The 115343-nt window shown below is 70.2% G+C and carries 87 protein-coding genes and 4 pseudogenes (1 of these 91 running past the window's edge); 48 read left to right on the top strand and 43 right to left on the bottom strand.

Translation table 11 applies throughout. The features are described from left to right. The 3 genes in view from ACZ7OO_RS23105 to ACZ7OO_RS23095 are tightly spaced (at most 49 nt apart) and all read left to right on the top strand, a layout consistent with a single transcriptional unit that may run on beyond the window. On the top strand, positions 1 to 2908 hold the 3' portion of the coding sequence (locus ACZ7OO_RS23105) for a glycoside hydrolase family 2 TIM barrel-domain containing protein (protein WP_471507125.1). It extends 20 nt beyond the left edge of the window; the window shows 2908 of its 2928 coding nt (coding positions 21-2928); its start codon lies off the left edge, out of view; it ends in the stop codon at positions 2906 to 2908. Positions 2909 to 2957: 49 nt separating this feature from the next. Continuing rightward, complete coding sequence (locus ACZ7OO_RS23100) at positions 2958 to 4790, top strand: LamG-like jellyroll fold domain-containing protein (protein ID WP_471507123.1); 1833 nt, start codon at positions 2958 to 2960, stop codon at positions 4788 to 4790. 20 nt (positions 4791 to 4810) lie between these two features. Then, positions 4811 to 4984: a hypothetical protein gene (locus ACZ7OO_RS23095; protein WP_471507420.1), complete on the top strand. Its 174-nt coding sequence runs from the start codon at positions 4811 to 4813 to the stop codon at positions 4982 to 4984. On the opposite strand, the gene ACZ7OO_RS23090 is transcribed toward ACZ7OO_RS23095, so the two are convergent. From ACZ7OO_RS23090 to ACZ7OO_RS23075, 4 genes are read right to left on the bottom strand one after another with little or no spacing between them, the layout of a single operon-like run. Beyond that, complete coding sequence (locus ACZ7OO_RS23090; protein WP_471507122.1) at positions 4975 to 5430, bottom strand: MaoC family dehydratase; 456 nt, start codon at positions 5428 to 5430, stop codon at positions 4975 to 4977. The two genes, ACZ7OO_RS23095 and ACZ7OO_RS23090, sit on opposite strands and share 10 nt — an antisense overlap. A 14-nt stretch (positions 5431 to 5444) precedes the next feature. Beyond that, positions 5445 to 6953 carry an acyl-CoA synthetase gene (locus ACZ7OO_RS23085; protein ID WP_471507121.1) on the bottom strand — a complete coding sequence of 503 codons (1509 nt, stop codon included), beginning with the start codon at positions 6951 to 6953 and terminating at the stop codon, positions 5445 to 5447. A 9-nt stretch (positions 6954 to 6962) separates the two neighbouring features. Then, positions 6963 to 7838, bottom strand: coding sequence for an amidohydrolase family protein (locus tag ACZ7OO_RS23080; protein WP_471507120.1), 876 nt, complete (start codon positions 7836 to 7838; stop codon positions 6963 to 6965). Further along, positions 7838 to 8755 carry an SDR family NAD(P)-dependent oxidoreductase gene (locus tag ACZ7OO_RS23075; RefSeq protein WP_471507119.1) on the bottom strand — a complete coding sequence of 306 codons (918 nt, stop codon included), beginning with the start codon at positions 8753 to 8755 and terminating at the stop codon, positions 7838 to 7840. The genes ACZ7OO_RS23080 and ACZ7OO_RS23075 overlap by 1 nt, the downstream gene beginning before the upstream one ends. A gap of 256 nt (positions 8756 to 9011) precedes the next feature. Here ACZ7OO_RS23075 and ACZ7OO_RS23070 point away from each other — a divergent pair, with 256 nt between their 5' ends. Together ACZ7OO_RS23070 and ACZ7OO_RS23065 are read left to right on the top strand one after the other, a co-directional pair. Continuing rightward, positions 9012 to 9431 carry a MarR family winged helix-turn-helix transcriptional regulator gene (locus ACZ7OO_RS23070; RefSeq protein ID WP_352222061.1) on the top strand — a complete coding sequence of 140 codons (420 nt, stop codon included), beginning with the start codon at positions 9012 to 9014 and terminating at the stop codon, positions 9429 to 9431. Further along, positions 9428 to 10198, top strand: a complete 771-nt coding sequence (locus ACZ7OO_RS23065; RefSeq protein WP_471507117.1) for an IclR family transcriptional regulator — start codon at positions 9428 to 9430, stop codon at positions 10196 to 10198. Before ACZ7OO_RS23070 ends, ACZ7OO_RS23065 begins: the two co-directional genes overlap by 4 nt. 75 nt (positions 10199 to 10273) lie before the next feature. Here ACZ7OO_RS23065 and ACZ7OO_RS23060 read toward each other — a convergent pair whose 3' ends face one another. Together ACZ7OO_RS23060 and ACZ7OO_RS23055 are read right to left on the bottom strand one after the other, a co-directional pair. Then, on the bottom strand, positions 10274 to 10423 hold the full coding sequence (locus ACZ7OO_RS23060; RefSeq protein ID WP_471507115.1) for a hypothetical protein: 150 nt from the start codon (positions 10421 to 10423) through the stop codon (positions 10274 to 10276). A gap of 78 nt (positions 10424 to 10501) precedes the next feature. Then, entirely contained in the window at positions 10502 to 13171 is a 2670-nt protein-coding gene (locus tag ACZ7OO_RS23055; protein ID WP_471507113.1) for an FAD/NAD(P)-binding protein, read from the bottom strand. 300 nt (positions 13172 to 13471) lie between these two features. Between ACZ7OO_RS23055 and ACZ7OO_RS23050 the strand changes: the two genes are divergently transcribed. Together ACZ7OO_RS23050 and ACZ7OO_RS23045 are read left to right on the top strand one after the other, a co-directional pair. Beyond that, a complete protein-coding gene (locus tag ACZ7OO_RS23050; protein WP_471507111.1) occupies positions 13472 to 14719 on the top strand; it encodes a L,D-transpeptidase in 1248 nt (415 codons plus the stop codon). A 180-nt stretch (positions 14720 to 14899) separates the two neighbouring features. After that, entirely contained in the window at positions 14900 to 16309 is a 1410-nt protein-coding gene (locus ACZ7OO_RS23045; RefSeq protein ID WP_471507109.1) for a glycoside hydrolase family 16 protein, read from the top strand. Positions 16310 to 16998: 689 nt separating this feature from the next. On the opposite strand, the gene ACZ7OO_RS23040 is transcribed toward ACZ7OO_RS23045, so the two are convergent. Further along, positions 16999 to 17895: a helix-turn-helix domain-containing protein gene (locus tag ACZ7OO_RS23040; protein ID WP_471507107.1), complete on the bottom strand. Its 897-nt coding sequence runs from the start codon at positions 17893 to 17895 to the stop codon at positions 16999 to 17001. 145 nt (positions 17896 to 18040) lie between these two features. On the opposite strand from ACZ7OO_RS23040, the gene tkt reads away from it, so the two are divergent. From tkt to ACZ7OO_RS22980, 12 genes are all read left to right on the top strand, one after another. Beyond that, positions 18041 to 20119, top strand: a complete 2079-nt coding sequence (gene tkt / locus ACZ7OO_RS23035) for a transketolase (protein ID WP_471507105.1) — start codon at positions 18041 to 18043, stop codon at positions 20117 to 20119. 62 nt (positions 20120 to 20181) lie between these two features. After that, positions 20182 to 21324, top strand: coding sequence for a transaldolase (gene tal / locus ACZ7OO_RS23030; protein ID WP_471507103.1), 1143 nt, complete (start codon positions 20182 to 20184; stop codon positions 21322 to 21324). Further along, positions 21324 to 22892, top strand: a complete 1569-nt coding sequence (gene zwf, locus ACZ7OO_RS23025) for a glucose-6-phosphate dehydrogenase (RefSeq protein ID WP_471507101.1) — start codon at positions 21324 to 21326, stop codon at positions 22890 to 22892. The genes tal and zwf overlap by 1 nt, the downstream gene beginning before the upstream one ends. Continuing rightward, positions 22889 to 23824, top strand: a complete 936-nt coding sequence (opcA, locus tag ACZ7OO_RS23020) for a glucose-6-phosphate dehydrogenase assembly protein OpcA (protein WP_471507099.1) — start codon at positions 22889 to 22891, stop codon at positions 23822 to 23824. The genes zwf and opcA overlap by 4 nt, the downstream gene beginning before the upstream one ends. Then, on the top strand, positions 23817 to 25493 hold the full coding sequence (gene pgi / locus ACZ7OO_RS23015) for a glucose-6-phosphate isomerase (RefSeq protein ID WP_471507097.1): 1677 nt from the start codon (positions 23817 to 23819) through the stop codon (positions 25491 to 25493). Before opcA ends, pgi begins: the two co-directional genes overlap by 8 nt. Before the next feature lie 6 nt (positions 25494 to 25499). After that, entirely contained in the window at positions 25500 to 26381 is an 882-nt protein-coding gene (gene gnd / locus ACZ7OO_RS23010; RefSeq protein ID WP_471507095.1) for a phosphogluconate dehydrogenase (NAD(+)-dependent, decarboxylating), read from the top strand. Positions 26382 to 26387: 6 nt separating this feature from the next. Continuing rightward, the gene (locus tag ACZ7OO_RS23005) at positions 26388 to 26981 is read left to right on the top strand and encodes a histidine phosphatase family protein (protein WP_471507093.1); all 594 of its coding nucleotides are present in this window, start codon (positions 26388 to 26390) and stop codon (positions 26979 to 26981) included. A gap of 216 nt (positions 26982 to 27197) precedes the next feature. Next, positions 27198 to 28442 carry an ROK family protein gene (locus ACZ7OO_RS23000; RefSeq protein WP_471507091.1) on the top strand — a complete coding sequence of 415 codons (1245 nt, stop codon included), beginning with the start codon at positions 27198 to 27200 and terminating at the stop codon, positions 28440 to 28442. A gap of 330 nt (positions 28443 to 28772) precedes the next feature. Further along, complete coding sequence (locus tag ACZ7OO_RS22995) at positions 28773 to 30038, top strand: ABC transporter substrate-binding protein (protein ID WP_471507089.1); 1266 nt, start codon at positions 28773 to 28775, stop codon at positions 30036 to 30038. A gap of 20 nt (positions 30039 to 30058) precedes the next feature. After that, a complete protein-coding gene (locus ACZ7OO_RS22990; protein WP_471507087.1) occupies positions 30059 to 31024 on the top strand; it encodes a carbohydrate ABC transporter permease in 966 nt (321 codons plus the stop codon). Further along, a complete protein-coding gene (locus tag ACZ7OO_RS22985) occupies positions 31021 to 31908 on the top strand; it encodes a carbohydrate ABC transporter permease (protein WP_471507085.1) in 888 nt (295 codons plus the stop codon). Before ACZ7OO_RS22990 ends, ACZ7OO_RS22985 begins: the two co-directional genes overlap by 4 nt. 25 nt (positions 31909 to 31933) lie before the next feature. Then, positions 31934 to 34813 carry a glycoside hydrolase family 2 TIM barrel-domain containing protein gene (locus tag ACZ7OO_RS22980; RefSeq protein WP_471507083.1) on the top strand — a complete coding sequence of 960 codons (2880 nt, stop codon included), beginning with the start codon at positions 31934 to 31936 and terminating at the stop codon, positions 34811 to 34813. 53 nt (positions 34814 to 34866) lie between these two features. Here ACZ7OO_RS22980 and ACZ7OO_RS22975 read toward each other — a convergent pair whose 3' ends face one another. From ACZ7OO_RS22975 to ACZ7OO_RS22965, 3 genes are all read right to left on the bottom strand, one after another. After that, a complete protein-coding gene (locus ACZ7OO_RS22975; RefSeq protein WP_471507081.1) occupies positions 34867 to 36738 on the bottom strand; it encodes an ArnT family glycosyltransferase in 1872 nt (623 codons plus the stop codon). Between the two features lie 207 nt (positions 36739 to 36945). Further along, a complete protein-coding gene (locus ACZ7OO_RS22970; protein ID WP_471507079.1) occupies positions 36946 to 38736 on the bottom strand; it encodes a bifunctional sugar phosphate isomerase/epimerase/4-hydroxyphenylpyruvate dioxygenase family protein in 1791 nt (596 codons plus the stop codon). A 39-nt stretch (positions 38737 to 38775) separates the two neighbouring features. Further along, positions 38776 to 39657, bottom strand: a complete 882-nt coding sequence (locus ACZ7OO_RS22965) for a shikimate dehydrogenase (RefSeq protein ID WP_471507077.1) — start codon at positions 39655 to 39657, stop codon at positions 38776 to 38778. A 168-nt stretch (positions 39658 to 39825) separates the two neighbouring features. Here ACZ7OO_RS22965 and ACZ7OO_RS22960 point away from each other — a divergent pair, with 168 nt between their 5' ends. Beyond that, positions 39826 to 40491, top strand: a complete 666-nt coding sequence (locus ACZ7OO_RS22960; RefSeq protein ID WP_471507075.1) for a TetR/AcrR family transcriptional regulator — start codon at positions 39826 to 39828, stop codon at positions 40489 to 40491. A gap of 197 nt (positions 40492 to 40688) precedes the next feature. Further along, entirely contained in the window at positions 40689 to 42050 is a 1362-nt protein-coding gene (locus tag ACZ7OO_RS22955; protein ID WP_471507073.1) for an MFS transporter, read from the top strand. 83 nt (positions 42051 to 42133) lie between these two features. On the opposite strand, the gene ACZ7OO_RS22950 is transcribed toward ACZ7OO_RS22955, so the two are convergent. From ACZ7OO_RS22950 to wecB, 6 genes are all read right to left on the bottom strand, one after another. After that, positions 42134 to 42439, bottom strand: a complete 306-nt coding sequence (locus ACZ7OO_RS22950; RefSeq protein ID WP_352222002.1) for a hypothetical protein — start codon at positions 42437 to 42439, stop codon at positions 42134 to 42136. A 387-nt stretch (positions 42440 to 42826) separates the two neighbouring features. Next, entirely contained in the window at positions 42827 to 43048 is a 222-nt protein-coding gene (locus tag ACZ7OO_RS22945) for a hypothetical protein (protein WP_471507071.1), read from the bottom strand. 173 nt (positions 43049 to 43221) lie between these two features. After that, complete coding sequence (locus tag ACZ7OO_RS22940) at positions 43222 to 45408, bottom strand: glycosyltransferase (protein ID WP_471507069.1); 2187 nt, start codon at positions 45406 to 45408, stop codon at positions 43222 to 43224. Next, complete coding sequence (locus ACZ7OO_RS22935; RefSeq protein WP_471507067.1) at positions 45405 to 47207, bottom strand: hypothetical protein; 1803 nt, start codon at positions 47205 to 47207, stop codon at positions 45405 to 45407. Before ACZ7OO_RS22935 ends, ACZ7OO_RS22940 begins: the two co-directional genes overlap by 4 nt. Then, positions 47207 to 47878, bottom strand: a complete 672-nt coding sequence (locus ACZ7OO_RS22930) for a class I SAM-dependent methyltransferase (RefSeq protein ID WP_471507065.1) — start codon at positions 47876 to 47878, stop codon at positions 47207 to 47209. The genes ACZ7OO_RS22935 and ACZ7OO_RS22930 overlap by 1 nt, the downstream gene beginning before the upstream one ends. Beyond that, positions 47871 to 48959 carry a non-hydrolyzing UDP-N-acetylglucosamine 2-epimerase gene (gene wecB / locus ACZ7OO_RS22925; protein WP_471507063.1) on the bottom strand — a complete coding sequence of 363 codons (1089 nt, stop codon included), beginning with the start codon at positions 48957 to 48959 and terminating at the stop codon, positions 47871 to 47873. The genes ACZ7OO_RS22930 and wecB overlap by 8 nt, the downstream gene beginning before the upstream one ends. 92 nt (positions 48960 to 49051) lie before the next feature. On the opposite strand from wecB, the gene ACZ7OO_RS22920 reads away from it, so the two are divergent. The 3 genes from ACZ7OO_RS22920 (at position 49052) to ACZ7OO_RS22910 (ending at position 53165) form a co-directional block, all read left to right on the top strand. After that, on the top strand, positions 49052 to 50473 hold the full coding sequence (locus tag ACZ7OO_RS22920; protein ID WP_471507061.1) for a glycosyltransferase family 4 protein: 1422 nt from the start codon (positions 49052 to 49054) through the stop codon (positions 50471 to 50473). Positions 50474 to 50552: 79 nt separating this feature from the next. Beyond that, positions 50553 to 51875 (top strand): nucleotide sugar dehydrogenase, encoded by a 1323-nt coding sequence (locus ACZ7OO_RS22915; protein WP_471507059.1) that lies wholly within the window; start codon positions 50553 to 50555, stop codon positions 51873 to 51875. A 75-nt stretch (positions 51876 to 51950) separates the two neighbouring features. After that, positions 51951 to 53165, top strand: a complete 1215-nt coding sequence (locus tag ACZ7OO_RS22910; protein WP_471507057.1) for a glycosyltransferase — start codon at positions 51951 to 51953, stop codon at positions 53163 to 53165. Here the strand turns inward: ACZ7OO_RS22910 and ACZ7OO_RS22905 are convergent. The 3 genes and pseudogenes from ACZ7OO_RS22905 to ACZ7OO_RS22895 all read right to left on the bottom strand — a co-directional run. Continuing rightward, a pseudogene (locus ACZ7OO_RS22905) lies at positions 53164 to 53382 on the bottom strand (VOC family protein); the annotation flags it as partial. The gene ACZ7OO_RS22910 and the pseudogene ACZ7OO_RS22905 overlap by 2 nt on opposite strands. 66 nt (positions 53383 to 53448) lie before the next feature. Next, positions 53449 to 53859, bottom strand: a complete 411-nt coding sequence (locus ACZ7OO_RS22900; RefSeq protein ID WP_471507055.1) for a VOC family protein — start codon at positions 53857 to 53859, stop codon at positions 53449 to 53451. A 101-nt stretch (positions 53860 to 53960) separates the two neighbouring features. Further along, a complete protein-coding gene (locus ACZ7OO_RS22895) occupies positions 53961 to 54386 on the bottom strand; it encodes a PPOX class F420-dependent oxidoreductase (protein ID WP_471507053.1) in 426 nt (141 codons plus the stop codon). A gap of 208 nt (positions 54387 to 54594) precedes the next feature. On the opposite strand from ACZ7OO_RS22895, the gene ACZ7OO_RS22890 reads away from it, so the two are divergent. Continuing rightward, positions 54595 to 55818 (top strand): serine hydrolase domain-containing protein, encoded by a 1224-nt coding sequence (locus ACZ7OO_RS22890; RefSeq protein WP_471507051.1) that lies wholly within the window; start codon positions 54595 to 54597, stop codon positions 55816 to 55818. Positions 55819 to 55829: 11 nt separating this feature from the next. On the opposite strand, the gene ACZ7OO_RS22885 is transcribed toward ACZ7OO_RS22890, so the two are convergent. After that, positions 55830 to 56975, bottom strand: coding sequence for an NAD(P)/FAD-dependent oxidoreductase (locus ACZ7OO_RS22885; protein ID WP_471507049.1), 1146 nt, complete (start codon positions 56973 to 56975; stop codon positions 55830 to 55832). 55 nt (positions 56976 to 57030) lie between these two features. Next, positions 57031 to 57690, bottom strand: a complete 660-nt coding sequence (gene ribA, locus ACZ7OO_RS22880; RefSeq protein ID WP_471507047.1) for a GTP cyclohydrolase II — start codon at positions 57688 to 57690, stop codon at positions 57031 to 57033. 38 nt (positions 57691 to 57728) lie between these two features. On the opposite strand from ribA, the gene ACZ7OO_RS22875 reads away from it, so the two are divergent. Beyond that, positions 57729 to 58487 (top strand): creatininase family protein, encoded by a 759-nt coding sequence (locus tag ACZ7OO_RS22875; RefSeq protein WP_352222016.1) that lies wholly within the window; start codon positions 57729 to 57731, stop codon positions 58485 to 58487. 101 nt (positions 58488 to 58588) lie between these two features. Here ACZ7OO_RS22875 and ACZ7OO_RS22870 read toward each other — a convergent pair. The 5 genes and pseudogenes from ACZ7OO_RS22870 to ACZ7OO_RS22850 all read right to left on the bottom strand — a co-directional run. Further along, positions 58589 to 59467 (bottom strand): annotated as a pseudogene (locus ACZ7OO_RS22870) (lysylphosphatidylglycerol synthase transmembrane domain-containing protein); the annotation flags it as partial. After that, the gene (locus ACZ7OO_RS22865) at positions 59464 to 60411 is read right to left on the bottom strand and encodes a class I SAM-dependent methyltransferase (RefSeq protein WP_471507044.1); all 948 of its coding nucleotides are present in this window, start codon (positions 60409 to 60411) and stop codon (positions 59464 to 59466) included. The gene ACZ7OO_RS22865 and the pseudogene ACZ7OO_RS22870, both read right to left, overlap by 4 nt. 92 nt (positions 60412 to 60503) lie before the next feature. Further along, positions 60504 to 61715 (bottom strand): glycosyltransferase family 4 protein, encoded by a 1212-nt coding sequence (locus ACZ7OO_RS22860; protein WP_471507042.1) that lies wholly within the window; start codon positions 61713 to 61715, stop codon positions 60504 to 60506. Next, the gene (locus ACZ7OO_RS22855; protein WP_471507040.1) at positions 61712 to 62110 is read right to left on the bottom strand and encodes a 6-pyruvoyl trahydropterin synthase family protein; all 399 of its coding nucleotides are present in this window, start codon (positions 62108 to 62110) and stop codon (positions 61712 to 61714) included. The genes ACZ7OO_RS22860 and ACZ7OO_RS22855 overlap by 4 nt, the downstream gene beginning before the upstream one ends. A gap of 150 nt (positions 62111 to 62260) precedes the next feature. Next, positions 62261 to 63241, bottom strand: coding sequence for a zinc-dependent alcohol dehydrogenase (locus tag ACZ7OO_RS22850; protein WP_471507038.1), 981 nt, complete (start codon positions 63239 to 63241; stop codon positions 62261 to 62263). Positions 63242 to 63362: 121 nt separating this feature from the next. Here ACZ7OO_RS22850 and ACZ7OO_RS22845 point away from each other — a divergent pair, with 121 nt between their 5' ends. Continuing rightward, a complete protein-coding gene (locus ACZ7OO_RS22845) occupies positions 63363 to 64208 on the top strand; it encodes a CDP-alcohol phosphatidyltransferase family protein (RefSeq protein ID WP_471507036.1) in 846 nt (281 codons plus the stop codon). A gap of 58 nt (positions 64209 to 64266) precedes the next feature. Here the strand turns inward: ACZ7OO_RS22845 and ACZ7OO_RS22840 are convergent, their stop codons facing one another. The 8 genes from ACZ7OO_RS22840 to fusA all read right to left on the bottom strand — a co-directional run bounded on the left by ACZ7OO_RS22840 (position 64267) and on the right by fusA (position 75386). After that, the gene (locus ACZ7OO_RS22840) at positions 64267 to 64989 is read right to left on the bottom strand and encodes a YcnI family protein (RefSeq protein WP_471507034.1); all 723 of its coding nucleotides are present in this window, start codon (positions 64987 to 64989) and stop codon (positions 64267 to 64269) included. Positions 64990 to 65031: 42 nt separating this feature from the next. After that, a complete protein-coding gene (locus tag ACZ7OO_RS22835) occupies positions 65032 to 65658 on the bottom strand; it encodes a hypothetical protein (RefSeq protein ID WP_471507032.1) in 627 nt (208 codons plus the stop codon). Positions 65659 to 65888: 230 nt separating this feature from the next. Then, positions 65889 to 67763, bottom strand: coding sequence for a discoidin domain-containing protein (locus ACZ7OO_RS22830; RefSeq protein ID WP_471507030.1), 1875 nt, complete (start codon positions 67761 to 67763; stop codon positions 65889 to 65891). A gap of 151 nt (positions 67764 to 67914) precedes the next feature. After that, positions 67915 to 69273: a GH1 family beta-glucosidase gene (locus ACZ7OO_RS22825; protein ID WP_471507028.1), complete on the bottom strand. Its 1359-nt coding sequence runs from the start codon at positions 69271 to 69273 to the stop codon at positions 67915 to 67917. Between the two features lie 46 nt (positions 69274 to 69319). Next, positions 69320 to 70180 (bottom strand): carbohydrate ABC transporter permease, encoded by an 861-nt coding sequence (locus ACZ7OO_RS22820; RefSeq protein WP_365798356.1) that lies wholly within the window; start codon positions 70178 to 70180, stop codon positions 69320 to 69322. Continuing rightward, positions 70173 to 71165: a carbohydrate ABC transporter permease gene (locus ACZ7OO_RS22815; protein ID WP_471507025.1), complete on the bottom strand. Its 993-nt coding sequence runs from the start codon at positions 71163 to 71165 to the stop codon at positions 70173 to 70175. Before ACZ7OO_RS22815 ends, ACZ7OO_RS22820 begins: the two co-directional genes overlap by 8 nt. 5 nt (positions 71166 to 71170) lie before the next feature. Further along, on the bottom strand, positions 71171 to 72487 hold the full coding sequence (locus tag ACZ7OO_RS22810) for an ABC transporter substrate-binding protein (protein ID WP_471507023.1): 1317 nt from the start codon (positions 72485 to 72487) through the stop codon (positions 71171 to 71173). An 832-nt stretch (positions 72488 to 73319) separates the two neighbouring features. After that, entirely contained in the window at positions 73320 to 75386 is a 2067-nt protein-coding gene (gene fusA / locus ACZ7OO_RS22805; protein ID WP_471507021.1) for an elongation factor G, read from the bottom strand. Between the two features lie 1015 nt (positions 75387 to 76401). Here fusA and ACZ7OO_RS22800 point away from each other — a divergent pair. From ACZ7OO_RS22800 to ACZ7OO_RS22785, 4 genes are all read left to right on the top strand, one after another. Next, the gene (locus ACZ7OO_RS22800; RefSeq protein WP_471507019.1) at positions 76402 to 77580 is read left to right on the top strand and encodes an MFS transporter; all 1179 of its coding nucleotides are present in this window, start codon (positions 76402 to 76404) and stop codon (positions 77578 to 77580) included. A 383-nt stretch (positions 77581 to 77963) separates the two neighbouring features. Next, complete coding sequence (locus ACZ7OO_RS22795) at positions 77964 to 78770, top strand: metallophosphoesterase family protein (protein WP_471507017.1); 807 nt, start codon at positions 77964 to 77966, stop codon at positions 78768 to 78770. Between the two features lie 81 nt (positions 78771 to 78851). Then, a complete protein-coding gene (locus tag ACZ7OO_RS22790) occupies positions 78852 to 79700 on the top strand; it encodes a LamG-like jellyroll fold domain-containing protein (protein WP_471507015.1) in 849 nt (282 codons plus the stop codon). A 223-nt stretch (positions 79701 to 79923) separates the two neighbouring features. Next, entirely contained in the window at positions 79924 to 81624 is a 1701-nt protein-coding gene (locus ACZ7OO_RS22785; RefSeq protein ID WP_471507013.1) for a carbohydrate binding domain-containing protein, read from the top strand. 62 nt (positions 81625 to 81686) lie between these two features. Here the strand turns inward: ACZ7OO_RS22785 and ACZ7OO_RS22780 are convergent, their stop codons facing one another. From ACZ7OO_RS22780 to ACZ7OO_RS22755, 6 genes and pseudogenes are all read right to left on the bottom strand, one after another. Then, positions 81687 to 84959, bottom strand: a complete 3273-nt coding sequence (locus ACZ7OO_RS22780) for a GH92 family glycosyl hydrolase (RefSeq protein ID WP_471507011.1) — start codon at positions 84957 to 84959, stop codon at positions 81687 to 81689. 488 nt (positions 84960 to 85447) lie between these two features. Further along, entirely contained in the window at positions 85448 to 86062 is a 615-nt protein-coding gene (locus ACZ7OO_RS22775; protein WP_471507009.1) for a class I SAM-dependent methyltransferase, read from the bottom strand. Positions 86063 to 86094: 32 nt separating this feature from the next. Continuing rightward, positions 86095 to 88068, bottom strand: coding sequence for a discoidin domain-containing protein (locus ACZ7OO_RS22770; protein ID WP_471507007.1), 1974 nt, complete (start codon positions 88066 to 88068; stop codon positions 86095 to 86097). Between the two features lie 73 nt (positions 88069 to 88141). After that, positions 88142 to 91699: a choice-of-anchor D domain-containing protein gene (locus ACZ7OO_RS22765; RefSeq protein WP_471507005.1), complete on the bottom strand. Its 3558-nt coding sequence runs from the start codon at positions 91697 to 91699 to the stop codon at positions 88142 to 88144. 248 nt (positions 91700 to 91947) lie between these two features. After that, a pseudogene (locus ACZ7OO_RS22760) lies at positions 91948 to 93701 on the bottom strand (galactose-binding domain-containing protein). A gap of 108 nt (positions 93702 to 93809) precedes the next feature. Beyond that, positions 93810 to 94208 carry a VOC family protein gene (locus ACZ7OO_RS22755; protein WP_471507003.1) on the bottom strand — a complete coding sequence of 133 codons (399 nt, stop codon included), beginning with the start codon at positions 94206 to 94208 and terminating at the stop codon, positions 93810 to 93812. Between the two features lie 92 nt (positions 94209 to 94300). Here ACZ7OO_RS22755 and ACZ7OO_RS22750 point away from each other — a divergent pair, with 92 nt between their 5' ends. Beyond that, the gene (locus ACZ7OO_RS22750) at positions 94301 to 95290 is read left to right on the top strand and encodes a helix-turn-helix transcriptional regulator (RefSeq protein ID WP_471507001.1); all 990 of its coding nucleotides are present in this window, start codon (positions 94301 to 94303) and stop codon (positions 95288 to 95290) included. 506 nt (positions 95291 to 95796) lie between these two features. Here ACZ7OO_RS22750 and ACZ7OO_RS22745 read toward each other — a convergent pair. Next, positions 95797 to 96432, bottom strand: coding sequence for a nucleotide-binding protein (locus tag ACZ7OO_RS22745; RefSeq protein ID WP_471506999.1), 636 nt, complete (start codon positions 96430 to 96432; stop codon positions 95797 to 95799). Between the two features lie 359 nt (positions 96433 to 96791). Between ACZ7OO_RS22745 and ACZ7OO_RS22740 the strand changes: the two genes are divergently transcribed. From ACZ7OO_RS22740 to ACZ7OO_RS22720, 5 genes are all read left to right on the top strand, one after another. Beyond that, positions 96792 to 97052 (top strand): hypothetical protein, encoded by a 261-nt coding sequence (locus tag ACZ7OO_RS22740; RefSeq protein ID WP_471506997.1) that lies wholly within the window; start codon positions 96792 to 96794, stop codon positions 97050 to 97052. 508 nt (positions 97053 to 97560) lie between these two features. Further along, a complete protein-coding gene (locus tag ACZ7OO_RS22735; RefSeq protein ID WP_471507399.1) occupies positions 97561 to 97824 on the top strand; it encodes an integrase core domain-containing protein in 264 nt (87 codons plus the stop codon). Positions 97825 to 98092: 268 nt separating this feature from the next. Next, positions 98093 to 101608: an nSTAND1 domain-containing NTPase gene (locus ACZ7OO_RS22730; RefSeq protein WP_471506995.1), complete on the top strand. Its 3516-nt coding sequence runs from the start codon at positions 98093 to 98095 to the stop codon at positions 101606 to 101608. 39 nt (positions 101609 to 101647) lie between these two features. Beyond that, positions 101648 to 102052 (top strand): CU044_2847 family protein, encoded by a 405-nt coding sequence (locus tag ACZ7OO_RS22725; protein ID WP_471506993.1) that lies wholly within the window; start codon positions 101648 to 101650, stop codon positions 102050 to 102052. Positions 102053 to 102148: 96 nt separating this feature from the next. Further along, complete coding sequence (locus tag ACZ7OO_RS22720; RefSeq protein WP_471506991.1) at positions 102149 to 102775, top strand: integrase core domain-containing protein; 627 nt, start codon at positions 102149 to 102151, stop codon at positions 102773 to 102775. Between the two features lie 200 nt (positions 102776 to 102975). Here ACZ7OO_RS22720 and ACZ7OO_RS22715 read toward each other — a convergent pair whose 3' ends face one another. Beyond that, on the bottom strand, positions 102976 to 103734 hold the full coding sequence (locus ACZ7OO_RS22715; protein WP_471506989.1) for a formylglycine-generating enzyme family protein: 759 nt from the start codon (positions 103732 to 103734) through the stop codon (positions 102976 to 102978). 196 nt (positions 103735 to 103930) lie between these two features. On the opposite strand from ACZ7OO_RS22715, the gene ACZ7OO_RS22710 reads away from it, so the two are divergent. After that, complete coding sequence (locus tag ACZ7OO_RS22710; protein ID WP_471506987.1) at positions 103931 to 104386, top strand: hypothetical protein; 456 nt, start codon at positions 103931 to 103933, stop codon at positions 104384 to 104386. 63 nt (positions 104387 to 104449) lie between these two features. After that, positions 104450 to 104821 (top strand): annotated as a pseudogene (locus ACZ7OO_RS22705) (helix-turn-helix domain-containing protein); the annotation flags it as partial. On the opposite strand, the gene ACZ7OO_RS22700 reads toward ACZ7OO_RS22705, so the two are convergent. Next, positions 104818 to 105696: a LysR family transcriptional regulator gene (locus ACZ7OO_RS22700; protein WP_471506985.1), complete on the bottom strand. Its 879-nt coding sequence runs from the start codon at positions 105694 to 105696 to the stop codon at positions 104818 to 104820. The pseudogene ACZ7OO_RS22705 and the gene ACZ7OO_RS22700 sit on opposite strands and share 4 nt — an antisense overlap. Here ACZ7OO_RS22700 and hisD point away from each other — a divergent pair. From hisD to ACZ7OO_RS22655, 9 genes are all read left to right on the top strand, one after another. Continuing rightward, positions 105662 to 107143, top strand: coding sequence for a histidinol dehydrogenase (gene hisD, locus ACZ7OO_RS22695; protein ID WP_471506983.1), 1482 nt, complete (start codon positions 105662 to 105664; stop codon positions 107141 to 107143). The two genes, ACZ7OO_RS22700 and hisD, sit on opposite strands and share 35 nt — an antisense overlap. Before the next feature lie 159 nt (positions 107144 to 107302). Then, positions 107303 to 108532, top strand: coding sequence for an ABC transporter substrate-binding protein (locus ACZ7OO_RS22690; protein ID WP_471506981.1), 1230 nt, complete (start codon positions 107303 to 107305; stop codon positions 108530 to 108532). Next, positions 108529 to 109533 carry a carbohydrate ABC transporter permease gene (locus ACZ7OO_RS22685; RefSeq protein WP_471506979.1) on the top strand — a complete coding sequence of 335 codons (1005 nt, stop codon included), beginning with the start codon at positions 108529 to 108531 and terminating at the stop codon, positions 109531 to 109533. Before ACZ7OO_RS22690 ends, ACZ7OO_RS22685 begins: the two co-directional genes overlap by 4 nt. Further along, positions 109530 to 110339, top strand: a complete 810-nt coding sequence (locus tag ACZ7OO_RS22680) for a carbohydrate ABC transporter permease (protein WP_471506977.1) — start codon at positions 109530 to 109532, stop codon at positions 110337 to 110339. The genes ACZ7OO_RS22685 and ACZ7OO_RS22680 overlap by 4 nt, the downstream gene beginning before the upstream one ends. Continuing rightward, complete coding sequence (locus ACZ7OO_RS22675; protein ID WP_471506975.1) at positions 110336 to 111190, top strand: nitrilase-related carbon-nitrogen hydrolase; 855 nt, start codon at positions 110336 to 110338, stop codon at positions 111188 to 111190. The genes ACZ7OO_RS22680 and ACZ7OO_RS22675 overlap by 4 nt, the downstream gene beginning before the upstream one ends. Continuing rightward, on the top strand, positions 111187 to 112902 hold the full coding sequence (locus tag ACZ7OO_RS22670) for a glycoside hydrolase family 13 protein (protein WP_471506973.1): 1716 nt from the start codon (positions 111187 to 111189) through the stop codon (positions 112900 to 112902). Before ACZ7OO_RS22675 ends, ACZ7OO_RS22670 begins: the two co-directional genes overlap by 4 nt. A 312-nt stretch (positions 112903 to 113214) precedes the next feature. Continuing rightward, entirely contained in the window at positions 113215 to 114573 is a 1359-nt protein-coding gene (locus ACZ7OO_RS22665; protein ID WP_471507397.1) for an MFS transporter, read from the top strand. Positions 114574 to 114727: 154 nt separating this feature from the next. Next, positions 114728 to 115144 (top strand): RHS repeat-associated core domain-containing protein, encoded by a 417-nt coding sequence (locus tag ACZ7OO_RS22660; protein WP_471506971.1) that lies wholly within the window; start codon positions 114728 to 114730, stop codon positions 115142 to 115144. Continuing rightward, a partial coding sequence (locus tag ACZ7OO_RS22655) for a hypothetical protein (protein ID WP_471506969.1) occupies positions 115129 to 115343 on the top strand: 215 nt, incomplete at its 3' end. The genes ACZ7OO_RS22660 and ACZ7OO_RS22655, both read left to right, overlap by 16 nt.

Below are 115343 nucleotides of genomic sequence, written 5' to 3'. Positions count from 1 at the left end.
CGTCCGCCCCTGGGAGGCACCCGAGGTGACGTCCTGGGGGCGGTTGCCGATGAACGCCGTCGACCGTCGTCCGGGCGCCCTGTCCCTGGACGGCGAGTGGCGCTTCCAGCTGCTGCCGGCTCCGGACGCGGCGACGGTCGACGCCATGTGGTCGACCGCCTTCGTCCCGGGCGTCTGGACGACGCAGGACACGGACGACCGTCCGCAGTACACCAACGTCCGCATGCCGTTCGCGGAGTTCCCGCCGTCGTCGCCCGCCGCCAATCCCACCGGTGTCCACGAACGGCCCCTGGACATCCCCGCCGACTGGACCGGCCGCCGGATCGTCCTCCAGGTCGGCGCCGCCGAGAGCGTGCTCCTCGTCCATGTGGACGGACGGCCCGTCGGCATCTCCAAGGACTCCCATCTGGCCGCCGAGTTCGACCTGACCGACGTCGTACGCCCCGGTGAGCGGTCGGTCGTACGGCTGACCGTGATCAAGTGGTCCGACGCCTCGCACATCGAGGACCAGGACCACTGGTGGCACGGCGGGATCACCCGCCCGGTCCTGCTGTATGCAACGGACCCGCTGTATCTCGCGGACGTGACCGTGCGGGCGCGGCGGGACGGCGAGCTGCGGGTGGACTGCCTCGTACGGGACAAGGGCGGTGCGCTGCCGGACGGTTGGTATGTCACCGGCGACCTGGACGGTGAACTCCTCCTCGCGCAGGACGCCGAGTTCGACCGGCTCAACGCCGAGGACGACCGGGTCTCCGACTTCCTGGGCGAGGCCCGCATCCGCGCGACCGTGCCCGAGGTGCGCACCTGGAACGCGGAGGAGCCCGAGCTGTACGGGCTGACCGTTAGGCTGCACCGCGCGGACGGCACGGTCGCCGACTCGTCGTACCGTCGCATCGGCTTCCGGGACGTCGAGATCACCGGCCGGGACCTGCTCGTCAACGGCGAGCGGGTGTTCATCCGGGGCGTGAACCGGCACGACTTCCACCCCCTCACCGGGCGGACGGTGTCGTACGACGACATGCGCGCGGACCTGGTGCTGCTGAAGCGGTTCGGCTTCAACGCGATCCGCACCTCGCACTATCCGAACGACCCCACGCTCTACGACCTCGCCGACGAGCTGGGCTTCTATGTGGTCGACGAGGCCGACATCGAGTCCCATGACCACGCGCACGAGATCGCCGACGACCCGCGCTATCTGAACGCCTTCGTGGACCGGGTCTCGCGCATGGTGCTGCGCGACAAGAACCACCCGTCGGTCATCGTCTGGTCGCTGGGCAACGAGTCCGACTACGGGGCGAACCACGACGCGGCGGCGGGCTGGGTGCGGCGGCACGATCCGACCCGGCCGATCCAGTACGAGGGGGCGGCCAAGCGCGGCTGGGCGGACCCGGACGTGGCCTCCGACATCGCCTGCCCGATGTACGCGCCGCTGGAGGAGTGTGTGGCGCACGCGCTGTCCGGGGAGCAGACGAAACCGCTGATCCAGTGCGAGTACTCGCACGCCATGGGCAACAGCAACGGCACGCTGGCCGACCACTGGGCTGCCATCGAGTCCACTCCGGGTCTTCAGGGCGGGTTCATCTGGGAGTTCTGGGACCACGGAATTCTCCAGCGGGTGAGCGATGGAAGACCGGTCGGGCGCGCGGGCGCCGGACTGTACGACAACGGTGTCGCCGCGCCCGGCCACCGCTGGGCGTACGGCGGCGACTTCGGCGAGGCCCTGCACGACGGGGCGTTCGTCGCGGACGGGATGGTCTTCCCCGACCGCACGCCCAAGCCAGCGATGTACGAGCACCGGGAGATCGCGGCGCCGGTCCGCATCCGGTGCTTCAGGCACGAGGGCATCGTGCTCGCCAACCACCAGCACTTCCGGGGCTTCGACTGGCTGACGGCCACCTGGGAGCTGGCGCTGGCCGACGGCCGTACCCTGACCGGGCCGGCCGAGCTGCCCGAGCTGTGCCCCGGTGAGACCGCGGCCGTACCGCTGCCCTTCGATGTGCCTGCGGACGGTGGCGAGGCGTGGCTAACGCTGCGGGTGAGGACCGCCGAGGACCTGGCGTGGGCGCCGGCCGGTACGGAGGTCTGCGCGCCGCAGATCCGCATCCGGGCGGCGGCCGACGCCGGGGAGCCGGTGCCGGTGGGACCGGCCGTCGAGGTGGACGGCGAGGGTCTGCTGCGGCACCCGCTGCTGACCGTCGCTCCGACGCTGTCGCTGTGGCGGGCGCCCACGGACAACGACGAGCTGGGCGGGATCGCGCTGCGCTGGCGGGCCTGGGGCCTGGACCAGCTGGTGCGCAAGGTGGTCTCCATGCGCCGGGACGGCGACCGTGTGGCCGTGGTGGCCGAGTACGCCGGTACGGTCGGTGTCGTACGGCACCGGCAGGAGTTCGTCCCGGTCGAGGGCGGCATCCGGGTCGAGGAGTCGGCCGAGCTGCCCGCGGAGTTCGACGACGTGGCCCGGGTCGGCTCGGTCTTCGAGACGGTGGCCGGGCTCGATCTGCTGGAGTGGTTCGGTCAGGGTCCCTGGGAGTCGTACCCGGACCGTGCCGCCGGCGCCCCGGTCGGCCACCACTCCGTCCCCGTGGACGAGCTGTTCACCCCGTATCTGCGGCCCCAGGAGAGCGGCGGCCGCCATGGCGTGCGGCGGTTCACGCTGTCGGCGCCGGACGCCACCGGACTCGCGGTCGAGCTGGACGGGCCCCGCCAGGTCTCCGTCACCCGCTACCGCGCCGAGGATCTCACCGCCGTCACGCACCACGACGAACTCGTGCCGCGGGCCGGCTGTGTGGTCCACATCGACGCCGCACACCGGGGCCTGGGTACGGCCTCGTGCGGCCCCGACACCTTCCCCTCCTACCTCGTCGCACCGGGCGTCCACCGCTGGAGCTGGACCCTGCGCGTCCTCTGAGATCCCCCCACGCCCTTCGCCGTCACTTCTCCTCATCCACGGAGCACATGTGTGTACGTCGCATGACCACGTCCAGAGCGAGGCCGCGCAGGCCGGAGCCGGCAGACGAAACTTCCTCAGGGCCACCGCGCTGCTCGGCGCCGCCGCCACCGCCGGGGTCGCGCTGCCGGCCGTCGCCGAGGCGTCCTCCGGCTCCGGCCGGCGCCCCGACCCGGAGAGCCGTCGCTTCACCCTCGCGGTGATGCCCGACACCCAGTACCTCTTCGACGGACCGAGCATCAACCCGGCGCCGATCGAGGCGTCGCTGCGGTATCTCCTGGAGCAGGGCGGTGCGTCCGACGAGAACATCGTCTTCCTGTCCCACCTGGGCGACCTCACCCAGAACGGCGCCGAGGAGGAGTTCGCCGCGATCAGCGAGGCGTTCGGGATCCTGGACCGGCGCGGGGTCGGCTACAGCGTGCTGGCCGGCAACCACGACATCAGGTCGTCGACGGACGACCAGCGGGGCTCGACGCCGTACCTGGACGCCTTCGGGCCGCAGCGTTTCAAGGGCAGGCCCACGTTCGGCGGGGCCTCTTCGGACGGCTACAACACCTACCACCTGTTCCGGGCGGCCGGGCGCGAGTGGCTCGTCCTCGCGCTGGACTGGCGGCTGTCGGCGAAGGGCTACGCGTGGGCGAAGGACGTCATCGCGCAGCACCCGAAGACGCCGGTCATCCTCACCACGCACGAACTGGTCGTGGACGACGACGAGTTGTCGTCGTACGGGCAGCAGCTGTGGGACCAGCTGATCAACGAGCACGACCAGATCTTCCTCACCCTGAACGGCCACTTCTGGCCGGCCCGCCGCACGACCCGCAAGAACGCCGCCGGCAACGACGTACATCTGCACCTGACGAACTACCAGAACCGCTACTTCGGCGGCGCGGCGATGATCCGCCTCTACCACTTCGACCTGGACCGTGACGTCATCGACGTGGAGACGGTCTCGCCGTGGATCCTCGGCCGGGCCAAGAAGGGCCTCAACGAGCTGGAGCGGCAGGAGATGGAGCTGAGCGGCGACGGGGACCGCTTCTCCGTCGACATCGACTTCGCCGCCCGCTTCGAGGGCTTCGCCCCGGTGCCGGTGCGTCCGGCGCGGCCCGCCTCGCAGCTGCTGCTACGGGGCACGGCCGCCTACTGGCGGTTCGACTCGGCGGTCTCCGGCACGGTCCGTGACCTGTCCGGCAACGGCAACGACCTCACCGTGGTCTCGGCGGGTGGCGGCACGCTCGGCTGGTCGGCGGACCACCACCCGGACCAGCCGGGCCACGGCAGCCTGGAGTTCACCGGCTACAAGTCGCCGCTGAAGGGCGCGTACCTGAGGACGATCGACGGCGCTCCGCTCAACTCGGCTACGTTCAAGGACGGTTACACCATCGAGGCGTTCTACTGGCTGCCCGCCGACTGGGACGCCTCGCACAACGCCTGGTCCGGTCTGGTCAGCCGTACGGGGCGCAACGGCTCGGTCGGCACGGTCACCGACGACCCGGACGAGCCCCTCGCCACTCTCTCCATCTCCGACGGGCCGGGCGCACAGTGGGCGGTGCACCCGCTCAACCAGCAGCAGCTGGCCACCAACTGGGGCGACGAGACCGCCCGCGAGACCTGGTGGCACCTGGCCGTCGTCAACGACGGACGGCACACGACGATGTACGTGCAGGGCTGCCCGGTCGCCCGCAACCCGCACGCCGCCGCGATCGGCATCGCCTCGTCCGGGAAGCCCTGGCTGCTCGGCGGCTACGAGTACGCGGACAGGATCGACCAGATCCTGCACGGCCGCCTCGGCGACGTCCGGATCGTCTCCCGGGCGCTGCCCGTCTCGTCCTTCATGACCCACTGACTCCCGTGACGAGGATCATCATGACCGAGCAGCAGCTGCCCACCTGGGCCGATCCTGCCGTCTCCGCCGCCGGCCTGGACGCCCAGGGCGTGTCCAGGCGCGGACTCCTGTGCCGCGCAGGCCTGTTCGGCGCCGCGTTCGCCCTAGGGTCGGCGGCCACCCCCGCGCCGGCCTCCATTACGGATCAGGCGTAGAACCGCGACAGGCTCCGCAGTACGGCGGCGGGCTTGGTGCCGCCCTCGGTCTCGATCGTCCCGTCCACGGCGATCTGCACCCCGCCCGGCACCTCCTCGACCTCCGCAAGGTGGGCGGCCAGGCGGATGCGGGAGCCTGCCTTCACCGGGGACGGGAAACGCACCTTGTCCAGGCCGTAGTTGACCTTCGTGGTCACGCCCTGGACGTCCAGCAGCTCGGTGAACAGGGGGATGAAGAGGGAGAGGGTGAGATAGCCGTGGGCGATCGGGGCGCCGAAGGGGCCCTCGGCCGCGCGCTCGGGGTCGACGTGGATCCACTGGTGGTCGCCGGTCGCGTCGGCGAAGGTGTCGATACGGTCCTGGGTGACCTCGATCCAGTCGCTGGTGCCCAGGTCACTCCCGGCGAGCTTCTTCAGTTCGTCGAGGCCGTTGACGGTGACACTCATGTCGCTTTCCTTAGCTATGAGTTGGCGGAGCCGTGGCGTTTGCGCACACGGGACTTGAGGAGCTTCCCGGAGGCGGTGCGCGGGAGTTCCTCCGTGAGCACCACCGATTTCGGGAGCTTGTACTTGGCGAGGCGGCCGGACAGGGAGGCCAGCACCTCGTCGGGGTCGAGGACGGCTCCCTCGCGGGGGACGACCACCGCTCGCGGCACCTCGCCCCACTTGTCGTCCGGTACGCCGATGACCGCGCACTCCACGATGTCGGGGTGGGCGAGGAGGAGGTCCTCGATCTCGGCGGGGTAGATGTTCTCGCCACCGGAGATGATCATGTCCTTGAGGCGGTCGACGACGAAGACGTACCCGTCCTCGTCGACCCGGGCCGCGTCCCCGCTGCGGAACCAGCCGTCCGCGAAGGAGGCCGCGGTCTCCTCCGGCAACCCCCAGTAGCCGGACATGACATGGGGGCCGCGGACCATGATCTCGCCGGGCTCGTCGACGTCGACCGGGGTCAGGTCGGGCCGTACCACCCGTACGTCGCTGAAGAAGTGCGGCACGCCCGCCGAGCCCGCCTTGCTGACCGCGTGCTCGGCGTCGAGGAAGAGGGTGCCGGGCGAGGCCTCCGTCATGCCGTAGCCCTGGAGGAAGGTCAGCCCGCGTTCCTGGTAGGCCGCGATCAGCGGGGTCGGCACCGGGGAGCCGCCGCAGGTGAGGATGCGGAGGGAGGAGAGGTCGGCGTCCGGCCAGCGCGGGTGGCGGGCCACCTGGTCGAACATGGTCGGCACCCCGAACATGAAGGTGATCCGGTGCTGTTCGATCAGGTCGAGGGTGGTCTCCGGGTCGAAGCCCTCGACCAGGACACAGGTGCCGCCCTTGAGGAGGACCGGCAGGGTGAGCATGTTGAGGCCCGCCGTGTGGAACAACGGGGCGCAGACCAGGGCGCGTTCGTCGGCGATCAGGTCGGTGTCGACCAGGACGTTGACGGCGTTCCACGTCAGGTTGGAGTGCGTGAGCATCGCGCCCTTGGGGCGGCCGGTCGTCCCCGAGGTGTACATGATGATGCAGGTGTCGTCGGGGGTGACGGGCTCGTCGATCGGGTCGTCCGCCGCCGATGCCAGCAACTCCTCGTACTCGGAGCCCACTTCGACGTACATCCGGACGTCGGTGGTGCCGGGCAGGCCCGCGACGAGACCGGCGTGCGAGGGACCGTACAGCAGGGCCTTGGCGCCGGAGTCGGCGAGCTGGTAGGCGATCTCGGGGCCCGCGAGGCGGGTGTTGAGCGGGACGAAGACCGCGCCGAGGGTGCCGGCCGCGAACAGGGTCTCCAGGTGGGCGGGGTGGTTGGGGCCGAGGTAGGCGACGCGGTCGCCGCGGCGGAGGCCACGGGCGCGCAGGGCGTGCGCGAGGCGGGTGGTGCGCGTGTACAACGTGCGGTAGTCGGCGGACTGTTCACCGTGTACCAGCGCCGTGCGGTGCGGGGTCTTGCGGGCCCGGCGTGCGGGCCACGACCCCAGTCCCTCGTTGCGCATGTCGGCCCCTTATGCCTTGGTCAGCCCGAGCAGACGGGCGGCGTTCTCCTTGAGGATCTTCGGCCGGACCTCGTCCTTGATCGGCAGCTGCGCGAAGTCGGCGAGCCACCGGTCGGGGGTGAGGACGGGGAAGTCGGAGCCGAACAGGACCTTGTCCTTGAGCAGCGTGTTGGCGTACTGCACCAGCTGCGGCGGGAAGTACTTCGGCGACCAGCCGGACAGGTCGATGTGCACGCCCGGCTTGTGGCTGGCGACGGCGAGCGCCTCGTCCTGCCAGGGGAAGGAGGGGTGCGCAAGGATGATCTTGAGGTGCGGGAAGTCGGCCGCCACGTCGTCCACGTGCAGCGGGTTCGAGTACTTCAGCCTGATCCCGCCGCCGCCCGGGACGCCGGCGCCGATGCCGGTCTGCCCGGTGTGGAAGAGGGCGATGCCGCCCGTCTCCTCGATCACCTCGTAGAGGCCGTACGCCACCGCGCGGTCGTTCGGGAAGAAGCCCTGGATGCTGGGGTGGAACTTGAAGCCCTTCACCCCGTACTCCTCGACCAGGCGGCGGGCCTGCCGGACCCCCGCCTTGCCCCGGAAGGGGTCGACGGAGGCGAAGGGGATCAGCACGTCCGCGTTGGCGGCGGCGGCCTCGGCGACCTCCTCGTTGGGTACGGGCGCGGTGCCGGTCGCGGACTCGGCGTCCACCGTGAAGATCACGGCGGCCATGTTCCGCTCGCGGTAGTAGGCGGCGGTCTCCTCGATGGTCGGCTTCCGCTTTCCCTCGACCTTGAAGTAGGCGGAGGAGGCGTCGTGCAGGTCGTCGTCGAGGGAGGAGTGGCCCTTTGAGGAGACCTCGGCGTGGGTGTGGACGTCGATCGCCGTCAGTGCCTCGATGTCCATCACGCCTCCGGGAGCTTGGGCGCCGGGATGCCGACCGTCTGGAGTTCGGCGCCGACCGAGGTGGGGAAGGAGTCGGCCAGGGTGTCCGGGGTCCAGCCGCCGTCGGCGTAGGCGGCCCGGATCTCCTGGGGGTGCGACCAGAGTGCCACCTTGTCGCCGCCGATGCCGATGGCCTGGCCGGTGATGGAGCGGGCGGCCTCGGAGGCGAGGAAGGGGACGAGGGCCGCGCAGTCCTCCGGGGTGCCGAAGCCCTCCCCCTTGCGCAGGAAGTCCGGTAGCGGCTCGCCGTTCTTCATGGCCTCGACGTACGGGGCGAAGGCGGGGATGGTCTCGGTCATCGCGGTGGCGGCCACCGGGACTATCGCGTTGACCGTGATGCCCGCCCGGCCCAGCTCCATCGACCAGGTGCGGGCCATGGCGGCGATGCCGGCCTTGGCGGCGGCGTAGTTGGTCTGGCCGAAGTTGCCGCGCTGGCCGGCCGGGGAGCCGACCAGGATCAGGGTGCCTCCCTCGCCCTGCTCACGCATGCGTACCGCGGCGGCGCGGGCGCAGGTGAAGGTGCCCTTGAGGTGGGTGGTGATCACGGCGTCGAAGTCGTCGTCGGTCATCTTCCACAGCACCCGGTCGCGCAGGATGCCCGCGTTGGTGACCAGGATGTCGAGCCGGCCGAACTCCGCCACGGCCCGGTCGACCAGCCGGTCCGCGGCCTCGCTCGTCCCGACCGGGACCACCTCGGCGACCGCGGTGCCGCCGGCCTCGGTGATGGACTTCACGGCCTGCTCGGCGACGGCCTCGTCCACGTCGTTGACGACCACGCAGGCGCCGTGGGCGGCGAGTGCGTGGGCGTAGGCGAGGCCGAGGCCCCGGCCGCTGCCGGTGACGACGGCGGCCTTGCCGGTGAGATCGATGCTGGGCACGGGCGGTGTCCCTTCGGGTACGACGGTGCGGCTTCTCAGGTACGACGGGGCCGCGTCGCAGGTACGGCGGCTGCGGCTCCGAGATCGAAGCTAAGAGCAATAATTGTTGTCGTCAATAGTTGTTGCCGTTGCACGGTTGCGTCATGCTGGGATCTGCGCCAGCGACCGCCCCGCCACCGGGGCCCGGACCAGGGAGACCGCCATCACCCGCCAGCACACCGAGAACCCGACCTCGATCGACGCGGACGAGCCGTGGATGCGCGGGCTGCACGCGGACACGGGTTACCTGCTGTACCGCCTGGGTCTGCGCTCCGGGCAGCTCTTCAACACGTTCCTCCAGGAGTCGGGGCTGCGGCTGCGCCACTACGCGGTGCTGCGTTTCCTCGCCACCTCGCAGGGCGCGCTCCAGCGGGAGCTGAGCACCCGGCTCGGCTACGACCCGAGCGCGATCGTCGGCCTGGTCGACGACCTGGAGAAGCTGGGCTTCGCCGAGCGGCGCCCCTCCCCCGACGACCGCCGCAGCCGGATCGTCGTCCTCACCGAGGCCGGTCGCGCCTTCCTGCGGGACACCGACGAGGCGGGCCAGCGGGTCACGAACGATCTGCTGGGCCCGCTCGACCCCGCCGAGCGCCAGACGCTCCACCAGCTGCTGCTGCGCGTCGCCGACCGGCCATGACCGCCGCCGCCCGCTCCGCGCCCGACCGGCTCCTGGCGGTGCTGGCCGCGTTCGACCACGGGCATCCGGCGCTCAGCCTGAGCGGCATCAGCCGCCGGGCCGGGCTCTCCCTGACCACCGCCCACCGACTGGTCGGCGCGCTCACCGAGTGGGGCGCGCTGGAGCGGGACGCGGACGGTCTCTACCATGTGGGGCTGCGGCTCTGGGAGCTGGCCGCGCTGGCACCCCGGGGTCTCGCGCTGCGCCAGGTCGCACTGCCGTATCTGGAAGACCTGTACGAAGCCACCCATGAGAACGTGCAGTTGGCGGTGCGGGACGGCTCCGAGGTCGTCTACATCGAGTGGCTGTCGGGGCGTTCAGCGGTGGGTGTGCAGATCCGGGTGGGCGCCCGCTGGCCGCTGCACGCGACAGGGGTGGGCCTCGCCCTGCTCGCGCACGAGACACCCGGATTCCAGCAGGAGTACTGCGCGGGTCCGTTGCCCGCCTTCACGCCGTACACCATCACGGTTCCGGGCCGGTTGCGCCGCTCGCTGGCCGAAGTGCGGCGCATGGGAGTCGCGGTGAGCAGCCGTCAGGTGACCGACGACGCGCTGTCGGTGGCGGCTCCGGTGCGCGGGGCGGCGGGGCAGGTGGTCGCGGCCGTCTCGGTGGTGGTGCCCCAGGCCGATGCCCAGGTACCGGCGCTGGTCCCGGCGGTACGGCTGGCGGCCCGCGGGATCTCCCGCGCACTGGGCTGGCAGCCGGAACGGCCGGAACAGGCCGGGTAGCGCGGCCGGGTGACGGCGGACGGGCCCGCTCCCGCCATGTGACCGGATCGGGGCCCGGCGGAGACGTGACGTGGGTCAGCCGAGAGCCGTCGTCGCCGTGTACGTCAGCTCGTCGTCCTCGTGGTGGGCCGTGCCCCGGCAGGTGAGGGTTGTGGCGGTGGAGACCTGGGGACGGGTGACCCGCCAGTGTGCCGTGAGGCGCTCGCCCGGGTCCAGGCGGGCCACGTGCCGGTTCGGGGGCGGACGGAGCGTCCCTGCGGGGCACGGGCGTGTCGTCCCGGTCCACCGGAACCCGCTGACCTCTCAGGAGGGCAGCCCCGCGCGCAGCCGTCGGTCGCGCGGGGCCCGGGTGCGGTCGAGGCGGGCGTCGAGCAGTTGCCGTGCCGCCTCGCAACGGCCGTCCGACACCAGGGCGTACAGGAGGGTCTCCTCCACCACCTCCCGCTGCGCCGCGCTGCCGCCGACCCGGCGCAGCACCGGCAGCAGCGCGTCGAGCCCCCGGGCCGCCTCGTGGAAGCGCTCCTCGACAAGCGCCGCGAACGCCTCGCACAGCGGGGCGACTATCTCGCGCTGCACCTCGTCGGCGCCTGCGGCGTGATCGCGCAGGCGGCGCAGCGCGGCCAGATCCCCGGCGGCGGTGAGGGCGATGGCCGCGTGCAGGGCGGTGAAGGCGGTCTGCGGACGCTCCAGTACGTCGCGTTCCACCGCCTCCAGGACCCCCGCGACAGGGAGATCTCCTTGCCAGCTGTCGCTCACCCGGGCCCGCCACAGCAGCGACCCCGAGTCCACCAGGGCCCGTACCCCGCTCACCACCCGGCCCGGCGCGAGCTGCGCGAACCACCGCCTGCGGACGGCGGCCGGGTCGTCGAGGGCGAGTTCGTGCAGGGCGATGTGCCAGGAGAAGTGCGCCCGGTGCACCGCGCCCCGCCCGCGCCCGGACACCCAGCCGTCGAGCCAGTCCCGGCCCGCCTCGTGCGCCCCGGACTCGTAGTGGACATGGGCCAGCGCGTGCACCGCGTGCCCGGAGGCCGGCTCGGTGGCCAGCGCGCGGTGGGCCAGCTCCCCCGCCTCGTGCAGCCGGCCCTGCTCCTGGCGCAGGAAGGCCAGCAGCGAGGTGTGGAACCAGTGCCCGTCGTACGCGGGCGAGGTCAGGTCGAGCAGCCGCAGGGCGTCGTCGTCCTGCAGATCGCTCACTCCGGAGAACGCGATGGTCGGCACGGCCGCCGCGAGCGCCAGCGCGTCCCCGCGGTGCTCCCGAAGATGCCGTACGAGCGCCTCGTCCCCGTCGTCACCGGTCACCCCGCGCGTGACCACGTCCACGAAGGACCGCTCGCGTTCGTCCGCGCGTTCGCGGGCGCTGCGCTGGGCGTCGGCGAGGGCGCGCGGCACGTCGACGGAGGCGGCGCACTCGTGGCCCAGCAGGGCGAGGGCCGCGTGGCCGACGGCGAAGCCGGGGTCGAGGGCGACCGCGCGGGTGAAGGCGTCCTCGGCGCCGGAGCGCACCTTGAGGACCCGGTCGAGGCCGCTGCGGTAGGAGGCGGCCGCCTCGGCGTGGGTGGACAGGGGCAGCCCGTGGCCGTCCACCGGCCGCCGCGAGCCCCGCCGGCGCTCCGGGAGCGGCAGCAGCCGCTGGGCCAACTCGGCTGCCTGGACGCGGATCTCGGGGATCGCCGTGGTCTCCCACAGCTCGCCCCGGCGCGGGGCACCGAGGGTGAACAGGGGCCCTGCGGCGCGGCCTCGGGCGTCGAGGAGCCGTCCGTCGCGGGTGGCGACGCCCATGCCCAGCGGGCCGGGGACGGCGAGACCGGCGGTGAACAGGGCCTGCCACAGAGGCGTGTCGAGGCGGCGGCCCGGTCCGGTGCAGTCGACCACCCAACCGACGTGCACCACATGGCCGTTGGACAACTCGACGGCGAGGGAGCCGGGTTCGCCGTCCGTGACGCGGGCGACCGTTCCGGTGTGGACGTGCAGGCGCCGGGCGGTGCGGGCGCGGGAGACGTGTTCGGCGGTGGCGGGGGCCATCCGGTGGCGGTGGGTGTTCCACAGGGCGCCCTCGCGAGCCAGGAACTCCTCGCGCTCCTCGGGGGTGAGGCTGCGCCACAGCCGTGCGGTGTGCGGGCGGAGGCTGTCCAGGCCGGGGCGCCAGTCGCCGTGGATGCGCACGGAGTGGCTCACATGGCGGTAGACCGCGCGGCGCAGCCGGCCGAGCGAGGTGCCGTCGAGGCCCTCCGGGGCGGGCATGGGGCCGGCCGGGCCGAGTGCATGGGACTGGGGGAGCAGTCCGCTGCGGGAGAGGGCATGCACGGTGCGGCCGGGGCGGTCGAGGGTGAGGGCGAGGTCGACGGCGGTCAGACCGGTACCGACCAGCAGGACGTCCTGTGGGCTGTCCCGCACCGGGTCCAGGGCGTTCGGGGCCCACGGGGTGCCGACGAAGCGGTCCGAGGCGCGCAGGGCGGCCGGCGCCCAGCCGGCGGTGGCCCCGGCGGGACCGGTGGCCAGGACCGCGCTGTCCGCCACCACGAGTCCCCCGTCGGCGAGGCGGAGTTCCACCCGGCCGTCGGGGGTGCCGGTACAGGACTCCGCGCGGGTGCGCAGCCGGCGGACCGCGACCGTGCCGTGGGCGCGGACGAGGGCCTGGCCGAGGGTGTCGGCGAGGTAGGCGCCGTAGCGGTAGCGGGTGGCGAAGTCGGCGCCGGTGACGGTGGGTTCGCCGTGCCGGCACAGCCAGCGGAGGAAGTGCCCGGGGTCGTCCGGGTAGGCGCTCATGTTGCCGGCGGGCACGTTGAGGCGGTGCCGGGGGTCGCGGGTGGCGTACGCGGTGCCCCGGCCCGCCTCCGGGGCCGGGTCGATCAGGACGAGGTCGAGAGGGGTCCGGCGGCGGTGCGCCGTCTCGCAGAGCTGGACGGCGGTGAGGCTGCCCGCCGCTCCTGCTCCCACGATGGCCACGCTCTGCCGCTTGCGGACGTCGGTCACGGAATACCTCCGGCGGGGGTCGGCGTGCTGGTTCTCTACTATTCCGATCGGGTAGGTGGGGAAGCCGTCCCGGGAGGGGGATCTCACCGGAAACTCAGGCCGCCGGTCGGGGCGTTCATACTCTGTTCACGAACGGAGGCGGGGACAACCGGGGTTCCGGTCGACTCGCTCCGGCTTCGCAAAGCGACGCCCGGTGCTCCTCATGGGAATCTCAGGGATCACCCCCGCGATTCAAAGGAACCACCCATACAACCGGCGCAGGATGCCCTGACACAGGTGGACAAGTCAGGAAGGCGTGTCGTGGGCGTCCAGCACATATCGAACGGGTCCGGTCGGCAGTCGCAGAGGTGGTCCCGGCGCGGAGTCCTCGCCGCTCTCGGCGCGGTGCCGGCGGGGGCCGCGCTGGCCGGATGCAGTTCTTCTGCGGACGCCTCGGCCGCCACGGACGGCAAGGGTGCGACGGCCTCGGTCAAGTCCGCGACCAAGAAGGCCACGATCACGGTCACGCCGGTCCCCGGCACGAAGAAGGCCGACTTCACCAGCCCGGTCGAGGTCACGGTGACCGACGGCACGCTGGCCTCCGTGACCGTCGCGGGCAACGACGGCTCGGCGCTGCCGGGCACCTTCAACGACGCGAAGACGAAATGGACGTCGGCGAAGAACCCGTACTCCGGCACGAAGTACACGGTGACGGCGAAGGCGCAGGGCGCGACCGACCAGACGGTGGCCACCTTCACCACGACGTCGCCCGGTGAGACCTTCATCGGCTACTTCACGCCCGAGGCGGACTCCACGTCCGGTGTCGGCATGCCGGTGTCGATCAACTTCACGCACGCGGTCGCGGACCGGGCGGCGGTCCAGAAGGCGATCACGGTGACGGCCGAGCCCGAGGTCGAGATCGTCGGGCACTGGTTCAGCGACACCCGGCTCGACTTCCGGCCGGAGACGTACTGGGCGGCCGGCACCAAGATCACCCTCAGTCTGCGGCTGAAGGACGTCGAGGGAACCGACGGTGTCTACGGTACGCAGTCGAAGGACGTCACCTTCCACATCGGCCGGGAGCAGATCTCCACGGTCGACCTGTCGACGAAGCAGATGGTCGTCAAGCGGGACGGCGCCACCTACGCCGGCTTCCCGGTCTCCGGCGGCGACTCAGACCACACCACCTGGTCCGGGATCATGGTGATCAGCGAGCGGTTCAAGCAGACCCGGATGGAGTCCTCCACGGTCGGCCTCGGCGACGAGTACGACATCTCCGACGTCCCGCACGCCCAGCGCCTGACCACCTCCGGCACCTTCGTGCACGGCAACTACTGGGCCTCCACCTCGGTGTTCGGCAGCCAGAACACCAGCCATGGCTGTGTCGGCCTGCACGACACCAAGGGCGCGAACGACTCCTCGGTCGCCGGCTACAAGTTCTACGAGAGTTCGATGCTCGGCGATGTGGTGATCGTCAGGAACTCCGGCGAGAAGACCGTCGAGGCCTCCAACGGCCTCAACGGCTGGAACCTGTCCTGGTCGGACTGGAAGGCCGGCAGCGCGGTCTGACGCGGCGGCGCCTTCACCGCCTGAACTCCGTTGAGAAACAAGGAGATTCTTTGTTTTAACTCTTGACGACCGCAGGCACGGAGAGCACATTGGGCCCACTTTGAGAGCGCTCTCAGCCATGTTTCCCGGCGCTCCCAAGGGCATCCCGCGCACCCCCACTCCGTACCTGAGAGGCACCCCATGAGTGAAACCTCCGGTATACCCCCTGCGGATCACAGACGGCGGCGCTCCTTCCGCCGTGCCCTCGTCGCCGTACTCGCCACGATCGGTCTGGCGGCCGCCGCCGCCACGACCGCCACCCTCCCCGCCAGCGCCTCCGCGCCCGGTGTGCCGTCCGGCTGGAGCCAGGTCTTCCTCGACGACTTCAACGGCGCCGCCGGCGCCGGCGTCAACACCTCCAACTGGCAGTACGACACCGGGACCTCGTACCCGGGCGGCGCCGCAAACTGGGGCACCGGCGAGGTCGAGACGATGACCTCCAGCACCGCCAACGTCGCCCTCGACGGCAGCGGCAACCTGAAGATCACCCCGGTCCGCGACGCGTCCGGCAACTGGACGTCGGGCCGGATCGAGACCACCCGCACCGACTTCCAGCCCCCGGCCGGCGGCAAGCTGCGCGTCGAGGCACGTCTCCAGATGCCGAACGTCACCGGCACCGCCGCCTACGGCTACTGGCCCGCGTTCTGGATGCTGGGCGCGCCCTACCGGGGCAACTACCAGAACTGGCCGGGCGTCGGCGAGCTGGACATCATGGAGAACGTCCAGGGCCTGAACAAGGTCTGGGCGACCATGCACTGCGGCACCAGCCCCGGCGGCCCCTGCAACGAGACCACCGGTATCGGCAACTCCACCGCCTGCCCGAACACCACCTGCCAGTCCGGCTTCCACACCTACACGATGGAGTGGGACCGCTCGGTGAGCCCCGAGGCGATCCGCTTCTACGTGGACGGGGTCAACTACCAGACGGTGACGGCCAGTCAGGTGGACGCCACCACCTGGGCGAACGCCACGAACCACGGCTTCTTCGTCATCCTGAACGTGGCCATGGGCGGCGGCTTCCCGGCCGCGTTCGGCGGCGGCCCTACCAGCGCCACCGAGTCCGGCCACCCGATGGTCGTGGACTACGTGCAGGTCCTGCAGTCCAGTGGGAGCGGTACCACCACCCCGCCGCCCGGCAACCGGGACGCCTACAGCGCGATCCAGGCCGAGTCGTACGACAGCCAGTCCGGAGTCACCGCGGAGACCACCACCGACACCGGCGGCGGCCAGGACCTCGGCTACATCGCCAACGGCGACTGGGCACTGTACAAGGGCGTCAACTTCGGCTCCACCGCGGCAACCCAGTTCAACGCGAGGGTGGCGAGTGGCGCGGCCTCCGGGGTGAGCGGCCTGGTCCAGGTGCGGCTGGACAGTCCGTCCAACTCCCCTGTCGGCAGCTTCGCCGTGGGCAACACCGGCGGCTGGCAGACCTGGCAGACGGTCCCGGCCAACATCAGCGCGGTGACGGGCACCCACGACGTCTATCTGACCTTCAGCAGCGGCCAGCCGGCGGACTTCGTGAACGTGAACTGGTTCGACTTCGGGCACTGACCCGGCCGCCGGGGATGTCTCGCGGGGGTCGCCTCGCGGGGCATCCCCGTGTCCGCGGGCGGCACGTCCGCCGCTCAGCGCCCCACACCGCAGCGCCGCGCGATGGCCTTCAGGCGCTCCAGTTCGCGTTGTGCCGCGGTGACATGGGCGAGGTCGAGGGCCATCCAGGCACGGGCGGTGACATAGCGGATGTCCTCGCGGGTGGCCGCGTCGAGGCCGACGGCACCCCGGAGACCGGTAGCCGGTGACCGCCGGCGAGACCTCGACGTGATCGAGGCGGTCCCGCAGATACAAGGGGACCGACGGCGTCGCGTCGTTGACGTAGTCGCGCGCCTGCCGGTCCGCCTCGCAGGGACGGGGCGGCGGAGCCCAGGGAAGGCCGGCCTCCCGGGCCGTGTCGTCCATGTCCGCCAGCCAGGCGCGGGCGGCGGCCCGATCACCCTCGGCGGCGAGTGCGCGGGCGTTGTCCAGCAGGGAGCGCAGTCGGGCTCGGGCTTCTGGGTCCTCGCCCGTCCGGGCGTCGAGACAGCCGGACCACACGTCGAACGCCTTGCTCAACTCGGCGTCCAGCAGAGCCTCGTACACGTCCGACACTGCGTCGGCTCTCCCCTCCGGCCGTCCCGCGCGGACGGCAGCGGTTCACGACAGAGGGGGCGCCGGCCCCGTCGCTCGCGAATTTCCGGGCCGGTTCAGCGCAGCTCCGCCCGGAACGCCACCGGTGTCTGACCCGTGTGCAGATGGAAGAACTTGGAGAAGTTCGCCGCGTCCGGGAAGCCGATCGCCACGCCCACCCGGCCGATCGGGAGGTCGGTGTGGGCCAGCAGGCGTTTGGCCTCCAGGACGACCCGCTTGTCGATGAACCCCTTCGGGGTCTCCCCGGTCGCGGCGCGCACTGCGCGGACCAGGGTGCGGCGGGAGTAACCGAGGGCGTCGGCGTAGGCGCTGACACTGTGGTTGGTGGCGAAGTCCTGTTCCACCGCGTCCCTGAAAAGGGTGAATGTCGTATCGGCCTGGCGGCGGGCCGCCTCCGCCGAGCTGGCCGCGAGATGCGCGAGCCGCAGCAGGAGCGCCGTGAGCGAGTGCCGTAGGACCGAGGTGTGCAGGCTCAGGGGGAGGGTCGCGGTGTCCTCGTACTCGCGTTGCAGGTTCGCGAGCGACGCCTGCAACGCGGTGAGCTGCGGCGCGTCCGGGCGGAGCAGGGGCGGCAGGTCGTAGCGGTAGAGGCCGGTCGCCTCCACGATCGCCCTCGGCAGGAAGCCGGGCTGCATGGTCAGGACGCTTCCGCGGTACTCGCAGCTCCGCGAGAAGCGGTGCACCTGTCCGGGCCGGATCCACAGCAGGTCACCGGCCCGTGCCTCGTACTCGGCGAAGTCGATCATGTGGCGGACCGGGCCCTCGGTGAAGAGCATGACCACGTGGAAGTCGATGCGGTGGATGCGTTCCAGGGGGGTGTCGGCGTGCCACATGCGCTCGGTCCCCATCGGGCCGACCTGTATGCCGACACCGCCGACGCTCAGATCCACCGGGAAGGGGAAGGTTCTGATTCCGTCACCGTCGCCTGCACCTTCGGGCGTTCTGTCCGCCATGTCCTTCTCGTGCCGTCCCTGTCGAAGATCCGTGTCCCACTTTCACCACAGGCTGACACACTCCAACCTTCCCTCCCAAAAGTCAGACTTTTACTTTTGAACGCGTCAGGCCAGTCAGAACGCTTCTAACGAGGACTTCTTGAAGATGAGCACGCAGACATCAGACGGCTTCGAGTGGACCGACCTCGACCGGCGTGCCGTGGACACCGCGCGCCTCCTGGCGGCCGACGCCGTGCAGCAGGTCGGCAACGGGCATCCCGGCACCGCGATGAGCCTGGCCCCGGCCGCGTACACGATCTTTCAGAAGGTGATGCGGCACGACCCGGCCGACCCGGAGTGGACCGGCCGGGACCGTTTCGTCCTCTCCCCCGGCCACACCTCGCTGACCCTCTACACCCAGCTGTTCCTCGCCGGCTACGAGGTCGAGCTGGACGATCTCAAGGCCTTCCGGACGCACGGCTCCAAGACCCCCGGCCACCCCGAGTACGGCCACACCGCCGGCGTCGAGACCACCACGGGCCCGCTCGGCCAGGGCGTCGCCAACGCGGTGGGCATGGCGATGGCCGCCCGCTACGAGCGCGGCCTCTTCGACCCGGAGGCCCCCGAGGGCAGCTCCCCCTTCGACCACACCGTCTGGGCGATCGTCTCGGACGGCGACCTGGAGGAGGGCGTCTCCGCCGAGGCCTCCTCGATGGCCGGCCACCAGAAGCTCGGCAACCTGGTCTTCCTCTACGACGACAACCACATCTCCATCGAGGGCGACACCGCGACCGCGTTCTCCGAGGACGTCCTCAAGCGATACGAGGCCTACGGCTGGCACACCCAGCGCATCGAACCCACCGCCGAGGGCGACGTCGACGTCCCTGCTCTGTACACCGCCCTGAAGGCCGCCCAGGCCGAGACCGGGCGGCCGTCGATCATCGCGATGCGCACGATCATCGCCTGGCCCGCGCCGAACGCGCGGAACACCGAGGCCTCCCACGGCTCCGCGCTCGGCGCGGACGAGGTCGCCGCCACCAAGCGCGTCCTCGGCTTCGACCCCGGCCAGTCCTTCCAGGTCGACGCCGATGTGCTGGCCCACACCCGCCGGGCGCTCGACCGGGGCGCCGAGGCCCATGCAGCCTGGGACAAGCGCATCGCCGAGTGGCGTACCGCCCGGCCGGAGCACGCGCAGCTCTTCGACCGGGTCGTCGCCGGCCAGCTCCCCGACGGCTGGGAGTCCGAGATCCCCGTCTTCGAGGAAGGCAAGTCCGTCGCCACCCGGGCCGCCTCCGGCAAGGTCCTCCAGGCGCTCGGCCCGGTGCTGCCCGAGCTGTGGGGTGGCTCCGCCGACCTCGCCGGCTCGAACAACACCACCATCGACAAGACGTCCTCCTTCCTGCCGAAGGGCAACCCGCTGCCCGAGGCCGACCCGTACGGCCGTACCGTCCACTTCGGCATCCGCGAGTTCTCGATGGCCGCCGAGATGAACGGCATAGCGCTGCACGGCAACACCCGGATCTACGGCGGCACCTTCCTGGTGTTCTCCGACTACATGCGCAACGCCGTCCGTATGGCCGCGCTCATGCAGCTCCCCGTGACCTACGTCTGGACGCATGACTCCATCGGTCTCGGCGAGGACGGCCCCACCCACCAGCCGGTCGAGCACCTCGCCTCGCTGCGGGCCATCCCGGGCCTGAACGTCGTCCGCCCGGCCGACGCCAACGAGACCGCGACGGCCTGGGCCGAGATCCTGAGGAGGCACGCCACGCACCCGGCCCCGCACGGGCTCGCGCTGACCCGCCAGGGCGTGCCGACGTACGCGCCGAACCCGGACGCGGCCAAGGGCGGCTACGTGCTGCGCGAGTCGTCCACCGAGACCCCCGAGGTGATCGTCATCGCCACCGGTTCCGAGGTGCACCTCGCCGTCGAGGCGCGCGACCTCCTGGAGGCCGAGGGGATCGGCACCAGGGTGGTGTCGATGCCGTCCGTGGAGTGGTTCGAGGAGCAGCCGCGCGAGTACCGCGAGAGCGTCCTGCCGCCGGCCGTGAGGGCGCGGGTCGCCGTCGAGGCCGGGATCGGCCTGACCTGGTACCGCTTCGTCGGCGACGCCGGACGGATCGTCTCCCTGGAGCACTTCGGTGCCTCCGCCGACGCCAAGACCCTGTTCGCCGAGTTCGGCTTCACCGCCGAGAACGTGGCCACCGCGGCCCGCGAGTCCCGCGCCGCCGCCCGAACCGCCTGATCCGCCTGTCAGAAGCACCACCAGAAGCACCAGAAGAGCCAGAAGAGTTCCGGTAGAGGAAGATGATCACTGTGACCGAAGCAACCGCCACCGCGGGAGCACTGAAGAACCTGTCCGACGAGGGCGTCTCGATCTGGCTGGACGACCTGTCGCGCAAGCGGATCAGCACCGGCAACCTGGCCGAGCTCGTCGCGACGAGGAACGTCGTCGGCGTCACCACCAACCCCTCGATCTTCCAGGCCGCCATCGGCTCGGGTGAGGGGTACGAGGAGCAGCTGGCCGACCTGGCCGTACGGGGTGTCACGGTCGACGAGGCGGTGCGCATGATGACGACCGCCGATGTGCGGGCGGCCGCCGACATCCTGCGGTCCGTCTACACCTCATCGCATGGTGTGGACGGCCGGGTGTCCATCGAGGTCGACCCCCGTCTCGCCCACGACACGGCCGCGACCGTCGCCGAGGCCAAGCAGCTGGCCTGGCTGGTCGACCGCCCCAACGTCATGATCAAGATCCCGGCGACCAAGGCCGGTCTCCCGGCGATCACCGAGGTCATCGCCCAGGGCATCAGCGTCAACGTCACGCTGATCTTCTCGCTGGAGCGCTATCGCGAGGTCATGGCCGCCTACCTGGCCGGCCTGGAGCGGGCCGCCGCCAAGGGCCTGGACCTCTCCACGATCCACTCCGTGGCCTCCTTCTTCGTCTCCCGCGTCGACGCCGAGATCGACAAGCGGCTGACGGTCCTCGGCACCGACGAGGCGCTGGCGCTCAAGGGCCGGGCGGCGCTGGCCAACGCGCGGCTCGCCTACGAGGCCTACGAGGAGGTCTTCTCGTCGGACCGCTGGACCGCGCTCGGCGGTGCCAGGGCCAACAAGCAGCGCCCGCTGTGGGCCTCCACCGGCGTGAAGGACCCGTCGTACAAGGACACCCTCTACGTCGACGAGCTGGTCGCGCCCGGCACCGTCAACACCATGCCGGAGGCGACGCTCAACGCGACCGCCGACCACGGCGACGTCCGCGGTGACACGGTGACCGGCGGCTATGCCCAGGCCCGCGCCGACCTGGCGGCCGTCGAGCGGCTCGGTATCTCCTACGACGAGGTCGTGGGCAAGCTGGAGGACGAGGGCGTCGCCAAGTTCGAGGTGGCCTGGCAGGAGCTGCTGGACGCCGTCACGAAGTCCTTGAACAGCAAGGGAGTTGACGCGTAATGAGCGAGACCGCCAAGGAAGTGCGGGTGCCGGTGGTGCCCGCCGCCGAGTGGAAGAACCCGTTGCGGGACGAGCGCGACCGGCGGCTGCCGAGGGTCGCCGGGCCGTCGGGCCTGGTCATCTTCGGGGTGACCGGGGACCTGTCCCGCAAGAAGCTGATGCCGGCCGTCTACGACCTGGCCAACCGCGGTCTGCTGCCGCCGGGCTTCTCGCTCGTCGGTTTCGCCCGCCGGGACTGGGAGGACCAGGACTTCGCCGAGGTCGTCCACGACGCGGTGCGCGAGCACTCACGGACCCCGTTCCGTGAGGAGGTGTGGCAGCAGCTCGCCGAGGGCATGCGCTTCATCCCCGGCGACTTCGACGACGACACCGCGTTCAAGCAGCTCAAGAACGCCGTCGACGAGCTGGACGGCTCCCGCGGCACCGGCGGCAACTTCGCCTTCTACCTCTCAGTGCCACCGAAGTTCTTCCCGAAGGTCGTGCAGCAGCTGAAGAAGGTCGGCCTGGCCACCCCGCCGGCCGGGTCCTGGCGGCGGGCGGTCATCGAGAAGCCGTTCGGCCACGACCTGAAGTCGGCCCAGGACCTCAACAAGGTCGTGCACGAGGTGTTCGAACCGGAACAGGTCTTCCGGATCGACCACTACCTGGGCAAGGAGACCGTCCAGAACATCCTGGCGCTGCGCTTCGCCAACCAGATGTACGAGCCGATCTGGAACCGCTCGTACGTCGACCACGTGCAGATCACCATGGCCGAGGACATCGGCATCGGCGGCCGGGCGGGGTACTACGACGGCATCGGGTCGGCCCGTGACGTCATCCAGAACCATCTGCTCCAGCTGATGGCGCTGACCGCCATGGAGGAGCCGATCGCGTTCGACGCGGACGCGCTGCTCACCGAGAAGCTGAAGGTCCTGAAGTCGGTGCGGCTGCCGGAGGACCTGGGCGAGCACACCGTGCGCGCCCAGTACGCCGAGGGCTGGCAGGGCGGCGAGAAGGTGATCGGCTACCTCCAGGAGGAGGGCATCGACCCCAACTCGAAGACCGACACCTACGCCGCGATCAAGGTGGAGATCGACAACCGCCGCTGGGCGGGCGTCCCCTTCTACCTGCGCACCGGCAAGCGGCTCGGCCGCCGTGTCACCGAGATCGCCGTCGTCTTCCAGCGGGCCCCGCACTCCCCCTTCGACTCCACGGCCACCGAGGAACTCGGCGCGAACGCGATCGTCTTCCGCGTCCAGCCCGACGAGGGCATGACCGTCCGGTTCGGCTCCAAGGTGCCGGGCACGTCCATGGAGATCCGGGACGTGACGATGGACTTCGCGTACGGCGAGTCGTTCACGGAGTCCAGCCCCGAGGCGTACGAGCGGCTCATCCTGGACGTGCTGCTCGGTGACGCCAATTTGTTCCCCCGTCACCAGGAAGTGGAAGAGTCCTGGAAGATCCTCGACCCGATCGAGACGTACTGGGCGGAGCATGGCAGGCCCGCGCAGTACGAGTCGGGCACCTGGGGACCGAAGGAAGCCGACGAGATGCTCGCACGAGACGGACGGAGCTGGCGCAGGCCATGAAGATCGACCTGACCGACACCACGGCAAGCAAGATCAACAAGGCGCTGGTGCAGGGTCGCCGCGCCATCGGAACCCCTGCGGTGGGCATGGTCCTGACGATGGTGATCGTCACGGACGAGGAGAACGCCTACGACTCGATCAAGGCCGCCGAGGAGGCCTCGCACGAGCACCCCTCGCGCACCCTGGTCGTCATCAAGCGGCATGTGCGTACCCTGCGCGACCGCACCGCCTCCCGTCTGGACGCGGAGGTCCGGGTCGGCTCCGAGGCCGGCACCGGCGAGACGGTCGTGCTGCGGACGTACGGTGAGGTCTCCGACCACGCCGACTCGGTCGTACTGCCGCTGCTGCTGCCGGACGCCCCGGTCGTCGTGTGGTGGCCGGTGGAGGCCCCCGACACCCCGTCCAAGGACCCGCTCGGCGCCCTCGCCCAGCGCCGGATCACCGACCTGTACGCCGTCGACCGGCCGCTGCAGGTCCTGGAGACCCGCGCCCGCAACTACGCGCCCGGCGACACCGACCTCGCCTGGACCCGGCTCACCCTGTGGCGCTCCATGCTGGCCGCCGCCCTCGACCAGGCCCGGGTCACCGTGACCTCGGCGGCCGTCGAGGCCGAGGCGGCCAACCCCAGCGCCGAGCTCCTCGCCCGCTGGCTGGAGGCCCGGCTGGGCGTCACGGTGGACCGCGTGGTCTCCCCCGGCCCGTTCGTCACGGCCGTCCGGCTCGGCACCGCGGGCGGCGAGATCGTCATCGACCGCCCCGAGGGCCCGCTGGCCACCCTGACCCTGCCGGGCCAGCCGCCGCGCACCCTCGCACTGAAGGTCCGTCCCACCTCCGAACTGATCGCCGAGGAACTGCGCCGCCTCGACGCCGACGAGATGTACGCCATCGCCCTGCGGGGCGAGGGCACCAAGGAGACCGCTTCCGATGTCTGACACCCCCCGGCTCACCCGGCGGCCCGAGTGGACCGCCCTGGAGGACCACCGCGCCCAGGGACAGCAGGTCCTGCGTGAGCTGTTCGCGGCCGACCCGGCACGCGCCGAGCGGTACGTCGTACGCGTCGGTGACCTGTACATCGACTACAGCAAGCACCTGATCACGGACGAGACCCTCGCCCTGCTCCAGGAACTGGCCACCGCCACCGACGTGTCCGGGCTGCGGGACGCGATGTTCCGCGGTGAGAAGATCAACGTCACCGAGCGGCGGGCGGTCCTGCACACGGCGCTGCGCGCTCCGCGCGACGCGGTGATCGAGGTCGACGGCGAGAACGTCGTACCGGCCGTGCACGCCGTACTCGACAAGATGAGCGACTTCGCCGAGCGGGTCCGCTCCGGCGAGTGGACCGGCCACACCGGCAAGCGCATCAGGAACGTCGTCAACATCGGCATCGGCGGCTCCGACCTGGGCCCGGCGATGGCCTACGAGGCCCTGCGGGCCTTCACCGCACGGGAGTTGACGTTCCGTTTCGTCTCCAACGTGGACGGTGCGGACCTGCACGAGGCAACCCGGGACCTGGACCCGGCGGAGACCCTGTTCATCGTCGCCTCGAAGACGTTCACCACGATCGAGACGATCACCAACGCGACCTCGGCGCGCAAGTGGCTGCTGGACGGTCTGGACGATGGGGGTACCTCCCATTCGAGCGCATTCGAGAATGGGGGAGACAAGGCGGTGGCCAAGCATTTCGTGGCCCTGTCCACGAACGCCGAGAAGGTGACGGACTTCGGTATCGACCCGGACAACATGTTCGAGTTCTGGGACTGGGTCGGCGGCCGCTACTCCTTCGACTCCGCCATCGGCCTCTCCCTGATGATCGCCATCGGCCCGGACCGCTTCCGCGAGATGCTCGACGGCTTCCACCTGGTCGACGAGCACTTCCGCACCGCCCCCGCCGAGTCCAACGCACCTCTGCTGCTCGGTCTGCTGGGGATCTGGTACGGCAACTTCTTCGACGCCCAGTCGCACGCGGTGCTGCCGTACTCCCACTATCTCTCCAAGTTCACCGCCTACCTGCAGCAGCTGGACATGGAGTCCAATGGCAAGTCGGTGGACCGGGAGGGCGAGCCGGTGGACTGGCAGACGGGTCCCGTGGTGTGGGGCACGCCCGGCACCAACGGCCAGCACGCCTACTACCAGCTGATCCACCAGGGCACGAAGCTGATCCCGGCCGACTTCATCGGCTTCGCCGAGCCGGTCGCCGAGCTGAGCGGTGAACTCAAGGCGCAGCACGACCTGTTGATGGCGAACTTCTTCGCCCAGACCCAGGCGCTGGCCTTCGGCAAGACGGCCGAGGAGGTCCGCGCGGAGGGCGTCGCGGAGGAGCAGGTCGCGCACCGCACCTTCAAGGGCAACCACCCGACCACGACGATCCTGGCCCGTGAGCTGACCCCCTCCGTACTCGGCCAGCTGATCGCGCTGTACGAGCACAAGGTGTTCGTCCAGGGCGCTGTCTGGAACATCGACTCCTTCGACCAGTGGGGCGTGGAGCTGGGCAAGGTCCTCGCCAAGCGCATCGAACCCGCGCTCACCGAGGGCGCTGACGTGCCCGGCCTCGACCCGTCCACCACCGCTCTCGTCTCCACGTACCGCACGCTTAGGAAGTGAACTGACATGCAGCTCGGTCTTATCGGTCTCGGCAAGATGGGCGGCAACATGCGCGAGCGGCTCCGCCGCGCGGGCCACACCGTCATCGGCTACGACCGCAATCCCGACGTCTCCGACGTCAAGAGCCTTGAGGAACTGGTCGGGAAGCTCGACGCCCCGCGCACGGTCTGGGTGATGGTTCCGGCCGGCTCCGCCACCCAGTCCGTCGTCGACGAGCTCAAGGACCTGCTGTCCGACGGCGACACGGTGGTCGACGGCGGCAACTCCCGCTGGACGGACGACGAGAAGCACGCCGCCGAGCTCGGCATCAAGGGCATCGGCTTCGTCGACGCCGGTGTCTCCGGCGGTGTGTGGGGCCTGCAGAACGGCTACGCCCTGATGGTCGGCGGCGACAAGGAGCACGTCGAGCGGCTGAAGCCGATCTTCGAGGCGCTCAAGCCGGAGGGCCCGTACGGCTATGTCCACGCGGGCCGGGTCGGCGCCGGACACTTCTCCAAGATGGTCCACAACGGCATCGAGTACGCGATGATGCAGGCCTATGCCGAGGGCTGGGAGCTCCTGGAGAAGGTCAAGTCGGTGGACAACGTCCGCGAGGTCTTCCGCTCCTGGCAGGAGGGCACCGTCATCCGCTCCTGGCTGCTCGACCTCGCGGTCAAGGCCCTGGACGAGGACCAGCACCTGGACAAGCTGCGCGGCTACGCGGAGGACTCCGGCGAGGGCCGCTGGACCGTCGAGGCGGCCATCGACAACGCGGTGCCGCTCCCGGCGATCACCGCCTCCCTGTTCGCGCGGTTCGCGTCCCGCCAGGACGACTCCCCGCAGATGAAGATGGTCGCGGCCCTGCGCAACCAGTTCGGCGGCCACGCGGTCGAGTCCGCGAAGGAGTGACCGACGGTGGGGGACCTCCTTCTGGTCCGCCACGGTGAGACGGAGTGGAGCCTGTCGGGCCGGCACACCAGCTGGACCGACCTGCCCCTCACCCAGCACGGCGAGGAACAGGCCAAGTCCCTCGCCCCGCTGCTCACCGACCGGACCTACGCACTGGTACTGGCCAGCCCGCTGAACCGCGCGATACGCACGGCGGAACTGGCCGGTCTCGCCGGGGTCGTACCCGACCCCGACCTGCACGAATGGGACTACGGCGGCTACGAGGGCATCACCACGGTGGAGATCCACCGCTCGCGCCCCGACTGGTACCTGTGGACCGACGGCGTGCCCCCGGGCCCGGAGGGCCACCCCGGCGAGTCGCCGGAGGAGATCGGGGCCCGGGCCGACCGGGTGCTCGCCAAGGTGGACACCGCCCTCGCGGGCGACGACGGCGATGTGGTCCTCGTGGCCCACGCCCACTTCCTGCGCGTGCTCACCGCCCGCCGTCTGGGGCTGCCGCCCGCCGAGGGCCGCCTGTTCCAGCTGGCGACCGGGACGGTCAGCCGGTTGTCCACGGAGCACGGGTGGCCCGTGATCACGGAGTGGAACAAGAGGCCGTAGGCGAACTCGTGACGGCCCGTCAGTGGCAACTGGCGGGCCGTTTCGATGTGTTGGAACCCCGCCGGAACGGCCTCAGCAGCACCCACGTCTGCGGCCGTGTTTCTACGGGCCCTTTCGTAACCCCTTGTCGAAAGTCCGGTGAAGCCCATAGCCTTGCGCCTCGCCGGTGCCGTCGTACGCCCGGCCCGGTCGTGACGCGACGGGAGGGGCAGCCGCGTGAAGCGCACATCGCGTGACATCCGCACCGCGAACCGCTACGAGGTGCTGCGCCAGATCATCGCCCAGTCCCCCACCTCCCGGCAGACCCTGGCCACCGCCACCGGACTGAGCGTCGCCACGGTGGCCACGCTCGTCGGTGAACTGCTCGACCTCCGGATGATCACGGAGGTCGGTTTCGAGGACTCCGCGGGGGGCCGTCCCCGGGGTCTGGTGGCCGTCAACGCGGCGGGCGGCGCACTGATCGGCGTCGACATGGCGGAGACATACGTCCGGGTCGAGCTGTTCGGCCTGGGGCTGAACGTGCTGGCCCGCGCGGTGGAGGACATGCGCCCGGGCGAGCACCGGCCCGAGCGGGTGGTCGGCCATGTCGCCACGGCCGTCGGCTCGGTGGTGGCACAGGCCGGGGTCGAGGGCGCGCGGGTGCTGGGCGTCGGGGTGAGCGTGCCGGGCCAGGTCGACCGGGACACCGGGATCGCCGAGTACGCGCCCAACTGGGACTGGCACGACGTGCCGTTGCTCGACCTGCTGTCCGAACACATCGCCTACCCGCTGTACCTGGACAACCCGCTGCGGGCGAGCGCGGTGGCCGAGCTGTGGTTCGGGGCCGCGCGCGGACACAAGGACGCCGTGGTGGTGAACCTCGGGACCGGGGTGGGGGCCGGACTGGTGCTGGCCGGCGGCCTGTACCGGGGGGTGAGCAACAGCGCCGGGGAGTGGGGGCACACGACACTCGTGCTCGACGGGCGGCTCTGCCACTGCGGCAACCACGGCTGTGTCGAGACGTACGTCGGCGCTCCCGGCATCATGCTCAACCTGCGTGAACTCAGCCCGCGCAGCTCGCTGTTGCACCCCGAGGACCAGACGGCGACCATCGACGCCCTGGCCCGCGGGGTCGCCACGGGTGATCCGGTGGCCGTCAAGGTCGTCCGCGACACGGCCCGTTACCTGGGCGCGGGCATCTCGGACCTGGTGAACCTGTTCAACCCCGAGGTTGTCGTGCTGAGCAGCTGGGTCGCCAGGAGGCTGGGCACACCGCTGCTCGACGAAGTGCGCGAGGCCGTCCGGCGGCACGCGCTCGGGCGGCCGTTCGCCGCCACCGAGATCGTCCTCTCCCCCGTCCCCACCGACCCGGTCTGCCTGGGCGCGGCCACCTTCGCACTGGAGGGCGCCCTGCAGTCGGCGGGACAGCGGACCCCCAGACGCACCACCCCCGCGAGGAGCCGTACCGCACCACCTTCATGACGACGGAAGGGATGCCGCCTTGACCCGCACCAGTCGAACCCCGCGCCCCAGTCGTGCCCCTCGCGCCAGGAGATGGCGACGGGTGACCACCCCGGTGACGTGAGCCGGCGCCGGCAGCTGAAGGGCCGGCCTTCAACTCGCCCTGCTTTCCAGTCCGTTCGTGATTCCGAACCGGGTACAACGTTTCACGCCGACTTCGTCCAACCTCTTGCCGAAGCATTAGCCGAAGGTTAACGTCCCGCACCGCAGCGCAATTTCAGCCATCTGGCTTCCGAGGTTCTCCCCACGGCCGTAGAGCCGCAGCCGCACTCGACAGACAAGGACGTCAGCATGTCGGCACTGAGCAACAACAACTGGTCCCGCCGGTCTCTCTTCCGGGCGGCCGCGGGCATGGCCGCCGCCGGCACGCTGGCCGCGTGCGGCAGCAACAACGGCAGAGGCGGGGGCAGCGGGTCGGGCACCCAGCTCACCCAGATGTTCCACGCCTACGGCGAGGCGGGCGTGGAGCAGGCGGTCAAGAGGTACCCCACCGCTTACAAGTCCGCCGACGTGACCACGCAGTGGATCACCAGCTCGGACTACGAGAGCAAGCTCTTCGCCACGCTGCTCACCAAGTCCGCCCCCGATGTGTTCGAGTTCCACCCGCAGATCCAGATGGTCAAGAGCGGTCAGGTCGCCGACCTGAGCGACCTCATCGACCCGGTCAAGGACGACTTCAACCCGGCCGACATCAAGTCGCACACGGTCGACGGGAAGATCTACGGCGTCCGGATGATCGACGACCCGCAATTCTTCTTCTACCGGCCCTCACTCTTCGAGAAGGCCGGCGTGAAGGTCCCGGAGACCCTCGACGAGCTGATCGAGATCTCGGCCAAGCTCACCACCAGCAAGATGAAGGGCCTGTACCTCGGCAACGACCTGCACGCCATCATCAGCCCGCTGATCTGGTCCGCGGGCGCCGACACCCTCGACGACAAGAACCAGATCGCCTACCACACGCCCGGCGTCGTCGAGGGCCTGAAGAAGATGCGCAAGCTGTTCACCAGCGGCGACCTGCTCCTCGGCGCCCCGACCGACTACTGGGACCCGTCGGCGCTCAACCAGGGCCTGTGCGCCATCCAGTTCTGCGGTATGTGGGCGATGCCGCAGTTCCAGAAGGCACTCGGTGACGACATCGGGGTCTTCCCCTTCCCGAAGACCGTCGACTCCGGCAAGCAGTCCGTCTACAACGGCGGCTGGTCGATGTTCGTCAACGCCAAGGGCGACAACGTCGACGCGGCCAAGGAGTACGTCAAGTGGCTGTGGATCGACCAGAAGAAGGACCAGGAGGACTTCGCGACGTCGTACGGCTTCCACATCCCGCCGCGCACGTCGATCGCCGCGTCGGCCACCAAGCTCAAGTCCGGCCTCCCCGCGGAAGGCGTGAAGCTCTTCAACGAGTTCGGGCACTTCGACAACATCGGCTGGACCCAGGCGATGATCCAGGCCTCGTGGGACCTCCTCGCCAACTGCGTGCGCAAGGCCGGTGACCCGGAGAAGGCGCTCGACCAGTGCGACACGACCGTCAACCGCGAGCTGAAGAAGCTCTTCGGATAAGTCTCGGACGGACCGGACCCATGTCGACGACCACGACGCGCGACCTCGCGAACCCCGCCCCGGCGACGGCCAGTCAGGCCAAGCCGCGGCGGGGCCTGCGGGGCAGCCGCACCCTCAATTTCTGGCTCTTCATCAGCCCCTTCCTGCTCGGGCTGATCGTCTTCGTCTACGTGCCGATCGGCTGGAGTCTCTACCTCAGCTTCTTCGACGCACGGTTCACCGTCACGCCGGACAAGTTCGTCGGCTTCGACAACTACACGTACATGCTGACGGACCCCAAGTTCGTCGGCTCGCTCGGCACCTTCACCGTGTTCGCCGCGTTCATCGTGCCGACCACCTGGGCGGTGTCGCTGGGTCTCGCCCTGCTGGTCAACCGGATCCGTTTCATGCGGGCGTTCTTCCGGTCGGTGTTCTTCCTGCCGACCGCGTGCAGCTACGTCGCCGCGTCGCTGATCTGGAAGATGTCCATCTTCAGCGGGGTCCGCTTCGGCCTGCTGAACACGGTCCTCGGCTGGTTCGGGGTCGACAGCGTCGCCTGGCTGGCCTCCCCCAGCCCGCCCTGGTACTGGCTCGTCATCGTCACGCTCCGGCTGTGGCTGCAGTCCGGCTTCTACATGATCCTGTTCCTGGCGGCCCTGCAGAACATCCCGGGCGAGCTGTACGAGGCCGCCGCCATCGACGGCGCCAAGCGGGGCTGGCAGACCTTCCGGTACATCACCCTGCCGCAGCTGCGCGCCACCTCGACCGCGGTGGTCCTGCTGCTGCTCATCGCCGCGTACCAGGCCTTCGACGAGTTCTACAACCTGCTCGACAAGACCACCTGGGGCCGGCCACCGCTGGTCGAGCTGTACGCCACCGCCCTCGGCACGTCACAGGACTACGGCGCCGGCAGCGCGGGAGCCGTCATCCTGACCCTGCTGATCATCGTCGTCACCCTGCTCCAGGGCAAGATCATGGGCTTCGGAAGGGGGGACGAGTCCAAGTGACCACCACCACGCCCGACATGAACAAGACCGCGCCCACGAAGGCCAGGCGCCGACGCGGCGGCGGAGTCATGGGCAACACCGGCCTGTACATCGCCACCGGTGTCGCCACCTTCCTCTTCCTGGTCCCGTTCTACATCCTGCTCCGCAACGCCCTCACCACGGACACCGCCATCACCGGGCCGAGCTGGCAGTTCTTCCCCACGCACCTGCAGTGGGGCAACGTCAAGGAACTGTTCGACGATCCGCAGGTGGACTTCGCCCGGTCCATGTGGAATTCGCTGGTCGTCGCCGTCTCCATGACCGTCGGCATCCTGCTGGTGTGCTCGCTGGCCGGCTACGCCCTGGCCCGCATCCCCTACAAGCACGCCAACAAGATCTTCTACCTCGTCCTGGGCACCCTGATGGTCCCCACCTCGGTGACGTTCGTGCCCAGCTTCGTGCTGGTCTCCTCGCTCGGCTGGGTGGACACGTACCGGGGTCTGATCATCCCGGGCCTGTTCAGTGGTTTCACCTGCTTCCTGTTCCGGCAGTACTTCCTGGGGTTCCCGAAGGAGCTGGAGGAGGCGGCACGCGTGGACGGTCTGGGCTACTGGGGCTCGTACTGGCGCGTCGTCGTACCCAACTCGCTGAACTTCTTCACGGCGATCGCCACCATTACCTTCATCGGCGCCTGGAACGCCTTCCTGTGGCCCCTGGTCATCGGCCAGGACCCCGGGGCGTGGACCGTCCAGGTCGTGCTGTCGTCGTACATGACGAACCAGACGGTCGTCTTCCACACCATCTTCATGGCCACCGCCATCTCCATCCTGCCCCTGGTGTTCGTCTTCCTCTTCCTCCAGCGCTGGCTGGTGCAGGGGATCGCGCAGACCGGCATCAAGGGCTGACACTCTTCGAAAGACCTGGAGACCGATGTCTTTCCGCACCTCCGCCACCGACTACGTCGAGGACGTCTCCCCGGGCTCGGGAGCCCTGCCACCCCGTGCCCGGTACCCACACTCGGACGCCAAGTCGCTCTCTCTGAACGGCAGTTGGCGCTTCCGGCTGTCGCCCACGGCCGACGCCGAGGACGACGCGTTCGCCGAGCCGGGGTACGACGCCGGCGGCTGGGCGGAGGTCTCGGTCCCGGGCCACTGGGTGCTCCAGGGCCATGGCGCACCGATCTACACCAACCACCTCTACCCGTTCCCGGTCGACCCGCCGAGGGTCCCGACCGAGAACCCCACCGGTGACCACCTACGGATCTTCGACCTGCCCGAGGGCTGGGACCTGACCGACGGCGGGGCGGTCCTCCGTTTCGACGGGGTCGAGTCCTGCGCCCGGGTCTGGCTGAACGGCACGGACATCGGCGAGTTCAAGGGCTCCCGGCTGCCGCACGAGTTCGCGGTCGGCCATCTGCTGAAGCCGGCCGGCAACGTGCTCGCCGTCCGTGTCCACCAGTGGTCGGCCGGTTCCTATCTGGAGGACCAGGACCAGTGGTGGCTGCCCGGCATCTTCCGTGATGTGACCCTGCTGCACCGCCCGGCGGGCAGCGCCCTGGACTTCTTCGTACACGCCTCCTACGACCACCTCACGGGCGAGGGCACCCTGCGCGTCGACTCCGATGTCGAAGGCCGGGTGTCCGTGCCCGCCCTGGACATCGATGTCGCGACAGGCGAGCCGGTGACGGTCCCGGTCGAGGCGTGGACGGCGGAGACCCCGAAGCTGTACGACGGGGTCCTGGCCACCGAGGGCGAGCGGGTGCCGTTGCGCATCGGCTTCCGGACGGTGGCCCTCGCCGACGGGCTGATCAAGGTCAACGGCACGCCCGTCCTCTTCAAGGGCGTCAACCGGCACGAGTGGCACCCCGAGCGGGGCCGCGCCCTCGACCTGGAGACCATGCGGGAGGACGTGCTGCTGATGAAGCGGCACAACATCAACGCGGTCCGTACCTCGCACTACCCGCCCCATCCGGACTTCCTGGACCTGTGCGACGAGTACGGCCTGTGGGTGATCGACGAGTGCGATCTGGAGACCCACGGCTTCACCGAGCAGGCCTGGCGTGACAACCCGGTCGACGACGACCGCTGGGCCCCGGCCCTCCTCGATCGCGCCGCCCGGATGGTCGAGCGCGACAAGAACCACCCGTCGGTGGTGATCTGGTCGCTGGGCAACGAGGCCGGCACCGGCCGGGGCCTCACCGCGATGGCCGAGTGGATCCACGGCCGGGACTCCTCCCGCCTGGTGCACTACGAGGGCGACATCAACTGCCGTGACACGGACGTCTACTCACGGATGTACGCCGACCACGCCGAGGTCGAGCGGATCGGCCGGGGCCTGGACGGCGGCACCCACAAGCGCCGCCGACTCCCCTTCATCCAGTGCGAGTACGGCCACGCCATGGGCAACGGACCCGGCGGCCTCGCCGACTACCAGCGGATCTTCGAGTCGTACGACCGGATCCAGGGCGGCTTCATCTGGGAGTGGATCGACCACGGCATCAAGGACGAACGCTACGGCTACGCCTACGGCGGTGACTTCGGCGAGGAACTGCACGACGGGAACTTCGTCTGCGACGGACTGGTCTTCCCCGACCGGCGGCCCTCCCCCGGCCTGATCGAGTACAAGAAGGTGATCGAACCGGTCCGGTTCGAGGGCGACGGCACCGCCGTCCGGATCACCAACAAACAGGACTTCGCCGACCTGTCCGCGCTGGCCTTCACCTGGTCGTACGAGGTCGACGGCGAGACCGTCGACGCGGGCAGCCTGGCCGTCCCGCCGCTGGCGCCCGGTGACTCGGCGGACGTGAAGCTGCCGGAGCCGCCCGCCGTCACGGGCGGCGGCGAGACCCGGTGGACGGTACGGGCGCTGCTCGCGGCCGACACCTCCTGGGGACCGCGGGGCCATGTCGTGGCCTGGGGGCAATTCCCGTTCTCAACACGGCAGTTGCCGTCGGTCATCGCGACCGGTGGACCGGTGTCCGGTGAGGGCCTGATCACCCTCGGTCCTGGCACCTTCGACGCCCGCAGCGGTGCGCTGCGCGGCATCGGCCCGGTGGACGTGACCGGCCTGCGCCTGGACGTCTGGCGGGCGACCACCGACAACGACGACGGCGCCCCCTGGCAGAGCGACCTGCGCTACGGCACGCTGTGGCGCAAGTTCGGTCTGCACCGTGTGCGGCACCGCCTGGACGCGGTGGAGGTGGACGGCGACGCGCTGACCGTACGCACCCGTGTCGCCCCGGCGGCCTGGGAGTTCGGCCTGGTCACGGTCTACCGCTGGACCTCGGACGGCGACCGCCTACAGCTCACCGTTTCCGTGACCCCCGACGGCGACTGGACGGTGCCGCTGCCCCGGCTCGGCATCCGCTTCGGGCTCCCGACGGCCGACCGGGTGCGGTGGTTCGGCGGCGGACCCGAGGAGGCCTACCCGGACACCAAGTCGGCTTCCCTGGTCAGCCGTTGGGAGTCGACGGTCGACGACCTCCAGACCCCGTACGTCCGCCCGCAGGAGAACGGCGCCCGCGCGGACGTCCGCTGGGCGGAGATCGGCGGCCTGCGGATCGAGGGAGACCCCGAGTTCTGGTTCACCGCCCGCCGCTGGACCACCGAGCAACTCGACGCGGCCACGCACCGCACCGACCTCACCCCGGGCACTGCATCCGACAGCGGCTCCGCCGCGGGGGTCTGGGTCAACCTCGACCACGGCCAGCACGGCATCGGCTCGCAGTCCTGCGGCCCGGGCGTGCTGCCGCAGTACCAACTCCACGCCGAACCGGCCGAGTTCTCCTTCGTGTTCACGGACATCGGCTGAACCGCGTACGTGGACGGCCCCGGACGGTCACGGTCCGGGGCCCTTCGCTCCGGTCACCATCCGTGGCCCGGCCCGCAGCGGTACACCGTGTAGGCCGAGACACGGACCGGCGCGCAGTGGCCGATGACCCAGCGCATCAGGGCCCGCCCCGGGGTCTTGGCGCCCCGGGCGCGGTGGGTGAGGTCGTCGTGGCTCAAAAGGACGTAACGGAGTTTGCCCGTGTCGATCAACTGGTGGAAGGCCGTGGCCGCGGGGTACGGCACATGGGCGGTGAAGCCGCCCACCGGCAGGACCGGGGCGTTGGCCGCGAGGATGTACGGTGCCGCCGCCTGCCAGCGGGGTACGGCGGCCAGATAGCGGGCGCCGTCGCGGTGCGCGGTGAGATAGGCGAGGACCTGCTGTTGATCCGGGGTCAGGGCCGAGCCGGAGCCGTGGATCCGGACGCTGCCCGGGCCGACCCGTCCGAAGCTGCCGGGCTGGTTGTAGCGCGGGGAGAGCGCGGACGCGGACCACACCGCGGGTATGAAGAGGATGGCGGCGAGGGCTACGGCCAGGGCGGTCCGGTGCGGGCGCCGCCGGCCGGCGGCGAACAGGCCCAGCGCCAGCAGGGACAGTCCCACGGCGACGGCGACCGACCAGGCGAAGAAGCGCGGGTAGCTCAGGGTGAGGACCACGCACCAGGCGACGTTGACGGCCAGGATTGCGCACAGCGTGCTGCGCCGCCGCACCTGTGTCACGCCCACCCCGGCCAGTACCGCCAGGGCGACCGCCACGACGCCCATGTAGTACGTGTGTCCGGTCACGCTGCCGAAGCTGAAGACCAGAAAGAACGTCACCAGCCAGACACCCCACATCAGGTATCCGGCCAGGACGGGATCGGTGCGCGGGACGCGGCGGCGCCGCAACGCCAGCAGCCCGGTCACCAGGCCCAGGGCCGCCAGCGGATACAGCCAGCCCGTCTGGCTGGCGAGGCCGGGGCTGAACATCTTCAGGACGCTGTCCCCCATGCGCGCCGACACGTGGTTGTGCGCCTGGTCGGCGACTATGCTCCCGGTGCCTGCCGCGTTGATGCCCAGTGCGTGGAAGCGGGTCAGGAAGTTGTAGCCGACGACCAGCCCGAACGCCGAGTTGTCGGTCGTACCGTCCAGGTAGGGGCGGGCCGACGCCGGAGTGAGCGTGGCGACCAGCATCCAGGACAGGGACACCGTCAGCATGACCGCGCCGGACACGGCCAGGTCGCGGATCCGGCGGCGCAGGGACGTCGGCGCGGCCACCAGATAGGTCACGGCCAGCGCGGGCAGCACCGCCCAGGCCTCCAGCATCTTGCACTGGAAGGCGACCCCGACCCAGACGCCCGCCAGGACGAGGGTGCGCAGCCGGGCGCGGGCGGTGGCCCGCCCGGTCGCCTCGGCGGCGAGAAGCAGCAACAGCACGAACGGCGCGTCCTCGGTGACCGAGCGGGCCAGACCCACGATCACCGGGGTGAGCGTGAGGAACGCGGCGGCCAGCAACCCGGCCGGTATGCCGGCCCAGCGTCGTACCACCACATGGATCAGGACCACGCAGGCCACACCCTCCAGGGCCTGCGGGATGACCAGGGCCCAGGGGTGGAAGCCGAAGACCAGCGCCGACAGGGCCTGCGGCCACAGGAAGCCGGGCAGCTTGTCCAGGGTGATCGAGTTGCCGGGGTCGAAGGATCCGTAGAAGAAGGCGACCGGGTTGTCGGTCATGCTGCGGACCGCGCTCGCGTAGAAGGCGTGGTACGTGCTGTGCCAGATGCCCCAGAAGAAGAGGAGCGCGGCGACGGCGGCGATCACGGCGAGCAGTGGGCGTTCGTAGCGTTCGGTGCGGGTCCGCGCCGGGGTCGGCGGTGGCGGCGGACCCTCGACGCGGACGAGCGGCGCGGTGATGACGGGGCTCGGCATCGGAGACAGCCTCCAGGACTCCCGGGTTCCAGGACTTCCACAATGTCCCGGATGCTACGACTCCTAGGACGGGTGGAAATCGACGAAGGTCACATCCGGAACGTGACAAAAATTCCGGATCTTCGTGAGTGTCCGTCGCAGCGCCTGAACGGAACCTGAATCCGACCCGTGTCTCACCGGCCTCTCACCGCAAGCTCACCCGGCGGCTCAGCGGGCGGGCCGTCCGGCGTGCTGGGCGGCGAGACGCACCGGGGCGTTCTGGGCGCCGTATCCGCGATAACCGGGGTCACGCTCGACCAGTTCGAAGAACACCCGTCCGATCGTCCGGGTGTAGCAGTGCCGGAAGACACCGCCCGAGTCCCGGTCGTAGAGGATGCCGAGGTCGCGGTACGTCTCCAGCTCGCCGTCGGCGAACTCGTAACGGGCCGCCAGGTCGTCGTAGTAGTTGGCGGGGATGGGCAGCGGGTGGCCGCCGGCGGCGCGGAAGGCACGGGCCGCGGCGACCACGTCGTCGGTGGCCAGGGCGATGTGCTGGGCGTGCAGGGTGTCGTCGGTCGGGGCCGCGCCGACGCCCAGGGCGATCCGGACGCTGCCGTCGGCGTTGGTGACGGCTCGGGAGCGCAGCAGCCCGTAGGGGTCGGCGACGTCGACGCTCTCCTGGGCGTGCAGGCCGAGGACGCTGCGGTGGAAGAGGGTCGCCTCGTCGTACTGGTGCCAGGGCTGGGTGAGCGCGAGGTGGTCGATGCGCGCCGGGACGGGCGCCGGGGTGTGCGATGTGCCGACGAAGTCGGCCCGCCAGTCGGGGAGACCGGGACCGCGGCCGGTGGCGCAGAAGAACAGTTCGGTGCCGTCGGGGGCGGCGACCGCGTCGAGCGGGGCGTCCTCCGGGGCGCGGCGGCGGGGCAGCAGGGGCGCGAGCAGGGCCTCGGCTCGGCGGGCGGCGGCCTGGGGGTCCGGTGACTCCAGGCCGATCGCGGCGAGCTGGGTGCCGTCGCGGCGGGCGGCAGGACCGGTGTTGACCAGGATCCGGGCCTCGCCCCGCTCCCACAGGTCGACGGGTTTGCTGCGGTGCCGGGCGGTCCGGGCGAAGCCGAGGGCACCGAGCAGTGCCGAGACGGGTTCGGCGTCCGGGGTGACGAGTTCGGCGAAGGCGACTCCCGACGGCACGACCGGCGGGGGCAACTCCGCCACTCCGACTTCCTCTTGGAGCACCAGCAGCGAACGGTGCGCGTCGACGGCGGTCGGGCCGGCCTCGGCCTGCCGGAAGACGTCGTTGAAGACTTCGAGGGAGAGCGGCCCGTCGTATCCCGTGCGCAGTACGTGCCGCACGAGCCCTGCGACATCGAAGCCGCCCTGCCCTGGGAAGCACCGGTAGTGCCGGCTCCACTGGAGCACGTCCATGGCGAGCTGCGGGGCGTCGGCCAGCTGGAGAAAGAAGATCTTCTCACCGGGGATGGACTCGATGCCCTTGGGGTCGGAGCCGCGGGAGAGGATGTGGAAACTGTCGAGGCAGGTGCCGAGGGCGGGGTGGCCGGCCGCCTCGACGATCCGCCAGGCGTGGTCGTACGTACTGACGTGCCGGCCCCAGGCGAGTGCTTCGTAGGCGACACGGATACCGAAGTCCGCTGCCAGGGAGGCAAGTCGGGCCAGCTGGGAGGCGGCCAGATCGTCGTCGTCCAAGGCGAGCGGTGAGACGCTGGAGCAGACCAGGACGGTGTCGGCTCCCAGTTCCCGCATCAACGCGAACTTGTGCCGGGCCCGGCGGAGGTTACGGCCGAACTCGTCGGCGGGGACGGCTTCGATGTCCCGCATGGGTTGGTAGAGGTCGACGGTGAGACCGAGGTCGGCGCACCGGGCCCGGATCTCGCGGGGTGACAGTGGGCTGGCAAGCAGGTCGTTCTCGAAGATCTCCACGCCATCGAATCCGGCCCGCGAGGCGGCGGTGAGTTTTTCGGTGAGAGACCCGCTGAGCGAGACGGTGGCGACGGATGTACGCATGCCCTTCTTCCTCATGTCCACTGCGGTGCGCTCCCCCAGTCACACGGCATTCGGCTGCACGGACCCGGTCAACTCCCCGATGTCCGCGAGCATCCGGACACCGTCCGGCTCCCGTCCGGTCAACAGCCGAAACGCGTCCGCAGCCTGGAAGACCGCCATCCCACCCCCGTCCAGCACGGCACACCCAGCCGCCCGAGCGACCCGCACCAGCTCCGTCTCCAGCGGCCGGTACACCACCTCGGCCACCCACAGCCCGGGGCGCAGCAGCTCCGCAGGCACCGGCAGCCCCGGATGCGCGGCCATCCCCGTGGGCGTCGCATGCACCAGACCATCGGCACCGGCCAGCAGTTCCGCCAACCGGTCCGGCGTCCCGGCCACCGCCCGCCCCTCACCGAAGTGCCGATTCAGGGAGCCCGCGAGATCGGCGGCCCGGTCGGCCAGCGGATCGACCACGGTCACCCGCTGCGCACCCAACGTGAGCGTCGCATGCGCCACCGCCGCCCCCGCGCCCCCGGCGCCGAGCTGCACGACCCGCTCCAGCGAAGCGTCCCGCAGCCCCCGCGCGAAGGACGCCGCGAACCCGGTGACGTCCGTGTTGTGGCCCACCGCCCTGCCGTCGGCCTGGAAGACCACCGTGTTGACCGCGCCGAGCGCCTCTGCCTGCGGGGCGAGCGTGTCCAGGTGCTCGATGACGAGTCGCTTGCACGGATGCGTGATGTTCAGCCCGTCGAAGCCGAGGTCACGCGCGGCCCGGACCAGATTCCCCACGGCCTCGGGCGGCACGCCGAGCACGTCGATGTCGATCAGCCGGTACAGATACCGCAGCCCCTGCCGCTCGGCCTCTCTCTCGTGCAGGGCCGGGCTGAGCGACGGGCCGATACCGGAACCGATCAGTCCGACGAGATACGAGTCCTTGGCCACGTGGCCCTCCCGAGCGGCATAGCTAATGTACGAACTAGTACGTTAGCTATACACCGGAGGCGACGGCAAGGGAAGACCTCGTCGGGAACACCGCCGCCCCGGGCTTCTACAATCTCCGGCACCGGCCTCTCCCACCGGTTCTCCTTCCAAGGACCCGTTAGGAACGCGATGACCAGCGTCGAAGAACCGGCACAGACCACCGGGCGGACCCGCGACGCCGCCCGCACCCAGGCCGAGATCCTCGACGTGGCCACGCAGGAGTTCGCCCGGGCCGGCTACGACGGTGCCCGCGTCGACGAGATCGCGGCCCGCACCCGCACCACGAAGCGGATGATCTACTACTACTTCGGCGGCAAGGAACAGCTGTTCACGGCGGTCCTGGAGCGGGCGTACGGCGTGATCCGCGAGGCGGAGCAGCAGCTTGACGTCGAGCACCTGGACCCGGTCGCGGCGATCCGCCGGCTCGCGGAGCTGACCTTCGACCACCACGAGCAGCACCCGGACTTCATCCGCCTGGTCAGCATCGAGAACATCCACGGCGCCGAGCACATCGCGGCCTCCGAGAAGCTCGGCAGGATCGGCTCACCGGCCCTTGACGTGATCCGCCGGATTCTCGGCCAGGGCCAGGACTCCGGCCTGTTCACGGCCGACGTCGACGCGATCGACCTGCATGCGATGATCAGCTCGTTCTGCTTCTTCCGGGTCGCGAACCGGGCCACCTTCGGCGCCCTCTTCGGCCGCGACCTGGTGGACCCGGCGCAGCGCGCGCACTACCGGACCATGCTCGGCGACATGGTGATCGCCTACCTCACCGCGGAGCGCGCGGCGGACTGAGCGCCGCGGTGAGGGAGCAGGCGCGACCTCTTGACAGCGGGGAAACGTGAGCGCAACATCCCTACCCATCGCGACTAACTATCCAGTGGGTTAATTAGCAGGCCCCGCTGGGTCCGCCGACCCGTCATCCCTGGGAACCGGCCTTCTCCCCGCCGCTCACTCCGCCTACGGTCGGAGTCCTCCGAAGGAGCACCGCCGTGTCCGTCCCCGCCCCGCCCACCGCCACCGCAGTACCACCCGGCGGCCAGCCGAAAAAAGCCGCCCTGGCCGCCTGGATCGGCAGCGCCCTCGAGTACTACGACTTCTTCGTCTACGGCAGCGCGGCCGCGCTGATCTTCCCGAAGGTCTTCTTCGACGAGTCGGACCCGGCCACCGCCACCCTGCTGTCCCTGGCCACCTTCGGTGTCGCGTACGCGGCCCGTCCGGTCGGCGCGTTGTTCCTCGGCCACTTCGGGGACCGGCTCGGCCGTAAGAAGATCATGGTCTTCACGCTGCTGCTGATGGGTCTGTCGACGTTCCTGATCGGCTGTCTGCCGACCCGCGCCCAGGTGGGCGGCCTGGCCCCGGCGCTGCTGGTGCTGTGCCGGGTGCTGCAGGGCATCTCGGCGGCCGGTGAGCAGGCCAGTGCCAGTTCGATGAGTCTGGAGCACGCGCCACCGGGCCGGCGCGGCTTCTTCACCAGTTTCACGCTGAGCGGCACCCAGGGCGGTCAGCTGATCGCCACCCTCGTCTTCATCCCGGTCTCCCGGCTGCCCGACGCCCAGCTGCTGACCTGGGGCTGGCGGCTGCCGTTCTGGCTGAGTGCCGCGGTGGCCGTGGTCGGCTGGTTCATCCGCCGCACGGTCCAGGAGACCCCGGCCTTCGCGCAGCAGGCGGCGGCCGAGGGTGTCGTACGGCTGCCGCTGGTGACGCTGCTGCGGTACCACTGGGCGGATGTGCTGCGGGTGATCGGGGGCGCGCTGATCGCCTCGGTGAGCACCGTCTTCACGGTGTGGGCGCTGGCGTACGCGACGAGCGACTCGGTCGGGATGTCCAAGACCTCGATGCTGTGGGTGAGCGCGCTGGCGAACCTGGTGGCCCTGGGTGCGATCCCCGCGTGGGCGACGCTGTCCGACCGGATCGGCCGGCGGCCGGTGTACCTGATCGGTGCGGTGGGCAGCGCGGTGGCGATGTTCGGCTATCTGTGGGCGGTCTCGACCGGCTCCTACCCGCTGATCCTGCTCCTCGGCGTCGTCGCCTTCGGGGTCCTCTACAGCGCGGCGAACGGTGTCTGGCCGTCCTTCTACGGCGAGATGTTCTCGACCCGGGTCCGGCTGTCGGGCATGGCGATCGGCACCCAGATCGGCTTCGCGGTGGCCGGGTTCGCGGTGACCTTCGCGGCACAGATCGCGGGTCCGGGCGGGGCCGACTGGTCGGCGGTCGCCCTGTTCACCGCGGCCCTGTGCGTGCCACCGGTCATTGCCGCCCTCTCGGCACGCGAGACCCACCAGCTGGCCACGGAGGACCTCGGCTCACGCACCCCCCGGGAGGCATCCCGACCGGAGGGGGTGACGGTCTGAGCCACGTCGGTGGTGCGAGAAGCGGACCTGCGTCCGCCCGGACCTGCGCCCGGGCGGACCGACGCCCGGGCGGACCGCGGCCGTCACCCTTCGGCAGCCTCCCGGATCAGCGGCTCGAACTCCCGCCGTACGTAGGCGTCGAACGGCTCTGTCAGCGCCCCGTCGATCACCCGCCGCACCTGGTACCCCGCCGCGAACTCCTTGATCGCTGCGCGGGAGTCGGGCCCCACACCCCCGCCGATGATCAGCACCCCGAATTCCCCGGTCTCCAACAGCTTCCGGGCCTCCTCGTCGGTGCTGACCCCCTCCGCGTCAAAGCCGTCCGCGCGCAGGGTGGCCAGCACGGCCGTCACCCTGGCGGGAGTCCTCCCGAGCACCAGCGTCCTCATGGCCGTTCCTCTCCACGACGTCGGCTTCACCGCACCCGACTCTAGAACCTCAAGCGGACTTGAGATCAACCGTTCGTGGGAACTGAGCGGCACCGCGACCGGGCGGCACGGCGCCGCGGGTACCTGTCGGACTCACCGCTAGGCGGCCTCGGGCCGCGCCGCACGGGTGCCCGGGGTGGGCTCCTGAGCGTCCTCGGACCAGAAGATCTCGTCCTCTCCGAAGTCCGGGGCCTGGAAGGGCTCTGTGGTCGGAGGCGGTGATACGGCCCCGGAACGGCGGGGTTGCCCTTCCGGGGCGGAGAACAGCGACGTCGATTCGATGAGAGGTCTGCCTTTCGTTACTGGTCCCCGATGGGGCCTGGTGTGCCGTGACCGGGCACGGCGGTCCTACAGCTTGGTCATCTTGGTGTAGGGGCTCAGGATCCGCATTTGTGCCGAGCCGAAATCCACGAGCGCCGCGATTCCGTCCTCGATGCCGATGACGCGGCCGAGGCCGTACACGTCATGTGTGACCTGGTCGCCCATGGCGAAGTGCTTGGGAGCCGGTGCGACCGGGGCCTTGAAGGGGCTCGTAGGCAGATGACGCTTCGGTGCCGCAGACTTTGTCATGGCTCAGTATGAGCCTAAATCGAGCCCGTTTGCTGTGGCCGTGGGCACAGATCCGGACGTGAATCCTCGCACCACGCCACTGACCTGGTGTTTTGAGTCGAGTATGCGGATCGATCGGGCTCGCGTACGCTCCCGTCGCCACCGGCCTCAGCCGCTCTTGCGCGGCTCCGTCGTCAGCCGGACACCAGCAGCTCCGTCCAGTCCTTCGCCACCCGCTCCAGCGAAAACCCCTCCCGTACCTGTTCGCGGGCGACCTCTCCGGCCGACTGCCAGTCCTCCTGCTCCGTGAGTCCGGCGATCGCATCGGCCATCGTCTCCGGAGTGTCGTGGATCCAGCGTCGGTCGTAGATCTCGTCCGCGCCCGGCCACGGCAGCAGCGCGGGTACGGCGCCCGAGGCCATGCCCTCGGCCGGGGCGAGGTGGAAGCTCTCGTCGTCGCTGGTGGAGAGGACGTGCCCGATGCGCCGGAGCCAGTTCGGCACGTCCGGGCCGAACTGATCGAAGACGACGGCCCCTTCGAGGAGCGGCGAGGTCTGCATGCGGCGCAGAATCGCGTCGTAGTGGGCGCGTTCCTCCGGATTGTTCCAGATCCACCAGTACTCCCACGGTGGCTTGGACTTGACCGAGAGGTGCCAGCGCCGGTCGTGGGCGCGCAGCGCTTCCAGGACGTCGAGGCCCAGGTCGAGGCGTTTGCGGCTGGGCGCGATGCCGATCATGCCGAGGCGGTGGCGGGCGCCGGGGGCCTTGGGCCGGTCGAGTTGGTGGACGTCGACCCAGTTGCCGATCGTGGTGATCTTCGAGGCGGGCCAGCCGGTGCGCTCCCGGGTGCTGCGGGCGTAGTACGGGCTGACACACACCACACGGTCGACGGCGTCGATGTCGAGCTGCTGCGGGTAGCCGGCGTCGAGTTCGAAGCGGTGCAGGCGCACGATCAGCCTGCTGCCGCGCCGCTTGTGGCGGCTGTACCAGATCGCCGCGGGACCGCACCACTCGACGACCACCACATCGGCCCAGTCGGCGAGTGCACGGCTCGCGGCCGGGTCGTGCTGGGCGAGCGCGGGCCAGGCGTCGATGCGGACGTCGAGGCCGGGCAGGGCGCGGAAGTGGTCGAGCAGCCGGGTGAGGAACTTCAGGTCGTGGCCCGCCACCCCGATCCGCAGCGGGCGCGCGCGGGTGGCGACGGCCGGGGGAACGGGCGGGAAGGCGCGATCGAGATGGCCGCGCCAGCGGGCCGCCGCGGCCTCCATGGTGTACTGCCGGGCCGCTGCCGCACACCGGTCGGCCGCCAGATGCCTGGCCTCGGGGTCGCGTACGGCGACGGTGATCGCGTCCACCGCGTCCGTGAGGGCCGCCTCGCCGGGCACGAACAGCGGGTAGTCGGTGCCGAGCAGCGCCTCGTGTGCGGGGGTGCGGTTGAGTACGACGGGCAGGCCGAGGGAGCCGAACTCCAGCACCTTGGTCGAGAGTTCGAGGCTGGCGTCGAGGGAGCAGTCGCGCCAGCCGAGGCCGAGGTCGCAGTCGGCGGCGATGCGCATGGCCTCCTCGCGGGGCACGCCGCCGTGGTGGACGATCTCGGGGGTGGTGCGCAGCGCCTCGGCCATGGCGGTGTCGAAGCCGGGGTGGGCGGCATCCTCGTGGATCTTGTCGCCGACGGCGTGGAGTTCGGTCCGGATGCCGCGTTCGGCGAGCCGTGCGGGCAGCAGGGTCATGGGCAGGGTGTTCCAGCGGGGCGCGAACTTGCCGGTGTAGACGAGGCGTACGGGATCGTGCAGGCCATTGCGCTGCGGGACCGCGAAGCCGGGTTCGGGCACCGCGGGCGGGCAGAGCACGGCCCGGCCGCAGGCCTCCGGCACCCAGGCCTCCAGGAAGCAGCGCAACTCCTCGGTCTGGCAGAGGAGCTGTCGGGAGGCGTCGGCGATGTGGACGAGGTCCGTGCGGTCCTGTTCGGTCATCTCGGCCGGGGACTGCGGGATGTCGGTGAGGTAGGCCCAGATGCGGCCGTGGAAGTGGCCGTCGCCGACGATCTGCTTCACCAGCCGGCGACCGCGCAGCACCAGCAGGTCGCAGGGCTCCTCCTCGTCGAGGCGGGCGAGCAACTGCGAGGCCTGGTAGGGGGACAGGGGGTGCGCGCCCTGGCCGGGGACGAGGTGCTCCTCGTAGGGACGGACCACGGTGACGCCGGGCAGTCCGGCCAGCGGGTCGGTCAGCCGGCCGGTCACCACGGGGGCCTTGAGGACGAGCCGGGTCCGGCAGCCCGCGCGGGACAGCGCCTGCACCGTCGACTGGGCCCAGACGGCGGAACCGTCGATGAGGTTGAGGTCCACGTCGCCGTAGACGAGCGCCCTGAGGGTGCGGGTCATGACGGCTCCTTTCCACGCACGGCGAACAGACGGTGCCCGGCACGCGACCAGGTGTCCGGTGGGGTGCCGGTGTCCAGGAGCGACCGGCGGACGAGAAGCGGTGTCAGGGTCGGTACGAAGGCGTAGTCGTCGGCGGCGGGGGTGTGGCCCACCGCGTCGGCGCCGGAGAACTCCTGGGCGCAGAGCAGGTCGAGCAGCAGGGTGTCGGGGCGGTCCTCGGTCAGGTCCGTCCAGTCGGCGACCCAGGGTGTGGTGGGCGGTCCGGAGTGGACGGTGACCGAGGCGGCGGTGAGTTCGTCGAGCCCGGCGGGGTCGGCGACGACGACCTCGGCCGGCCGGTGCAGCTGGCCGAGCGTCTGGGCGACGAGCCGGGCGACGTCGGTGGCGTCCCGGGGCGCGGCCAGTACGGCGACCCGGCGTTCGGCGAGTGGGTCGGGGGCGCCGGCGAGTCCGGCGAGGCGGCCCAGCCGTACTCGGATGCTGTCCTGCTGGAAGACGTCCCGGATCCGGTCCCGGCCGTCGGTGACCGGGTCGAGGCGGGAGAGCGCCACCCCGGTGTCCCCGTCGAGAATGGCGTCCCAGGGCAGTTGGGACAGACCCGGCGCGGACGACGCCGGGCAGTCCCGCCACAGTACGGCTGTACGACCCAACGCCCTTGCCTGCCCGATCAGTTCGGCGAGTCGTCGGTCCAGGTCGGGGGCGAGTCCGGTGCCGGTGAGCGTCCAGGGGCCGGACTCACCGGTGCACGCGCCGAGCTGGACGAGGAAGACGTCCGGCTCGGTGCGCTCCAACAGGAGCCGGCCGTCGTGCGGCAGCACCCGGCTGACCACGGCGTCGGCCGCGAAGTCCGTGGCGGTGCGGTCGGTCAGCACGCCGGTGATCACCAGCCGGTCGCGGGGGGCGACGGACAGGGCGCGGTGGGAGAGGTAGAAGCGGTCCTCGGCCTGTGTCTCAGGCGCCGGGGCGGTGCCGGCGGTCCGCGCCGGCCGCCCTTTGGCCTTGCGCTGCCGCCACAGCCCGTACAGCTCCCCGGGCAGTCGGGCGGCGCCGCGTTTCGGTGACCGGGCCGCCGACACCAGTGCCTTGCCGACCCGCAGCGAGGTGGAGCCCTCCAGCATGGCCACGCGGGCCTCCAGCACCCCGTTGCGCTCCCGGGCCCCGCGCAGGGCGGAGGCGAGCTGGTCCTTGTCCCGCAGGGCGGCGGCCAGGCGTTCGGCGAGGCCCTCCTCGCGGGCGGTCTCCAGGGCGCGGGCGGTCTCCTCGGCCGCCCGCTCCAGGTCGATCAGGCGGGCCCGCTGGGAGCGGGAGACGAAGTCGGCGAGGACGTACTCGTCGGCGATCCTGAGGGCCGTGGCGAAACCGTCGGCCGGCAGCGGTCGGCCGAACCAGTCGTGTGGCGGCAGGAGTTCCTCGGTGCAGGCGAAGACCGCACCGGCGTGCAGACGCGTGTAGCCGAGCGAGGCGGCGTGCAGCACCTGGCAGCGGTGGGCCACCAGGGCGCCGAGGAGCCGGTGGTAGGGCAGGTCGGTCCCGGGATGGCCGAAGACGATCAGGCCGCGAGCGCCGGGGCGCATGCGTTCCAGTGCGGCGAGACAGTGCGCCTCGTCGCCGTGCACGTCCGGGTCGGGGCCGTAGCAGAGGAGCATCAACTCCCCTTCGCCCACAGGTTGTTCGTGTCGGGTCAGTTCGACGCCCGGCGGGAGGTGCAGATAGGGGTCCAGCCGCAGGCCGCCGTTGGTCGCGTCCACGACCGAGGTCACGTCGTCCAGGTGCGGGTGGAGCAGATCGGTCAGGCGCATCAGCGGGTCCTTGTGAAGACATGGAAGCCGACCCGGTTCTCGCGGAAGCCGTAGGGCCGGAAGAGGGTGTGACTCAGGCCCAGGGGCTCAAGTTCCTTGCGGTAGGAGGCGATCGGCCGGTGCAGGATGTAGTCGCCGCGCGGGACGGGCTCGTCGTTGTTCTCGTCGGTGACGATCAGCCGGCCGGTGATCCGGACCAGCGAGGCGAGGTTGCGCAGGCCGGCCGCCCACTCCGCGTCGTCCATGACGTGGAAGAGGACGTCCACGCACATCACCACGTCGTAGAGCCAGGGGCTGCGCCACTCGTCGAGGGCGGCCAAGGCGTAGCGGGGTCCGCCGCCCTCGGCCCGGGCCTGGGTGACGGCCTCCTCGCTGACGTCGAAGGCGTCCACGTGGTGGCCGCAGCGGGCCAGGGCGCGGGCGAAGTGTCCCTTGCCGCAGCCGGCGTCGAGCACGAACAGCGGGGACGCCGGGCTCGACAGGTCGCCGATCAGGGTGAGGAGCTGGCCGAGCCGTATCGCGTAGAAGATCTCGTTGCCTGGCCGGTCCAGGCCGATGTGGCCGCCGGAGGCGAGGTCGTCGCGTTCGCGGTGGCGGGTGTCCCAGTAGGTGTGGGCGGTGTGTCCGAGGGTGCGGGGACCGTCGGGGCGGGTGCGGGTGGCGTCAGTCATGGCGCTCCAGCCACTCGGTGAGCACTCGGGCGATCCGGGGGCCGGCCTTGCCGTCCCAGAGCGGCGGCCCCTCGGGGTCGGCCGCCGGCTGTCCGTCCAGGACCTTGCGCAGGGCGGGCACCAGTTCGCTGTGCCGCACCAGGCGGTTGGTGCCGTGGGTGACGGTGACCGGGCGTTCGGTCGTGGTGCGCAGTGTCAGACAGGGGACGCCGAGCACGGTGGTCTCCTCCTGGACTCCACCCGAGTCGGTGATCACGGCGGCGGCGCCCCGTACCAGGCCCATGAACTCGACATAGCCGAGCGGTTCGAGCAGATGGATGCCGGGCGCGTCGGCGAGGCCCGCCTTGCGCAGCGCATCCCGGCCGCGCGGGTGCAGCGGTACGGCGAGATCCAGGTGGGTGGCCGCCTCGGTGAGCGCGCGTGCGGCGGCCGCGGCCGCCTCGGGGTCGTCGACGTTGGCCGGCCGGTGCAGGGTGACCACGCCGTAGCGTTCGGGCAGTGCGTGGGCGGTGCGGGCGGCGGCCGGGTCGAAATGGTCCAGATGGGTGAGCAGGGTGTCGATCATCGGGTTGCCGACGAAGTGCACCCGGCCCGGGTCGACGCCCTCGCGGGCGAGGTGGCCGACGGCTTCCGGGCTGGTCGCGAAGAGCAGCTCGGCCAGCTGGTCGACCAGCCGCCGGTTGATCTCCTCCGGCATGGTCATGTCGAAGCTGCGCAGGCCCGCCTCGACATGGGCCACCGGGATGCCCAGCCTGGCCGCGGTCAGGGCGGCGGCGAGGGTGGAGTTGACGTCGCCGTACACGACGACGAGGGCCGGGGCGCGGGCGAGCAGCTCGCCCTCCAGCGCCACCAGCAGGTCGGCGGTCTGCCGGGCGTGGCTGCCGGAGCCGACGCCCAGGTCGGTGTCGGGGGCGGGCAGGCCCAGCTCCCGGAAGAAGATGTGCGACATCCGTTCGTCGTAGTGCTGACCCGTGTGCACCAGGACCTGGTCGTGCCCGGTCGCGCGCAGGGCGGCGACGACGGGCGCGGCCTTCACGAAGTTCGGCCTGGTCCCTACGACATGGAGTACGCGGCCGTTCATGTCGTACGTTCTCCGCTCTGTCGGCCTACCTTGGCGACATGGCCCGACCTCTGTCCCGGCACACGCCGCGTCGAATCCCCCGTGCACTCAGCTTGGCCGCATCCGTCGCATGGGGCGAGTTGCGGAACGATCCCGCGCGGGCCGCGTTGCTCGGCGTACGGCTGCTGCCGGGGCGGGTGCGGCGCGGGCTCGAGCCGGTCGAGCGACGGCTGGCCGCCCGGGCCGGCACGGCCGGCCCGACCGCCACGCCGTCCTCCGCCCGGGTGCCGGCCCCCGCCGGGCGGCCGGTGCGGCCCGAGCCCGGCCGGGTGCTCCACATGGTCACCAACGGGCTGCCGTTCAAACACGCCGGCTACACCGTGCGCACCCAGGCCCTCGCCGAGGCCCAGCGGGCCGCCGGGCTCGATCCGCACGTGGTGACCCGCGTCGGGTTCCCGGTGGCGCAGGGCGTCCTGGACGCCCGCCCGTTGCAGATCGTGAACGGGGTGCCGCAGCACCGGCTGCTGCCGCTGAACCTGCCGTACGGCCAGGGCCCGGTGCTGGCCCGCAACGCCGAGCTGGCAGGGCGCCTGGTGGAGCGGCTGCGGCCCGCCGTGCTGCACGCGGCCACCGACCACGGCAACGGGCGGGTGGCGCTGGCCCTGCGGGAGACCTACGGGCTGCCGGTGGTGTACGAGGTGCGCGGATTCCTGGAGGAGACCTGGCTGACCCAGGCGGCGGGCCGCACTCCGGACGACGGTACCTACCGTGCGCGGCGGGCCCTGGAGACGTACTGCATGCGCCAGGCCGATCTGGTACTGACGCTGGGCACGGCGATGAAGGCCGAGATCGTGTCCCGCGGGGTGCCCGAGGAGCGGGTCCTGATCGTGCCCAACGCGGTGGACGACTCCTTCCTCGCCCCGCCTCCGGACGGGGCGGAACTGCGCGCCCGGCTCGGCATCGCGGCGGACGACTATGTGGTCGGCACCGTCAGCAGCCTTACTCCACACGAGGGAATCGGCACATTGCTCCATGCGGGTGCCGAGCTGCGCCGCCGAGGGGTTCCGCTGCGGCTGCTGATCGTCGGCGACGGACCCGAGCGCGGGGCGCTCGAGGCGCTGGCCGGGCGGCTGGGACTCGGCAACGGAGTCGCCCTCTTCACCGGTCGCGTCCCGCACGACCAAGTGCGCTCCTACCACGCCGTTCTGGACGTTTTCGCGGTGCCGCGCACCGATGAACGGGTCTGCCGTCTGGTCACCCCGCTCAAGCCGGTCGAAGCGATGGCGAGCGGTCTTCCCGTGGCAGCCAGTGATCTCACAGCTCTACGAGAAGTGGTCGAATCCGAGGTGAACGGCCAGCTGATCCCGGCCGAATCCCCACATGCTTGGACAGAAGCTCTCGAAGTATTGCTCTACAGTCGAAACCGGCGGCATGAATGGGGAGCAGCCGCCCGCGCTCTGGTAGCGCGTGACCGCACCTGGAAAAGGGTCGCTGCCACGACCCGAGAGGCGTATCGCACTCTTGGATGTGTCTGAGGCCCCCTCGCCCGGAATCGCACCGTCCGGGCCCTTCGGATCCATACGGCGTCTGCCGTTGAGGGCGGAGTGAATCCCTATGCAGGTCGAAAAGGCCGTACCGCTCGGGGAATTGAGCGAATCGCTCGGGGACGCAGAACGGACCGACGGCTTCGAACTGGCCGTCATCGGGCTCGGTTACGTCGGGCTTCCGCTCGCGCGGGAGGCGTCGCTGGTCGGGCTGAGAGTGGCGGGACTCGACCTCGACCCACGGGTCGTGGAGGGCCTCAACGCCGGACACTCCCATGTGGACGACGTCTCCGACGACGACGTCGCCCGCATGCGGCAGGCCGGCTTCACCGCGTACTCGGACGACGCCTGTCTGGCCCGTGCGCAGACGATCGTGATCTGTGTGCCGACCCCGCTCAGCGAGGACGGCGGCCCCGATCTGGGCGCGGTGACCTCCGCCGCGCGGGCGGTGGCGGGCAGGCTGCGCCGCGGACGGCTCGTCGTCCTCGAATCGACGACCTATCCGGGCACCACCGAGGAGGTGGTGAAGCCGATCCTGGAGGAGTCGGGGCTGCGGGCCGGCGAGGACTTCGCGCTGGCGTTCTCGCCGGAGCGCATCGACCCCGGCAACACCACCCACGGGCTGCGCGAGACCCCGAAGGTGGTCGGCGGCTGCACCCCGGCGTGCGCGGCCCGGGCGGCCGCCTTCTACGGCAAGCTCGTCGACACCGTCGTACAGGCCAAGGGCACCCGGGAAGCCGAGATGGCCAAGCTCCTGGAGAACACCTACCGGCACGTCAACATCGCCCTCGTCAACGAACTGGCTATTCTGTGCCAGGAGTTGCGCGTCGACGTGTGGGACGCGATCCGCTGCGCCGGTACGAAACCGTTCGGCTTCCAGACCTTCCGGCCGAGCGCCGGCGTGGGCGGCCACTGCATCCCGATCGACCCCAACTACCTTTCGTACAAGGTGCGTTCGATCGGCTACGAGTTCCGGTTCGTGGAACTCGCCCGGGAGATCAACGCACACATGCCGGAGTACGTCGTCCGGCGCGCGCAGGATCTGCTCAACCACGAGGGCCGCGCCCTGCACGGCTCCCGGGTGCTGCTCCTCGGCGTCACCTACAAGCCGGACGTCGCCGACCAGCGCGAGTCGCCCGCGGTGCCGGTGGCCCGGCTGCTGCGGGACCGGGAGGCCGAGATCGCCTTCCACGATCCGTTCGTGCCCGCCTGGTTCGTGGACGGGGAGGCCGTGCCGCGCGTCACCGACGTCATGGCCGCCGTGCGCTCGCACGATCTGACGATCCTGCTCCAGGACCACTCCGCGTACGACCTCCCGGCCCTCGGCGACGAGGCCCGGCTGCTCTTCGACACCCGCGGGCGGATCTTCCGGCCCGGTGTCGAGGTGCTGTAGGCGACCTCTGTGGCAACTCCCCTTCCGCCGCCCGGAGTCCCAGGAATCCAGGCGGCGGAGTCGAAAGGCGCTCAGATGCGGATACTCGTCGTCACCGTCGTCCACCACCCCGAGGACGCGCGCATACTGCACCGGCAGATCACCGCGCTGCGGGAACGGGGGCACCACGTCGTGTACGCGGCGCCCTTCTCGGCCCGCGAGGTGCGGCCCCGCGCGGACCTCGAAGGCATCGACCTGCCCCGGGCGGCGGGCCGCACCCGCCGTGCGGCGGTGGGCGCGGCCCGCGCCCTGCTCGCCGAACGCGGGCACGAGGCGGACGTGATCCTCCTCCACGACCCGGAACTGCTCCTCGCCCTGCCCGGCACTTTGCGCCGCTGGCGGCGGTCCGGGGCCGCTCCGGTGGTCGTATGGGACGTCCACGAGGACACCGCCGCCGCGCTGGCCATGAAACGCTGGGTGCCCCGGCCGCTCCGGGCGCCGCTGCGGCTCGGCGTGCGGGCGGCCGAGCGGCTGGCGGAACGCCATCTGCGGCTGCTGCTCGCCGAGGACGCCTACCAGGAGCGGTTCCGCCGCACCCACCCGGTGGTGCCGAACTTCACGACGGCACCGGTGCGGGCACCCGAGCCGCCGGACAGCGAACGCGTCGTCTACGTCGGCCACCTGTCACGGGCGCGCGGCGCGCTGGATCTGATCGAGACCGCCCGGTACCTGGGGCCCGGCCTGCGCATCGAGGTGGCCGGCGCGGCCGAACCCGACGTCCGGGACGCGCTCGCGGCGGCCGACCGGGACGGCGTCCTGCGCTGGCACGGATTCCTGCCAAACGACCGCGCCCTCGCGCTGCTCCCCGGTGCCCTGGCCGGCCTCTCCCTCCTCCACGACCAGCCCAACTACCGCCACTCGCGGCCCACCAAGGTCGTCGAGTACATGGCGCACGGCGTCCCCGTCATCACCACACCCACCCCGCTGGCCGCCGACATGGTCGAGCGGCACGGCTGCGGTCTCGTCGTCCCGTACGAGGATCCGCGCGCGGCGGCGGAGGCGATACGACGGCTGAGCACCGACGCGATCCTGCGCCACACCGCGGCCCAGCGTGGCCGTGAGGCGGCCCTCACCCACTTCAACTGGCCTGACAAGGCTGCCGAGTTCACGCACTGTCTGGAGACCTGGGTGCGAGAGGAGGCCGGTGCTGGGCGCGCGGGTGGCGCGGTTCGTACAAGGCGACCTCGCCTCCGCCCGGCAACCGGAAACCCGTCACCCGGCCCCAGGCCGCGTCCTGGACGGGTCGGCTGAACTCCACGCCGTTCGCGGTGAGTTCGGCGGTCGTGGCATCGAGGTCGTCGCACATCAGCATCAGTTCGTGCGACGGTTCGCCGTCGGCCGGATGGCAGGCCACCTCGGCCGGCGGCAGCTCGAAGAGCAGCCAGCCGTGTCCCGCGTCGACGTGCGGCCAGCCCAGGACGTCCCGGAGGAAGGCGCGGTCCGCCTCGGCGTCGCGCGTGTAGATCACCACATGTGCCCCATTGATCACGCGCGGAGGCTAGCGACAGGCCGGGCGGACGGCAAGCACCCCCGGCTAAAGGTTGGACCAGCCGCGCTCGCAGAGCACGAGCCGGTACCCGTCCGGGTCCTCGATGGTGACGCCCCACCGGTTCCAGTACGGGTTCGGTGACGGCACCCGCTTACCGCCGTGCTCCTCCAGCCGGGCGACCAGGTCCTCCGGCACCGGACCGTCGACATAGACCACCAGCAGGTCCTCCTCGGTGGGCCGGGGCTCGACGGGCCGGGCGGCTTCGTGGACCAGCTCCAGATGCCAGCCGGCGTCCGGCCAGCCCAGCATCAGCAGGTCGTGGTCGCCGGGTTCCGGTCGGCCCTCGGCCCGCCACACCACGCCGAGCCCCAGCCCTCGCACCCAGAAGCGCTCGGCCGCGGCAAGATCCCGGGAGGGCCGGGCGACGCGGATGTGACTGCGACCGTTGACGGGCATGGTGACCCCTTCCTGAGCTGCCGTTCCCTGCCCAGCAGCCTAGGTATCCGGCCCGCGCCCGGCCATCGGCCGATCGCCCTGGATCAGAGGTCCTAGGTCCGTCAGGCCCGCGGAATGCCGTACGCCCGCTCCACGCGCAGCCGGAGCACCAGTCGGCGGTCGCGGACCATCGCGGCACGGTAGTCGTCCCAGTCGGGGTGCTCGCCCTGGACGTCACGGTAGAGGCGGACGAGTTCCTCGACGGTCTCGTCGTAGGGGTCCCGGGCGACCGGCGAGAGCTCGGCGGTACCCTCGGCGACCGTGTAGGCCCAGCGGTCGGGGCTGGTGACGTGGTACGAGGCACGCGGGTCACGGCGCAGGTTGCGGGTCTTGGCGCGATCGTCCGTGATCGAGACACGGACGGTCCGCTCCTCCGGGTAGTACGCGTGATTGACATTGGACAGCTGGGGGCGGCCGTCGCTCTTGAGGGTGACCAGCACCCCGTTGTGGCCTTCGGCGAGCAGCTTCAGAAGAGCGTCCTGGGTCATGTCTGGAACAACCCGGCCGGGCCCACCTCCCATTCCCGCCGGGTTCCTGGTCGTGCTCGGCGTGGCGGGTGTCTGTCCCTTACCCGGCGCCTCTTCTATAGCGTCCGTCACACCACATGCGGATGAGCGGGTCCGTTCCCCGCTTCCTGCGCGACGATGAGGTCCGAGGTCGGACCGCGCAGCGGGACGACACGACCGGAGGAGAGCGATGGCACAGCTGCGACAGGAAGTCGACCCCTGTGAGGTCGGGCTGGACGCGAAGGCGTTGGACCGCCTCGACCAGCATTTCGCCCACTACGTCGACGAAGGGCGCCTGCCCGGCTACCTGGTGGCCGTGGCGCGCGGCGGCCGGATCGCCCACCTCACCACGCAGGGCCACCGCGACCGCGCGGCCGGACTGCCGGTCGAACCGGACACCATCTGGCGGATGTACTCGATGACCAAGCCTGTCACCGCCGTGGCGATACTGCTGCTGGTGGAGGACGGCCTGCTGTCGCTGGACGACCCGGTCGGCCGCCTTCTGCCGGAGTTCGCCGAGCCCCGGGTGCACGTGAGCGGTTCGGGCGACGCCATGGTGACCCGGCCGGCCGACGGGCCGGTCCTCGTCCGGCATCTGCTCACCCACACCGCCGGGCTGACCTTCGCGTTCTACCACTCGCACCCCGTGGACGCCCGCTACCGCGAGGCCGGCCTGGAGTTCTCGGTGCCGGCGGGCGCGGACCTCGCCGAGACGATGGAGGTGTACGCGCGCATGCCCCTCCAGTTCGAGCCGGGCACGCAGTGGAACTACTCCGTCGGCTTCAACGTGCTCAGCCGGGTCGTCGAGGTGGTCTCCGGGCAGCGGCTGGACGAGTTCTTCGCGGACCGGATCTTCCGCCCGCTCGGCATGCCGGACGCGGGCCTGCACATCGTGCCCGAACAGGCCGACCGGCTCTCGGAGTTGTACGGCGAGACGGAGGGCGGCGGCATCGAGGCCATCCCCGGGCTGCCGTTGCGCGGCCGCCCCCGCTTCCTGTCCGGCAGTGGCGGCCTCGCGGCGACGGCGTACGACTACCACCGTTTCATGGAGATGCTGCGCCGGGGCGGCGAGCTGGACGGCGTCCGGCTGCTCTCCCCCGCCTCGGTCGCCCTGCTCTCCAGCAACCACCTGCCCGGCGGCGCCGACCTGCGGGCCTTCGGCGCCCCCGCCCACCAGGAGCCCGGCAACGACGGCCTCGGCTTCGGCCTGGGTGTGTCGGTGGTGATCGACCCCGCCCGCACCCTCTCGCCGAGCAGCCCCGGCACCTACGGCTGGACCGGCGCGGCCACCACCGCCTTCTGGGTCGACCCCACCCACGACCTGACGGTGCAGTTCCACACCCAGGTACGCCCGAAGACCCTGAAGGTCCTCCCGGAGCTGCGCCGGCTGGTCCACGAGACGATCCTGGACTAGGAGGTGTCCGGTCAGACCAGGTTGGTCTCCGGGCGGTGAGCGTCGGCCGCGAACCGGCCGGCGTCGAGTGGACGGACGTCGAGGAAGGGGGCGCGGCCCAGGTAGAGGTCGCGGATCACCTCGCCGACGGCCGGGCCCTGGAGGAAGCCGTGGCCGGAGAACCCGGTGGCGTACAGGAACCGGGAGACCGAAGTCGCCTCGCCGATCAGGGCGTTGTGGTCCGGGGTGTTCTCGTACAGGCCGGCCCAGCCGCCGGTGCGGCGCAGGTCGAGCAGTGCGGGCGCGCGCCTCTCCATGGCCGCGTACAGCCGCGGGATCCAGCGGTCGTGCGGGTCGGTGGCGAAGCCGGGCCGCTCGTCCGGGTCCGACATGCCGAGCAGCAGTCCCGGGCCCTCGGCGTGGAAGTACAGGCTGGTGCTGAAGTCGATGGTCATGGGAAGCGTCGGCGGCAGTGCCGGGACCGGTTCGGTGACCGCGATCTGGCGGCGCAGCGGCTGGACCGGTAAGTCCACGCCGGCCATCGCGCCGACCGCCCTCGACCAGGCCCCGGCCGCGCACACCACCGTGTCGGTGGCGATCCGGCCGAGGGTGGTGTGCACGGCGGTGAGGTGAGCGCCGTCCCGTTCGATGCCGGTGACCTCGGTGTGGCGCAGTACGCGGGCGCCGTGTGCGCGGGCGGCGGCCGCGTAGCCGTGCACGACGGACTCGGGTGTGCAGTGGCCGTCGTCCGGGGAGTACGCGGCGGCCAGCAGTCCGTCGGTGGCGATCAGCGGGGAGAGCCGGGCCGCCTCTTTCGGGGTGAGCATCCGGCTGGGCACGCCGAGGTGGTTCTGGAGCCGGACGCTCGCCTCGAAGGAGGCGACCTCCTCGGGGGTGGACAGGAGGAAGAGGTAGCCGACGCGGCGCAGCCCGATGTCGTAGCCGATCTCCTGCCCGAAGCGGGCGAAGGCGGCCAGGCTGCGCGCGCCCAGCTGGATGTTGAGCTCGTCGGAGAACTGGGCGCGCACCCCTCCGGCGGCCTTCGACGTGGATCCGGCGGCGAGTTCGTCCCGTTCGACGAGGACGACGTCACGGACGCCCGCGCTCGCCAGGTGGTAGGCGATGCTGGTGCCCATCACCCCGCCGCCGATGATCACGACCTGGGCCCGAGGATTCACGCGTGTGCCTCCTGTCGGTCTCCCCTGATCCTTCCCCGGGAGGCCACCCGGTACCTCAGGACCAGTGCGCCACGGCGTCCAGGTGGGGCAGCACGTGGTCGAGGCGCTCGCGCTTGGTCCGCAGATACGTGATGTTGTTCTCGCACGGCTCGATCAGCAGCGGGACCGTCTCGGCGACCTCGATGCCGTGGCGTACCAGGGACTCCCGTTTGCGGGGGTTGTTGGACATCAGGCGTACGGAACCGACCCCGAGGTCACGCAGGATGCCGGCGGCGACACCGTAGTCGCGGGCGTCGACGGGCAGGCCGAGGGCGAGGTTGGCCTCGACCGTGTCGAGGCCCTCCGCCTGGAGCGCCATCGCGCGCAGCTTGGCGAGCAGTCCGATGCCACGGCCCTCGTGTCCCCGCAAGTAGACGACGATGCCGCTGCCCTCGGCGACGACCGCGCGCAGGGCGGCGGCCAGTTGGTCGCCGCACTCGCAGTGCTGGGAGCCGAACGCGTCACCGGTCAGGCACTCCGAGTGCAGCCGGGTCAGCACCCGGTCGCTGTCGATGTCCCCGTGGACCAGGGCCACTTGTTCGTCACCGCGGTCGTGGTCCAGGTAGCCGATCGCCTGGAATTTCCCGTAGACGGTGGGCAGCGGTGCATTGACGACGCGTTCCACGCCCGAACGCCGTGGGGACTTCTTGCCGAGTACGCCGATGTTCTCTGTCATGATCTGATTCCTAAGAGGAGACGAAAGGCCGTGAAACGATGAATGGTTCGGGCGCGCGTACGGCGGCATACGGCTTGTTGCCGGCGGACACCACGGAAGAGGTACGGACCAGGGGGGCGGTCGTTTCAACTCAGGTCGCCGTCCTTCCCGTGGGGAGCTTCGAACAGCATGGTCCCTTCCTTCCGCTGGCGACGGACACGCTCGTCGCCTGTGCCGTCGCCCGGGAGATCGCCGCCGCGTTCCCGGTGCACCTCCTTCCGCCGGTGACGGTCTCCTGCTCGCACGAGCACGCGGCCTGGCCGGGGACCGTCAGCATCTCCTCGGTGACCCTGCACGCGGTGGTCCGGGACATCGCAGAATCGTTGCGCCGCTCGGGCGTGGAGGCGCTGGTCGTGGTCAACGGCCACGGCGGCAACTACGTGCTGGGCAACGTCGTCCAGGAGGCGTCCGCGCGCGGCGAGCGAATGGCGTTGTACCCGGCCGCGGAGGACTGGGAGACAGCGCTCGGGCGGGCCGGGGTGGAGACCTCGGCGCTCACCGACATGCACGCGGGAGAAATCGAGACCTCGATTCTGCTGCACGCTCATCCCGAATTGGTCCGCCCTGGTCACGAGTCCGCCGATTTCACCGCTGACGACCGCCGTCATCTCCTCACCCTGGGAATGTCCGCCTATACCGAGTCGGGCGTCATCGGCCGTCCCTCCCTGGGGTCGGCGGAAAAGGGGAAGGAACTCCTGGCGAGCCTCGCCGATTCCTTCGGCGCGGTTTTCGAACTGCTCACCTCGGAGCGGGAGTAGCGCAGCCCGGCGTACCAGCGGACGACCAGGACCACCAGCCCCGGCAGGGCCGCCACGAAGCTGAGGACGCCGTAGACGACGGCCGTGGCGAGCCCGCTGTCCGCGCCGAGGCCGGCCGCTGCGAACGCCCAGGCGGTGACGCCCTCCCGGGGGCCCCAGCCGCCGACGTTCAGCGGCAGGCCCATGGCGACCAGGGCGAGCACCGCGATCGGTGCCAGCGCTGCCACGGAGGCGGTGGAGCCGGCGACCCGCGCGGCCACCACGAACATTCCGACGTGTCCGGCGAGGATGACCGCCGAGGACAGTGCGACGCCCGGCCCGTTCCGCCGTGACAGCAGCGCCCGGTGAGTCTCGGCGAGCGTCGCGCGCAGGGCGCCGCCGCGCTTGCCCGGGGCCTTGTTCATCCGGACCGCGGCCACGACCGCGCAGGCGCCCACCAGGCCGGCCGCCACCAGCGGGGCGAAGCTGCGTACCTCGTCGCGGACCGGCGAGGGCAGGATCAGCAGCGCGCCCGCGCCGAACACCGTCAACGCGATCTGTCCCGCGGCCCGTTCGAGGACGACCGCGCGGACACCGCGCCCTATGTCGCCCTCGCTCTGCCCGTGCCTGACCGCCCGGTGAACGTCACCGAGCACCCCGCCGGGCAGGGCCGCGTTGAGGAACAGCGCACGGTAGTAGTCGCCGACGGCGGGCCCCAGCGGCAGCCGCAGGCCGAGGCTGCGGGCCACCAGCTGCCAGCGCCAGGCGCTCAGTACGGTCGTGACCACGCCGATCGCCAGGCCGACGGCCAGCGTCGGGGTGTCGATGCGGCGCAGTCCGTCGAGGAAGACGCCGGTGCCGAGCCGCCACAGCAGCACAGAGATGATGGCGACCCCGGCGAGGGTGCCCACGTGGGTGCGGACGGCGCGGAGGTTGACACGCCGGGCCACGGTCACCGGGGCGACGGGGGCGGTCTCGCGGACCAGGGTGGAGGTGGTCATGAGGTGCCTCCGGTCGGCCGGGCGAGCGCCAGCAGGTCGCTGTGGTGCAGGACGACCCGCAGTTCGCCGGCCGCGCAGGCGGTGAGCCGCTCGGCCAGGTAGGCCTCGGCGCGCTCGGCCAGTTCGGGGCGCTCCTCGACGGCCGCGCCGACCCAGCCGCGCAGCCACTGCTCGGTGAGCGCCTTCTCGTCGGGGCCGAGCCGCCAGGGGCTGGGGTGCACAATCACGGTGGCGCCCCGGTCGGCAAAGGCCTCGCAGGCGGCCGTGACCGCGTCCGGGCCGAGCATCCCGCCGCGCCGCTGGTGGGTGTTGAAGGCCTCCGTCAGCTCCGCGTCCAGCGGATGGGGCGTGCCGAACTCGACCCGTCCGGCCACCGACAGGGTGAGCAGGGCGGGGCAGCCGGCCCCGGCGCAGGCTGCGGCGAGTACGCCGACCTCCTCGCGGGTGAGGACGTCGAGGAGCGCGGACGCGGTCACCAGGGAGGCGCCGGTCAGCGCGTCAGGGGTGAGCCGGGCGACGTCACCACGGCGGGTCTCCACCGTGACCCGGCTTCCGTCGGCGGCCACGCGGGGCGAGGCGACGGCGGCGAAGTGGAGGAGGTAGGGGTCGCGGTCGTGCAGGATCCAGTGCTGGGCGCCGTCCAGGCGAGGCGCGAGCCAGCGGCCCATGGAGCCGGTGCCGCAGCCCAGGTCGTGCACGACCAGGCCGCCCGCCTTGCCGGGCAGGTTGGCCAGCCGGATCCGCAGCGGGTCCAGCAGGTCGTGCGACCGGGCGGCCGCGTCCGCGCTCTCCCGCAGCTCCAGCCACTCGGGTGCGTATCGCGGCGGCTCCTCGGGGCCGCCCTCGCGCAGGCGTACGGTGGCCCGCTCGCCCGGGCGCACGACGGGACCGGCCCCGGCGATCACCTCGGACCGGCCGGGCTCACGGGAGTCTGCGGCATCCATGTGCTCTCGTCCCACCCCTGCATCCGTAACATCCCCGGGCCCGGGCTGCGCGGGGATCGCGCCGACCGGAGTAGTGGTCGTCGTCTCGCTGGTCATGCCGCCCTCCGTGGTTCGTCGGGGAGCCTCAGCAGGACTCCGGCGAGGCTGCGGGCGGTGGTCGCCCAGCCGTCGAGCGCCGCCCGCCGCCCGCGCGCGGCGGCCTTCAGGCGACGGCGTACGTCCGCTTCGCCGAACCAGCCGCGCAGTTCGGCGGCGAGCGCGGCGGGGTCCTCCGGCGGCACGAGGATGCCGGGCACCCCGCCGTCGGGGGCGCGGCCGACCGCCTCGGGCAGCCCGCCGACGTCGGTGGCGAGCACCGGGATGCCCCGGGCGAGGGCCTCGGTGACCGCCATGCCGTAGGTCTCGGCGTACGAGGTGAGGACCATCAGGTCGGCGGCGGCGTAGCTGGCGTCGAGGTCGGCGCCGGAGCGGGGACCGGCGAGGTGCAGCCGGTCCGTCAGGCCGTGCTCGGCGATCAGCGAGCGCAGATGGGCGACGTACTCGGGGTCCTGGCCGAGGCCGCCCACACAGGTGCAGGTCCACGGCAGGTCCCGGACCGCGGAGAGGGCCTCGACCAGCCGGTGCTGGCCCTTGCGCGGGGTGACGGCGGCGACGCACAGCAGGTGCGAGACCCCGTCGGTGCCGCCGGCCAGCGGGGCGATGTCGGCGCCCGGGGCGGCGACATGGACCCGTTCGGGCGCCAGGCCGTGGTGCGAGATCAGCCGTCGTACCGCCCAGTCGCTGGTCGCCACCACGGCCGGTACGGCGCGCAGCACCGTGCGCTCCCGGGCGTCCAGGTCGGCGGCCACGGCCGGGTCGAGCCCGGTCTCGTCGCCGAGCGGCAGGTGTACCAGGACGGCGAGCCGCAGCCGTTCGGTCTCCGGTACGACGATCTCGGGGACACCGCACGCCACCAGGCCGTCCAGGAGGACGACCGCGCCATCAGGCATTTCCCGCAGGGTGCGGGCGAGGGTGTCCCGGGCGGCCGTGTCGGGTCGGGGCCAGGAGCCGGGCACGGCGTGCTGGGTGACCTGCCAGCCGAAGCCGGGCAGGTCCAGGCAGACCCGCCGGTCGTAGGCGTTGCCGCCGCTCGGGGTGGCCGGGTCGTCGACACCGCCCGGCATGACGAAGTGCACGATCCGCAGGGACATGGGGAGGATCCCGATGTTCGCCGGGGCGTTCTCGCCGACCGGTTCGGTGGTGACCGCGCGCTGCGCGGGTACATAGGTGAGGGCCGGTGCCCGGCCGATGGTCACGTCGGTCACAGGGCACGCTCGTAACTCGCCCAGGCGACATGCGACTCGTGCAGGGTGACGGTGAGTCCGGCCAGGCCCCTGGCTCCCTCGCCCAGGGCGCCCTTGTCGATCCGCTCGGCGAGCCGGTCGGCGATGACCTTGGCGAGGAACTCCGTGGAGGTGTTGATCCCGGCGAAGTCCGGCTCGTTGTCCAGGTTTCTGTAGTTCAGCTCGCTGACGACGGCGCCGAGTTCCTGGGTGGCAAGACCGATGTCGACGACGATGTTGTCGTCGTCCAGCTGTTCACGGCGGAAGGTGGCGTCCACCAGGAACGTGGCGCCGTGCAGTCGCTGCGCGGGCCCGAACACCTCGCCGCGGAAGCTGTGGGCGATCATGATGTGATCGCGGACGGTGATGCTGAACAACGGACGACCCTCCAGGTGCGGCGCGTCTGGTCCCCCGGCTGATCCCTGCCGGGGGATGCCCTTAATACGGTTCGTGGGTTCCCCGTGTTCAGTCCGCTCTCACTCTTTTCTCAGGTCAGGCGCTCTTGGCGGCCCTAATTGGGCGTTCCGTCAGCCGACGTCGGCGTAGCGGACCCGGTGGCAGAGCGCGGGGATCTCCCCGGAGGCGAGTTTCGGGAGCACCTCCGGCAGCTCTTCGAACGCGCTTTCCCCGGTGATGAGGGCGTCCAGCGCCGGATCGGCCAGCAGGTCGAGGGCCAGGGCGAGCCGGTCTGCGTAGGTGCGGCCTGCCCGGCGCGGGGAGACGGTGCCGACCTGGCTGCTGCGCACGGTGAGGCGGCGGGAGTGGAAGGCCTCGCCGAGCGGGAGGGCGATGCGCCGGTCGCCGTACCAGCTCAGTTCGAGGACCGTGCCCTCGGGGGCGAGGAGTTCCAGGGCTCGGGTGAGGCCCTGTTCGGTGGCGCTGGCGTGGACGACCAGGTCGCAGCCGTCGAGGGCCTCCTGTGGGGCCGCGAAGTCGACGCCCAGCGCCTCAGCCGTTTTCGCCCGGCCCGGATCGGCGTCGACCAGTTGGAGCCGTACGCCGGGGAAGCGGGCGAGGAGGGCGGCGACCGAGCAGCCGACCATGCCGCCGCCGATCACCGCGATCCGGTCGCCGACCAGGGGCGCGGCGTCCCAGAGGGCGTTCACGGCGGTCTCCACGGTGCCCGCGAGCACCGCACGCGCCGGTGGTACACGCTCCGGTACCACCGTCACCGCGGTCACCGGAACGACGTAACGCGTCTGATGCGGATACAGGCAGAACACCGTACGCCCGATCAGCTCAACGGGACCTGCCTCCACGACGCCGACGCTGAGGTAGCCGTACTTCACCGGCCCGGGGAACTCGCCCTCCTGGAACGGCGCCCGCATCACCGCGTGTTGGCTCTCCGGCACCCCGCCGCGGAACACCAGTGTCTCGGTGCCCCGGCTGACTCCGGAATACAGCGCGCGCACCAGAACCTCGTCCTCGGCGGGCTCCGTGAGGGTGACGTCACGCAGCTCTCCGTGGCCCGGAGAGCGGAGCCAGAACGCGCGGGCCGAGCGGTTCATCGGCATCCTCCTGAACGATCGGGAAGTTGTTCACGTACCGAGATGTGCACAGCGAGAAGTGCACAGGCCGCGCACAGTACGCGGCGTTGATCGACTCTGTCACTCGGCCGGAGGACGTGCGGTGGCCCTGAACAACACTTACGAAGCCAGGCTGGTCCAGCAGGAGACCGCTGTGGGAGCGGGCGTGCAGATCCTGTTGCTGACCCTGCTCGGATCGGCGATAGGCATGGGGCCGGCCGGATGGCTGACGGGGCTCGCGTTCGCGATAGCCACCTGGGCGGTGCTCTCCCGGGCCCTGCACCGGACCCGGCCGCGCACCTTCGGCCCGGCGAACCGGGTCACCCTCGGCCGCGCGATCCTGGTCGGCGGTGTGACGGCGCTGGTCGCCGACTCCTTCGAGAGCTCCCCGCCGGTCTCGCTCCTGGTCGGTCTGACCGCCGTCGCCCTCATCCTCGACGGCGTGGACGGCAAGGTGGCCCGCCACACGGGTACGTCGACCGCGCTGGGCGCGCGCTTCGACATGGAGGTCGACGCGTTCCTGATCCTGGTGCTGAGCGTGTACGTCTCGACGCAGCTGGGTCCGTGGGTGCTGCTGATCGGCGCGATGCGCTACGCGTTCGTCGCGGCGGCGAAGGTCGCGCCCTGGCTGAATGCCCCGCTGCCGCCGTCGATGGCCCGCAAGACCGTCGCCGCGATGCAGGGCATCTGCCTGCTCCTGGCGGGCGCGGACCTGCTGCCCTACCTGGCCAGCCTGGGCGTGGTGCTGCTGGCGCTCGGCTCGCTGCTGTGGTCGTTCGGGCGCGATGTGGTGTGGCTGTGGCGGAACTCTCGGGCGGTGGCAGCGCCGACGGTGGCGGTGGTCGCGGAGAAGGAACGGCCGGCTGAGGTGCGGCTGACGGTGCGCGCGGAGGCACGGGTGGAGGTACGCGCGCAGGAGCTGGAGATGCTGGAACTGGCGGTTCGATGAACTGACCGAGCACGGCAGGGGCCCGGACCGGGGGATGGTCCGGGCCCCTGCCGTTCGCCTACGACCGTGCGCCCCGTGTCCGTACGAAGGCGAACGCGGCTGCCGCCAGGCCCAGTGCGCCGACGATCAGGCCCGCGATGCCGAGGCCCCGCGCGGTGGAGTCGCTTGCGTCGCCCGACGCGGTCGTCGTCGCCTTGGCGCTGCTCTTCGTCGCCGGTGCGGCCGAGGCCGGGGCCTGGTCACTCGCCGTCAGCTTGAGCGTCGGCGCCGGGCTCTCCGGCTCCGCGCCGCCGCTCGCGGCCTCCTCGATCCAGCGGACGACCTTGCCGTCCGAGTAGGTCTGAAGGGCCTTGAAGGTCAGCTGGTCGGTGTCCTCCGGCAGCTGGCCGAAGGCGACGTTGAAGTCCTCGTACTGTCCGGCCCCGATCTTCCCGCCGGTCCAGGTGATCTCGGAGGCGGCCTCGGTGATGGTGCCGTCGTCGGTCTTCACGGGCGTCTTGAGCTTGGTGGTGGTCACCTTGGCGGTCCAGCCGTCCTGGGGGCTGACGAGGACGCCCAGGACCGGGTGGTCGGTGGGCAGGTAGACCTGGACCTTGGTGGTGGAGGAGTTGTTCTCCTCGTTGGGAACACGGAAGGTCAGGACGCCGTCGGTGGCGCCCTTCGCGTAGCTCTCGGGGTGGACGGTGACATGCGCGGAGGCGGCACCGGCGGCGACGAGGACCGCAGCGGCGGTGAGCGCGGTGACGGTGCCGGCGCGGCGCAGGGCGGAGTTGGCAGACATGGGTGAGTGGATCTCCGTACGAGTGAAGTCTGTTGGAGGGCCTTACGGGTGTTGGACGGGGTACGGGATCGCAGCAGGGGGGCCGCGTCGGCTCACCGCGTGCCGTAGCGCGAGCAGTCGGCGGGGGCGTACCGGATCGGCCGGGGTGGGCAGCGGGCCGGCGGCCGGGGTGGGCAGCGGGGCGTCACGCCACCAGGCCGCGAGACCGGGCACGAGGGCAGCCGTGCGGCGCAGCAGCGACCACAGGGCGGCCTCGCCGCACCGCAGCCACCAGGAGGCCACCAAGGCGGCGGCGACATGGGCCAGGGTGGCGTGCGCGGTCATGGCGTGCGGGTGCTGCGCCATGCCGGCCATGGAGATGTGAGACATGTGAGACATGTGACCCATGGCCGTGGCGGGCGTCGGTGCGGATGCCCCCGCGCGTGCCGCGTCGAAGCCGAAGTGCAGACCGGCCTGGGTGAGAAGCGTGCCGGCGCCGATCTCCGGGAGTCCGCGCTCACGTCCCGCGAGGACGCGCCCCAGGCCGAACACGGCGGCGAAGCCGGCCGCGTCGGCCCACAGCGGCGGCATCTCCCCCATGGCCAGTGCGTGGCCGGCGGCAGCCAGGAGCACGCACACCGCGGCGAACACCGCGGCACGCAGGCTCCGTACCGCCGGTGACGCACTCATGGTGAGTGATCCTCCCACGGTCGGGTAGTACGCGAGACGCGGACGGACCGTTCAGTCGCGGACGAATGCGGGGGGTGGTGTCCTCTTTCGGCCGCGGCAGCGTCGAGCGCTCCGACAGGGACGCGGGGACCTGCGCGACCAGCCACGGCAAGCCCGCGGTCGGCCACCGGCCCCCGGCCCCTCGCCCGCCTCCCCTCGGCAGCGCGGCCACCGGGGCACGTATCCGGTCCCTACCTCTTCTGCTCCACCCGCACCCAGTCCACCTCCGCCTGCACTCCCCCGGCCGCGATCTTGTCCACGCTGGACTGCGGCAGGCCCCAGTAGGGGCTGGTGACCTGGTTCCAGCCGGCCGGGTAGGCGCCGCCGAGGGCGAGGTTGAGGATGACGTACTGGTTGTGGTCGTAGACCCACTGGCCGCGGGTCGATTCCAGCTTGTTGCGGGTGGTCTCCTGGACCAGGGTGTCGTCGACGTAGAAGCGCATCGCCGTCGGCGTCCACTCCACCGCGTAGGTGTGCCACTGATCGATGGTGCCGCCGTTCGGGAAGGTCTGGCGGGTGCCGATGTTGCCGTCGGCCGAGTAGCCGGGGCCGTGGAGCGAGGTGCTCGTCCACGTCGGGTAGCCGATGTTCTCCATGATGTCGGTCTCGCCGGAGGCCGGCCAGGAGACCGACGGGTTGTCGACGTTGCTGCCCAGCAGCCAGAAGGCGGGCCAGTAGCCGTCGCCGACCGGGAGTTTCATACGGGCGCTGACCTTGCCGTAGGTGAAGTCGAAGTGGGTGTTGGTGTCGATGCGGCCGGACGTGAAGTCGTAGGTGCCGCCGCCCGCCTGGGTGCAGCCCTTGCAGTACTTCGCCTTCAGGATCAACTCGCCGTTCTGCGTCCGGACGTTGTCCGTCGAGTCGACGTACGCCTGGGACTCGCCGTTGACCGGGCCCATCTCGGTGCCGGTGCGGACGACCCGCCACTTGGAGCGGTCCAGCGAGCTGCCGGTGAAGTCGTCGAAGAACGTGGTCTGGTACGTGCCCGGCTGCTCGCCCGGGAGCGCGGGGTAGGCCGCCTGCGCGCCGCCGCCGGTGCCCCAGACCTGGAACTCGTAGAGGGAGTAGCCGAACTGGGCGGTGTAGGGGGCCGGGTTGTAGAAGCTGCGGCGCTCCTTGCCGAGCATCCGGACATAGCGGCCGGTGGCCGGGGAGGGAAGGGTGACGGTGTCGTGCAGGCCCGCGGCGTCCGAGGGGGCGACGACGTTCGCGCGGCGGGTGGCGATGGCGGCGGCGGAAGGCTCGTACACCGTGCGCCAGTTGATGTTGTCGTCGGAGACCTGGAGGAGGTAGTCGACGGCGTACGCCGACTCCCAGTACAGGTCCACGGAGGAGATCGTGGAGGTGGCGCCCAGGTCGACCGAGATCCAGCGGTCGGCGTTCCAGTCGCTCGACCAGCGGGTGGAGTCGCCCTTCAGGTCGGCCGGCCAGCCGCCGTCGGTGGCGAACGCCGGGGAATTGCCCGCGTGCTGGTAGTAGTTGGAGTACGCCGGGTGGTTCAGGGCGAGGTTGGTGACGGTCGAGGACGCGGGGGCCGGTTCGCCGCCGTAGACCTTGAAGTTCCAGAGCGAGTAGCCGTAGGGCGTGGCGCGTTCGATGCCGCGCATCCGGACGTAGCGGCCGGTGACCTCCTGCGGGTAGGTGCTCGCGGTGACCGAGCCGCCGGTGCCCGCGGTCTCGGTGTAGAACGGCGTCCAGTCCGTGCCGTTCTTCGAGACTTCCAGGACGTACCTCTTGCCGTAGGCGGCCTCCCAGTCGAGGACCACCCGGTCGATGCGGATCGTCGTGCCGAGGTCGATCCGGATCCAGGCGTCGTCGGCGAAGTTGCTGGACCAGCGGGTGGCGCCGTTGCCGTCGAAGGCCAGTCCGGGGGTGGTGCCGCCGTTCTCGCTGCCGGAGGCGGTGACGGCGTTCGGGTTCGCCGCGTAGGCGGTGTTCGCTCGGTCGGTGTCCCAGGTCACGGCGGCGGCAGCGGCGGTCGCCGGGGCGGCCAGGACCGGGCCCGAGGCCAGCAGGGCAGCCGTCGCGAGGGCGGCCAGGAGGGTGCGGGGAATGCGGGATGGCATGCGGGTCTCCTGAGTGTCGATGGTGCACATGTTGTTGTGTTCATGACAGATCAGAGTTCGGTGTCCATGAGCCGTGGACCGTCGTGCATGCGTGTGGGAGTGCGGTGCGGTGGGCGCGGAACTCCCCTGGTCCGCGCCCACCGCGGTCGTGTCAGGCCGCCCTGCGGGCCTGCCCCCGGTGGTCGCGGATGATGTCCGCGTACCGGTGGCCGCTGCCCTTGATCGTGCGGACCTGGGTGCGGTAGTCGACGTGGACCAGGCCGAAGCGCTTGTCGTAGCCGTACGCCCACTCGAAGTTGTCCAGCAGCGACCAGGCGAAGTACCCGGCCAGCGGGGCGCCCTTGCGGGCCGCCGAGGCACAGGCGGCGAGATGGCCGACCAGGTACTCCTGGCGCTCGGGGTCGTCGATCGTGCCGTCGGGGCGGACCACGTCCGGGTAGGCCGAGCCGTTCTCGGTGACGTAGAGCTTGCGGGCGCCGTACTCGTTGGTGAGGCGCAGCAGCAGCGTCTCGATGCCGCTCGCGTCGATCTCCCAGTCCATCCCGGTACGCGGGACGTCGGGGCGGCGCACCGAACGGGCGTACGGGGCCGGGCCGTTCGGGTCGTCCTCCACGTAGGCCGGGAAGTAGTAGTTCAGGCCCAGCCAGTCGAGCGGGGTGGCGATGGTCTCCAGGTCGCCGGGGCGCTCTGGGAGTTCGACGCCGTACGTCTCGACCATGTCGGCCGGGAAGCCGCGGCCGTGCACCGGGTCCAGCCACCAGCGGTTGACGTGTCCGTCGTGGCGGCGGACGGCGGCCTGGTCCTCGGGACGGTCCGAAGCGGCGAACACGGTCGAGAGGTTGTTCACGATGCCGACCTCGGCGCCCGGCGCGGCGGCGCGGATCGCCTGGGCGGCCAGGCCGTGGCCGAGGAGCAGGTGGTAGGAGGCGCGGACGGCGGTGGTGAGGTCCGTCAGGCCCGGGGCCATCTTGCCCTCCAGGTGGCCGATCCAGGCCGAGCAGCAGGGCTCGTTGAGGGTGGTCCAGTGCCGGACGCGGTCACCGAAGCGCTCGGCGACCACGGAGGCGTAGTCGGCCAAGTGCTCGGCGGTCGCGCGCTCGGTCCAGCCGCCCCGGTCCTGGAGGGCCTGCGGCAGGTCCCAGTGATAGACGGTGACCGAGGGGGTGATCCCCGCCGCGAGCAGGGCGTCGATCAACTCGTCGTAGAAGTCGAGGCCCTTGGCGTTGACCGGGCCGTCGCCGCCGGGCCGCACGCGCGGCCAGGCGATCGACAACCGGTAGGCGTTGGTGCCGAGTCGGCCCATCAGGCCGATGTCCTCGCGCCAGCGGTGGTAATGGTCGCAGGCGATGTCGCCGTTGTCGTCGCCCGCGATCTTCCCCGGGGTGTGCGAGAAGGTGTCCCAGATGGAGGGTGAGCGGCCGTCCTCGGCGACGGCTCCCTCGATCTGGTACGCCGCGGTTGCCGTGCCCCACAGAAAGTCGTGCGGGAGTGCGGCGAGGTCGATGGTCACGTAATTCCTTTCGCGACAAGCTTCGGAACTTCGGAGGGAGGCGGGTTCACTTGACGGCGCCCGCCGTCAGCCCGGCGACGAGGTAGCGCTGGAGGAGCAGGAAGCCGGCCACGACGGGGACGCTCACCACGAGCGAGGCGGCCATGATCTGGTTCCAGTAGACGTCGTACTGCGTGGAGTAGCCCTGGAGGCCGACGGCGAGGGTGCGGGTGGTGTCGTTGGTCATGACCGACGCGAACAGCACCTCGCCCCAGGCCGTCATGAAGGCGTAGACGGCGACCGCGACGATTCCCGGGATCGCCGCCGGTACGACCACCCGGAACAGCGCGCCGAGCGGTCCGCAGCCGTCCACCAGCGCCGCCTCGTCCAGGTCCCTGGGCACCGAGTCGAGGTACCCGATCAGCATCCAGATCGAGAACGGCAGCGAGAACGTCAGGTAGGTGAGGATCAGGCCGCCGCGGGAGCCGAACAGCGCGATGCCGGTGGCGTTGCCGATGTTGACGTACATCAGGAACAGCGGGAGCAGGAAGAGGATGCCCGGGAACATCTGCGTGGACAGCACGGTGACCGTGAAGATCCGCTTGCCGCGGAACTCGTAGCGGCTGACCGCGTAGGCGGCGAACACCGCGACCACGACCGAGCAGACGGTCGCCGCGACCGCCACGATCAGCGAGTTCACGAAGTACCGCGCGAGCGGGACCGTCGACCAGATGTCGATGTACGGGCGGATGGTCAGCCCGCTGGGCAGCCACCGGAACTTGCCGGTGACGTCCGCGAGCGGCTTCAGCGAGCTGGAGATCATCACGTACACGGGGATCAGCACGAACCCGGTGAGCAGCGTGAGGAAGATCGCCCGGGCCCAGAGGAAGGAGCGCGGCGGGGCCATCGGCGAACTGGGGCTAGACATCGGCGGTCCTCCGTCCGCGTGAGGTGAGCGCGAGGTAGACGCCGGTCACGACCAGCAGGAAGAGCAGCAGGAGCACGGACATCGCCGAGCCGGTGCCGAAGTTCCAGGTGACGAAGGAGGCCTGGTAGATGTGGACCGAGATGAGGTCGGCGGCCTCCGGAGCGGCCTTGCCGAACAGGACGTACGGCGTGTTGAAGTCGTTGAACGTCCACAGGAACAGGACCAGGATCAGCACCTGGTTGACCGGGCGCAGCGAGGGCAGGGTGATCCGGCGGATCTGCTGCACCATGCCGGCGCCGTCCAGGGCGGCCGCCTCGTACAGCTCCTTGGGGATGTTCTGGAGTCCGGCCATCACGATCAGGAAGGCGAACGGCCAGCCCTTCCAGACGGACACGGTCAGCAGCGCCCAGAAGCTGTTGTCGCCGATCAGCCAGAAGGACGGCTTGTCGGTGAGATGCAGCTGGTCGTGCAGGACGTGGTTCACCAGGCCGTTGTCGTGCTGGAACATGAACACCCAGGTGATGACGGCCGCGTAGACCGGCAGCGCGTACGGCACCAGGAACAGGGTCCGCAACAGGCCCCGGCCGCGGAAGGCGTCCTGCATGAACACCGCGGCCGCGGTACCGATCAGCCAGCACAGGCCGACCGAGAGCAGGGTGAAGCCGACGGTGACGAGGAAGGAGTGCAACAGGGCCTTGCCGACCGGGGCGTTGAACTCGATCGACGTGCGGTAGTTGTCGAACCCGGACCAGGGGGCGGTGCCCCAGTCGCGGATGTAGAACTGGGTCAGCTCCTTGAAGCTCATCACGACGCCGATGACCATCGGTATCAGATGGACGAGGAGTTCGAGCAGCAGAGCGGGCAGGAGCAGCAGGTAGGGCAGTCCGATCCGGCGGATCCGCCCGGGGCGGCGGCCCGAGCCGCCCGCCGCCCCGGGGGAGTTCGCACGCACCGGCTCGTGCACGGCGGTGGTGGTGGTCGTCATGGTGCTCAGGCCGCCGGCATCTGCTGCTGGGCCTTCTCCAGCTCGGCCTTCACGGAGTCGGTGGTGACGGCGTGACCGGCCGCCGCGGCGGCGAACAGGTTCTTCACGGCGGTGCCGACGGTCGTCTCGAACTGCGACTCGGCGGCCACCTGGGGCAGGGCCGCGGCGCTGGTGGCGAGCGTGTTCTTCAGGACCGAGTTGGCGGGGGTGTTGAAGGCCGGGTCCTCCTGGGCGGCCTTGACCGGCGGGATGGAGCTGTAGGCGGTGTTGAGGATCTTCTGCTCGTCGTCGCTGGTCATGAACTTCACGAACTTCGTCGCGCCGTCGAGGTTCTTGGTGTTCTTGAAGACCGCCAGGTTGATGCCGGCGACCATCGAGTTGACCTGGGCTCCGGTGCCGGGGGTGCCGGACTGCACGGGCACGGGGGCGATGCCGTAGTCGCTGTCGCTCATGCCCTGCGACTTGAGGTTGGAGGATGCCGACTGCCACAGCAGCATCGCCAGCTTGCCCTTGGCGAAGTCGCTCACCGACTGGTTCTGCGCGTACTCGGCGTCGCTGGTCGGGATGGCCTTGTCCTTGGCCATCAGGTCGACGTACTGCTTCACCGCGGCGACGATCTTGTCGTTGGTGAAGTCCGGCTTGCCGTCGGAGGTGAAGAAGTCGGCGCCGTGCTGCTTGGCGAAGACGAAGGTGTGGTGGATGTTCTCCGACACGTTGCCGCCCTCGGCGCCGAGCACCGACTTGCCCTTGGCCGATATCTTCTTGCCGTCGGCGATCAGCTCGTCCCAGGTGACCGGCGGCTTGGCGATCCCCGCGTCGGCGAAGATCTTCTTGTTGTAGTAGAGCGCGTACGCCATCGAGTACAGCGGTACGGCCGCCGGGTCCTTGCCCACGGCACCCGTGGAGCCCATCGCGGAGTCGACGAAGCGGTTCTTGCCGCCGATCTTGCCGAAGTTCTTGGCGTCCCAGGGCAGCAGCGCGCCCGTCGCCTGCAGCGAGGCGCTCCAGGTGTTGCCGATGTTCAGCACGTCGGGGCCCTGGCCGGAGGTGGTCGCGGTCAGGATCCGGTTGAGCAGGTCCGACCAGGGCACGACCTCCAGCTTGACCTTGATGCCGGTCTGCTTCTGGAACTTGTCGAGCTCCGGCTGAAGGACCTTCTTGTCGACCTCGATGCTGGCACCCTGGTTGGAGGCCCAGTAGGTGAGCGTCTTCGGGGAGTCGTTGGACCCGCCCCCGGTGGACGAACCGCCACCGCAGGCCGTGGCCGCGAGGGCGAGAGACATGGTGACGGCGCCTACGGCCGCGGCTCGGATGCTGCGCATGGCTCCAGCTGTGCCTTTCCGGGAGTAGAGAACCCCGAGAGGGCTTCGCGAAGGCCGGCGCCCGCGATTGCGAAGGCCGAGACCTCCGTTCGGCTTCCGAAGCCCCTCATGGCTTAATTTAGGACGTGAGTTAACCCCTCGAATCAGTAGCTCGTCAAGGGATCCGGCACGGGTATCCGCGCAGGCGGGCCGGGGAACACCCGGTTCCGACCCGGTGGTCCGCCCACCCCAGGCGGTGTGACCTGGGCCGAAGCCCTGTGACCTGGGCAGGGAGGGCTCGGGGGGCGTTCCACAACGGTTGTGTTTCGACGGGGGGACGCGTTACGGCGGGGGTGGGCGGGCCGTGGCTCACGTCCGGCGCGGTGCGGTCGATTCTGCACGGCGGGGCGGGCCTCTGCACACGGCGGTGGACAGGCCTACGCTGCGGGGCGGAGGAGGACCGACACCCACGGCAGACACCGACCCGACTCGCCGCGCGAAGGCCAACCCACACCCACCGCAGACACCGACCCACCCGCCGCGCGAAGCCCAACCCACACCCACCGCAGACACCGACCCGAGCCGCCAGGCTAAGGCGGCCCGACCGCACGGGAGTAGGCGCCCCCACAACCACGGCAGACAACGACCCCAACACCCACCGCAGCGGGCGTCCCCACCCCCCGCGGCATGGAACGCCCCGACCCTCACGGCAGGGGCGGGCAAGCCGCTGCGCGCGTCGGAAGTACGCCGTTGTCGACGGCAGCCACCGCGCACGGCGTGCTGTTCACAGCGAAGCGCACCGTCGCCTACGGCGATGGGCCCGGGGAAGTTGTCCCCGGGCCCCGTCCCGGTGTCAACGGGTGGTAGCCGTGGGCGGTGTCGGGGCGTAGCCGGTCGGCTGGGTGGTGAAGGTGCCTCGGCCCTGGGTGCGGCCGCGGAGGCGGGTCGCGTAGCCGAAGAGTTCGGCCAGCGGCACGGTGGCGGTCACCACCGCCGACCCGCCTCTGTTCGCGGAGCCGGTGACCCGGCCGCGCCGGGCGGCCAGGTCGCCCAGTACACCGCCGACCGCGTCCTCGGGCACGGTGACCGTGACCTCGGCGACCGGCTCCAGCAGGACCAGCGCGCAGCCGCGCAGGGCCTCCCGGAGACCGAGCCTGCCCGCCGTACGGAACGCCGTGTCGGAGGAGTCCTTCACATGCGTCGAGCCGTCGGTGAGGGTGACCCGCACCCCGGTGACCGGGTGGCCGCCGAGGGGGCCCTCGGTGAGCGCGTCCCGGCAGCCGGCCTCGACCGCACGGGCGTACTCCTGGGGCACCCGGCCGCCGGCGACGGCCGACCGGAACTCGAAGCCCGCCTCGTGCCCCAGCGGTTCGACGTCCAGGACGACATGCGCGAACTGCCCGGCCCCGCCGGTCTGATGGACATGCCGGTAGACAAATCCGGTCACCCCGCGCGCCACCGTCTCCCGGAGGGCGACCCGCGGCCGGCCCACCGCGACCTCGGGGCCGCCGTCCCGGCGGATCTTCTCCACGGCTACCTCCAGGTGCAGTTCGCCCATCCCGGACAGCACGGTCTGCCCGGTCTCCGCGTCGGTGCGCACCAGCAGCGAGGGGTCCTCCTCGGCCAGCCGGGCCAGCGCCTGGGCCAGCCGGCCGGTGTCGGTACGGCGACGGGCCTCGACGGCGACGGACACCACCGGTTCCGGAGCGAGGGGCGGCTCCAGGAGCAGTGGGTCGTCCGGCGTGCACAGCGTGGAGCCGGGGCGGGCCGACTTCGGTCCGACGACGGCCACGATGTCACCGGCCACCGCCCGGTCGAGGGGCTCGTGCCGGCCGGCCATGACACGGAGGATGCGGGCGACGCGTTCGGTGCGGCGGGTCGCGGGGTCCCACACGGTGTCTCCTTTCTCGATCGTGCCCGAGTAGACGCGGACATGGGTGAGGCGCCCGGTGGGCGTCGCGGTTACCTTGAACGCGAGCGCGGCGAGAGGCCCTTCGGGGTCGGCGGCCCGCCGCCGCTCGACGCCCTCGTGGGTGCCGCGTACGGCGGGGACGTCCAGCGGTGAGGGCAGATAGGCCACGGCCGCGTCCAGCAGCGGTTCGATGCCCCGGTTGCGGTAGGCGGAGCCGCACAGGACGACGACGCCCTCGCCGGTCAGGGTGAGGTCGCGCAGGGCGGTGCGCAGCGTGCCGACGGACAGCCGGCCGGCCGGTGCGCAGAACTCCTCCAGCGCGGCCGGGTGCAGCGCGGCCACCGCCTCCTCCAGCGTGCGCCGCCGGCGCGCCGCCTCCGCGCGCAGCCCTTCGGGGACCGGTCCCGCCACCGCCGTGCCGCCGTCGTCCGGCCAGACCAGTGCACGCATGTGCACGAGGTCGACGACGCCAATGAAACCGTCCTCCGTACCGATGGGCAGCTGGACGACGAGCGGGGCCGGGTGCAGGCGGGTGCGGATCGACTGGACGGCTTCGTCGAGGCCGGCGCCCGCGCGGTCCAGCTTGTTGACGAAGGCGATCCTGGGGACGCCGTGCCGGTCGGCCTGCCGCCACACCGACTCGCTCTGCGGCTCCACGCCGGCGACCGCGTCGAACACGGCGATCGCGCCGTCGAGGACGCGCAGGGAGCGTTCGACCTCGTCGGCGAAGTCGACATGGCCGGGGGTGTCGATGAGGTTGACACGATGGCCGTCCCAGGCGCAGCTGACGGCCGCGGCGAAGATGGTGATGCCGCGGTCGCGTTCCTGGGGGTCGAAATCGGTGACGGTGGTGCCGTCGTGGACCTCGCCGCGTTTGTGGATGGTGCCGGTGGCGAAGAGAATGCGTTCGGTGACGGTGGTCTTTCCGGCGTCGACGTGGGCGAGGATGCCCAGGTTGCGAACAGCCGCAAGAGGGTTGAGGGAGTTCGGGTGGAGTTCGGTGCGCATGGCCCGGTGCCTTTCGAATGCGGTTCCCTGGCGGGGTCCTGGAATGGGCAGCGCAATTTCCGTGTGGTGAAGTTCGCCGGACTACGGCGGTGAAGTTCACCGGACTACGGCTGACGGGACGTCAATGTTCCGGCATATGCCAGGAGTTGAAGAGCCCGTCGGGCGTCACGGAGTCCGGTACCGGCCGCGCAGCGGGTACCGGAGGGACGGGGACACGAGGATCACCTCGTAGCGGGAGCGGGAAGAGGCGGCAGTCGCGCGGTCGCACATGGCCCTCTCCCCTCAATCGTCCGAACTCGTGACGGTAAAGCGCCGTGACCGCCTTCCGCGGCTACGGTGCGTGATACCGAGCGAGTGTAGGCAGAGCGTGCGGGGCGTGGCACTCGGTTTTCCGACCGGGGGACCTGCGCTTCCCGGCGATACCGGTTCGTTCCCTTTTCTCCGTTCTCGGCGAATACGGCGGCTCGCTGTCCCGGCATTTTCCGGACATTCATCTGGCCGGCGTCGATAACCCGGCCGTCCCGGAAGGCGCTTTCCGGGTCGACGGGCGGAGGTGGAGCGGTTCACCGGAAGAGACCGCCGCAACTCCAGCGATTGGCCGAAAAACACGCTTTACGGCTCCCAGCGGGACATCAAGCCGGTCCTGCTCTTCACCCGCCCGGCCAACCCGGGAAAGGACGTCCGGAACGCCCTGGATGCGCATCGTCGCGGGTGGCACGCGGAACGCGTCGGCAGGTCCCGGACCGGCCGGAGTTGATGTGGAACATGTGTGGATTTTCGGTGAAGCACCGCTCGTGGCTGAGAAATTAGGATCGTGCCCCGGGGCCCGGCAGGGCACGCAAAGGCCGGAAAGCAGCCCGTCCCGGTGGCCGGTGGACGCTCCACCACTCTGCGAGCAGGCCTAATCTGATCGGCGAGCAGACTGAATGAGCACAGCAAGTGGACGGATTGGACTGGATTGGACACGCAAAAGACGCGGAGAGCGCCGTTCGCCGCGCTGCGCAGGGGTACCGCGATGCCGGTCGCCGCGCAGGTGCTCATCGCGGGAACGCTTTTCTCCCGTCTCGGCGACACCCTCGCCTCGCTGGGGCTGGTGCTGCACGCGGCGGACCGGGACATCCGGTTCGGGGTGACCGAGGTGATGCTCGCCGAACTCATCCCCACGGTGCTCGCCGCACCGCTGATCGGCTCCGTGGTCGACCGGTTCAGTGCGCGCGCGGTGTGTCTGTGGGCGCTGCTGGCCCAGTCGTTGTCCCTCGGTGCGGCGACCGCCGTCGGCGGGTTCCATGTGAGGGTCGCGCTGATCGCGCTGTCGGCCCTGGCCGGAGTGGCCTCGGTGGCCGCCGGGTTCAAGATGCTGCCCGCCGTCGCCGGTGACCGGCACACGGGCCGGGCGAACAGCCTGCTGACGGCCGGGCTCTCCGTGGCGGGGCTGCTGGGGCCTCCGCTGGCCGGCTTCCTCAACTCCCAGTGGGGCACCGGGGTGCTCCTCGCGGTGGACGCCGTGTCCTTCCTCGTGCTCGCGGGCTGCACCATGCTGGCGGTGCCGAGCACCGTGGACGTGGCGATCGGCCGCCGTCCCGCCACGAAGCTCGCGGACGGCTACCGGGCGCTGCGCGACGCCCCGGTGGTGGGCACGCTGATGCCGGCACTGGCGGCGGCGATGCTGGCCACCAGCATCGAGAACGTCGCGGGCGTCTTCTACCTGCGGGACGTCGTCCACGGCAACGACACCGTCTTCGGCCTCTTCCTGGCGGCCTGGGCCCTCGGGTCCGTCCCCGGCGCCCTGCTCGCGGGCCGCGTGGGCTGGGCGGACCGGCACGCCCTGCTGATCGTCGGCGGCATCTCGGGCATCGGCCTGGGCCTGCTCCTCACCGGTCTGATCCCGGTCACCGCGGTGATCTTCCCGCTGTTCCTGATCGCGGGCTTCGGCAACGGCGCGTGCAACGTCGGCCTGCGCAACGCGGTGCACTCGCGGGTACCGGCCGAGGTGCACGGCAGCGCCTGGGCCTGCTTCCAGGCGCTGTCCCGCAGTTGCATCGGCCTCGGCTATCTGCTGGGCACCCCGAACAGCCTGGTCTCCAGCCAGGGGCAGGTGATCATCTCGGGTGTCATCCCGCTGGTCGCCATGGCGTGGGCGGCCCTGGCCTTCGTCCGGCGCGGCGAGCACACCGTTTCGGAGCCTTCGGCCTGAGCGACCGACCGGCTGGTCGGAAAGTAACCGGCGCCGAACGACGGCGTACGCGTCAGTCTTTCGATCCTGGACAGACGCCCGGCCTTCGCTTGTCATCTCTTGTCCGCCCGCCCCGGGGCCCTTCTGGGTAGCGTCGTCGCCGTTTGATCCATCGACCCCGGGAAAGGCCCTATGTCCATTCAGGGTGACACTCCGTCACAAGAACGACCGGGCAGAGTCGGCGTGGTTTTCTCTGCAACGCGGCGCTGGCCGGTGCGGGAGCGGCAACCGTGGGCGCCTCCGCGCTCGCCGGCACACCCGCGTACGCCGCGGACCTCGCCTGCAGCGGCAGGACCGGCAGTTGGAGACCGGATCCGACCGCCCTCCGGTTCACCCTCGCAGTCATGCCGGACACCCAGATCCTGTACTGGGGCAGCCAGGACAGCGTCAACCGGACGCCGCAGGAGGAGTCGTTCCGCTACGTCATCGGCAACAGCGGTAACGCCTTTGACGACAACATCGTCTTCATGGCCCACCTCGGCGACCTGATCCAGGACGCGGACCCTTCCTCGTTCCAGCAGGTCGACAAGGCGTTCGACCTGCTGGACGCGCACGGCGCCGCCTACAGCGTGCTGGCCGGCAACCACGACGTGAGCGGCGACGACAGCCGCGGTGACACGCCGTATCTGCAGACCATGGGCCCGCAGCGCTTCAAGCACGCGAAGACGTTCGCCGGGTCGGACGCGACCGGCTACAACACCGCGCACATCTTCGAGGCCGCCGGACGCTCCTGGCTGCTGCCGGCCCTGGACTGGCGGACCAGCGAGCAGGGATTCGCCTGGGCCGACGGCGTCATCAAGGCCCACCCGAAGCTGCCGGTGATCCTCACGACGCATGACCTCGTCTACTCGAACTACGATGACAACGTTTTCCCGTACGAGTCCGGCGACCCGGAGAACAACGCCGTGCTCTCCGACTACGGCCGGACGGTCTGGGACAAACTGATCAACGACAACGACCAGATCTTCCTCACCCTCAACGGCCACTACTGGCCGCCCGCGCGTACGACCGCGAAGAACGCCGCCGGTCACGAGGTGCATCTGCACATCACCAACTACCAGAACCGCTACTTCGGCGGTGGCGGCATGATCCGCCTGTACCATTTCGACCTGGCCCGGAACACCATCGACGTCGAGACGGTCAACCCCTGAATCCTGGCCCAGAAGCCGGAGTCCCGCACCGAACTGGCCGCCCAGCACGCGCGGATCACCGGCCCGGTCGACAACTTCTCGGTGCCGGTCGACTTCACCGAGCGGTTCTCCGGCTTCGCGCCGGTTCCGGTCAGGCCGGCCCGTCCGGCCGCCCGGGAGCTGGTGAAGGGCACGCTGGCCTACTGGCGCTTCGACGGGCAGGGCACGCCCGGCGCCGCGCTCACCGCGGGCCAGACCGTGCCCGACCTGTCCGGCAAGGGCAACGACCTGACCGTGGTGACCCTGCCGGGCACCGCCGCCTCCGCGCTGACCTGGTCCGACGACCACCACCCCGACCAGCCCGCGCACGCCAGCCTGACGTTCGCGGGCGGCCGCAACCCGCTCCACGGCTCGTATCTGACCACCGGGGCGAAGGCTCCGCTGAACGCCGAGACGTTCAAGTCCGGGTACACCATCGAGACGTTCGTGCGGATGCCGCTGGACTGGGACGCGGGCCGCAACGGCTGGGCGTCGATACTCAGCCGCCGGGGTTCGGCCGCTGACGCCGGCAAGCACGGCAAGAACACCGACCCGGGCGAGCCCGTGCTCCAGCTCGCCATCTCGAACAACGGCCGCGAGCCGCAGTTCAACCACTACCCGCTCAACGACACCTACCCGACCACCAACTGGGGTCACGGCCTGGTGGAGCTCAAGCGGTGGCACCTGGCGGTGGTCAACGACGGCCGCCACACGAAGCTGTACGTCGAGGGCGCTCCGGTCGTCGACAACCCGAACCGCCTGTCCGTCGGCCTCACTTCGCTCGGGCTGCCCTGGCTGGTGGGCGGCCATGAGTACGCGGGTGCCGTCGACATCGTCTTCCACGGCGGCATCGGCGACATCCGGATCGTGGGCCGCCCGCTGTCCGGCGACGAGTTCCTGACCGCGAAGTAGCCCGGTGTCTCCCGTCTCCGCCCCACCCGCCGGAGACGGGAGGCGCGGGTCCGGCGGAAGAAGCGTGTCCGGCGGAGGACGCGCGTGTCTTGGCAGAGCCTTTGGTCTAGTCCTCTTGACGGCGGAGACCTCCCGGAGTTTGGTATGTACCAATACTCTCCCGGCCCCACCCCTCCGCCCTCGATGGGCATCCCGAAAGGGCCACTTCATGCAGCGTACTGTCATGCACCTGGCAAGACTCGCGGCTTCCGTGTGCGCCCTCGCACTCACGGCCACCGGCGCCGCCGTCGCGCTGGCCCCCGCCGGCAACGCGGCGGCGGGCAGCGTCTACTCCGTGGCTCCCTACGTCGACATGTCGAACGGTCAGGAAGGTCTGCTCGACACCGCCGTCACCGGACACGGGCTCAAGGCCTACACGGCGGCCTTCGTCCTCGGCGAGGGCTGCTCCCAGATCTGGGGCGACACGCTCCCCATCGGCAACGACTCCTACACCGACCCCGAGATCGCCAGGGCGAAGTCCGAGGGCGCCTCCGTGATCATCTCCTCCGGCGGTGCGGCCGGCGAGCCGCTCGCGTGGACGTGCTCGAACCAGAGCAGCATCGACTCCGGATACCAGGCCATCATCAACGACTACGGCGTCACCCAGCTCGACTTCGACGTCGAGGGCGCCGCCGTGGCCGACACCGCGGCCGCGGCCCGTCAGATGCAGGCGATGAAGGACCTCAAGGCCGCCAACCCGGGCCTCCAGTTCTCCATGACCCTGCCCGTGCTGACGAGCGGGCTGACCGGCGACGGCATCAACATCCTCAAGGCCGCCAAGAACGCCGGCATCAAGATCGACGTCGTCAACATCATGACCATGGACTACTACGCCGGCACCGGCACCGAGATGGGCCAGGATGCCCTCGCCGCGGCCAGGGCCACGCTGGCGCAGATGCAGTCCGTCGACTCCGGTTACACCTACGCCAACCTCGGCATCACCCCGATGATCGGCAAAAACGACGACGGGTCCACGTTCACCCTGGCCGACGCCCAGACGGTGGAGAGCTTCGCCGCGCAGAACGGTGTCGGGCGGCTCGCGTTCTGGTCGGTCAACCGGGACCAGCCGTGTGGCGGAAGTGCCAACTCGCTGTCCACGTGCAGTGAGATCAGCCAGAACCCGCTCGCGTTCACGGACGCGTTCGCGCCGTACGGGGGCAGCTCGGGCGGCGGCGGAGGCACCACCGACTTCTCCCTGTCCCTGTCGCCGGGCTCCGCCTCGGTCGCCCAGGGAGGTTCGGCGACCGCGACCGTCGCCACGGCCGTCACCTCCGGCAGCGCCGAGTCCGTCGGCCTCTCCGCCTCCGGCGCACCCTCCGGGGTCGGCGTCTCCTTCAGCCCGGGTTCCGTGACGTCCGGGGGCAGTTCGACACTGACGGCGACGGTCGGCTCGTCGGTGGCCCCGGGCAGCTACCCGATCACCGTCACCGGCACCGCCGCGAGCGGCAGCCACAGCGCGACCTACACACTCACGGTCACCTCCTCCGGCAGCGGAGGCGGCGGCGGCTCGCTGACCAACGCGGGCTTCGAGACCGGCGGTTTGGGCCCCTGGACCTGCACGGGCGGTAGCACGGTCGTCTCCACCCCGGTCCACAGCGGCAGTCACAGCCTCCAGGTCACGCCGAGTTCCAGTGGCACCGGCGAGTGCGACCAGACCGTCACCCTCTCCCCCAACCACACCTACACGCTTTCCGGCTGGGTGCAGGGCCCGTACGCCTACCTCGGCGTCAGCGGCGGTGCCACCGCGAGCACCTGGTCGAACAGCGCGAGCTGGAACCAGCTCAAGGTCGGCTTCACCACCGGCAGCAGCGGCACGGTCACCGTCTACGTCCACGGCTGGTACGGCCAGGCCGCCGTCTACGCCGACGACTTCAGTCTCGCCTGAGCACCTCGTACCGGAGGGCCGGTTCCCGGGCTCACGTCCGGGAACCGGCCCTCCGGCGTTCTTTACTGGCCGAAGCCGTAGGAGAACAGGTGGTCGGTGCCCGTCAGGCCGGTCACCGGCAGCGTGACCGAGGCCACCTGCCTGGACGGATCCAGCGGGACCTTCGTGGCGAAGACATAGGTCTTCACGTTGTCGCGGCCACCGCTCCCGGTGTTCCGGTAGGCCGTCGTGACGGCCGTCGTGTCACCCGGCAGCGGCTTGCTCCCCCCGCCGTTGAGCGTCCAGTCCGAGAAGCCGACCGTCGCCTGGGAGGTGGTGCCGTCGGTGTAGGTGACGGTCAGCGTGCCCGAGACCCCCTGGCCGTTGGTCGGTGCGTTGGTCGCCGCGCCCAGCAGCCCGAGCGACGCACCCGACGTACCGGCCGGCATGGGGATGGTCTGGCCGGCCATCTCCAGGTTGTCCGGCTGCCCGGACGTCACCGTCGGCCAGACATAGGAGATGCCGTCGACCGCGAGGGTGGAGCCGCTGGTGACACCGGCCGCCGACAGCGCGTTCTGCGAGAAGGCCCAACCGCCACCGTCGAATCCGCCCGAGAAGCTGCTGCCGTCGGGGTAGACGCCCTCGTTGGTGTCGTACGGCCACAGTGCACCGGCCTTGGCCACGGCGGCACGGAGGACCGCTCCGGGCAGTGCCGCGCCGGTGCTGTGGTCGGTCAGGGCGAAGGTGACGGAGTACGTCCCCTCGTCCGCGCCCGCCGTCACATGGACCTTCGCCTCGGCGCTGCCCGAGGCGGGCACCGTCAGCGAGCCGGACGCCGTGTCCAGGGTGACGCCGGTGGGCGCCGTCGCCGTCCAGTCGACCGTGACGGCCTTGTCGCCGAGGTTGGTCAGGTCGAGCGTGCCGTCACCGGCCGTACCCGGCTGGAGGACCAGGCCGTCGCTGGAGGGACCGGTCGCGGCCAGCACCCGGCCGCCGCCCGTGGTGTCCGACGGCGGCACCGCCGACGGGCCGGACGCCCAGGCCGTGTTGGGCTCGGTACCGAGCGTGAAGTCCATGGTGCCGGCGCCCTTGAACTGCTGGTACGTCAGCCAGGAGGTGTTCCATGCCTTGCCCTTGACGCCGAGCGACTGCACGTACGGCGCGTCGGGCGCGGCCTGCGGGGCATTGATCCGCACCGTCCTACCGCCGAGGGTCACCTGGGCCACCGGGAACACCGGGCTGCCGAGCACCAGGGTGTCCGCACCCGGGGTCTCCGGGTACATGCCCAGCTCGGACCAGACGTACCAGGAGCTCATGGCGCCGAGGTCGTCGTTGCCGAACGAGCCGACCGGGGCGTTGAAGTAGAGGTCCTGCTGGGCCTCGCGGACGGCCGCCTGGGTCTTCCACGGTTCACCCGTGTAGTTGTACTCCCAGGGGATCTCCACGCTGGGCTCGTTGCTGAGGTCGGCGTCGGTGTTGCCGGGGCTCGTGATGTTGTCGAGCAGGCTCTCCAGGTAGGACGAGTACGCCTTGGTGCCGCCGCGCGCCTGGATGAGCTGCTTCAGGTTGAACGGGACCATGGGGGTGTACTGGGCGGAGGTGCCCTCCACGAAGCCGTTGGAGGTGCCGGGGGTGAAACCGCCCGCGAACCGGCCGTCCTTGTTCTTGGCCTGGAGGTAACCGGTCTGGGGGTTGAAGACGTTCATCCAGTCCTGGGCGCGGGTGGCGAACTTCTCGTAGACGGCGGTCTTGCCGAGCGACTTGGCGAAGGCGGCCAGGGCGTAGTCGGCGGAGTCGTACTCAAGCTGGGTGGAGACCGGGCCGTAGAAGTTGCAGCAGCCGTAGCTCTCGTCCAGCGGGAGGTAGCCCTTCGCGTCCCGCACCGACTCGCCGGGGCGGTCGTTGTTCGGGACCGTGGCCTCGTGCTGGAGCGCCGCCAGGGCCTTGCCCGTGTCGAAGTCCGTCGCGCCGAAGGCATACGCACCGGCGATGATGCCGGCGGCGGGGTCACCGACCATCACGTAGCTCTCGCCGTTGTTCGAGGCCCACTTGGGCAGCAGGCCGGTCTGGTCGTAGCCGTTGAGCATCGAGGTGACGACGTCGCTGGCGACCTTCGGCTCGACCATCGCCATCAGCTGGGTCTGGGAGCGGTAGGTGTCCCAGCCCGAGTAGTTGGCGTACTGGGCCTTCTGTCCCTTGGCCAGTCTGTGGACCTGGTTGTCCATGCCCATGTACTGGCCGTTGGCGTCGGAGAAGACGTTGGGGTGCAGCAGCGCGTGGTAGAGCGCGGTGTAGAACTGCGTCTGCTGGTCGGCGGATCCGCCGCCGACCTGGATGTTCTTCAGCACCGTGTTCCAGACGTCATGGTTGGCCCGCTCGACGGCACCGACGTTCCAGTTCCCGATCTCGGCGCTGAGGTTGTCGGCCGCGTTGGCGTCACTGGTGTACGAGATACCGACCTTTGCCGTCACCTTGGGGTTCGACGAGGTGTCGAAGGTGAGGTACATGCCGTTCGCGCCGGTCATGGGAGGCTGGGCGGACGCGCCGGCAGCCTTGGCACCGCTCTTGTGGATCGTCGGGGCAGGCTTCGCCGGGACGGTGAAGTGCTTCTCCTTCAGCGGTGCCGACGTGGACGCCTTCGGGGTCTGCCGTACCTTGCCCGCCTTCAGTGACGTCGCGTCGGGGGTGATGGTGCTGCCGACCCAGGTGCCGCTCGCGGTGAACGGCCGGTCGAACTTGATGTCGAAGTGCAGCGTGTACCGGTTGCTCGCACCGCAGAAGTGCCCGCTGTCGATCGCGCCGCTGATCTCCTTGCTGTTCACCACCTGGACCCGGGTACCGTCCACCTGGGTGGCGCCCCCGCTGAGCTTGAACAGCAGGTTCGCCTGCTGGTCCGAGGGGAAGGTGAAGGTGCCGAGGCCGGCACGGGTGGTGTCGGTCAGCTCGGTGCTGACCCCGTTGGCGTCGGTGACCTTGTAGTACCCGGTCCCGGCCTGCTCCTTGTCATGACCGAAGCCGACGGACGTGCTGCCGAGGTCGCCCGACAGCGCACCGGTCACCGGCAGGATCGGCAGGTCGCCCGCGACGGGGCAGCCGGGTCCGGAGACATGGGTGAGGCTGAAACCGGAGATCTTACTGGCGGTGTACTCGTAGCCGCCGCCGTCGGGGCGGTGGGGGGTGGTGTCGGGGCCCCACTGCACCATGCCGGCGGGCATGTCGGGGCCGGGGAAGGTGTCCACCGCACCGGAGGTGCCGATGAGGGGGTTGACGAGGGACGCGGGGTCCTTCACGAGGGGCGGTGTCGCGTTGCCCGCGGCCTGGGCGCTTCCGATCGCCGGAAGCGGAAGGGCCGCCATGCCCAGGACGCAGACCACAACGAGGCGTCGGCGGAATCTTGCTCGGTCGGCTGGTGCAGCTGGACGTCGGGGTCTCACCATCGGTTGCCTCCGCAGCAGTTCGTGCTTCGCACATCAGGTGTCGGCGCGCCGAAAAACACCGGAATGCCGGTGACAGGCAACGGTTGGGGTCGCTCCCACAGCCTGACAACGTTGCCATGCACGAGTGTCGAGTGAAACGCCTGTGCTCGGGGCATGTCAACGAGCCCAACAGGACTTTCTGAACGCGAAGTTCACGGCCGGGCGCGTGCCGGGGCCCGGCGGCCGAGCCCCGGCCGGCCCGTCGCCGCGGGTCAGTGCCACCGAAGACGCGAACCCGCCCCCTGCGCAGGACAGGCCGGGAGCCGGGCCGAACGGTGGAAAACCTTGCGGGAGTTACGGTTCCGCGACAAAGGCTCCTTCGACACCGCCACCACGGGCCCGCACCGCCGGGGTCTATGCGAAGGTGTTCAGGATTTCTGGCGGCGGTGGACGCTCACGGCGTACCCGCCGCCGTCGTAGGGGTCGGCGTCCCAGGTGGCGAAGCGGTCGACGAGGGTGAGGCCGGCCGCGGCGCAGTGGTCGTCGTACTCGGGCAGGGTGATGCTGGGCGGCACGGGCAGATGCGCCTGGTCCAGGCCGAACCCGGCGACCAGCAGGCCCCCGGGGCGCAGGGCAGCGGCCAGCCGCTCGACCACGGTGGCCTCGGTGCCGGCCGCCAGCAACGGGAAGATGTTGCCGGCGGCGACCACGAGATCGAAGTCGGCCGCGATGCCGAGCCGACGGGGCTCGAACTCGGTCAGGTCGGTCTGGAACCAGGGCAGTTGCGGGGCCTGCTCCCGCGCCACGGCCAGCATCGACGCGTCGAGGTCCACCCCCACGCAGTCGTAGCCGAGTTCCGTGAGCCGGATCATGACCCGTCCGGTGCCGCACCCGGCGTCCAGCACCCGTGCTCCGGCGGGCACCAGGGCCGCGCAGAACCGTGCCTCTCCGTGTACGTCCTTGCCGCTGCGGGCCACGGCGGCGAACCGTGCGGCGTAGTCCTTCCCGGACGTGCCCCCGGTCAGTTCCTCCCAGCGACTCATGCGACGAACTATAGGCCGAGGTGGGCCGGGCATCAGGCGCCGAAGACCTGGAACTCCGAGACCTGCCCGGCCGGCCAGCCGTTGTTGGCGGTGAAGGTGAGGCGTACGTAGCGGGTGGTGACGGTGGCGGGGAGCATGAGGGTCGCGGTGTTGCCGGTCGCCGGGTCGAAGGTGTAGCCCGCGGAGGCGAGAAGCTGGGCGAAGGTGCCCCCGTCGGTGCTGCCCTGGACGGAAAGGGTCTGGGTACGGGTGGCCCAGGCGGTCGCCGGGGGAAGGTGCAGGACGATCCGTCTGACGCCGGTGGCGGCACCCAGATCAACCTGGACCCACTGCGGGAAGGCGTTGTTGGCGGACTCCCAGTAGGTGTTGGTGTCACCGTCGGTCGTGTTGCCCGAGGCGTAGGTCTGGGTGTGGCTGCTCTCCGAGGTGGGGCGGTGGAGGGCGAGGTTGGTGGTGCCGGAAGGCGGGTCGGTGGTGACGGTGACCTGGTTGGAGGGGGGCGACACGTTTCCCGCCGCGTCGAGGGCGACGACGTCGAAGGTGTACGCGGTGGACGCGGCGAGTCCGGTGACGGTGAACGAGGCGGCGCTGGTGGTGCCCACCTGAGTGCTGGTCGAGCCGGAGACCTGAAGGACGCGGTAGCCGGTCACGCCGACGTTGTCGGTCGAGGCGCTCCAGGCCAGCGAGACGGAGTTGCCGGTGTGCCCGGTGACGGTCAGGGCGCCCGGTGCGGCCGGCGGTGTGGTGTCGCCGCCGGTGGGGACGGTCGGCTGGGTGGGCCGGGTGGCGGTCAGCGCGATCTGGCCCTTGAGCATGCGGCCGCCGTCGCCGGTCAGGCGCAGGTAGTAGTCCGAGGAGCAGGCGGTGCCGTCCTCGTCGAGGGCGAGGAATCCGGAGTTGGTGGGCACCCAGGCCTGGGTCTCGGCGGTCTTGGCGATCTGGTTGCCCTCGTTGTACTCGTCGAACATCGAGATGTAGATGCCCTGCACCCCGGCCCGCACCATGTTGTAGAACTGCCGCCACATGAAGTCGCCGTGCGCACGCTGCCGGCCGGAGACGTCGCCGGGCAGGACGCAGGGCTGGTAGTCGATGCCGTTGGCGTTGCAGTCGGCCTGGTCGGGGACGGTGTAGGTGGTGTAGGCGTTGTCGGCTTCTGTCACGTTGCCGATGGCGCCGACCATCCACGGCGAGATCATGTTGAAGGCGTGGTAGACGCCCAGGTAGCCGGCCCGTGATCCCCCGGTGCCCGTCCGCCATTCGCGCGGGACGCCGCCGATGACGTAACAGCCCTGGCCCTTGAACCAGTTGATGACGTCCAGGCAGGCGTCAGCGGTGAAGGGGTGGTTGTTGTCGTTGAAGCCGAAGCCCCAGATGCAGACGACCGGCTTGCCGTTCTGTTTCGCGTATGCCGAGGACGCGGTGTGCGCGGACATCTTGTTCGTCCAGTCCGTCTTGATCTCGGACTGCATGTTCGTCCAGCCGGTGACGTCGTACATGATGTAGAACTTCCGCCCGTACGACTCGGCGGCGGCGCGTACCTTGGTCGCCATGGCGTCGCGGGTGGGGCCCTCGCCGCCGGTGGGGTTGAAGCGTTGCAGGGCGGCGGTGTCAATGCCGTTCTGCTGCATCCACAGGAAGTGGGTGTTCACCGTCTGCTGGTCGTACGACGAGAACAGTGTGGCGGGGCGGCCGTTGCCGAGGGCGGCGTACGAGGTCTGGTACGCGTTGGTGAATTCGCGTACGTCCGGCCAGCACTTGATGGCGGTGTTGGACGGGGACGGCGACCGGCCCCAGTCCTGGCTCCAGTGCCACCAGCCGTTGATGGGGGCGCCGTCGCCGACGCAGGCGAACCAGCCCTGGTAGCCGACGCTGATCCTGCCGACCACGTCACCCGGCGAGCTGGCCGCCGACGCGGTCGGGGCGAGTGCGGTCCCGGTGGCTCCCACGGTTCCCACCGCGGTGGCCGCGATCGCGGTCCGTAGGAAGACCCTGCGTGTGACACCCATCTGGACTCCTCTTCGGTGGTCGGTGGTCGGTGCCGCCGAGCGCGCCGGCGCTCGGCGGCACCATCGGGTGGGGTCAGGTGTTCCAGACCTGGAACTCCGAGATCTGACCGGCCGGCCAGCCGTTGTTCGCCGTGATGTTCACCCGGACGTACCGCTGGGTGGTCGCGGAGAACGTGATGGTGACCGTGTTGTTGGTGGTGGGGTCGAAGGTGTATGTGGCCGACGACTTGATGGTGGTGAAGTTGGAGCCGTCGGTGCTGCCCGACAGGGACAGCGTCTGGTTACGGGCGCCCCAGGCCGCGGGGAGCTGGAGGACGACTCGGCTCGCACTCTGCGCGGAACCGAGATCGACCTGAACCCACTGGGGGAAGGCGTTGTTGGCGCTCTCCCAGTAGGAGCCCTGGTTGCCGTCCGTCACGTTCGACGACGCGTAGACGTCGGTGTGGCTGGACTCGGTGGTGGCCGCGCCGGCTGCCAGGTTCCTGCTGACCGTGCCGGCGCCGGTGCCGGTCAGCGCGACCGTGGTCGTGCCGTTCGACGCGTTGCTTGCGATGCTGAGATCGCCGGTGCGGGTGCCGGACGCGGTGGGCTTGAACGTGACGTCCACCGTGCAGGAGGCGTTCGCCGCGATCGACGTCCCGCAGGTGTTGGTCTGCGAGAAATCGCCCGTGACGGTGACGCCGGAGACGGTCGCGGCCGCGGTACCGGTGTTGGTCACCGTGACCGTCTGCGCACTGCTGGCGGTGTTGAGGGCCTGGGTGGAGTACGTCAGCGATGTCGGGCTGGCCGACAAGGTCGCCGTCGAGGAGCCGCCATTGCCGGGGAACACCTCGAAGTCCGACAGCTGGGCGGCGTTCCACCCTGTGTTGGCGGTGATGTTCACCCGCACGTACCTCGCCGTGGCGGCGTTGAACGTGATGGTCACGGTGTTGTTGGTGTTCGGGTCGAAGGTGTATCCGGCCGATGCCTTGATCGTGGAGAAGCTGGAGCCGTCCGTGGATCCCTGCACCGACAGCGTCTGCGTGCGTGCCGACCACGCCGTCGCCGGCGGGAGCTTGAGCACGACCTTGCCGACGCCGTAGTTCTGGCCGAGGTCGACCTGGGCCCATTGCGGGAACGAACCGTTCGCGCTCTCCCAGTACGTCGAGGCGTCCGGGTCGGTGAGGTTCGAGGCGACGTACGGGCTGGAGCTGGAACTCGCCGACGCCGGCCGCCCTGCGGCGATGTTGGTGGTGCTGTCGATGCCGCTGCCGGTCAGGGAGACGACGGTCGGGCTGTTGTTGGCGTTGCTGGTGACGGTCAGGTTGCCCGTGCGCGCTCCGCCCGCGGTGGGCTTGAACCCGACATTCACCGTGCAGGACGCACCGACCGCCAGGGTGGCGCAGTCGTTGGTCTGGCTGAAGTCACCGGTGACCGCGACGCCCGAGACGGTCGCCGACGCGGTGCCCGAGTTCGTCACCGTCACCTTCTGCGCGGTGGCCGACGAGCCGACCACCGTGGCGGTGAAGGACAGGCTCGCCGGGTCGGTGTTCAGCACCGGGCCCGGCGCGGTGCCGGTACCGGAGAGGCTGACCGTGTTGGTGATCCCGCCCGCGTTGACGGTCAGAGCTCCGCTACGGCTGCCGGTCGCCGTCGGCGCGAACTTCACGCTGACGGTGCACGAGCCGTTCGCCGCGATCGACGAGCCGCACGTGTTGGTCTGGGAGTAGTCGCCGCTGGTGGAGATCGACGAGACGGAGGCGGCGGTGCCGGTCGGGTTGGAGACCGTCACGGTCTGTGCGGCGCTGGTCGAACCGGTCGGGACCGAACCGAAGTTCAGCGCCCCGGGGGTGGTCGTCACGCCTTCGGACGGGTAGGGCGGGTAGACCGGAGCCGGCCACCCTCCGCAGTACGGCGTGCCGCTGATGCCGGAGTTGCCGCCCCCGTCGGTCACCGTGAAGTTCCCGCCCGAGCAGTTGTACACCGGGGAGGAGTAGCCGACGCCGGTCGCCGTGACATTGGTGAACTTCGCCGCGCCGCCGGTCTGCTCCTGCAGGGCGAAGGTTCCGGTGCCGGCGATGGTCACGTTGTTGAGGTTGACCCCGCTGATGGTGCCCTCGACCCACTGGACCGCCTCGTACGGGCTCTGCTGGATCAGCGCGTTGGTCACGTTGACCGGGCCGGTGATCGCGCCCTGGCTGCCGTCGAACCACAGGGCGCCCACGCCGAACTGCCAGTTGGGGTCGAGGCTGCCGTCCCGGATCATGGTGTTGTCGGAGATCGTGGTGGTACCGACCGGTGTCGACGAGAAGCGCTGCCCCACGTGGATGCCGCCGCCCTGGGTGATGCCGGAGTCCACCACCCGGTTGCCGCTGACGGTGTTGTCGTGGCCGCCGTAGATGGCGATGCCGTTTGCGAGGATCTGCAGGGACACGGTGTTGTTGGAGATCGTGTCGTTGGCGTCGGCTCCGATACCGGAGTCCGCCCAGGTGGCGATGCCGTCGTCGCCGGTGTTGCGGATGTCGCTGTTGGTCACCTTCGAGTTGGTGACGGCGCCGTGGAAGTTGATGCCGTCGGCGGTGGTGTCACGGATGCGCATGCCACTGAACGTCAGGCCGTCCATCGGCCCGTCCATCCAGGCGCCGACCTTCATGTGGTCGATCCACAGGTTGGAGACGGTCGAGTTGCTCATCGCGCCGCCGATGCCGTTCACCTGGGCGCTGTCGTTGCGCTCCTGCACATCGCCGAAGACGGCGAAGTTCTGGAGGTGCACGCCGGTGCTGGCCGAGGGTGCGGAGTTGCCGTAGAAGCCGGGTGCCGTGCCGGTGACGGTCGAGTACCACATGCCGGCGCCGGCGATCGTGACGTTGTTGACGCTGATGTGGCCGGGGATGTTGTAGGTGCCCGGCGGGATCCACACGGTGCCGCCGGGGCCGGCCGCGCTGATCGCGGCGTTGAACGCGCTCGTCGCGTCCGCCGCACCGGTTGCGTCGGCGCCCTTGCTGGTCACCGACACCGACCCCGAGGGCGCGGTCAGGGCGGCGCCGACCTGCTCGAAGTCGGCGAAGTCGATCGTGTACGAGGAGGCGGTGTCCCCCGGATCGACCTGCAGCTTGAAGGTCGTTCCCGCCGGATAGGTGGTGGAGAACAGCCGGTGCGCCTCGTCGAAGAAGTGGTGCGGGTTGCTGCCCGGCGAGTTGGTGAAGGGGTAGCTGCCGTAGTACCAGCTGTAGGCGTTGGTCAGGGTGAAGTCGGGCTGCTTGACGCCGTTGATGTACAGAGACAGCGGGGCGGTGTAGACCGAGCCGCCCGATGTGTCGGGGATGCTGTACCGGAAGTTGATCGAGTTGGTGGCCACCGGCGTGGTGAACGTGACGTACTGGCCGGTGCCCTGAAGCGTCGTCGCCTTGCGGTACGACGCCTCGTCGGCCAATTGGCCCTGGGTGTAACTCGGGCCGATGGGCGTGCCGTTGGTGGCGGAGTTCTCCGCCTGCACCTCGACGTACGGCAGGCTCGCACCGCTGCCGCCGGTGGCGGCGGTCGCCGCCCAGGCCGGTTGGACGGCCAGGGCGATGACGCCGACGGCGGCCAGCATCGCGGTGCTGACCGCCCAGACGAGGGCTCGTCTCAGATCTCGGATGGAATGGAACACTTGCCACTCCTTTCACGCGGAACGCCGGAACTGTTCCGCTGGCGCCGTCAGGACGCGGGGGACGGAGGGGAGGCAGGGGGTGGCGGCGACGCAAGGGGGACCGTAATATCGTTGATATGAACGCGCAATAAGTAGACAGGACTTTGCAACAAATAAAAATTCCGCCTGCAAGATCCGGCGTGACTCCCTGATGGGCATGCCACCGGCGCCGCCGGACGGACTGTCCGGCGGCGCTTGCGGGGGGGGCGTCAGGAGTTCCAGACCTGGAACTCGGACACCTGGCCCGCGGGCCAGCCGCTGTTGGCGGTGATGGTGGCGCGGAAGCAGCGCTGGGTGGTGGCGGGGAAGGTGAGCGTGACGGTGTTCCTGGTGCCCGGGTCGAAGGTGTAGGCGGCCGAGGACTTCAGGGTGGTGAAGGTGGTGCCGTCGGTGCTGCCGCCGAGGGCCAGGGTCTGGGTGCGGGTGCCCCAGGTGGCGGGCAGCTGCAGGACCACGCGGGAGGCACTCCGGGCCGAGCCCAGGTCGACCTGGACCCACTGCGGAAACGTGTTGTCGGCGCTTTCCCAGTAGGAGCCCTGGTTGCCGTCCGTCACGTTCCACGACGGGTATACGTCGGTGTGGCTGGACTCGCCGGTGGGCCTGCCGGCGGCGAGGTTGGTCCCGGTGGTGTGGTGGCCGCTGCCTCCGTAGATCGCGACACCCTTGCCGCCCCACGGCGCGATCGAGGTGTTGTCGCTGACGGTGACCTTTCTCATCGGGTTGTAGTACGTCTTGGAACCGTCGCTGTTGGTGTTGTAGTTCACCGAGTTGACGGCGATCGCGTCGTCCCCGGTGCCGCGGACGAAGTTGTCGGTGACCGTCAGGTCGTTCCCGGTGTCCGCACCCAGCGACACGTTGTTGACGTTGATCCCGTCCGCCCAGATCGACGTCAGCCGGCTGTTCCGCACCGTCCCGCCCGTGCCGGAGGCCCAGAAGCCCGACATGGTGTGCTGGGTCAGATGCCGTCCGCCAGCCAGTCGGTGCCGGTGGTGTCCATCGCGCCACCGTCCCCGCCGACGGTGCTCCGGCTGACGGCGTTGGCGTCGACGTGGAAGTTCCGCACGGTGCAGGAGGTCAGGTCGAACAGTGCCGCCAGCGGCGTGCTGTTGGGAACCGGGACGTCACGGTAGATCGTGCTGTACCACAGGCCCGCGCCCGCGATGGTGATCCCCTGTGCGTTCAGCCCCGCGGTGCCCTTCACGTAGAAGGTGCCCTGGGGGATCCAAAGGATCTTGCCCTGCTGCTGGGCCTGGTCGATGCAGTTCTGGATGGCGGCCCGGCTGTCGACCGACTGGCTGTCGGCCGCGCCGTTGGTCGGGCTGTTGTCCGCCACCGCACCGCAACTCGTGATCGAGACCGAGTTCGCCGGCTGAGTCAGCGGTGCCGGCGGGTTCTCCACGTCGACGGAGTCCACGTCGTAGAAGGACGCGTGGTTGCCGGAGTCCTTCCGCAGCGAGAACGTGGCGCCCACCGGTATCGGCGACCCGGTGAGGAACGTGTGCGACTCGTCCCAGAAGACCCTCGGGTCACCGTCGGCCGGGTTCTGGTTGTCGCTCGTGTTGTAGTTGCCGTTGCCCTCGTACACCCAGCTCTGACGCGAGTTGAGGTTCAGCTCCTGCCGGAACACCCCGTTGACGTACAGGTTCAGCGTTCCGGTGACACCGCCGCCGGACGCGGAATCCGGGATGCTGGCGCGGACGTTGATGAAGGAGATCGGCTGTCCGGTGGTGTTCGTCCACTGCACCGACTGGCCCGTGCCGTCGAGGTGGGCATAGGAATGGCCCGAAGCCTCCAGGGCGGCGCTCGAGTACGGTGTCGTCGGCGCCGAGGTCAGCGACCTGACGGCCGCACCCCCGGCAGGCGTCCCCGCCTCGGCCTCGTAGACCGAGAACGGCGTCGCCGCACCCACCGCCGCGTGCGCCTGCCGGGGTGCGGGGGCCGTCCGACCGTACAGAGCACCCATCCACTCCGCTAGATTCCGACGAAGCAAGGAATGAACCACGCAAGGTACTGCAACTTTCTTGCAGAAAGACGCAAATCCCGGATGGCGTGGCGAACTGCTGCGAGGGCGTCAACGTGCGAACTTCTCGATGGCAGCCGGGGTGACCGGGGTGAAGAAGTTGATGAGGTTGCCGTCGGGGTCACGGAACAGCAGCGACCGGTTGCCCCAGGGCATCGTGGTGGGCTCGTTGACGAAGTCGGTGACGAAGCCGGTCAGGTTCTGGTGCACGCGGTCCACGTCGTCGACGAGGAACTCCGTGATCACGCTGTGGTTGTCCGCCGGGCGGGCAGAGCCCGGGGCGAACAGCGGGACCGTGCGGGTGCCGGCGATCGCGAGGGTCGCGCCCGCGGTGCTGAGTTCGGCGAAGTCTTCGGTGGCCCACGTCGCTCGCGCCCCTGTGGCTCGCTCGTAGAACTCGACGAGGCGCGCTACGTCGCCGGTGATGATGCGGATCGAGACGAAGTCCATGGGATCTCCTTGGGTCTGGTGGAGGCGTGCACTTCGCAGACTAGGAGGAATAGTGGACAGAATCGGTCCGGTATTCGCGTAAGGTTGTGAACATGTCTCGCCCCACCGGCCGCGTGCTGACCCTCCTGGAGCTGCTGCAGTCGGGCGGTACCCGGACCGTGGCCGAACTCGCGGACCGGCTCGGCGTCGAAGGGCGCACCGTGCGGCGGTACGTGGACCAGCTGATCGAGCTGGACGTGCCCGTGGAGTCGGTGCGCGGCCGCTACGGCGGCTACCGGCTCGCCCCCGGGTACCGCCTGCCTCCGCTCATGCTCAGCGACGACGAGGCGCTGGCCGTGCTGCTCGGCCTGGTCGCCGGCCGCCGAGCCGGGTTGACGACGACGGAGCGCACGGCGAACGAGACGGCATCGGCGAAGATCCGGCGGGTGCTGCCCAAGCACATCGCCCGTCGACTCGACGCACTCCTGGAGGCTCTCGCCTTCACGGATCAGCCCGGCGAGTTCGACACCCCGGACGCCGGCGTCCTGCTCACCATCGCCGATGCGGTGCGCCACCGCCGACCGGTCTCGATCCGCTACTCCGACCGCGACGGACGGCGCAGCGAACGCACGCTCCACGCGTACGGGATCGTCGCCCACTCGGGCCGCTGGTACGTCACGGGCAAGGACGCCGAGGTCGGCGAGGACCGGACCTTCCGGCTCGATCGCATCGCGGACCCGAGGACCCTGCCCGGCTCTTTCGAAGCGCCCATGGGTCCCGGTCCGGCACAGCGCGTGCTGTCGGCGTTCGCCACGGCTGGGTACCGTCACGAGGTGACCTTGCGGATCCACGGGACGGTCGAACAGATCCGCGCCCGCCTTCCCGCCGGCGTCGCGAGCGTTGAGGAGCACGAGACTGCGGGGGACCAGGACGGGGCAGGCGAGCGCTGGCTGCGCGTCGAGGTACGGGCGGAGCGGCTCGACTGGTTGCCGCCGGTGCTCGCCGCACTTGACCGGCCGTTCGTCATCGAGCGCCCGGATGAACTGCGCGACCTCGTCGCCGCGCTCGCCGACCGCCTCGCGTCCTGCAGCCGCCGAGTCTGACAACAACCCGCACAACAGCTCGTGCGGGCCGAGGCTCAGCTCGACCCCACAGGTGGGGGGATACCGTCTGTGTCCGAGGGGCGAGTTGATCGCTGACGATACGCTCGTACTCGCGCAGGGGCGGCTCAAGCTCCAAGATCCGCCGGGTGCCCTCGCTGCCTCCCCATGAGAACCGGCATCCAGCGGGCGCCTGTTTGCGGGCCTCCGCCATCCAGCCAGATCACCCGGCGCAGTCAAGCCAGTGGGCGAACGGAGGCCGGTGCACGCACGACTGCGTCGCCCGGCTTACGGGGCGCTTCTCGTGGGTCGCAGGGCAGCGGCGCCGGCCCGCACCATCACGGAAACCGTTGACCCTGCCCATTGCACGAGGTCACGCGGCAAGCCGGAGTCGAGCTCGATGGTCACCCGCACGTATCGGGTGTGCAGCTGAGTGACTTTGACGGGACGCGGTACGACGGCTTCCGGTCCGCGCTGCAATGCGGCTCGGTAGGTGTCCTTCCGCTGATTCATGCCTTGTCCTGTCGCTTGATGAGTTCGTCTGCGAGGTCCACGTACGCCGAGCCTTTGACCTCCACCGGACTTCCGAATGACTGGGCGTACAAGTCGAGCCGCGGAATGTGCGTGGACAACACGTCGAACCCCCGCTCGGTGAGGGCTTCGCGGGCGTCGGCATCGGGACCGGTACGCGTGGCGTCGGCACGATTCGTTCGGTTCAGCAGAACGGCGGCGTGGGCCGGCTGGGCGCGCAAGGACTGTACGTCGCCCATCTCCCCACCGATGGGCGCCATACGATCCAGCTCGATGGGAGCCGGCGTCACCGGCACGATCCATTCGCTTGCGTACCTCATGATGCTGCGGGCGATATGCGCATGGTCCTCCAGCTGCGGAGCGTCGAATACGACGGCCTGCCGGTCGCCCAGGAAGTCGTTCACGCGCCGGTGCACATCGCCCACCGGAAGAGCGACCACAGGAAACGGGAAGCCACCTGCCAATTCGCTCCAGCGCAGCGCGGAGGAAGCGGGGTCGCTGTCGACCAGTAGTGGTGGGATACCCCACTCGTGAAGTGCGTGGGCCAACCAGACTGCGCTGGTCGTCTTTCCCACCCCGGGCTTAAGGTTCACAAAGGCGTAGCTCAGCGACACACGAGTCAACGTATGGTCGCGAGCGGCTGCCGGCCGTCGACCCGGGGCACACAGTGCCATCATTCACCCTGTGGCGCCGGTGAATCATTCGTATGGGCCAGTACGGAAGTCGCAAGGGCCGAGGGTGCGGGTGCCGATTAATCATCCACCCAGGTGGTGGCCTTGATCGACTGATTCCTCAGGCCGCGCTCACCGACAACTCCGGTGTCTTCACGCGCACAGACGCGGACGGCATCATGATCTGTCGTGCTGCTGCGCCTGGCCTTGCGGGTGCCGAAAACCCGTACCGCTTCAGAATGGCTGCACAGCCTGTGACCTGGGACGACGCTCCGCGGGCCGATCGGGCACCATCGGACGTTGTGCTCGTACGAATGCTCTACCTGATCGCCACGCGGATCTTCGCGTGGCTGGTCCTGCTCTCCCGATCCTCCGCGGCGAAGGAGGCGGAGATACTGATCTTGCGACATGAGATCGCGGTACTGCGTCAGCAGGTCGCGGCTCCCAAACCCACCTGGCCCGACCGGGCACTGCTCACCGCCTTCGCCCGACTCTCCCGCGGGCACTACGCCGGCATCGGCTCGTCTCCCGGCGCACCCTCCTGGCCTGGCACCAACGTCTGATCAAGAACAAGTGGACAAAACTCGCCCCACCGGGACGCCCACCGATACCCGAAGAGCTGCGCGACCTGATCATCCGGCTCGGCGCCGAGAACCCACGATGGGGCTTTTGACGCGTTCACGGCGAACTCCGCCGCCTCGGGCACAAGGTCAGCCCGGCCGCCGCCCGCCGCATCCTGCGCGCCGCCGGCCTCGGGCCGACCCCGCGCCGACATCCGGTGCGCGGTGAGTGGACCACCTTCCTCAAGGCCCAGGCCCACGGCCTGCTCGCCACCGACTACTTGCACGTCGACACGGTCGGGCTGGCGGCTGTACGCACTGTTCGTCATGGAGGTCCGCACCCGCACCGTCCACATCCTGGGCGTCACCGCCCACCCCACCGCCGCCTGGACCACCCAGCAAGCCCGCCAGCTGCTCTGGCAACTAGGCGCCCACGCGGCAGACTTCACTCACCTGATCCGCGGACGCGAAGTTCACGGCCGCCTTCAACGCCGTCTTCGCCAGCAAGGGCATCAACATCACCAAAATCCCTCCGCGCTCCCCCAACTGCAATCCCCACGCCGAGCGGTTCGTACGATCAGCCCGCGAGGAGTGCACCGACCGGCTCCTGATCTTCGACCGCGGCCACGCCGAGAAGGTCCTCAAGGACTACGCGCGCCACTTCAACCGGCATCGCCCGCATCAAGCCGGGGCCAACTCGCACCGCTGGACGATGCCAACGTCATCCCCCTGCCACCAGCCCGGATCCAACGCCGCCAAGCCGTCGCCGGACTGATCAATGAGTACCACCGAGCCAGCTGACCGTCCCGAAAAGCCGCAACTCACAGGCTGTGAAGCCATTCTGAAGCGGTACGGGATGTCGTGTGTCCAGGCGGAGCGTCTGCATCTCGCCGTAGGAGAAATCCGCGGCGCCGGGCTCGTTCTTGAGGAACCTCAGAGCTGTGAAGACAGGGTGGAGCAGCGCTCCAGCCCCATCCGTCCACTTCTGAACTCGTGTAGATTCAAAAAGAGTTGTCTGCGGTGAGGCAGAGGCGGGAGTGCCGGTGGAGGCGGACAGTGCGGTGCCCAGGGACGCGGCGGTGGTCCGGATCCTCGATGCGCAGGGCCAGCCGGTCGGTTCCGGATTTCTGACGGCGGAACGTGATGTGCTGACATGCGCCCACGTGGTCGCCGCCGCCCTGAGGTTACCCGAGGACACCGTGGAGCCTCCGGACGCCCCTGTCAGGCTCGACTTCCCGCTGGTGGCACGCGGCAGGGTTCTCAAGGCCCGGGTCGAGCAGTGGACGCCCACACAGCCGGACGAGTCCGGGGACATCGCGGTCCTCCGGCTGCTCACCGCCCCCCCGTCCGGCGCGGTGGCGGCATCGCTGGTCGAGGGCGGAGCCGCACCAGGCCGCCAGGTGCGCACTTTCGGCTTCCCGGCGGACTACGACGCCGGTGTCTGGAGCGTCGGCGTGCTGCAGGGTCGGCAGGCAACCGGGTGGCTCCAATACGACACGGACCCGGCCAGCCAGTACGAGGTCGGACGCGGATTCTCCGGGGCCCCGGTCTGGGACCTGGCCCTCGGCGGTGTGGTCGGGATGGTCGTCACCGCCGACGAGCGGCCCGGCCGGCGCGCCGCGTACCTGATCCCCACCGAGAGGCTTCACGAGTGTTGGCCGCCCCTGCGCGAGGCGGCACAGGGACCGTGCCCCTTCCGGGACTTGCGCCCCTTCCAGGAGGGTGACGCGGAGCTGTTCCACGGGCGGGACGAGCCCGCCGGCCGGATCGTGGACCGGCTGGATGTCGCCACGGGGGTCACGCTGGTGGGCGCCTCCGGGTGCGGCAAGTCCTCACTGCTGAACGCCGGTGTACTACCCCGCCTCCGGGCCCGCGAGGACCTCCTGATCGTGCGGTTCCGGCCCGGCAAGGCCCCGCTCGAGGCGCTCGCGGTGGCCCTTCTCCCGTCATTCGAACCGCGGTTGGGCGAGACCGCCCGCATGGCCCAGGTGCCCCAGCTGACACAACTGCTGCGCGACGGCCGGATGCCGGGCGTGGTGGAGCGGATCCTGCAACAGCAGGGCAAGAGCAAGCTCCTGGTCATCGCCGACCAGTTCGAGGAAGCGCTGGTCCGCGCGGTCAACGGACAGCAGGACACGGATCTCGACGCGTTCGCCGCCGCACTGGGCCATTGCCTGGATCCCGGAGCCGGCCTGCAGACCGTCATCGCCCTGCGCGCCGACTTCCTCGCCCCCGCCCTCAACCACCCGGCACTGGCACCGCTGCTCGACGACAGCCGGCTGTTCATGCTGGGACCGATGCGCGACGACGAAGTGCGCGCCGCCGTCGAACAGCCGCTCAGCGGCGTCGGTGTGCGCTACGAGAAGGGACTGGTCAACCGGCTCCTCACCGACCTGGGCCCGGACCCCAGCAGACTGCCGCTGCTGGAGTTCACCCTCACCAAACTCTGGGAACGCAAGGAACACGGCGTCATCGGCCACGCCCACTACCAGTCACTGGGCGGGGTCGGCGCGGCCCTGGCGAACCACGCCGAGCAGGTGTGGACGGCACTCAACGAGGAGGAGCGGCGCAAGGCGCGCGCCCTGCTGGTCCAGCTCGTCCTTCCCGGAGGCGCCCGCACCTCCCCGACCCGGCGAGTGGTCGCCCGTACCGAACTGCCCCCGGCTCAGTGGCGGATCGCCCAACGCCTGCTCACCACGCGTCTTCTCGTTCCGGGTGAGGAGCTGCGTACGGGCGGTGCGCAGCCCGTGGAGACCGTGGAACTGGCGCACGAGGCGCTGTTGTCCCGCTGGGCACGACTGGCCGAGTTCGCCGCGGCGGACCAGGGGTTCCGCCGCTGGCAGGAGGACCTGCGACGCCGGGTAGGGCTGTGGCAGGGGGAGGAGCGTACCGGCACGCGCCTGCTGCGCGGCGCCGACCTGCGGGACGCCCGAAACTGGTGGCGGGCCCGAGCCGACGAACTCGGCTCCGCGGAGATCGACTTCATCACCGCGAGCATCTCCGGTGCCCGCCATCGCCGGATCATCGCTGCCGGGGTCGCCGTGGTCATGATGCTGACGGCGGGTGTGGGCACCTGGGCGTGGCGATACGGGGCGGAGGCGCACACGGCACGGCAGTCTGCGGCCGTGGCCGCGGGCGTCCTGGCACAGCAGTCGCGGGATCTGGAGTCCAACACGGACCACGTCGACCGGTACACCGCGCTGCTGCTCGCCCTGCGCGCCTACCGCACCCAGGACAACCCCGACACGCGTGCGCTGCTCGGCGAGATGTACCGGCGATTCGGTTCCGCCGATCTTCTGGTGCCGTTATACACACCGTCGGGGACGTCGATCACGGCGAACGGCCGGCCGGCGGTGAGCGCCGACGGCCGGGTGGTCGCCTCGTGGACGGCCGACGGCAAGCCGACCGTGTGGACAGGCATCGGGAACACCGTCGAGAGGGAGGCCATCGGCAAACGGGCCGACACCATGGCCGTCAGCCCCGACGGATCACTGATCGCGATGGTGGCGGGACCCCTCTCCCTGACGTCCACACCCACCGGCCCGCCAGACCCAAGGGGGCCGACCGTGGAACTGTACGACGTACGGGCCGGGCGGGTCGTGCGCCTGCTGGAACGCCCCTACCAGGGTGATCCTTGGCCGACCATGCCATCGGGCGGGCCCTCACTGCCGAGCTTCCCCGTACCGCCCGGGACCCGTATCCCGACCCAGTACGCGCAGTTCGCCTTCGACCCCACGGGCAAGCGGATGGTGGCACTGACGGGAGTCATGGGGTTGGGCGGCCGCCTCATCGTGTGGGACGTGCCCAGCGGCAAGATCGAGAAGATGCTTCCGGGCCCTGACACACAGGTCAGCCGGCTCTCCTTCACCTCGGACGGACAGGGCCTCGTCGTCGTCGGCCAGGACCTCACGAAGGGCATGTCCGGTTCGCTGGTCATGTCGGTGCGCTCGTGGGATCTGAACAAGCCGCCCTCGGCGGGCCGGACGCTGTTCACACTGGACGGACTGGACGGCGCAGCCCCTTACGACATCAGCCCGGACGGAGCCGTCCTGACCACGGCCACCACTCACACGCAGGGGTTCCACACGCACACCACCGTCACCACGTACGCGCTGCCCGGCGGCAGACGGCTGGCCCAGCGGCACCTGCCCGACGATCAGACCGTCACCGGTGTCGCCGTCGCCGCGCGGGGCTCGCGCACCGTGGCCTACCAGGCCATCGGAGACATCCCACTCGGCGGTCGGGGCTCGGCGAAGCCCGGCATCGTCCAGGTGTCCACTCCCTGGCGGGACCTCACACTGCTCGGTGCGGACAGCCACCCCACCGTGTTCCTCACCGACGGGCAGAGCATGAACGGCTTCATAACCCCGGCCGGCGGCGACCCGGTCGGCAAGATCCCCGTGCCCGCCGCTGGTTCCGCCGCACCCGTACCGGCCGACCGGGCCCGACGCTGGATGGAGCGGTTCTGCCAGATCCTGGGCGACGAGACGCTGCCGCCCGCCGCCGTACAGAAGCTGCCTCCTGCGGCCTACCGCAAGCCTTTGTGTCCACACCCGTAGGGATGCCCCGTCAGTCACCCGACCACGAGAGAGGGATGTATGCCCCAGGACACCCAGCTCATTCGCGTTCCGCTCGACGCCTCCGTGAATGGCGACGGCATCGAGGTGTTGCTGGAGACGGACCCCTCCAGCTCCGGCATCGTTCGGGCGGCGCGCCCCGGTGACGTCGTGGCGACGGCCGTCCATACGCTGGACGAAAGCTTCGACCACGTCCGCGCCACGGCGGAGTCACTGGTGGGGCGGCTCACCAGGCTCCCGGTGCTGCCCAAGACGATCGAACTGGAGCTGGGCGTGAAGATCAGCGCGGAGGCGGGCGCCATCATCGCCAAGACATCGGGCGAGGGGAACTTCCGCCTCAGGCTGGTCTGGGAAAGGCCGGACGAGGCTGCGCCGGCCGACGGCCGGGATACGTCGTCGAACGGCTCGCGGCCGGCGCCCGAATGACGCACGTATGCCCCCTGCTGCGCAGGCGTACGGCGCATCTGTCGGTGGTACCGCTCCTGGTCGCCTACGGCGGCGGGCCGCGATCGGACCATTGCGATGCTTGCGGCCAGGTCCTCATACGCCGTCTTCGAAGCCGATGATGTGGAGATCCTGCTCAGCCCACCTCGGGCACCGAGAGCGAACGCGATCTGCGAGAGAGTCATGGGCACCCTCCGCCGCGAAATCCTGGACCGCATGCTGATCTACAACGAAGCCCACGCCCAAGCAGTGCTCACCGAGTACATCCGCCACTACAACGGGCACCGTCCCCACCAATCCCGGCAGCAGCTACCCCCGAACAGCGACCAACCGCCCGCCCCGGCCACCGTCACCGACCCCTCCAGACCCACAGAATTCGACGACAACCCGTCCTCGGAGGCCTCATCAACCAACACCAGCACGCCGCCTGACCCAACGACATCAGCACAGGTCACAGCACGAATCGTATTTTCGAGCAGCACAGGTCACGAGCAGGTGAGGGCTGACCTGCGCGGATGCCATTTCCGGCACCCACACCATCACGACCTGTCACCTCCGGTCTGGGCCCGACCGGCGTGTCCCGCCATGGGCGGGACGGTAGTCGTCGCCGGTCCCGGCCCAGTGAGCCCCAACGGGGCCACAGGCAAGTGGGATCAGGGCCGCGACCTGGGCATTCCGATTGCTCGGTCTCCAGGCAGACCTTGAGGTACCAGCGCAAGCCGTGCCGCAACCAGAGCGGGTGGAGGGACTGGAAGTACAGGCTGTGGTCGCCGGTAGGCTCAGGGCCTGCAGCGGGATCCGCGATCCAGCACGGGATCTCACACCTTGCGCTGCCACCAGGGCCGCTGGTCGTAGGCGGTCCACAGCATCTGGAAGTAACGAGGCAGACGTCCCGCTCGTTGCCTCTACCCCCTCGCGAGCCGGAAGCCAAGATCGTCATTGCGTACGAAGCACTGTCCTCGCCCCCGGTACGCCGCCCGAGCCCTATTGTGTCGGTGGCGCCACGAGCCCCCGCGGCAGACACGGGTATCGCTGGGCGCGTCCGACGGGCGGGCGTCCTGGTCGTAGGGGTAGGGCTCCGGGGCGCTCGCTGTCCATTCGAAGACGTTGCCGGACAGATCGTCGATGCCGGCGGAACTCCGTCCCTCGGGGAATACGCCGACGGGAAGCGTGCTGCGCGCATGGAGCTCGAAGGAGTTCGACGCGAGCGCCTTGAAGTCGTCCCCGTACGGGAAGGCTCGCCCTCCGGCCGACGCGGCGGCTTCCCATTCGTATTCGGTGGGCAGACGGATCGTCGTGTTCGTCACCGCGCTGAGCCAGGCGCAGTAGGCCTCCGCTTCGTAGACGGAGACGCCGACGACAGGGGCGCTGGGGTGGGCGAGGAGGCTGTCGTACCAGTACGCCGGTGTGGACGGGGCCTCCGTGCCGTAGATGTCTGTCAGGGCCTTTTGGATGGCCTCGTCGGTCATGGTCGTGAGCTTCACCATGCTGACGGCCTGTTGCAGGGTGGCCGCACCGGTGCGGAGCATGTCGACGGGGAGGGTGGGACGGCGGCGCAGGTTGTCGCGCTTCTTGCGCCACTCGGCGGTGATGAGGTCTTGGATGCCCTCGCCGGAGCGCCACCTGCGGGCGTGGGTGGAGTGCCACCATTGAGCAGTGTGCATCGTGAAAAGTGCAGGTCGGGCGGGCTGGTGTGCGCGGGGTCGGGGGTGCTCGGGCTGGTCGGCGGCGGGTGTCCATGGTGAAGTTCATCTGACCGGTCGGTCGGGAGGGTTCTCTGGTTCTGCTGCGCCTGCGTGAGCGGGCCGCCTACGATCCGTCACCGTGTCGGTACGCCGGGGATCGTGGGGAGGGTGTGGAATGTCCGATCTGGAGCGGATCACGGCTCGCCGTAGCGAACTGGACGCGCTCGCCGAGGATTTGGCCAAGCGGCTTCAGGAGGTCGAGGCCGAGCGGGAGGAGCTGGGGATCGCCGAGCGGGTCCTGCTCCGCCTGGCCGAACAGGACCGGGCCGATAGGGAGGCTGCTGAGGCGGCGGCTCCGGTGAAAGCGCAGGTGGCGGGGCGTGCGGTGCTGCTGATCCCGCACCGCGGTGAGACTGGCGACGAGGCCGCGCTGCCCGCCGACTACCGCCGGATCCTGGCGATCGTGCGGGCCGTCGGCGGCCCGGTGCAGGTCAAGGCGGTGGGTGAGGAGCTGGGGCTTGAGGTGGGGGTGCGCGGGAAGCTGGAACCGCTGCGGGCGAAGATGACCAAGCTCGCCGATCGTGGCTGGCCGCACAAGCGGCCTGACGGGAAGTTCACCGCACGCCTGTAGCAGCTGCGGACCGGGGCGACAAGAGGGCGTAACCGGCGGGCCCCCGACGGCAGTTGAGTTTGTGTGAAGAAAAACAACCATCCCGTCGAGGGCCCTGACGGCCTTGTCTACACCGCCCGCTTGCCGCTGTCGAGTGCCACCCTGAACTGGCTCGCCGACCTGTTACGCGGCCACTGCAAGAAGATCGGCTCCAGGTGGCGGGCCCTGCCCGCGGGGAGGATCGCCGGCATCGTGCTGGCGGTGCTGCGCTGTGACCAGCGGCCCGGCGACCTGGCAGGCGGCAACGGGGTGCACCGCACCACCGTGACCCGCTGGGTGCACGAGGTCGTGGGTCTGCTGACCGCCCGCGCCCCGCGCCTGGACCGCGCCCTGAAGAAGATCGCCCGAAAGGGTGGCGGGGTGGTGCTGCTGGACGGCTCGGTGATAGGGACTCAGTGGGCGAGGAGCATTCGGCGGGCCAGGCGTGTGATCTCCCGAGTGGCTGGTGAGAGCACGGATCCCTGGCGTCGGACGACTGCAATGGTGTCGTAGAGGGGTTCGGCGAATCCGACCGTGTGGAGGTTCTCAGGGAAGGTCCGGCTGCCGGCGACAGCTCGGGAGACGATGGTGTCGCCCGCCCCGCGGGCAACGATATGCAGCGCGGCCTCGACGTGCTCGACCTCGATGACCGCGGAGAGGGTGACGCCCTCGATCTGGGCGCGTTCGGCCAGCTGGCGCCGGGTGGGGTCCCGCCATCCGTAGTGGGCGTCGTACAGGATCAGCTTGGCCTGCCCTAGTTCGGTCATGGTCACCGGCCGTGCGGTGCGCTCCGGGTCCGCGGAGACATACACGACCTCGTCCCGCATGAGAGGGGTGATGTCGAGGCCTTCGCCGTCGATGGGAAGAACCACCAGTCCGGCTTCCAGATCTCCTGCAGCGACTCCTTCGGCGACCTCCACGGAGTTGAGTCCGACGATCCGCAGCCGAACCCGGGGGTGACGGGCGTGAAAGGTATCGAGGAGTTCGGAGAGGAAGTAGTAGTCCGCGTTGCGCAGCAGCCCGAAGGTCGCCACGCCTCCGTCGAGAGAGGTCAGTGAGCGCAGCGCGCGGTCGGCGCTCTCGGTCGCTTCCGTGGCCTGCTGGGCGTAGGACAGAAGTTCTTCACCCGCAGCGGTCAGGATGAGCCGTCGCGGGCCTCGGGTGAAGAGCTGAACCCGGTAGTGATCTTCCATCCGTTTGATCAGTTCTGACACGGAGGGCTGTGTCGTACGCAGCTCCGCGGCGGCGGCGGAGAAGGTGCCGAGCCGCGCCGCGGCAAGGAAGGCACGCAATTGGTTCAGCGTCATCGCCGGTGCAGACGGAGAGGTCATAGACGCATACTGCCATAGGGGAACCCTATGGACCGGACAGGATAAATCGGGGTTGTCCCAGGGCAAAGGCTGCCTCAGGCTCGATCTCATGAAACTCAGCTCCCGCTTCACCACTGCCTTCTCCGACCGCATGACCGTACTGAAGGCCCCCGAGGTCGACGCTCCGCCCGCCCAGCGTGACCCGGAGGTCATCGACACCGTCAGCCACATGCTGTCGGACATCGAACGGCATGGCTTGGATGCGGTCCGCCGCTACGCCAAGGCCCTCGACGGCCAGTCCGACGGCGCGGTGGCACTCAGCGCGGCAGAGGTGGCCCGCAGCGGTGACCGCCTGCCGAAGGATCTGCGGGAAGCCATCGAGCTCGGCGCGGAGCGCACCCGTCGTTTCGCCGACCTGCAGCGCGCGCACCTGACGGACTTCGAGGAGGAGATTGCCCCCGGACTGGTCGTCGGGCAGCGGTATGTGCCGGTCGGCGCCGTCGGGGCCTACCTGCCGGCCGGACGCTTCCCGCTCACCGCCAGTGCCTTCATGACGGTGGGTGTGGCGAAGGCGGCGGCGGTGCCGACCGTGATCGGGTGCACTCCTCCGCAACCGGATGGCCGCGCCAACGACGCAGTCACCTATGCCGCGCACCTGTCAGGTATCGATCATCTCTTCGTGATCGGCGGAGTGCAGGCACTGGCTGCCATGGCCTTCGGTCTGCTCGGGCAGCCGCCCGTGGACATGATCGTCGGTGCGGGCAACGCGTATGTGGCCGAGGCCAAGCGCCAGCTGTTCGGGACGGTCGCGATCGATCTCCTCGCCGGGCCTTCCGAGGTCGCCGTCATCGCCGACGAAACAGCCGACGCCGAGGCCGTGGCGGCAGATCTCCTCGGTCAGGCTGAACACGGCCCCACGTCTCCGGCGGCGCTGGTCACCACCTCGGAGCGGCTCGGACGTGAAGTCGTAGCCGAGGTCGAACGACAGCTGACGACGCTCTCCACCCGGGACATCTGCGGACCGGCTTGGCGGAACTTCGGCTCGGTGATCCTCGTGAGCAGCAAGGAGGATGCTGTCGCGGTCATGGACGAGCTGGCGCCGGAGCACCTCGAGGTGCACACGGCCGATGACGACTGGTACCACGCGGCGCTGCACAACTACGGCTCGATCTTCCTCGGTCACTGGAGCACGGTGGCCTACTCTGACAAGGGCATGGCCGGGACGAACCACACTCTGCCGACCGCCGGTGGAGCAAAGCACAGTGCTGGACTGTCTGTCTCCCGCTACCTGAAGCCGCTCACGTATCAGCGCATCGCTCGCGAGGCCACGCCGCTGCTCGCCGAGGCCGTCGAGGTGATCTCCGCCAGCGAGGGCATGTCGGCTCACCAGGCAACAGCCACCATTCGCCTGCGTACGTACGCCGGCTGAGCTCACCTATGCGGAGAACAGGTACACCGGATGAAGAATGTACGTCGTGAAGGAGCAGGTTCGTCCCAGCGGGTGCTCGGCCTGACCGCGGCCGCCGCGCTGGCCGTCGTGGCCGCCTGCGCCGGATGCAGTCCGCCTGGAGCTGGGAACTCTCCCGCCGTGGGTCAGATCGCTGTCACCGACCCTGTGACGGCCGTGCAGGTCGCCGCTCTCGGTGACGTGACTTTGCGCATGTGGGCCGACCAGGCGGAGAAACCGCTGATGAAGTCGGTGGTCCCTGCCTTCGAGAAGAAGTATCCCAACGTCACCGTCGACATCACCTACAAGAGCTTTGACGATCTGATCGCCACCGTGGTCAATGCCGCTTCCGGCACGAACCCTCCTGACCTCTTCGAAGGCAACATCGGCTACGCCGTCGACGGAGCACTGGTCAAGGCCAAGCTGGTACGTCCCCTCGACGACGTGGCCGCCGCATACGGCTGGATCTCGGGCACCGGTGCGAGCACGCTGGCACCGGCACGCTGGAACGGCTCCGGCACCGCATTCGGCAGCGGCAACCTGTACGGCATGTCCCCGATCAGCGAAGTCCAGGGCATCTACTACAACAAGGCGCTGCTCAAGAGCCTCGGCCTCCAGCCGCCGCAGTCGCTCAGCGACCTCGAGAAGGAGTTGCCGGTCGTCAAGAAGGCCGGCAAGCAGCCGATCATGCTGGGCAACAGCGATCAGTACGCCGCCACCCATATCTTCTCCGACCTGGCAGCGACCACGCAGGAACCGTCCTCGATCCGTGCATGGATCGGCGGCAGACAAGGCGCGAATTTCGTCACCAAGGGCAATGAAGAAGCAGCCGATACGATGGCGGACTGGGCGAGGAAGGGGTACTTCGGTTCTGGCTACGACGGCCTGAGCAACGAGGACGCGATCTCCCGCTTCGCCAAGGGCACCGGCGCCTTCTTCGTCGGCGGCTCCTGGAACGGCGCAACCCTCGACCCCGCGAAGTTCGGTTTCGGCGCGCTCACCTCCGGTGGCTCCGGCGCTACCGCCTCACCGTGGCACATCTCCGCCACCAGCAAACTCACGCCCGCCGCGGTCGCCTTCCTTGCCACCCTGCACACACCAGAGACCGGCCAGAAGATCCTCAACACCGGGCGACTGCCCGTCGTCACCGACGGAGTCAAGGGAGCCAACAGCCTGCAAAACCAGACCCTCGACGCACTGAAGCGCACCATCGAGGCCGGCACCCAGGTGGGCTACTACGACTGGAGTGCCACCGACATGCTCACCGTGATGGGCGGCAAGCTCCAGGAAGTCATGGCTGGCCGCACAAGCGGCGCCGACTTCACGAAGGCGGTCCAGAGTGCCTGGCAGAAGGCGAGGACGACCCTGTGAGCACCGCCGTCCCAGTCAGGAACCATCGTGCACCCGCAACAGGTGCCAGCCCTGCCTCCCGGCTGCGCAGGCGCGCCAGTGTCCGGGGCTATCTCTCCTCACTGTCCTGGACCTCACTGCTGTACGTGGCACCAGCCCTGGCGTTCTTCGGCGTCTTCGTCCTCTACCCGATCGGCGTGTCCGTCTGGTACTCGTTTTACGCCTACGACGGCCTGACGGTCGGCACGCCAGTCGGCTGGGACAACTACACAGCCGTCTTCACCGATCCCCAGCTGCGCACCGCGCTACTGCATTCCCTCCTCTTGCTGGTCTTCTATGCCGCCCTGCCGGTGTGTGCCGGGCTGGTGCTCGCGGGCGCTATGTCACGGATCCGCGTCTACGGACTGACGGTCTTTCGCGCCGTACTGTTCGTGCCGCAGATCCTGTCCAGTGTGGTCGTTGCGGTTGCGTGGCGAAACCTCCTTGCCCAGGACGGCCCGGTCAACGCGGTTTTGAGAACGGTGGGTCTGGGCCGGCTCGCCACGAGCTGGCTCGGAGACTTCGAAACCGCCCTGCCGTCGATCGGCGTGGTAGGAGCGTGGGTGGAGTACGGCCTGTGCCTGGTGCTGTTCCTCAGCGGCATCACCGCCATCGACCGATCGACCTACGAGGCGGCCCGTCTGGACGGCGCGGGACCCATCCGGGAGTTCTTCTCCATCACGCTGCCGGCCCTGCGTCCGCAGATTTCCATCGCGCTGATCCTCACCATCACCTTCGCGCTGCGCAATTTCGACCTCATCTGGAACACCACCCGAGGTGGCCCCGGCACCTCCACGACCGTACCGAGCCTGTACGTCTACCAGGACGCGTTCCAAAACCGCATGCTCGGCCGTGCCTCCGCTCTGGCCATCGTGCTCACCGCGCTGATTCTCGTCGTCGTGGTCGCCGTGCAGTGGGCGCTGCGGGAGCGCACCGGCGGACGCCGTCGGTTCGCCAGGCCGGACAGGAAGGTGCAGTCATGAGGATCGCCCGCGGCGAGAGCATCGCCACTCACGCACTGCTCGTCTTCGCCTCCGTTGTCGCCGTCTTCCCTCTGGCGTCGATCGTCGTCTCCTCTCTGCACGGCACCGCGGGGTCCACCGGCGGTATGTCCTTCGCCAGCTACTCCACGGCGTGGACCCAGGGCCGCTTCGGCTCCGCCCTGCTGTCGAGCACGCTGGTGTCGGTCACCGTCGTCATCGTCACCGTGGGCCTCGCCAGCCTGGCCGGGTTCGCGCTCGCCACTATGCGTGTGCCGGGCGGCCGCATCATTCTGGGTCTGCTGCTCCTCGGGCTGGTGCTGCCCTACGAGGTGACCGTGCTGCCCCTGTACGAACTCCTCAGGGGCTGGCATCTCGTCGACACCTACTGGACGCTGATCCTGCCCCAGATTGCCCTGTCGGTGCCTCTGGGGGTGCTGTGGATGCGGTCGTTCTTCGCTTCGGTACCACCGGAGTTGCTGGAAGCGGCGCGTATCGACGGCACGAGCAGGCTGCAGACCCTTCGTCTGGTGGTGCTCCCCATTGCGGGGCCTGCGCTCACCACCCTGAGCACAGTGCTGTTCCTGTTCACCTGGAACGAGTTCCTGCTCGCCCTCATCCTGGTGCCCGACAACGCCGGCGTGCAGACCGTTCCCCTGGCACTGTCCTTCTTCTCCGGAGCCGCACGTTCCAGCGATCCGGCCGTCACGGCGGCTGCCGCAGTTCTCGTAGCCCTCCCTGTCCTGCTGGCATACGTCTTTCTCCAGCGGCGCCTGATCAGCGGCCTCACGGAAGGAGCGGTGAAGTGACCGCATCCCCTCAGGTCGGGCAGACCGGCATCACGCGTGTGGTGTGCGCGCAACTGGCACCACGCATCGGCGAGCTGGCCCACAACCAGGAACTCGTCCGGGAGACCGTCCGGCGCGCTCTGTCCGACGGGGCCGACATCGTCGTTCTTCCCGAACTGTCCACCTCCGGCTATGTCTTCGCCGACGAGGAGGAAGCCCGAAGCACCGCGATCGGAGCCGACGACTCGTTCTTCGGCGAACTGAGAGCGCTTCTGGCGGGCTCACTCACCGTCGTCGTCCTGGGCTTCTGTGAAATCGCCGGAGACAGGCTGTACAACAGTGCCGCTGTCGTGGACGCAAGCGGAGTACGCGCCGTCTACCGCAAGACCCATCTGTGGGACCGGGAGATCCTCTTCTTCACCCCGGGTGACCAGGCGCCGCCGGTCGTCCGTACACCTCACGGTCGCATCGGCGTGCTCATCTGCTACGACATGGAGTTTCCGGAGATGCCACGCCGGCTCGGCTTGGCGGGAGCGGAACTGATCGCCGTGCCGACCAACTGGCCTCTCGAGGACCGCCCGGCCGGGGAACGGCCCACAGAGATCATTCAGGCTCAGGCGGCCGCGCGCGCGAATGGCGTGTTCATCGCGTGCGCGGACCGCGGTGGGGCCGAGCGCGGACAGCAGTGGACACAAGGCACCGCTGTGATCAACCAGTACGGCTGGATCACAGCAGCCGTGAGCGACACGGACGACCACATTGTCGTCGACCTATTCCTTCACCTTGCCCGCGACAAGGCCCTTTCCCCGCACAACGATCTCCTCGACGACCGTCGAACCGACATCTACGACCAGGAGAGCCCGCTGCTATGACGTCAGCCAACTCCACGCCGGCATCCGGCCGCTCCGTACAGGGCGTCGCAGCAGACGACGACTGGTGGCGGACCGCGGTCATCTACCAGATCTATCCACGCTCGTTCTCCGACAGCGACGGCGACGGCACGGGCGATCTGCCCGGAATCACCGCACGCCTCGACCACCTGTCCGACCTCGGCGTCGACGCACTCTGGCTGTCGCCGTTCTACCCCTCACCGCAGCGCGACGGCGGCTACGACGTGGCCGACTACCGCGACGTCGACCCGAGGTACGGAACCCTCGACGACTTCGACGCCCTACTGGCAGGCGCCCACGGCCTGGGCATCCGAGTCATCGTCGACCTCGTACCGAACCACTGCTCATCGCAGCACCCGGCCTTCCGCTCCGCACTGACCGCCCCGCCCGGCAGCAGGGAACGGGACCTGTTCCACTTCCGGGATGGCCGCGGAGGCGACGGCTCCCTGCCGCCCAACGACTGGACATCCATGTTCGAAGGCCCCGCGTGGACCAGGGTCACCGAACCGGACGGCAGCCCCGGACAGTGGTATCTGCACCTGTTCGACCCCAGCCAGCCCGACTGGAACTGGGACAACCCGGTCGTGCGCGAGGACTTCGAGGAGACGCTGAGGTTCTGGCTCGACCGCGGCGTCGACGGTTTTCGCGTCGACGTGTGCGACGCGCTCGTCAAAGCGCCCGGCCTGCCGGACTGGCCCCGCCCCACCCACGGTGTGATCGAACCGGTCGACGGAGTCATGCCGCCGATGTGGGACCAGGAAGGCATCCACGAGATCTTCCGGAGCTGGCGGAAACTGCTGGACACCTATGACGGCCGGCGCATCCTGTGCGCAGAAGCCTGGCTGCCGCCCTCCCGGGCCGCCCGCATCATCCGCGCCGACGAGATGCATCAAGCCTTCAACTTCCGTTTCCTGGAAACACCCTGGCAAGCAGAGGGCCTGCGTCAAGTCGTCGACGAGTCACTGGCCGCCAACGACGCAGTGGGGGCACCGACCACGTGGGTGCTCTCCAACCACGACGTGATGCGTCACGCCAGCCGGTTCGGATACGACGGCCCCGTCGCGTTGGAACATGGTGTAGGAGAAGACGACCCGCAGCCCGACCGCGCCCTGGGACTGCGCCGAGCCAGGGCCGCCACCACGTTCATGCTCGCCCTTCCCGGCTCCGCCTACCTCTATCAGGGAGAGGAACTGGGACTGCCCGAGGCAACCGCCCTGCCCGACTCGGCACGCCAGGACCCGGTGTGGGAACGCTCCGGGCACCGCATCCGCGGACGCGACGGCTGCCGCGTACCGCTACCCTGGACCGACCACGAGACAGCGTTCGGCTTCAGCGACAACCCGGACACCTGGCTGCCCCAGCCCCCCGACTACGGTACCTACGCCGTAGCCATGCAACGCAATCTCACCGATTCCACACTTGCGCTCTATGAGCGCCTGATCGCTCTTCGCCGCCGTCACCAACTGGGAGCGGGAGAACTCCTGTGGCAGGTATCCCCGGATGGCGTACTGCATTTCACCAACCGCGACATCGAAGTGATGGCCAACCTCGGTTCCGAGCCGGTCACACTGCCTAACGACGCACGTCTTCTCGTCGCCTCCACCACAGTCACCGACAGTCTCCCCCCGGATGCTACGGCCTGGTTCACCCGCACGGCAGCCAGACCTCTCCGGGCTCGGCTCATCGGCTACTGAGGTTTTCAGGGTGGGGTAGCGAACTGGCTCCCCTGGAGTCAATGGACTCATTCGAAGCCAGGGGGATTCGGGACGCCTACAGTGTGCCTGCTGACGTGATCGTCCGAACTGTGCGGACGAGGGGGCGGGAATGGACGTGACGGTGGAACACGCGGCTCGGGAGATCACGGCGGAGGTCTGGCCAGGGCACCGGAGGGCTGGACGGAGTGGGTGTTGCGAGGGCCCCGGCTGCCAGGGGTAAGGGCCCGGTTGACCCCTTACCCTTTCGTGGTGACCACCGTAGACACCGAGCCGGTATCCGGCCATGCAGGCATGCTCCTCGCCGCGCAGGACGCCGGCACCGACACCGTTCTGGGCAGCCGCTACTGCGCGCTGACCCTCGCGATGGTCTCCGTCGTCCTGCTCATCGCCTTCGAAGCCACCGCCGTCGGCACGGCCATGCCCGTCGCCGCGCGCGAGCTGGACGGGCTGCCGCTGTACGCCTTCGCCTTCTCCGGGTACTTCACCACCTCGCTCTTCGCGATGGTCGTCAGCGGCCAGTGGTCCGACCGCACCGGCCCGCTGGCTCCGCTGGTCACCGGCATCGGCGCCTTCGCGGCCGGGCTGGTCGTCTCCGGCACCGCCCAGTCCATGTGGCCGTTCGTGCTGGGCCGCGCCATACAGGGCATCGGCGGCGGGCTCGTCATCGTCGCCCTGTACGTCGTCGGCCTCGCCTACCCCGAACGCCTGCGGCCCGCAGTGATGGCCGCCTTCGCCGCGTCCTGGGTGGTGCCCTCCATCGTCGGCCCGCTCGTGGCCGGCACGGTCACCGAGCAGTTCGGCTGGCGCTGGGTCTTCCTTGCCATCCCCGTGCTCGTCGTGCTCCCCCTCCTCATCGGCCTGCCCGCGCTGCGCCGCACGTCCCTGCAGCGGCCTCCGGACGACCGCGCGGCCCCCGACCGCCGTCGGCTGGGCCTGGCGCTCGCCGTCTCCGCCGGCGCCGGGCTGCTCCAGTACGCCGGACAGGACCTGCGTCCGCTGTCGCTGGTCTTTGCGGCGGCGGGCGCCGCGCTCGTCGTTCCGGCCGCGCTGAGACTGCTGCCCCCCGGCACCTTCCGCGCGGCCTGCGGACTGCCGTCCGTGGTGCTGCTGCGCGGTGTGGCCTCCGGCACGTTCCTGGGCGCGGAGAGCTTCGTCCCGCTGATGCTCGTCACGCAGCGGCACATGTCCCCGACCCTCGCCGGGCTCTCCCTGGCCAGCGGCGGCGTCGGCATTGGCTCCTGGATCCAGGGCCGCCCCCGCTTCGAGCCCCACCGTGAGCGCCTGGTCGTCCTCGGCACATTCCTCATGGCTGCCGCGATCGCCGGCGCCGCCCTGCCCCTCCTGGACGCTGCCCCCGCCTGGAGTGCGGCCGCCGCGTGGGCTGTGGGCGGCCTGGGCGCGGGCCTGGTCATCTCCTCCCTGAGCGTCATCCTCTTCAAGCTCTCGCCGCCCTCCGAGGCCGGCGCCAACTCCGCCGCCCTCCAGGTCTCCGACGCCCTGTCCAGCGTCGTCCTCGTCGCCGCCGCGGGCACCGTCTTCGCCGCCCTCGGCGGGGCGAAGGGTGCCTTCACGGCCGTCCTCCTCCCGCTGGCCGCGCTCTCCCTCGCGGGCGTCGGCGTTGCGGTCCGGCTCCGCCCGAAAATCGGGTGAGGCTGGCTCGCCGGGGGGTGCCTGTTGAGTCGGCACGGAGCGCGGTGCCGGTGTTGCCACCGGTCCGTTTCTCCGTGCCGCTCGCCGAACCCGGCGTACCCCTCTCCGAGTACCGGGCTCTCCACGGACTCTGCCGCTCAGGCGTGTTTTAGGCGTGTCCAGGGGGTGGGGATCCGGCAGCCTGTCCGCCACGACGAACGCCACCGGCGGCACCTCCCTGCAGTGTGCCAACCTGCACGGTGACATCGCCGTCCAACTCGACATCGCCACCACCACCGCGACCGCCCACACCTACGACGAGTTCGGCAACACCGCCTCCAGCGCGCGCTACGGCTGGCTCGGCACCGCCGAACGCAGCTCCGACACACCCACCGGCCTGACTCTGATGGGCGCCCGCGTCTACAACCCGGCGACCGGCGCTTCCTGCAGACCGACCCGGTCCAGGACGGCAGCGCCAACGCTTACGAGTACGGATACGGCGACCCCGTCAACAGCCTCGACCTGGACGGTCAGAGCTCGCACAAGCCACGCCACTGCGGCCTCATATGCAGTCTCGTGTTCTCCGGGCTGAACACGCTCCTCGGTACCATCCTCTGCAAGGCCTTGGCCGAAGCCTCGATGATCTGCTCCGCGGTGATCGGCGGCCTGATGGCGATCGCCAAGTACACCTACGAGCAGGGCTTCGGCATAGTCGGACGGCGCCCGGTTCGTGGTGATCTGCCGGCTCGGCGGCTGGGGAACGTGACAGGCACGGACTTCCAAGATCATGG

This window comes from Streptomyces sp. NPDC111744, assembly GCF_055634995.1.
This window is presented reverse-complemented; position numbering and strand designations above follow the sequence as displayed.

Excerpts from the sequence above, each read along its gene's own strand:
- zwf (WP_471507101.1), top strand. The coding sequence starts at position 21,324 with ATGAGCGAGACCGCCAAGGAAGTGCGGGTGCCGGTGGTGCCCGCCGCC.
- ACZ7OO_RS22895 (WP_471507053.1), bottom strand. The coding sequence starts at position 54,386 with ATGACCCAGGACGCTCTTCTGAAGCTGCTCGCCGAAGGCCACAACGGG.
- ACZ7OO_RS22750 (WP_471507001.1), top strand. The coding sequence starts at position 94,301 with ATGTCTCGCCCCACCGGCCGCGTGCTGACCCTCCTGGAGCTGCTGCAG.
- ACZ7OO_RS23045 (WP_471507109.1), top strand. The coding sequence starts at position 14,900 with ATGAGTGAAACCTCCGGTATACCCCCTGCGGATCACAGACGGCGGCGC.
- fusA (WP_471507021.1), bottom strand. The coding sequence starts at position 75,386 with ATGCGCACCGAACTCCACCCGAACTCCCTCAACCCTCTTGCGGCTGTT.
- ACZ7OO_RS22970 (WP_471507079.1), bottom strand. The coding sequence starts at position 38,736 with ATGCGTACATCCGTCGCCACCGTCTCGCTCAGCGGGTCTCTCACCGAA.
- ACZ7OO_RS22775 (WP_471507009.1), bottom strand. The coding sequence starts at position 86,062 with ATGAGTCGCTGGGAGGAACTGACCGGGGGCACGTCCGGGAAGGACTAC.
- ACZ7OO_RS23070 (WP_352222061.1), top strand. The coding sequence starts at position 9,012 with ATGCGCGGGCTGCACGCGGACACGGGTTACCTGCTGTACCGCCTGGGT.
- ACZ7OO_RS22665 (WP_471507397.1), top strand. The coding sequence starts at position 113,215 with ATGCTCCTCGCCGCGCAGGACGCCGGCACCGACACCGTTCTGGGCAGC.
- ACZ7OO_RS23085 (WP_471507121.1), bottom strand. The coding sequence starts at position 6,953 with ATGCGCAACGAGGGACTGGGGTCGTGGCCCGCACGCCGGGCCCGCAAG.
- ACZ7OO_RS22710 (WP_471506987.1), top strand. The coding sequence starts at position 103,931 with ATGTCCGATCTGGAGCGGATCACGGCTCGCCGTAGCGAACTGGACGCG.
- ACZ7OO_RS22785 (WP_471507013.1), top strand. The coding sequence starts at position 79,924 with ATGCACCTGGCAAGACTCGCGGCTTCCGTGTGCGCCCTCGCACTCACG.
- ribA (WP_471507047.1), bottom strand. The coding sequence starts at position 57,690 with ATGACAGAGAACATCGGCGTACTCGGCAAGAAGTCCCCACGGCGTTCG.
- ACZ7OO_RS22950 (WP_352222002.1), bottom strand. The coding sequence starts at position 42,439 with ATGAGGACGCTGGTGCTCGGGAGGACTCCCGCCAGGGTGACGGCCGTG.
- gnd (WP_471507095.1), top strand. The coding sequence starts at position 25,500 with ATGCAGCTCGGTCTTATCGGTCTCGGCAAGATGGGCGGCAACATGCGC.
- ACZ7OO_RS22725 (WP_471506993.1), top strand. The coding sequence starts at position 101,648 with ATGCCCCAGGACACCCAGCTCATTCGCGTTCCGCTCGACGCCTCCGTG.
- pgi (WP_471507097.1), top strand. The coding sequence starts at position 23,817 with ATGTCTGACACCCCCCGGCTCACCCGGCGGCCCGAGTGGACCGCCCTG.
- ACZ7OO_RS22795 (WP_471507017.1), top strand. The coding sequence starts at position 77,964 with ATGCCGGACACCCAGATCCTGTACTGGGGCAGCCAGGACAGCGTCAAC.
- ACZ7OO_RS22850 (WP_471507038.1), bottom strand. The coding sequence starts at position 63,241 with ATGAACCGCTCGGCCCGCGCGTTCTGGCTCCGCTCTCCGGGCCACGGA.
- ACZ7OO_RS22680 (WP_471506977.1), top strand. The coding sequence starts at position 109,530 with ATGAGGATCGCCCGCGGCGAGAGCATCGCCACTCACGCACTGCTCGTC.
- ACZ7OO_RS22910 (WP_471507057.1), top strand. The coding sequence starts at position 51,951 with ATGCGGATACTCGTCGTCACCGTCGTCCACCACCCCGAGGACGCGCGC.
- ACZ7OO_RS22800 (WP_471507019.1), top strand. The coding sequence starts at position 76,402 with ATGCCGGTCGCCGCGCAGGTGCTCATCGCGGGAACGCTTTTCTCCCGT.
- ACZ7OO_RS22960 (WP_471507075.1), top strand. The coding sequence starts at position 39,826 with ATGACCAGCGTCGAAGAACCGGCACAGACCACCGGGCGGACCCGCGAC.
- ACZ7OO_RS23095 (WP_471507420.1), top strand. The coding sequence starts at position 4,811 with ATGACCGAGCAGCAGCTGCCCACCTGGGCCGATCCTGCCGTCTCCGCC.
- ACZ7OO_RS22900 (WP_471507055.1), bottom strand. The coding sequence starts at position 53,859 with ATGCCCGTCAACGGTCGCAGTCACATCCGCGTCGCCCGGCCCTCCCGG.
- ACZ7OO_RS22915 (WP_471507059.1), top strand. The coding sequence starts at position 50,553 with ATGCAGGTCGAAAAGGCCGTACCGCTCGGGGAATTGAGCGAATCGCTC.
- ACZ7OO_RS22815 (WP_471507025.1), bottom strand. The coding sequence starts at position 71,165 with ATGACGACCACCACCACCGCCGTGCACGAGCCGGTGCGTGCGAACTCC.
- ACZ7OO_RS22940 (WP_471507069.1), bottom strand. The coding sequence starts at position 45,408 with ATGACCCGCACCCTCAGGGCGCTCGTCTACGGCGACGTGGACCTCAAC.
- opcA (WP_471507099.1), top strand. The coding sequence starts at position 22,889 with ATGAAGATCGACCTGACCGACACCACGGCAAGCAAGATCAACAAGGCG.
- ACZ7OO_RS22865 (WP_471507044.1), bottom strand. The coding sequence starts at position 60,411 with ATGGATGCCGCAGACTCCCGTGAGCCCGGCCGGTCCGAGGTGATCGCC.
- ACZ7OO_RS22835 (WP_471507032.1), bottom strand. The coding sequence starts at position 65,658 with ATGAGTGCGTCACCGGCGGTACGGAGCCTGCGTGCCGCGGTGTTCGCC.
- ACZ7OO_RS22945 (WP_471507071.1), bottom strand. The coding sequence starts at position 43,048 with ATGACAAAGTCTGCGGCACCGAAGCGTCATCTGCCTACGAGCCCCTTC.
- tal (WP_471507103.1), top strand. The coding sequence starts at position 20,182 with ATGATCACTGTGACCGAAGCAACCGCCACCGCGGGAGCACTGAAGAAC.
- ACZ7OO_RS23065 (WP_471507117.1), top strand. The coding sequence starts at position 9,428 with ATGACCGCCGCCGCCCGCTCCGCGCCCGACCGGCTCCTGGCGGTGCTG.
- ACZ7OO_RS22840 (WP_471507034.1), bottom strand. The coding sequence starts at position 64,989 with ATGTCTGCCAACTCCGCCCTGCGCCGCGCCGGCACCGTCACCGCGCTC.
- ACZ7OO_RS22975 (WP_471507081.1), bottom strand. The coding sequence starts at position 36,738 with ATGCCGAGCCCCGTCATCACCGCGCCGCTCGTCCGCGTCGAGGGTCCG.
- ACZ7OO_RS22875 (WP_352222016.1), top strand. The coding sequence starts at position 57,729 with ATGAATGGTTCGGGCGCGCGTACGGCGGCATACGGCTTGTTGCCGGCG.
- ACZ7OO_RS23090 (WP_471507122.1), bottom strand. The coding sequence starts at position 5,430 with ATGAGTGTCACCGTCAACGGCCTCGACGAACTGAAGAAGCTCGCCGGG.
- ACZ7OO_RS22935 (WP_471507067.1), bottom strand. The coding sequence starts at position 47,207 with ATGCGCCTGACCGATCTGCTCCACCCGCACCTGGACGACGTGACCTCG.
- ACZ7OO_RS22995 (WP_471507089.1), top strand. The coding sequence starts at position 28,773 with ATGTCGGCACTGAGCAACAACAACTGGTCCCGCCGGTCTCTCTTCCGG.
- ACZ7OO_RS23040 (WP_471507107.1), bottom strand. The coding sequence starts at position 17,895 with ATGGCGGACAGAACGCCCGAAGGTGCAGGCGACGGTGACGGAATCAGA.
- ACZ7OO_RS22720 (WP_471506991.1), top strand. The coding sequence starts at position 102,149 with ATGCTTGCGGCCAGGTCCTCATACGCCGTCTTCGAAGCCGATGATGTG.
- ACZ7OO_RS22780 (WP_471507011.1), bottom strand. The coding sequence starts at position 84,959 with ATGGCGGCCCTTCCGCTTCCGGCGATCGGAAGCGCCCAGGCCGCGGGC.
- ACZ7OO_RS22755 (WP_471507003.1), bottom strand. The coding sequence starts at position 94,208 with ATGGACTTCGTCTCGATCCGCATCATCACCGGCGACGTAGCGCGCCTC.
- ACZ7OO_RS23080 (WP_471507120.1), bottom strand. The coding sequence starts at position 7,838 with ATGGACATCGAGGCACTGACGGCGATCGACGTCCACACCCACGCCGAG.
- tkt (WP_471507105.1), top strand. The coding sequence starts at position 18,041 with ATGAGCACGCAGACATCAGACGGCTTCGAGTGGACCGACCTCGACCGG.
- ACZ7OO_RS22810 (WP_471507023.1), bottom strand. The coding sequence starts at position 72,487 with ATGCGCAGCATCCGAGCCGCGGCCGTAGGCGCCGTCACCATGTCTCTC.
- ACZ7OO_RS22980 (WP_471507083.1), top strand. The coding sequence starts at position 31,934 with ATGTCTTTCCGCACCTCCGCCACCGACTACGTCGAGGACGTCTCCCCG.
- wecB (WP_471507063.1), bottom strand. The coding sequence starts at position 48,959 with ATGAACGGCCGCGTACTCCATGTCGTAGGGACCAGGCCGAACTTCGTG.
- ACZ7OO_RS22890 (WP_471507051.1), top strand. The coding sequence starts at position 54,595 with ATGGCACAGCTGCGACAGGAAGTCGACCCCTGTGAGGTCGGGCTGGAC.
- ACZ7OO_RS22990 (WP_471507087.1), top strand. The coding sequence starts at position 30,059 with ATGTCGACGACCACGACGCGCGACCTCGCGAACCCCGCCCCGGCGACG.
- ACZ7OO_RS22715 (WP_471506989.1), bottom strand. The coding sequence starts at position 103,734 with ATGCACACTGCTCAATGGTGGCACTCCACCCACGCCCGCAGGTGGCGC.
- ACZ7OO_RS22770 (WP_471507007.1), bottom strand. The coding sequence starts at position 88,068 with ATGGGTGTCACACGCAGGGTCTTCCTACGGACCGCGATCGCGGCCACC.
- ACZ7OO_RS22820 (WP_365798356.1), bottom strand. The coding sequence starts at position 70,180 with ATGTCTAGCCCCAGTTCGCCGATGGCCCCGCCGCGCTCCTTCCTCTGG.
- ACZ7OO_RS22930 (WP_471507065.1), bottom strand. The coding sequence starts at position 47,878 with ATGACTGACGCCACCCGCACCCGCCCCGACGGTCCCCGCACCCTCGGA.
- ACZ7OO_RS22670 (WP_471506973.1), top strand. The coding sequence starts at position 111,187 with ATGACGTCAGCCAACTCCACGCCGGCATCCGGCCGCTCCGTACAGGGC.
- ACZ7OO_RS22830 (WP_471507030.1), bottom strand. The coding sequence starts at position 67,763 with ATGCCATCCCGCATTCCCCGCACCCTCCTGGCCGCCCTCGCGACGGCT.